Here is a 113,874-nt window from a genome sequence, read left to right as displayed (position 1 = left end):
AGCCTGCGGCGCCTAGGGGTGGACTCGGTCGATCTGTACTACCTGCACCGGCGCGATGTGCGGGTGCCGATCGAGGAGACCGTGGGGGCGATGGCGGAGCTGGTACAGGCGGGCAAGGTCCGGCAGTTGGGCCTGAGCGAGGTCACCGCGGAGGAGCTGCGGGCCGCGCACGCGGTGCATCCGATCGCCGCCGTCCAGTCCGAGTGGTCCCTCTTCAGCCGGGACATCGAGGCCTCGGTGGTGCCCGCCGCCGCCGGACTCGGGGCGGCCCTGGTGCCGTACGCGCCGCTCGGCCGGGGCTTCCTCACAGGTGCCCTCGCCGACCCGGACCGGACGCTGGACGCGAGCGACTACCGCCGTCACCAGCCCCGCTTCAGCGCCGCCAACGCCACCGCCAACGCGGCCCTGCTGGACACCGTGCGCACCGTGGCCGACGCACACGGCGCGAGCCTCGGGCAGATCGCGCTGGCCTGGGTGCAGCAGCGGTCCCGGGTGCACGGGCTGACCGTGGTGCCGATCCCGGGCACCCGCAAGCCCTCCCGCCTGGACGAGAACACCGCGGCCACCCGGATCGAGCTCACCGAGGACGAGCTGGCACTACTGGAACCCCTCGCGGCACAGGTCGCGGGCAACCGCTACGCCGATATGTCCTTCACCTCGGCGGGACGGGAGTAGGGCTCTGCGGGCGGCGGCCGGGCGGGAGTTCAGAGCTCGGCGAGCAGTTGCGCCTTCTTGGTGCTGAACTCCTCGTCGGTGACGAGTCCGGCCTGGTGCAGCTCGCCGAGGTGGCGGATGCGGTCCGCGATGTCCGCCGGATCCCGCCGGGCGGACACCGCGCCGACCGCCACCGGTACGGAGTCGGCGGCCGGCCCGGTCGAGGACCTGAGCGCGGACAGCACCGAGGCGGCGAACGGCAGCGACTCGTGCACCGGCCCGTAGCCGAGGCCGAAGACCACCGAGGCCGGGTCCTGGTCGACCTGGGCCTCCTCGGGCCCGGTCCGGCGCAGCAGCCGCAGATGCCCCTCGCTGAGCTCGGGGGAGCGCCACTCGACCCCGGCCAGGTCGGAGAGGAGGAAACTCTGGTCGCCCGCCTTCCACTTGGCGGAGGAGGCCCCGGTCCAGAACCAGCGGAACGACACCGTCTTGCCGTCGAAGGACGCCTTGGCGTCGTACGCCTTGAACTGCAGCGGCGCGTCCGGGGCCGGCACCAGATAGTGCTCGGCCGGCTCGTCCTTGCCGTGCACCCGGGTCCGCAACTCCCCGGCCCAGTACGCGGCCTGCTCCTCGCGCTCCCCGGGCAGCACCAGCCGGTACGGGTCGCCCGACGCCTTCAACTGGCCGGCGGCGGCGTCCATCAGCGGATCGGCGCCCGGTCTCGGGACCGCGCGCAGCACGACGGTGCCCCGCTTGCCCGGGGTGAGTGTCACCTCTGCCAGCGCCGCATGTGGAATGCGGCGTTCACCGAGTGCCTGGAAGAGCCGCGGTGTGCGGATGCCCCGTTCGAAGCGGATGAGCACGGAATCGGAGTCGAGCTCCCAGACGGCATTGAATCCGGCCAGTACGTCACCCATGCGGCTCATCGTATGCGGCACCCCTCCCCGCCGTCCCCTCCTGCGCGCGCCCGAACTTGCCGCGCTTTTCTCCACCCGCTACGCGCGTCAGGCCGGAACGCTTGCGGTCAGAGCGCGGTGGCAGCCGTCGATCCCGTCCGCGCAGCGCACCGACCCGAACGAGCCAACCCCGATGGCGGCGAAGTTGTCCAGGGACTCGGTGCCCGGCACGAAGTAGCCGGCGTGCCCCCGTGCTCCCCGAGCCGAGAGCAGCCGCGCACCGAACGCGGGCGACACCGGGTCCGCCCCGTGCCCGAGCACACCGACCTCAAGATTCGGTACGTCGCGGATCCAGTCGTCGGCGTCGCGCATCGCCCAGACCCGGGCGCCGGTGCCCAGCCGGGCCGCGGTGGAGGCGCGCATTCCGGGGCTTCCGGAGACCGCTATGTCGCTGACCCGCGCCGGCAGCCTCCGGGCCGCGACCCCGCACAGCACCGAGCCGTAGCTGTGGCAGTAGAGAGCGACGTCGGAGCGGCCGGGCAGCGCCCGCAGCAGCGAGTTGAGCCGGACCGCGCCGTCCTCGGCCCGGGTCGCCGTCGCCGCGTCCATCCCCAGCCCACTGGGCGCCGTGTAGTCGGCCCAGGCGATGACCGCGGTACGGGTCTTCGGCGAGGCCCGGCGCTCCGCCTGCAGCAGCGCCGCCGCCATACCGAGGGGCGCCGCGTATCTGCGCTGGGTGCGCTGGAAGGTCATCAGATCGGTGTCGACGCCGGGCACCACCACGGAGACCCGGCGCGCGGAGCCCAGGTCGCCGAGGACCTCGGCGACCCGCCCCGCGCCCATCGGGTCGAAGGCCAGCACCTGGCGGCCCGGCTCCATCAGCGAATCCAGGCGGTGCATCCGCTGCCCGGCGTCCCGGTGCCCGGCCGCGGAGAGCCGGTTGTCGTGCATTCGCCGCAGCTCTTCGGCGCGGGCGTCGGCCAGGGCGCGGTGGTTGGCGCGGTAACGCAGGCTCACCGGTGCGCCGTTCATATTGCCGACGGCGAGCGGATATCGGAGCGCGAGGACGGTGCGCTGCCGGGCGGTGAGTCCGGCGAAGAAGCGGGCCAGCCGGTCGGGGGAGGTGTCGGGGCTGGGCAGCAGGCGGCCGCCCAGGTGCCCGCGGCTCCACTCGGCGCGGGAGGCCTCGACGGGTGAGGCGGCTCTGCGGTGCTGGTGGACCGCGGTCCAGCCGGTGGTGGCGAGCATGACGAAAACGACGGCCAGCGCGAGCAGCGCGCGCCAGACGTTGAGTTGGGGGGAGGAGTCGAAGGAAGTCACTGCGGGACACCCTAGGAGACCTGGAGTGCCGCTCGTGCCAGGGGTGAGACGGATCACCTTTCCAGCAGCCTGATTGGGTCAAATCGCCGCCAAGCGCTCCCGGGGAATCACGGCGGGTGAGCATCACGGCGTGATGTTTGTCACGACGGCTGCTACGGCGTGCGCTGCACTCAAGTGCGCCCCGCGGTACGCCAGTCCGCCGTCAGCGCCGGCCCCACCTGATCCAGGTAGAGCGCGGTCATGTCCCGGATCGTCTCCACCGAGGTGTCCCCGCCGGCGCTCCACAGCCGCCCTGTCATCCGCATCACACCGCAGAACGCGGCCACCGCCACCCGCGGCCGGGGGTCCGTGTCCATGTCCAGCCCCGCCCGGTCCGCGATCACCCGCGCCACCTCTTCCTCCAACTCCGTTGAACGGCGCAGGTGTTCGGCCAGCAAAGCGGGCGTGGACTCGATCAACTGGTAGGTCTGCATGTGCAGTTCGACGGGCACGGTGGCGGCGATCGCCTCACCGATGGTGTCCCAGGAGTCCAGTACGGCCCGCCGCATGGCGTCCAGCGGGGCCTCGCCGGGCGGCCGCTCCCGCAGCGCGGAGACGAAGTGCGACTCCACCAGGTCCTGGACGGCGAAGGCGGCCTCCTCCTTGTTGGCGAAGTACCGGAAGAAGGTGCGCTGGGAGACGTCGGCCGCCGCCGCGATCTCGTCGACCGTGGTCTCCTCGTACCCCTGGGATATGAAGAGTTCCAGTGCTGACCGCAGCAGGGTCTCGCGGGTGCGCCGCTTCTTGCGTTCCCGAAGTCCTGGCCGCACTGACGTCACGCCGTGTTCCTCATTTCGACTCTTTCCGCAGCTCACCCTTGCTGTGAGCGATATGACAGTTGCCGTCTTGTGAATTGGTTTGTCAACTGTCAGCGTCTGACATTAGCCTCCAGCGTATGACTAGTCAGACGACCGTCGATACGACTGGACCGGCAGAGTCGGTCCCGGCCGCAGGGCCCCCGGCCGGCGGGCTGCGCGGCCACCCCTGGCTGACGCTCTTCTCGGTGGCGATCGGCGTGATGATGGTCGCCCTCGACGGCACCATCGTCGCCATCGCCAACCCCGCCATCCAGAAGGACCTCGGCGCCTCGCTCGCCCAGGTCCAGTGGATCACCAACGGCTATCTCCTCGCGCTGGCCGTCGCGCTCATCACCGCGGGCAAGCTGGGTGACCGCTTCGGCCACCGGCAGACCTTCCTCATCGGCGTGATCGGCTTCGCCGCCGCCTCCGGCGCCATCGGAATCTCCGGCAGCGTCGGCCTGGTGATCGCGTTCCGGGTGCTCCAGGGGCTGTTCGGCGCGCTGCTGATGCCCGCCGCGCTCGGCCTGCTGCGCGCCACCTTCCCCGCCGAGAAGCTCAACATGGCGATCGGTATCTGGGGCATGGTCATCGGCGCCTCCACCGCGGGCGGCCCGATCCTCGGCGGTGTGCTCGTGGAGCACGTGAGCTGGCAGTCGGTCTTCTTCATCAATGTGCCGGTCGGCGTCGTCGCGCTGCTGCTCGGCCTGGTGATCCTCAAGGACCACCGCGCGGCCAACGCCCCGCGCTCCTTCGACCTGCTGGGTATCGCGCTGCTCTCCGCCGCGATGTTCTCCCTGATCTGGGCGCTCATCAAGGCCGGTGACAGCTGGGGCTGGAGCAGCGGCAGGACCTGGGGCTTCCTGGTCGCCTCGCTGGTGCTCTTCGCGGTCTTCGCGCTCTGGGAGACCCGGGTCCGCGAGCCGCTGATCCCGCTCACCATGTTCCGCTCGGTGCCGCTCGCCGCGGGCACCGTCCTGATGGTGCTGATGGCCTTCGCCTTCATGGGCGGCCTGTTCTTCGTCACCTTCTACCTGCAGAACGTGCACGGCATGAGCCCCGTCGACAGCGGTCTCCACCTGCTGCCGCTCACCGCGATGATGATCGTCTCCTCGCCGCTGGCCGGCGCGCTGATCACCAAGTTCGGGCCGAGGGTGCCACTGGTCGGCGGCATGGTGCTCACCGCGGTCGCCATGTTCGGCATGACCACCATGTCGATCGGTACCGGCACCGGGACGATGTCCGTCTGGTTCGCGCTGCTCGGCCTCGGCCTCGCACCGGTCATGGTGGGCGCCACCGAGGTCATCGTGGGCAACGCCCCGCTGGAGCTGTCCGGTGTCGCGGGCGGCCTCCAGCAGGCCGCGATGCAGGTCGGCGGCAGCCTCGGCACCGCCGTACTGGGCGCCGTGATGTCCAGCAAGGTCAGCTCCGAGCTCGCGGCCAACTGGACGCAGGCCGGTCTGCCGCAGGCCCCGCCGCCCGGCCTGGACAAGGCCGCGGCCATCGGCGCCGTGCCCCCGCAGGTCGCCCAGGCGCCGGGGATGACCTCGCAGGTCCTCGCCAAGGTCACCTCGGTGGTGCACGACACCTTCATCTCCGGCATGGGCCTGGCCTTCACCGTCGCCGGAGTGGTCGCGGTGATCGCCGCCCTGGTCGCCACCCTCACCAAGCGCGGCGCGAACGCCGAGGCCGGAGCGGGTGCAGGGCACATCTGAGCAACCGGCCTCCGCCGCTCCGCGGAGCAGATCGTCAAGCCCCACCGTCATCACGCGGTGGGGCTTTTCGCCACTTCGGGTGATACGCAGCGTGACCTCTTCCCTAGAGATGCCACGCTGAGTAACAGTTCTGGTGTGCGCTCAACGCCCGGCGTGATCGACGTGACAACGACGACGCGACAACGACCGGTGCGATGAGCGCGACTCATCGACTCATCGACCCAGAACGAGCACGGGGAAGCACATGCACACCACCACCCGCCGCACCCTCACCGCCCTCCTGACGCCGGCCGTCGCCGCCCTGGTGCTCGGCGCCGCACCGGCACCCACCGCCGCCCACGCCACGGCGCCCGCAGCCGCCGAGGGGAAGTGCGCCGCCGGGCAGCTCTGCCTCTGGGAACGAGCCGAGTACCGCGGCGCCCACCGCACCTACGAGCTGACCGGCACCGACATCGAGAGCTGTGTACGGCTGCCCGCCGGCCACAGCGCCCAGGCTCTGGCCAACCGCACCGGCCGCCCCGTGACCACCTACCAGTCCGCGGAGTGCGCCGAGACCGCGGAGTTCAACACCTATCCGGGCGACGGTACTTGGCTGCCGCGGTCGGCCTACGCCATCCGCGCCGTCAAGATCTGGGAGCGGTGAACACCGCCCGGCGGAAGGCGGTCGGGGCGGCCGGACGCGGTGCGGGGCGGACAGGCCGTGCCCGTCCGCCCCGCACCGCGGGCCCTTCCGCGGATCCGTCAGGCGTCGCCGCCCGCCGGCCCCGGATCGGCGGCCGTCACATCCAGCAGCCGGTAGCGGTCCACCGCCTGCTTGAGCACCGACCGGTCCAGCGCACCCTCACGCGCCAGCTCCGTCAGCACCCCCACCACCACCGACTCCGCATCGATATGGAAGAAGCGCCGGGCGGCACCCCGGGTGTCCGCGAAACCGAATCCGTCCGCGCCCAGCGACTGCCAGGTCCCCGGCACCCAGCGGGCGATCTGGTCCGGCACCGAGCGCATCCAGTCCGAGACGGCCACCACCGGCCCCTGCGCATCCGCCAACTTCCGCGTCACGTACGGCACTTGCTGCTCCTCCTCGGGGTGCAGCAGATTGTGCCGCTCCGCCTCCACCGCCTCCCGGCGCAGCTCGTTCCAGGAGGTCGCGGACCAGACATCGGCGCGTACGTTCCAGTCCTCGGCGAGGATGCGCTGCGCTTCGAGTGCCCAGGGCACGGCTACACCCGAGGCGAGGATCTGGGCGGGCAGGGTGCCCTGCTGCCCCTCGCTGAGCCGGTGGAGACCCTTCACGATGCCCTCGGCGTCCACGTTCTCCGGCTCCGCGGGGTGCTGGATCGGCTCGTTGTAGACCGTGAGGTAGAAGAAGACGTCCTCCCCGTGCGGATGCTCCGGCGAGGAGCCGTACATCCGCTCAAGACCGCTCTGCACGATGTGCGCGATCTCATAGCCGTACGCCGGGTCGTAGGCGACGCAGGCCGGGTTGGTGGAGGCCAGCAGTTGGGAGTGCCCGTCGGCGTGCTGGAGGCCCTCACCGGTCAGGGTGGTGCGCCCGGCGGTCGCCCCCAGGACGAAGCCCCGCGCCAACTGGTCGGCCATCTGCCAGAACTGATCGCCGGTCCGCTGGAAACCGAACATCGAGTAGAAGACGTACACCGGGATCAGCGGCTCGCCGTGGGTGGCGTAGGCCGAGCCCGCCGCGACCAGCGAGGCGGTGCAGCCCGCCTCGGAGATCCCGTCGTGCAGCATCTGCCCCGTCGGGGACTCCTTGTACGCGAGCAGCAGATCCCGGTCGACCGACTCGTACTGCTGCCCCAGCGGGTTGTAGATCTTGGCGCTCGGAAAGAAGGAGTCCATACCGAAGGTGCGGTACTCGTCGGGCGCGATCAGCACGAAGCGGCGGCCCAGCTCCTTGTCCCGCATCAGGTCCTTCAGCAGCCGTACGAAGGCCATCGTGGTGGCGATGGACTGGTGCCCGGAGCCCTTCTTGACGCTGGCGTAGGTCTTGGGCCCCGGCAGCTCCAGCGGCCGCGAGCGCACCACCCGGGTCGGCACATAGCCGCCGCACTCCTTGCGGCGGTCGTGCATGTACTGGATCTCCTCGGAGTCCCGCCCCGGATGGAAGTACGGCGGCAGCCCGTCCTCCAACTGCCGGTCGCTGATGGGCAGATGGAGCCGGTCCCGGAAGCCCTTCAGATCGGACACGGTCAGCTTCTTCATCTGGTGCGTGGCGTTGCGGCCCTCGAAGTTCGGCCCGAGGGTCCAGCCCTTCACGGTCTGCGCCAGGATCACCGTCGGCTGCCCCTTGTGCTCCTTGGCGGCGGTGAACGCGGCGTAGATCTTCCGGTGGTCGTGGCCACCGCGCCCCAGGTGCAGGATCTGCTGGTCGGTCATGTTCTCGACCATGGCCCGCAGCCGCTGATCGTCCCCGAAGAAGTGCTCCCTGATGTACGCCCCGGTCTCCGTGGCGTACGTCTGGAACTGCCCGTCGGGCGTCGTGTTCAGCTTGTTGACCAGCACCCCGTCGCGGTCCTGGGCCAGCAGCGGGTCCCAGGAGCGGTCCCACACCAGCTTGATCACGTTCCAGCCGGCGCCGCGGAACTGCGACTCCAGCTCCTGGATGATCTTGCCGTTGCCACGGACCGGGCCGTCCAGCCGCTGGAGGTTGCAGTTGACCACGAAGGTCAGATTGTCCAGCCCCTCGCGGGCGGCGATGGAGAGCTGGCCGAGGGACTCCGGCTCGTCCATCTCGCCGTCACCGAGGAAGGCCCACACATGGGAGCCCGAGGTGTCCGCGATCTCCCGCGCCTGCATATAGCGGTTCATCCGGGCCTGGAAGATCGCGCCGAGCGGGCCCAGGCCCATCGACACCGTGGGGAACTCCCAGAAGTCCGGCATCGACCGCGGATGCGGATAGCTGGACAGGCCGTACGGGGCGCGCGACTTCTCCTGCCGGAAGCCGTCGAGCTGCTCCTCGCTGAGCCGGTCCAGCAGATAGGCGCGGGCGTAGATACCGGGGGAGGCGTGCCCCTGGAAGAAGACCTGGTCGCCGCCGCGGCCGTCGTCCTTGCCGCGGAAGAAGTGGTTGAAGCCCACGTCGTAGAGCGAGGCGGAGGAGGCGAAGGTGGCGATATGGCCGCCGACACCGATGCCGGGCCGCTGGGCGCGGGAGACCATCACCGCCGCGTTCCAGCGGGTGGCGTTCAGGATGCGGCGCTCGACGTCCTCGTTGCCGGGGAAGAAGGGCTCGTCCTTGGTGGCGATCGTGTTGACATAGTCCGAGCTGCGCATCTCGGGCACGGACACCCGCTTCTCACGGGCGCGCTCGATGAGGCGGAGCATCAGGTAGCGCGCCCGCTCACGGCCGCGCTCGTCGATGGCGGCGTCAAGGGAGTCGAGCCATTCCCGGGTCTCCTCGGGATCGAAGTCCGGGACCTGGCTGGGCAGGCCGCCAATGATGATCGGGGTGCGATCTGATCCGGAAGCCACGCTGTTCCTTCACTGTCCGGGGGCTTGCTTCGGCCACTGTCGGTCTTCGGAGCGTGCGGTGGCGCCCGCGGTGCCGGCGCCGGTGTTCCCCATGGTGTACCCCGGGCAAAGGGAACGTCATCTTCGCTGACGAGACGGCCTGCTGCTCCGGCCGTCACGGGCGAGCCCGGTCAAACCGCAACGATACGCCCGGGTCCGCGCCGGTCCCAGGGGTACCGCACACCCACCGCTTTCCGGCCCGTCCCGAGAAGCCTCACGAACCGGCGCATATCGAAGTGCCGTCCGTCAGCCGCTACCGTGGACGGTGGCTGGAGTTGCGGCGAGCCGCCCCGGAACGTCACCGTTTAGGCGGTCTCCGCCGCCGGGTACTTGCGCGATCGGTCCCGCCCGTGTGGACTACGGCCAACGCTTCGCGTACGCGCGTGGCTGAAGACGACAACCGAACTTGATCAGGAGGCAACCCGTGAGCGCGACCGCGGACCACGCGGAGACGAACCCTGCAGTGAAGCTGGGGTTCCAGCCCGAGCAGGTGGTCCAGGAGATCGGCTACGACGACGATGTCGACCAGGAGCTCCGCGAGGCCATCGAGAAGATCATCGGCAGCGAGCTCGTCGACGAGGACTACGACGACGTCGCCGATGCCGTGATGCTGTGGTTCCGGGAGGACGACGGCGACCTGACGGACGCGCTGGTCGACGCCATCACGCTGATCGACGAGGGCTCCCCGGTCTGGCTGCTGACGCCGAAGACCGGCCGTGACGGCTATGTCGAGCCGAGCGACATCAACGAGGCCGCGCAGACCGCGGGTCTGACCCAGACGAAGAGCATGAGCGCGGGCAAGGACTGGTCGGGCAGCCGCCTGGCCACCCCGAAGGCGGCGGCCAAGAAGCGCTGAGCCTCGTATCGCAGTACGACGTGAGACCCCCGCCCGACCCGATCGGGCGGGGGTCCCGCATGGGCGGCCGGGAGCGGGGGCGGCGCGGGGGTACCGGGCCGGTGGCGTGCGGCGGGTGGATCACTGCGTAGGCTGGACGTCACCTGAACGGTCCCGCAGGAAGGAAGACGTCACCATGGCGATCGAGGTCGGCACCAAGGCCCCGGACTTTGAACTCAAGAACCAGCACGGGGAGACCGTGCGGCTCTCGGACCTCCGTGGCGAGAAGCATGTGGTGCTGCTGTTCTACCCGTTCGCGTTCACCGGCGTGTGCACCGGCGAGCTGTGCGCGCTCCGCGACGAGCTGCCCAAGTTCGTCAACGACGACGTCCAGCTCCTCGCCGTCTCCAACGACTCCGCGTTCTCGCTGCGCGTCTTCGCCGAGCAGGAGGGCCTGGAGTACCCGCTGCTCTCCGACTTCTGGCCGCACGGCGAGACCTCCCGCGCCTATGGCGTCTTCGACGAGGAGAAGGGCTGCGCGGTCCGCGGCACCTTCGTCATCGACAAGGAGGGCGTGGTCCGCTGGACCGTCGTCAACGGCCTGCCGGACGCCCGCGACCTCAACGAGTACATCAAGGCGATCGACACTCTGTGACGCTTCTGCACCAAGCCCTGCGCACGCCGGGAACCCCTCACTAGGATCCAGTCGTTGATCCGATGCCAGTTGCACGACGGGGCTCCCCGCCCCCGAAACCAATGGAGGACTCGTGGGAGTCAGCCTCAGCAAGGGCGGCAATGTTTCGCTGACCAAGGAGGCGCCCGGCCTGGCCGCCATCATGGTCGGCCTCGGTTGGGATGCGCGTACCACCACCGGTACCGATTTCGACCTGGACGCCAGCGCGATCCTGACCAACACGGAGGGCAAGGTCGGCAACGACCAGAACTTCGTGTTCTTCAACAACCTCAAGAGCCCGGACGGCTCGGTCGAGCACACCGGTGACAACATCACCGGTGAGGGCGAGGGCGACGACGAGGTCATCAAGGTCAACCTCGCCGGTGTCCCCGCGGACGTGGACAAGATCGTCTTCCCGGTCTCCATCTACGACGCGGAGAACCGCCAGCAGTCCTTCGGCCAGGTCCGCAACGCCTACATCCGCGTGGTGAACCAGGCCAACGAGCAGGAGATCGCGCGGTACGACCTCTCCGAGGACGCCTCCACGGAGACCGCGATGGTCTTCGGCGAGCTGTACCGCAACGGCGCGGAGTGGAAGTTCCGCGCCATCGGGCAGGGTTACGCCTCCGGCCTGCGCGGCATCGCGCAGGACTTCGGCGTCAACGTCTGACCTGACGCCGCTCGACTTCCGGCGCCGCACTCCTGTGCGGCGCCGGTCGTGCTAGTCAACTCACGCTCCATATCTCGGGGAGGACCACGATCATGGGCGTCACGCTCGCCAAGGGAGGCAATGTCTCCCTCTCCAAGGCCGCACCGAACCTCACCCAGGTGATGATCGGGCTCGGCTGGGACGCGCGTTCCACCACCGGAGCCGACTTCGACCTGGACGCCAGCGCCCTGCTGTGCAACGCGGGCAGGGTCCTCGGCGACGAGTGGTTCGTCTTCTACAACAACCTCAAGAGCCCCGACGGCTCGGTCGAGCACACCGGTGACAACCTGACGGGCGAGGGCGAGGGTGACGACGAGACGATCCTGATCGACCTGGCCAAGGTGCCGGCCGGCTGCGACAAGATCGCGTTCCCCGTCTCCATCCACGATGCGGACAATCGGGGTCAGACCTTCGGCCAGGTCAGCAACGCCTATATCCGTGTGCTGAACCAGGCCGACGGCCAGGAGCTCGCCCGCTACGACCTCTCCGAGGACGCCTCCACCGAAACGGCGATGATCTTCGGCGAGGTGTACCGGTACGGCGGCGAGTGGAAGTTCCGTGCAGTCGGACAGGGGTACGCATCCGGACTGCGCGGCATCGCTCTAGACTTCGGGGTCAATGTTTCGTAGAGCCGGGAATGGCACGGGGGAGGACCTCCCTTCGGACTCGGTCCGGGGGGATCCGGCCCCGCTCACACGATTGGGTACCCAGTGCTTCTGAAAACCTTCGGCTGGTCGTTCGCCATCACGGCGCTCGGCCTGGTCGCAGCGGCGTTCTACGGGGGGTGGACGGCGTTCGGCCTCGTGGCGATCCTGGCCGTCCTTGAGATCTCGCTGTCCTTCGACAATGCGGTGGTCAACGCCGGAATCCTGAAGAAGATGAATGCCTTCTGGCAGAAGATCTTCCTCACGGTCGGCGTGCTGATCGCCGTGTTCGGTATGCGCCTGGTCTTCCCCGTCGTGATCGTCGCCATCACCGCCAAGCTCAACCCTGTCGACGCGGTCAATCTGGCCCTCACCGACAAGGACCGCTACCAGCAGTTGGTCACCGACGCGCATCCGGCGATCGCCGCGTTCGGTGGCATGTTCCTGCTGATGATCTTCCTCGACTTCATCTTCGAGGAGCGTGACATCCAGTGGCTGCGCTGGATCGAGCGCCCGCTGTCGAAGCTCGGCAAGATCGACATGCTCTCGGTCTGCATCGCGCTGGTGGTGCTGCTGATCTCCGCCATGACCTTCGCGGCCCACGCCCACCAGCACGGCGGCATCCACGTCGACAAGGCGCAGACGGTACTGATCTCCGGTATCGCCGGCCTCATCACCTATCTCGTGGTCGGCGGCCTCTCCGGGTTCTTCGAGGACCGGCTGGAGGAGGAAGAGGAACGCGAGCAGGAGGCGGAGGAAGAGGCCAGAAGCTCCGGCAAGCCCGTCTCGGCGGTGGCGCTGGCAGGCAAGGCCGCCTTCTTCATGTTCCTCTACCTGGAAGTGCTGGACGCCTCGTTCTCCTTCGACGGTGTCATCGGTGCCTTCGCCGTCACCAACGACATCGTGCTGATGGCCCTGGGCCTCGGCATCGGCGCCATGTACGTCCGTTCGCTCACCGTGTACCTGGTCCGCCAGGGCACCCTCGACGACTACGTCTACCTGGAGCACGGCGCGCACTACGCGATCGGCGCCCTCGCCGTGATCCTGCTCGTCACCATCCGCTACGAGATCAACGAGGTCATCACCGGTCTCGTCGGTGTGATCCTGATCGCCTGGTCGTTCTGGTCCTCGGTACGCCGCAACCGTGCCGAGGCCGAGGCGGAGGGCAACGGCGACCCGTCCGACGACAAGGCCGAAGTCCCGTCCGGCGTCTGACCGTTCGACCCGGGGACGGTGGGTGACAACGCCCGTCCCGGGGGAACGCTCCACAGGGGCGGCCAAGGGGTCTCAGGGCCTCGGGGCCGCCCCGATGCACGGAACGGGCGGGGCTTCGGGCCCCGTCCCCTCGGTCCGGGGCTTCGCGGCCCCGGACCGTCCAGGTGGCGATTTTCGAGAAGTGTGGGGGCGAGATGTCCTTCTGGGACGGTCTGTGGCGCGGGCGGTCGAACCAGTTCGACTCGGGCAGCGCGGCGACCAACTCCATCGAGCTGACCAAGCGGCACCAGGCGGTGTCCCTGACCAAGCAGGGCGCGGCCAACGGCAATCTGCGGATCAACCTCTCCTGGCGGATGCGCACCAGCGACATCGCGAGCCCCCAGCGCCGCAACTCGCTGCGCCACCCGCTCAGCATGTTCAAGCCCGAGGTCGTCCAGGCGCACACCCAGAGCATGGTCGACGTCGACCTGGACCTCGGCTGCCTCTACGAACTCACCGACGGCAGCAAGGGCGTGGTGCAGCCGCTGGGCGAGTTCCTCGGCGACTTCAACGGACCGCCGTACGTCAAGTCCACCGGCGACGACCGCTTCGGCTCCGGCTCCGGCGAGACGATGTACGTCAACCTCGACCACCGCGAGTCCATCAAGCGCCTGCTGGTCTTCGTCTACATCTACGACCAGACCCCGGCCTTCGACCGCACCCACGCCATCGTCACGCTCTACCCCAGCAGCGGTCCCCGGATCGAGATCGGTCTGGACGAGCGCGCCCCGCAGGCCCGCTCCTGTGCCGTGGTGCTGCTGGAGAACAACAAGGGCGATCTGGTGGTGCGCCGCGAGGTCAAGTTCGTCTACGGCTTCCAGGCCGAGCTGGACCGCCTCTACGGGTGGGGGTTGCAGTGGGGCCGCGGCTACAAGTCGAAGGCCGACCGCTGACCGACGGGATCGGACCCCCTACCGTCACTTCCGTGCGAACTGCGGTCCCTGCGGAGGCAGGTTGAACTCGGCCTCGCCCGTCGCCACCGACTGCGGATAGCCGTAGGCGGGACCCGGTCCGGGCGGCACCGCCTGGGTGGGGTCCAGCGGTGCCGGATACCCGTACCCGGCCTGGGCGACGGTCGCCTGGGCCGGGACCGGCGGGTAGCCGTAACCGGGGGGCGGCTGCTGCGGGGACGGTTGGACGGAGGGCTCGGGGAGTTGCGGGGGCGGGGCGGGCGTCGGGGCGGCGTTCACCGGCGGGTCGTCCGGCTCGGCGGACTCGTCGACGGAGATGCCGAAGTCGGTGGCGAGCCCCACCAGACCGTTGGAGTAGCCCTCGCCTAGGGCACGGAACTTCCAGCCCTCGCCGCGGCGGTACAACTCGCCGCAGATCAGCGCCGTCTCGCCACCGGTCTCCGGCCGCACATCGAAGGAGGCCACCGGCTCGGCCTCGGGGTGCGCCGCGTCGTACAGCAGGATGCGCAGGGCCGGTACCCGCTCGAAGGGGATCTCGTCGGCGGAGGCCACCAGGAGGACCTTGGTCACCTGCGGGTCGAGACCGGTGAGTTCGGTCTGCACGGTGTCGGTGAAGCCGTCCGCGCCCGGCTTCTTGCCCAGGCACCAGACCTTGCCCGAGGGGTGGCGCGGCTGGTTGTAGAAGACGAAGTCCTCATCGGACCTGACCCGGCCGTCCGGGCCCAGCAGCAGTGCGGAGGCGTCGACGTCGGGCACGCCCGGCCCCGGCGTCCACCGCAGTACGGTACGGACCACCGCGGCCTCGACCGGGATGTTCGACCCCTTCAGCATGGCGTGCGTCATGCGGCCATCCTGCCTGTTCGACTCGGGGCGGGACAATGCGGGACCCGGCCAGGCCCGGCGTCCGGTGCGGTCCGGACATACGGTGAACCGGCCTGCCATCCGAATGTCATCCGGTATGGGAACCAATGACATTCGTTTCTACGTACTATTACCAGCCACATTTCAGCGGACTGTGTCGGTCCGCTCAGGAACCACTCGACACCGAACCACTCCACACCAACCGGCACAGGGGGATTTATGCGGCATTTCGGGCACTTGGCCCCTGGGGTACGCGACCGCCTCTTCCACCGGGAGCCCGCGCCCTTCACCGCCGACGCCCCGTCCGCCACCCTCGCCGTCGCCCTCGGCGCCACCCTCTACAGCCCCGCCACCCGCCCCCGCCTCGCCGAGGACGTCCGCAAGCAGGCCGGCCGCGGAGTGGTCTCCATGGTGCTCTGCCTGGAGGACTCGATAGACGACGCGGAGGTCACCGCCGCCGAGGAGAACCTGGTCCGGCAGTTGACCGCCCTCACCACGGAGGCCGCTGAGCCCGCTGAGCCCGGCGCCGACTCCGGCCCGCCCGGGGCACCCCTCCTCTTCATCCGGGTACGCACCCCCGAGCAGATCCCCGACCTGGTGACCCGCCTCGGCCCCGCCGTCCGGACCCTGTCCGGATTCGTACTGCCCAAGTTCACCGAGGAGCGGGGGGTGCCCTTCCTGGAGGCGCTGGCCGAGGCCTCCGCGAGCTGCGGCCACCGTCTCTTCGCCATGCCTGTACTGGAGTCCCCGGAGCTGCTGCATCTGGAGAGCCGGGCCGCGACGCTGGCCGGAATCGCCCGTACCGTCGACAAGTTCCGCGACCGGGTGCTCGCCCTGCGCCTGGGCGTCACCGACTTCTGCTCCGTCTACGGGCTGCGCCGTTCGCCCGAGATGACCGCCTACGACGTGCAGATCGTCGCCTCCGCCATCGGCGATGTGGTCAATGTGCTGGGCCGGGCGGACGGCACCGGCTTCACCGTCACCGGCCCGGTGTGGGAGTACTTTCGCCAGCCGGAGCGCATGTTCAAGCCGCAGTTGCGCAGCAGCCCCTTCCTGGGCCGCGCCCAGAAGCTGCGTGACGCGCTGATCGAGCACGATCTGGACGGGATGCTCCGCGAGGTCGAACTCGACCGCGCCAACGGCCTGTTGGGCAAGACCTGCATCCACCCCTCGCATGTGCCGCCGGTGCACGCGCTCTCCGTCGTCAGCCACGAGGAGTTCAGCGACGCCGAGGACATCCTGCGGCCGGAGTGGGACGGCGGCGGAGTGCTGCGGTCCGCGTACACCAACAAGATGAACGAGGTGAAGCCGCACCGCGCCTGGGCGGAGCGCACTCTGCTGCGGGCGAAGGTCTTCGGGGTGGCCCGGGAGCACATCGGTTTCGTGGAACTGCTCACCGCATGTCTGGACGCCTGACGGGCGAGCCGTCCCGGAGGCACGGCACCGACGCATACGTACAGCGGAATCAGAGGACGAGGACAGTGGAGAAGGCAGTGTGGTCCGGGAGTTGGGTGGCCCGGCGGCTCGGTGTCGAACTGGCCGCCGCACCCGGCGCGGACGGGACCGGGCCGGCCGCGGATCCGGCAGCGGCGGCCGCCCGCACCGAGGAGCTGCGCGGACTGCTCGGCCTGGCGCTGCGGCGCAACCCCAAGCGGGCCCATCTGCTGGTCTCCCATGTCCTCGGCAAGCATGTGCCGCAGACCCCCTCGGTGGTCCGCGGCCACGGTCACCGGCTCGGCCTGCGCGTCCGCGAACTCCTCGGCGAGGACGACACCGCCCGCGCCGTCGTCCTCGGCTACGCGGAGACCGCCACCGGACTCGGCCACTGCGTCGCCGACGGTATGGGGCTCGCCCGCTACCTCCACTCGACCCGCCGCCCCGTACCGGAGGTGGCACGCGCGGGCGGATTCGAGGAGTCGCACTCGCACGCCACCTCCCATCTGCTGCTCCCCGAGGACCCCGAACTCCTCGCCGGGGACGGCCCGTTGGTCCTGGTCGACGACGAGTTCTCCACCGGCAACACCGTCCTCAACACCATCCGCGCCCTGCACCGCGCCTTCCCCCGCGAGCGGTACGTCATCGTGGCCCTGGTCGATATGCGCTCCGCCGGGGACCGCGGCCGGCTCACCGGCTTCGCACGGGAGATCGGCGCCCGCGTCGATCTGATCACCGGCGCCCGCGGCACCGTCACCCTCCCCGAGGACGTCCTCAGCCGCGGCCAGGCCCTGGTCGCCGAGTACGAGGCCGCCGGCCCGCAACCGCCCGAGCCCCGCACCGGTACCACCGCGCCGGCCGAGCGGGTCCGGCTGCCCTGGCCGCAGGGTCTGCCCGACGGCGGACGGCACGGCTTCGCCCCGCACCACCGGCACATCCTCGAAGCCGCCCTGCCCCGGATGGCAACCGCCCTCGCCACCGCCCTCCACACCCCCGACGGCACCCCCGCCGAAGCCCCCGCCCCCGCGCGCCCCCGCATCCTCGTTCTCGGCTTCGAAGAGCTGATGTACACGCCGCTGCGGCTCGCCGAGGCGCTGGAGCAACTCGGCGGCGCCGACGTGTACTTCTCCACCACCACCCGCTCACCCGTACTCGCCGTGGACGACCCCGGCTACGCCATCCGCAGCCGCCTCGTCTTCCCCGCCCACGACGACCCCGGCGACGGCCCCGGCGACCGCTACGCCTACAACGTGGCCGGCGCCGGCTTCGACACCGTCGTCGCCGTGGTCGACTCGGCCGCCGACACCCCCGCACTGCACGCCCACGACGGCCTCCTCGACCAGCTCGCCCGGCACACCCCGCGCGTACTGCTCGCCGTCATCCCCTCCTACGTGCCCGGCCCGCGGCCCGCGGCGCACCACCCGCACCAGAAAGCACGGCCCCCCATGCTGCCCGAGCCGCTGCGCGGCCCCGCCTTCTCCTCGTACCCGGCCGAGGACGTCGGCTGGCTGCTCCAGGACCTCTCCGACGCCCGCCTCGAAGCGCCCACCGAGGAACGCGAGGAGGCCATCCAGAGCGGCGGCGCCCACTACGCCGAGTCGCTGCCGGTGGAGTACCAGCCCAGCGAGGAGTACCAACAGCTCTTCCGCAGCGCGCTGGACGCCTCCGCCGCCCGGATCGCGCAGGCAGTCGGCACCGTCACCGACACCGTCCTCGCCGAACGCGGCCCCCGCCCCGTCCTGGTGTCCCTGGCCCGCGCCGGTACGCCCGTCGGCGTGCTGATGCGCCGCTGGGCCCGCCACCGGCACGGCCTCGACCTGGCGCACTACACCGTCTCCATCGTCCGCGGCCGCGGCATCGACACCAACGCACTGCGCTGGCTCGCCGCCCACCACGACCCGGCCGACGTGGTCTTCATCGACGGCTGGACCGGCAAGGGCGCCATCACCCGCGAACTCGCCGACGCCCTCGACGACTTCCGCCGCACCGAAGGTGCCGCCTTCGACCCGGAGATCGCCGTCCTCGCCGACCCGGGCTCCTGCGTCCGCACCTACGGCACCCGGGAGGACTTCCTCATCCCCTCGGCCTGCCTCAACTCCACCGTCTCCGGCCTCGTCTCCCGCACCGTGCTCCGCGCCGACCTGGTCGGACCGCGGGACTTCCACGGCGCGAAGTTCTACCGCGAACTCGCCGCGGCGGACGTCTCCGCGGACTTCCTGGACGCCGTCACCGCCCACTTCGACCAGGTCGCACCCGCCGTCGAACGCCACGTCAAGGAACTCCTCGCCCAGGACCGCGCCCCCACCTGGGAGGGCTGGGCCGCCGTGGAACGCATCAGCGAGAGCTACGGCATCCACGATGTGAACCTGGTCAAGCCCGGCGTCGGCGAGACCACCCGGGTCCTGCTGCGCCGCGTCCCCTGGAAGATCCTCGCCCGCACCGGCGCCGGGGAGGACCTCGCCCATGTACGGCTCCTCGCCCGGCAGCGCGGCGTCCCCGTGGAGGAGGTCGACGCCCTGCCGTACAGCAGCGTCGGGCTCATCCATCCCCGGTACACCCGCGGTGCCACCGGCGCCGACGGCAAGGCGGTGACCCGGTGACCGCCGCCCCCGCCACCCTGGTCGCCAGCGACCTCGACCGCACCCTGATCTACTCGGCCGCCGCCCTCGACCTGCGGATGCCCGACCACGAGGCACCCCGCCTGCTCTGTGTGGAGACCTACGGCGGCGCCCCCCTCTCCTACCTCACCGAGCACGCCGCCGCCCTCCTCGCCGGACTGCACCGCACCGCCCTCTTCGTCCCCGCCACCACCCGCACCCCCGAGCAGTACCGGCGCGTCCACCTGCCCGGGCCCGCACCCCGGTACGCGATCTGCGCCAACGGCGGGCACCTCCTCGTCGACGGCACCACCGACCCCGACTGGCAGCGCACCGTGCACCGGCGGATCGCGGAACGCTCCGCCCCGCTCGCCGAGATCCGCGCCCGGCTGACCGCCACCGCCGACCAGGAGTGGCTGCTCAAGGAACGGGTCGCCGAGGACCTCTTCGCCTACCTGGTGGTGGACCGGGCCCGACTGCCCGAGGGCTGGGTGCGCGACCTCACCGGCTGGGCCGCCGAACGCGGCTGGACCGTCTCCCTCCAGGGCCGCAAGATCTACGCCGTACCGCAACCGCTCACCAAGAGCGCCGCCCTGCGTGAAGTAGCCCAACGCGCCGGCGCGGTACGGACGTTGGCGGCCGGCGACTCACTGCTCGACGCGGACCTGCTCACCGCCGCCGACCGCGCCTGGCGCCCCGCCCACGGCGAACTCGCCGACGCCGGCTGGACCGCCCCCCACCTGACCGTCGTCCCCCGCACCGGCGTCGCGGCGGGCGAGTCCATCCTGCGCGCCTTCACCGCGGCCACGGAGGCCGCGGTTCCGGCGGAGGCGCCGTCCGTATAACGGCGTGGCGTGTGCCTCGGTACCGTGGACACCCCGGCGCCGTCCGCCGCGGACCGGGCCGCCGTACCGCTGTGAAGGGGAACCGATGGCCAGAGGCAATGGAACACCGCTCACCGAAGAGCTGTACCACTACATGCTCGGGCACAATCCGCCGCTCGACCCGGTGCAGCGGATGCTGGTCGAGACCACCCGCACCCGGCTGCCGCTCGTCGCGGGCAAGCAAGTCGCCGAGGAACAGGGCCCGTTGCTGGCCTTTCTGGTCCGGCTGACCGGCGCCCGCCACATCGTGGAGGTCGGCACCTTCACCGGCCTGTCCGCCCTCTCCATGGCCCAGGCGCTGCCGCCCGACGGCACCCTGCTCACCTGCGACATCTCCGAGGAGTGGACCGGGCACGCACGGGAGGCCTGGGCCGAGGCCGGTGTCGCCGACCGTATCGAGCTGAGACTCGCCCCCGCCCTGGACACCCTCCGCAGCCTGCCCGGCACCCCGACCGTCGACCTGGCCTTCGTGGACGCCGACAAGGAGAACTACCTCGCCTACTGGGAGGAGTTGGTGCCCCGGATGAGCCCCGGCGGCCTCCTCGTGGTCGACAACGTCTTCCTGCACGGCGGCGTCACCGACCCCGAAGCGGGCACCGCGGCCGCCGCCATCGACACCTTCAACGACCGCGTCCGCAACGACGACCGGGTCGAATCCGTGATGCTCCCCATCGCCGACGGCCTCACCCTCGCCCGCCGCATCTGACCCGACGGCCCCCGGAACTCAGGGCTCAGCCGCAGCAACCGCCCCCGCAGCAGCCACCACCGCCGCCGCCCGCCGGGGCGGCCTGCGAGGCGGCGGAGCCGCCCACCGCCACCGTGGACAGCAGCTTCACCGTGTCGTCATGCCCCGCAGGACAGTCGGCAGGCGCCGAGGACTCCGCCATCGGGCGGCTCAGTTCAAAAGTGTCACCGCAGGTGCGGCACCGGTACTCGTAACGAGGCATGGCCCCACCGTATCCGCCGCCACCGACACCGGGGAGCCCCGCGGCGGAGCCGGCGGCCGAGGCCAGGTCAGGCGCGGGCGCCGCGCTCCTCGCGTATCCGGGCCACCACATCCGCCACGGTCCGGCGCACCGCGTCGGTCTCCGTCAGAAAGTGCCAGTAGTCCGGATGCCGGCCCTCAAGACCGGCCACGGCACGGTCGAGACGGCCCACCGACTCGTCCAGCGGCCGCGCATGACGGGGATCCGGCGTCTGCCGCCCCGCCATCGCCAGCCGCTGCGCATCCCGGATGGCGAACCGTGTCCGCTCGATCTCCTGCTGCGGATCCTTCGACACCGCGTTCAACTGCCGCAGCCGGTCGCCCGCCGCGGACACCGCGTCGTCCGTGGTGTTCAGCAGGGCGCGGGTGGTGGACAGCAGCGAGGTCGCGTCCGGCCACCGCTGCTGCTCCCGTGCCGCCCGCGCCTCCTTCAGCTTCGCCTCCGCCTGCCGTACGTTCTCCGCGGCCAGCTCCGGCACCTGCTGGAGGTCCTGCCAGCAGGCCGCCGCGAACCTCCGCCGCAGCTCGCTCAGCACCGGCTCGACCTGCCCCGCCCGCGTCGTCAGCGCCTGCGCCCTGGTCCGCATCGACACCAGCCGGTGATCGATCTCCGCGGCCTGCGCGGGCAGCCGCTCCGCGTCCACCCGCACCGCCTCGGCCTCGCGGGAGACCCGCCCGGCACGGTCCAGGGTCTCCGTCACCCCGTGCTGCCCGGCGCCCTCGTTCAGCCGGGTCAGCTCCGGGCCGAGGGCCGCCAGCCGCGTGGCGAGATCATCCGCGCGCAGACCGGAGGCGCGCACTCCGTCCAGCGCGTTGCTCGCCGCGAGCAACGCCTGCCGGGCCCGCTCCACCGCCGGCGCGACCCGCGCCAACTGCGTCTCCGCCTTCCCCAGCAGCGGAGCCAGACTCTGCGCGAAACGGTCCAGATCCTGCTTGGTCCGGATCAGCTCGTCCTTGGCCTGCGTCAACTCGGTACGGGCCCGGGCCGCCGCGGACGCCTCCAGGTCGTCGCGGTCCAGATCATGGGCGTCGACCGCGGTGATGTACCGGTGGCTGACCTCGTCGATACGCCGCCCCAGCTCGGCGAAGTCCGCGCCGACCCGGCGGGCGGCCGGAGAGTCGTCCACCGCGGCGATCGTCTCTATCGAGATCCGCAGATCACGCTGCGCGGTGTCCAGGTCGTAGAAGGCGGCGGCGGCATCGTCCTTGGCCGACTGGGCTTCCGCCCGCTGGCTCTCCGCCCGGCCCCCGAACCACCGCCGGGTCCCCCCGGAGGCGAAGGCCGCCGGCACCACCGCCACCAGCAGCGGAAGCGGCAGCAGCGCCAGCGTCAGCACATCGCGGGCCGCGGCCCGCGCGGTACTGACCTGCCCATCGGCCGGACGGGGAAGATCACGACGACGGGTGCGCAGCCCGTTCGGCCCTCGCGGCGCGTGCGGCTGCGGAAATGTCGCCGTCACTTCCCTCTCCCGTGCTGTGGTCACTTGCCCGGGTGCCATTGTCCCACCCGTACAAGACGAACACACGGGTCGGTCAGTTCGCGTTCCGCACCGTGATCCTGCCGTCACCGGTCCTGACGTCCACCCGGTGCCTGCTGCGATCGTCCCGCCGCACCCCCACATCGACGGAACCGTCACCGGTGGACGTCCGCACCCGATACCCCACCTCGGCCCCCGCCCCGTCCGCCCGCGGCAGCGCCACCCGAGCCGAACCGTCCCCGGTACGGGCCTCCACCCGATCCGGTACGGACACCAGCGACAGCCGCACCGAACCGTCACCCGTGGACACCCGCACCGAGGCCGACCGGATCCCCGAGGCCCGCACCGAGCCGTCGGAGGTCCGCAGGGTCAGCGGCCCGCTGGAGTCCTCCACCTTGATCGCCCCATCCCCGGACTCAACGTCCAGAGCGGAACGGAAGCCGCGCGCGGAGACCGGACCGTCCCCGTCCCGCACCGTCACCGCCACACCGCTCGGCACCTCCACCCGGTGCCGCGTCGCGCAATCGGCCATAAAACCACGGCACTTCACCCGCAGCCGCAGCGTGTTCCCCCGCACCGACCAGCTCGCCTCCGGCGAACCACCCACCACCACACGCCCCTTGAACCATTGGGTCACCCGCACCCGGTCCGATGTCGACGGCACCAGCTCCAGCCGCGAGTCGTCCGAATCGACCGTGAGCGTCCGCCCGGACAACGCGAACGACCGCTGATCCGGATCCTTGTCCTCCGAAGCCTCCACCCCGCACCCGCAGACCAAGGCAGCCACCGCCACCAACCCGCACACCCGCACGCCGAGAGCAACAACTCGGACGGTCATCACACACTCCCCCTGCACCTGGACCACCGGACCTGCCCGAAGCTACGGCCCCACCCACCCCCGCACGACCCGGCTACCCACCATCTCCACCAGGGGGATAACCCCCCTACAACCGGTTTGCCGCACCCGCCCACCGTCAGGGTAGGCTGTCGCCCATCCCCCGGGCGCGTAGCTCAGCGGTAGAGCGCTGCCCTTACAAGGCAGATGTCGGCGGTTCGAACCCGTCCGCGCCCACCAGCCCCAAACCCCCAGCCGATGCCGACTGGGGGTTTTGGTTTGGGGTGGGTGGGGCTGCGGAGGGGGCGCTGTCGGTGGCCGGTCGTACCCTTCACGTCATGCAAAGAGGTGCGATCTCACGGCAGTCCGTGCTCAAGGCCCTGGCAGAACACGATGAGTTGGGCCGTGAAGCCTTCCTGGGGAAGTACGGATTCGGGGCCGCGCGGTCGTACCTGCTGGTGCACGAAGGCCGGGAGTACGACTCCAAGGCGGTCGCCGGAGTGGCACACAAATGGGGATACGGGCGAGCGCTGGAGTCGCAGGAGTTCAGTGGCGGCCGCGATCACGCCGTGGCCTGGCTCAAGCGGGCAGGATTCCAGGTCAGGGCGGTCAAGAATCCGGATTGGACCCGGGACGAGATCATCCTCGCTTGCGAGCTGGTGATGCGGAATGGCTGGAAGGGCCTGGACGCCAGGGATGCTCAGGTAGTGGAATTATCGGAGCTGCTTCAGTTGCTCCCTATTCATGCCGAGCTGGAGCGTAACGATAAGTTCCGTAATCCAAATGGTGTGGCCCGTAAGACGTTCGATATCGCCACTCGCCACCCGGAGTATCAGGGCAAGCAGACCAACGGCGGAGCCCTTGATGGCGCGGTGCTCCACGAATTCCTGGCCCGGCCAGGGCAGATGGCCGATGTTGCCCGGCTCATCCGGCAGGGGATTGCCGATGGCGACTTTCAGGCGCTGGTACCGACTGATGAAGAGTTCAGCGATGACTACAGCGCTCCAGAAGGCCGACTTCTGATGCGCCGCCACCAGGCGCGAGAGCGGAACCAGAGCTTGCGCAAAAAGAAGATCGCTTCGGTTCTTCGGCGTGGTGAGCGGCTCGCCTGCGAAGTGTGCACCTTTGACTTCGAAGGCGTTTACGGGGATCGAGGGGCCGGATATATCGAGTGCCACCACGTTCTTCCGCTCCATGTGGCGGGGGAGGGGCAGACCAAGCTCAGTGATCTCGCGCTCATTTGCGCAAACTGTCACCGGATGATCCACCGGCGGGCACCGTGGCCGACTCCTGCGGAACTGCGGGTCGATATAGAGCTGAAGCGTGCAGCGGACCTGCGTGCAGCGAAAGTTTTGGCGCGACCGCGCAGGGCCGTTGAGGAATAGACGCCGGACCTGTGATCCGACGTTCACCGACGCCCACGAACCGGGGGGTCGGCCTCGGGGAAGTGGTCATGGAGCTGAACTGGCCTCTCTAGCCTGGCAGTTCATGGAGTGGATGTCGCAGGTCAGTACATTGCTCGGAGTGGTGATCGGGGTCGGGTCGACGACGCTCACCGAGCGGATCAGATGGCGTCGAGAGCGCGACGCCCGAGCGGTCGAAGCCCGGCAGTAGCTGTATGCCGACTACCCGGCCGCCCTGTCCCGGATGCGGACCGCGCTGTCGGAGTACGCGCAGGACAGCACGCACCCCGACTCACGGGAGGAGAGCGCGCGCTGTTCCTGGCATCTGGGGGGTATGAGCTTCGCTATCGGCTGGCGATTCTCGCGCCCCGGCAGGTCGTCGAGGCGGCGCGGACGGCGTTTCTGGTGCTGCGCGGCACGAGGGACTGCCTGCTCGCGGGGAACCTCGCCGGGAGCCCTGAGTACCGGGACTTTGGCGACGCTTTCGACTCGACCGTGGCCGAACTCCGTCGCGTTATGCGCAGGGAGCTCGGTGTGGTGGACGCGGACGAGATCTGACCCAGGTGGTGGGGCCTGGCTGAGCAGCCCGTCGCCCGACGGAGTCAGGTGCCCGACGGTGGGTTCATGAGGTCTCCGGGGCGGTGGGTGGGGTGGGGGTGTGTTTCAGGGCCATGCGGGCGTCCACGGTGTCGGTGGCTTCGACCTTGGTCCAGTAGCGGTGGCAGGTCACGAAGACGGCGAGCTCGCGTTCGCGGGCGCGGAGCTTCTCGACCTCGGCCTGTTGGTCATCGGTCCAGCCGGGGGAGGCGGGGCGTTCCACGGGGCGCCAGCCGTGGGTGTCGCTGAAGCCGTCGAGGGGTTCCACCGACCAGGGGAGCCGCTTGAGCAGGGCCAGGATCTCGGCCCGTACCTGGTGCAGCTCCTCCTGGCCGGCGAGGAGATCGCTCGGGAAATCATGAGTCGCAGCCACCCGGCAATGATACGTCTGTTCGATTTTGAGATGCGAGCGCCTTCGGGGGCCCGGAGGTTTCGGAGGGGTGAAGTTCGCGGCGCTACGTTGACGGCAGGCGTCGGCGGCAGGCCGGGGAGGGGGCGGTTGTCAGTGGCGCGGTGGACACTTGGGGTATGTGCCGAAGTATCAAGACGCTCCGCCCACCCGCCCTCCCCGAGGAGGCGACCGAGGAAGAGATCCGGGCCGCCGCCCTCCAGTACGTACGCAAGGTGTCCGGTTTCCGGGCCCCGGCCGCGCACAACCGTGAGGTGTTCGACCGAGCCGTCGAAGAGGTGGCCCGTGCGACCGCCGAGCTGCTCGACAGCCTGGAGATACGGGGCGCCGCCCGCCGCCCGGCCGAGGAAGCGGGCGCGGAGGCTGCGGTGGCGAGCCGGTGAGGGCGCCCCGGCGTCAGGCCGTGGAAGCGGTGGCGCCGGGGCTGCGGCGGACCAGGTAGGCCGCGCCCGAGCCCGCCGCGAAGAGCGCGAGTACGGAGACTCCGGTGCCGAGCCAGGTCGCGCCGAGCCACCGGCCGCCGAAGTAGCCGAGGCCCACGCTGTATCCGGCCCAGGTCACCCCCGCGAGGGCGGACCAGGGCAGGAACTCGCGTACCCGGCGGCGGGCCACGCCTGCGCCGAGCGACACGATGGAACGGCCGGCGGGCGCGAAGCGGGCGATCACCACGAGGATGCCGCCGCCACGGGAGAGCGCGCCGCCGAGCCGTTCCTGGGCGGTGGTGAGACGGCGGGAGCGGGCGATGGTGCGGGCCAGCCGCTCGCCACCGCGCAGGCCGATCCGGTAGGCGACGAAGTCTCCGAGGACGGAGGCGGTGGCGGCGGAGAGGATCAGGGTCAGGATGTCGGGCACGTTGTGCGGCATCGCGCCGCTCGCCACCCCTGAACCGGCAGCCGCCGCTCCGGTTCCGGCGGCGGCTGCGGTGGCCGCGGTGATGACGAGTACACCGCTGGGCAGGACCGGCAGGAACACGTCGAAGAGCACCGAGGCGGCGATCACGGCGTAGACCCATGGGCTGCTCGTCAGCACGCCCAGACTCTCCAGCACCCGAACTCCCCGATCGGCTCGGCAGCCGCGATGTCGCCGGAGAGCGGCAGGGTGCGGCCTGATGACAGCCATACAGCGTACGCCGGGTGTGGCGCCCGGTGTTGACCGGGGCCTCCGGTGTCCGTCACATCCCGTTTCACCGCATCCGGTGCGGCCTGGAGACCGAGTCCGCGCGGCCGTGAGTGCAAGTGGCTGGAACGCGACGGCTGTTGGGGGCGGAGGCCCGTCCTAGAGTGTCCCGGGATGTGTGCTCGACGGCTGCTGTGCCCGGGCCGTGTTCGTTTCTCCAGCGTGCCTTGCGGGTCGGCCCGCCCTCCGTAGGCGTTACGGGGGGGCCGGTGAGGGTCAGGTCGCGGCCGGGGACGGTTCCTCGGCGACCGCCGCCTCGCTCCGGCCGCGCGCGGCGATGAAGCGGTCCAGGCCCAGCGCCCCGGAGCCCGTGAACACGAGCAGCAGCAGCATCCAGCAGTACATGGCGGCCGGCTCGCCCCCGTTCTCCATCGGCCACAGACCGCCCGACTGGTGGACGTTGAAGTACGCGTACGCCATGGAGCCGGAGGAGATGAAGGCGGCGCCGCGGGTGCCGAGACCGATGAACACCAGGCCGCCGCCCACTAGTTGGATCACCGCCGCATACCAGCCGGGCCAGGATCCGGTCGCGGCCTCCGGGCGGCCGAGTATCCCGAACAGCGAGGCCACGCCGTGGCAGGCGAAGAGCAGCCCGGTGACCATGCGGAACAGGCCGACTGCGTAGGGCTGGGCGCTGTTGAGGCGTCCGAACATGTGGGGGACTCCTTGAGTTAAAGGGACGGGTACCGAGTGAGGGGACAGATTAGGTTGACCTAACTGTGCTTGCAAGTTCAACATTCGCCAATTCGTGAGCACCTTCAACAGAGGCAAGGCGGACCCGGGGGAAGAGGGCGGAGGGCGCGCCGTGCTGAGCGGACGGGTCGTCATGTCCCTTGCGGGGCTTGGTAGTTACCGACCCGTGGTGAGGGTGGAGCGGAAGGCGGGCTTCAGTAGCCGCACCCGGCCGAAGTCCCGCCGGTAGCTCCAGCGGGCGGTGGCCGGATCGGCGTCCGCGGTCTCAACGAAGGCCCACAGCACGGCAGTTCCGTCCCCGTCCGTTCCGGTCTTCGTCAGTTCTGTCCCCGGCGGCCCGGATCCGGACGAGCAGCGGATCGTCGCGGAGGGCCTCGGCAGGAGCAGCACATCGGGCCGCTCGGTGGTGGGGCGCCGGCCAGATGCCCGGCCAGGGTGCCGAGCGCGTCCGGACTCACGGGGTCCTTCTCGCCCGCGGGCGGCGCCGCCCAGCGGCACGACCCGAACGCCACCCGTAACCCGCGCTCCCCGCCCCCGCCGTCATCGGCCGCCGGAGTGCGGATCACCGACGGCGGGAAGCGCCCATCGGCCGGCTGCCAGACCCGCTCCCCGTCGAGCAGCACCTCGTGCGCCGTCTCGGGGCCGGGCGCCAGGCCCTCGACGGTGACCAGGGCGTAGTGATGCCCCGCGACACGGAAGGTGTGCGACGTGCCACCGACTCCTGCCAGCTCGTCGGTTTCCTCCGAGCCCTGCTGGTCTGTGTCCGGTTGGTTCGCGGGGCGTACCTCGGCCTGGCAGGCGCGGATGGTCTCCCCCCACACGGTGGCCGCCCGCTCGTCGACATACCGCAGCAGGGGCCCGAGCCGCAGCTCCACCGGTCCGATGCCATCGCCGGTATCGGTACCGCTGTCAGCACCGGCCGCGTTGGCCCGCGGCCCGCTGCGCTGCCCGGTTCGCCGCTGCTCGGGGCCCTTCGACACCATCCACTCGTCCCGTCCGCCGGTCACCCGTACTCCCACCACCCCTACCCACCCTTGTGGGGAAGGGTGTTCACGCCGTGCGGGACGGAGTGCGGTGGGGGTGGCGGGAGTTGGGGCGGGCCCTGGGGGCGGTCGGGCTCGGGCGTCAGCCGGTCAGCAGCCCTGCAGGATCTCCTGCAGCGCGTTCTTCTCGTCGTCGTCCACCGACAGCTTGTAGTAGTGCTTGACCTGCACATACTCTCGCGCGTAGAGGCAGTGGTACTCGGTCCGCGGCGGCATCCACTTCGCCGGGTCCTTGTCGCCCTTGGCCTGGTTGACGTTGTCGGTGACGGCGATCAACTGCGGCCGGGTCAGATCGTTGGCCAGCTCCTGGCGCTGGTCGTCGGTCCAGCTGCTGGCGCCGGAACGCCAGGCCTCGGCAAGCGGAACGATGTGGTCGATGTCCACGTCCGAGGTGTCCGTCCAGGTCTCCCCGTCGTACTCGGAGTACCACTTGCCGGAGGTCGCGGCGCAGCTTGAGTCCTGCTCGACGTCGGTGCCGTCGCGTTCGAGGACGACCTCGCGGGTGTTGCAGTTGTCGTGCTGGGTGATCCAGTGCGGGAACCGGTCCCGGCTGTAACCGTCCATCGACCCTTCGGCCTCGACGGTGAGTTCGGAGAGGTAGGTGCGTGCGGTGGAGACGGCGATCGGGTCGGGGGGCGAGGCCTGGGCGGGCGGGCCGGTCAGCACGGAGACGGCGGCGACGGAAGCGGTCAGCGCGGCGAGTGCGGTGAGACGGCGGCGGGTGGACGGGGAGGGGTGACGCGCGTAGACGCCGGTCATGAGGACTCCCTTGTCGTGGGGGGATCGAGCCGTACGGCTCGGCCATGCTGGCGTCCGCCGGTTTCCGTAGGGTGGGCGCCAGGTAACAGGGTTGCGTCATGCGCACGTCACATCAAGGGTTCTGGGGGCCCGTCATGAGCCCTGTCACTCACGGGAGTTGAATAAATGGGGTGTATGGGGCAATTCTGCGGCTGTTCAGAGGAAGAAAGACCCTGGCGGGTGACGCTGCGGACTCGCGTACTATGGCGCGAGCAGAAGGGGAGTAGCTCTTCGCCGGACCGTCGACATACTGCTCAGCTCGTCTGAGCCGGCGCCCGGAGGCAGGACCGCATCGCGGTCAGGCCAGCGAGACCTTCGGCAAGCAGTGCCCTGCACGCAGCTCCTCCCGTGGACCTGTGTGGCGCGCCCACATCCGTGTGCGCGACCTGTGCGCTGCCGTGCCGAGGCGTCGCACAGCGTTCACTCTCGGCGGGGCAGCCCCGACCGATTGAGGAACCTTGATCAGCATCAGCGTGACGGCGCTCGTCTTCGGCGTCGTCTTTCTCGCCGAGCTGCCCGACAAGACCGCACTGGCCGGCCTCGTCCTCGGGACGCGGTACCGCGCCTCCTATGTCTTCGCGGGCGTCGCCGCCGCCTTCGCCGTGCATGTGGCACTCGCCGTCGCCGCCGGAAGCGTCCTCACCCTGCTCCCCGGGCGACTCGTCCATGCCATCACCGGGGTGCTCTTCCTCTGCGGCGCCGCCGTACTCGCCCTGCAGAAGGGCGGCGAGGAGGACGACGAGGAGATTCGCAAACCCCGCGACCAGAGCTTCTGGCGGGTCTCCGGTGCCGGCTTCATGCTCATCCTGGTCGCGGAGTTCGGCGATCTCACCCAGATCATGACGGCCAACCTCGCCGCCCGCTACAACGACCCGGTCTCCGTGGCCATCGGTGCCGTCCTCGCTCTGTGGGCGGTGGCCGGACTCGGCATCCTCGGCGGCCGTGCCCTGATGAAGCGGGTCCCACTGCGCCTGATCACCCGCGTCGCCGCGATTCTGATGCTGGCCCTCGGGGTGTGGAGCCTGTACGAGGCGATCGTCGGGTGAGCGGGGCGCCGGGGGCGGGGGTTGTGGGTGAGATGTCGGGTGGGCGGGGACCGGCCGTGGTGGCGGTGTCCGGGACTTGTTTTGTATCGTGTGGAAACAAAGTGGTTCCGCTCGTCAACCCTGACCGGCGAGCGGGACCGCTTGCCTCCTCGGGCCGACCGCCCGCCTCCCCGGAACGGGCCGGTCGTCCGGACCTCACTTCCGTGCTCTGGAGCCCGCCGATGACGGCCACCGAAACAGTCCTGACCGCTCGCGCCCTGCTGCTGGACATGGACGGCACCCTGGTCAACTCGGACGCCTTCGTCGAACGCTGCTGGCGCCGCTGGGCCCAGGACCACGGCCTCGACGGCGACGAGGTGATCAAGGTGGTGCACGGCCGCCAGGGCTACGCCACCATGGCGCTGCTCCTGCCCGACCGGCCCATGGAGCAGAACCACTCCGACAACGCACGACTGCTGGCCGAGGAGACCTCCGACATGGAGGGCGTGGTCCAGGTCGCCGGTGCGGACCGCTTCCTCGCCGCGCTGCGGGGGCTGCCGCACGCCCTGGTGACTTCCGCGGACGTGGCGCTGTCCACCGGCCGGATGTCCGCCGCCGGACTCGACCTGCCCGCGGTACGCATCACCGCGGAATCGGTGGGCGCCAGCAAGCCGGACCCCGAGGGCTTCCTGAAGGGCGCCGCCGAACTGGGCGTCGCCCCCGCCGACTGCGTCGCCTTCGAGGACTCCGAGGCGGGTATCGCCGCCGCCCGCGCCGCCGGAATGCGCGTCGTCGGCATCGGCCCGCGAGCGGGCGCCCACGCCCCGGACGCACTGTCCCAGGACCTCACCGAAGTCCATGTCGAGGCGACGGCCGACGGTGCGATCCGCCTCACCATCGGATAGGGGCCGGCCGCTGCGGCGTAGTTGTGCCTGGTGGGACCTGGGCGTCGGCGTGATGCCTGGCCGGTCGCTGGTCCTCGTGTGCCGGTTGCGGTCGGCGGTCTTGCGTGAGTACGGGCGGGAGTCGGCGCCCCATTCGCCGTGCAGGGTTCTGCCGCAGCGGTATCGGCAGCCGTGTCCCCGGTCGGAGGCTCGTCCGCCGGGGGTGTCTGCGGTGCCGGTAGGACTCAACGGGCCATAACGGGTTACCCCGTCCAGGATGGGTGAGGACGGGGCCGCCGGCGGACCTCCGTCCGCCAGGAGGTGCGCCATGACCCAGGACCCCCGGGACCCGGACGGCCCGCCCCGCCACCGGCAGGGCGCGGAGCCCCCGGACGCAACGCCGACCGCACCCGGCACGGCAGCCCGCGACGACACCAGCGCACCCGGTGGCGGAAGTGCCTTGGCGGACGACGGATCGGTGCGGGACAGGTCGGCGGGGGACGGATCGGTGGGCGATGGAACGCCTGGGGGCGGGGCACCGGGTGGAGGGGCCGGTGGGGAAGGGGTGTCGGATGCCGGGGCGGGGCCGTATCCGCGCACCGGCAGTGTCCTGGTCCCGATCGGAGCCCTGCTGCTGGGCATGTTGCTCGCCGCTCTCGACCAGACCATCGTCTCGACCGCCCTGCCCACCATCGTCAGCGACCTCGGTGGTCTGGAGCACCTCTCCTGGGTCGTCACCGCGTACCTCCTCGCCTCCACGGCGGCCACTCCTCTCTGGGGCAAACTCGGCGACCAGTACGGCCGCAAGAAGCTCTTCCAGGCCGCGATCGTCATCTTCCTCATCGGCTCCGCACTGTGCGGTCTCGCGCAGGACATGCCGCAGCTCATCGCGTACCGCGCGGTGCAGGGGCTGGGCGGCGGCGGGCTGATGGTGCTGTCCATGGCGATCGTGGGCGACCTGGTGTCACCGCGTGAACGCGGGCGCTACCAGGGGCTCTTCGGGGCGGTGTTCGGCGCGACCAGTGTGCTGGGGCCGCTGTTGGGCGGGGTCTTCACCCAACAGCTCAACTGGCGCTGGGTGTTCTACATCAATCTGCCCGTCGGAGTCGTCGCACTGGTCGCCATCGCCGCCGCCCTGCACATCCCGGCCCGCGGCCGCCGCCACACCATCGACTATCTCGGCACCTTCCTCATCGCCTCCGTCGCCACCTGTCTCGTCCTGCTGGCCTCGCTCGGCGGTACCACCTGGGCCTGGGGCTCGCCGCAGGTCATCGGTCTGGCCGTGCTCGGTGCGGTGCTTGCGGCTGCCTTCGTCGCCGTGGAGCGGCGGGCCAGGGAACCGGTGCTGCCGCTGAAGCTGTTCCGGGTGCGGACCTTCGCCCTCTCCGCGGTGATCAGCTTTGTGGTGGGCTTCGCCATGTTCGGTGCGATGACGTATCTGCCGACCTTTCTCCAGGTCGTCCACGGCATCACGCCGACCATGTCCGGGGTGCACATGCTGCCGATGGTGTTCGGGCTGCTGCTGTCGTCCACGGTGTCCGGGCAGATCGTCAGCCGCACCGGCCGGTGGAAGGTCTTCCCCGTCGCGGGTACCGGTGTCACCGCCATCGGCCTTCTCATGCTGCACCGACTCGACGAACACAGCTCCACCGTCGCCATCAGTCTCACCTTCCTCGTCTTCGGTCTCGGTCTCGGCCTGGTCATGCAGGTGCTGGTGCTGATCGTGCAGAACGCCGTGCCCTACGAGGACCTCGGCGTCGCCACCTCGGGCGCCACCTTCTTTCGCTCCATCGGTGCCTCCTTCGGAGTGGCGATCTTCGGCACCGTCTTCGCCAACCGGCTGGCCACCGCCCTCGCGTCGGCCCTCCACGGGAAGGCGCTGCCACCCGGGGTGAGCGTGCACTCCCTCCAGACCGACCCCCGCGGCATCGCCCATCTCCCGCCCACCCTCCGCCCCGGTGTACTGCACGCCTACGCCTCGGCCATCACCGATGTCTTCCTCTACGCGGCTCCGGTTGCCGTGGCCGCGTTCATCCTGGCCTGGTTCCTGCGCGAGGACCGGTTGCGCGGCTCCGTCACCGCCCCGGACACCACGGAGACCCTGGCCAGCAACCCCGTGGAGCGCACCTCCTACGAGGAGGCGGCGCGGGCGCTGTCCGTGCTCGGGACCCGTGAGGGCCGACGGCAGATCTATCTCCAGATCACCGAACGTGCGGGCTACGACCTTTATCCCGCGTCGAGTTGGCTGCTGCTCCGCATCTACCGGCACGGGCCGACCGACCCGGCGGAGATGGCCGAGCGTGTGGGGGTCTCGCTGCGGGCCGTCACGGCGGCGGTCCGTCAGATCGAGGAGCGGCGGCTCGCGGCCCGGTACGGCTTGCCGATGGAACTCACCGCAGGGGGCCGGGAGGTGGCCGAGCGGCTCTCCCGGGCCCGCGAGGAGTCCCTCGCCGAGCTGCTGGGGGACTGGTGGGATCCGGCGCATCCGACTGATCTGGGGCAGCTCATGGCGGAGTTGGGGGCAGAGCTGTGCGGTTCGGACGCGGAGCGGCCCCGCAACGGCGGCCCCGGGAACGGACATACACCGCCGCGCAACCCCGAACCGGTCTGAGCCCGCACTCTCGGCCAGCTCGTCCCGGAAGTCAGCCGGCCGTCCCAGGTATGAGGTCCTTCGCGTACCAGTGCTCCGCGTAGGGCTCGTCGTTGTGCGGGGGTGTCTCGCGGTATCCGTGGCGGGTGTACATGCGGCGGGCCTCCGTCAGATCGTGCCGGGTGTCCAGGATGAGCCGCCGGGCACCCAGAGCCAGGGCGGCGTCCTCGGCCGCCGCCAGCAGAACGGAACCGCCGCCGAGCCCGCGCAGCCGCTCCAGGACGTAGACCCGCTTCAGCTCACCGGTGGTGCCGTCCAGCATTCGCACCCCGGCGGTGCCCGCGGGCTCGCCGCCGTACCGGGCGACCAGCAACTGCCCGTGGGGCGGCAGCAGGGTGGCGCCGTCGTCCCCGGCTATGCCCTGCGCCAACTCCTGGGGTGGTGTGCTCCGTTGCTCGTGCAGTCGGAACCAGCGGTCGCTGACCTCGGTGTAGTACTCCCGCCACAGAGCCGTGGCCGCAGGGCTGTCGTAGCGCTCGGGCGCCACGCTCCAGGCGGCGGCCGCGGGCTTGGGGCGGGCGTCGCGTTCGTAGGTCCCGTCGTATCGGATGGCGTCGCTGTTCATGCACGCATTGTCACCAGAGCGTGAGGACCGGAAGCAAGAAGAGACACCCGAAAGGGGAACGCATGTACGAGTGTTGACGCCGGGGGGAGGGGAGCGCGGGGCGTCAGGCCGCCTCGTCCCGGAGCCGCACCGTCAGGTGGACGGTGCCGGAGTCGCCGCTCAGCAGGCTCGCGTCCCAGACGACGTACTCCTCGCCGAGCCGGGAGAAGAGGCGGGTGCCGGAGCCGAGCACTTCGGGGGCGATGTGCAACCGCAGTTCGTCCAACAGGTCGTCCAGGACGGCCTGTTGGACGGTGCCGGTGCCGGCGGCCAGCACCATGTCGCGGAATCCCGCCGCGCTGCGGGCCTGACGCACCGCCTCGACCAGCCCGTTCGGGACGAAATGAAAAATCGTGCCGGACGGCGTGACGAATGGGCGTCTGGGTGTGTCGAAGAGAACGAAGACAGGTTGGTGGAGAGCGTCGCCGGTCCCGGTGCCGCCGGAAGCAGCAGGAGGAGTGAGGGAGATGTCGATGAGCGGGGAGCTTTCCGCGGTCCAGGTCCGGAACACATCCTGGTCGACGATCACAGCGCCGGTCCTGGCGAAGGCCTCGTCGGTGGGGGAGGGATGGGCGCCGGTCACATACCCGTCGAGTGAGATCGTGACATCGGCGGTCAACTGTCCCATGGCGCCTGTCCCCTCGGGGCTGTCGGACGAGGTCGAAAGCGGAGATGGAGCACGCTGGTCCAGGTGCTGCCGAAGTGACTCTAAGGGCGGGCGGTCGGCACGGTCACGCCCGGCCTTGACATCACGCTCGCCCTGCACGGTGGGTGCACGCCCGTCAGGAGGGATGCCGGGCCCGCCACTCGCGGGCGACCTCCTCCACGTCATAAGGCTTCTTCCCGAGCGGAGGTCCGGGCGGCGGCTTCAACATGACCTCGGTGATACGGACGTTGATCTCGGTGGTGATCCTGCGGGCCGCCGTCTCGGAAGGCGCCGCATACGCGGCCTCCAAGGCGTCTTCGGCCTCCTTGCGGAGGGCGAGTGTGGGCGGCAGTACGGAAAGGCCCTCGCGCGCCATCTTCTGCTTCACCCACCACAGTTCGTCATAGGCCGTGTCGTGTCCGCCGGGCAGTGGCTTGCCCGCGCCCGGAAGGCGGGAGAAGTCCTCGCGTTCCTCGGCGTCCCGGATCTGCTGGTCGACCCAGGACTCAAAGCTGACCCCGGGTGGCTTGCGCTCCGTCATGCTCCCATTGTCACAGAGCCGCCCTGAGGGTGTGGTCTGCATCACGGGAATGATCTCGGGGGCGGATGTCGACCTATCATGCGGCGGCGTGTGAACCGGCCTAGGTGTATGGGCCCGGGGCCGGCGAATCTAAGGAGCACTCGTGCTGGAACTCACCATGGCCACTGTCTCGGCGGCCGATTCGGGGGCGACTGCGGGTATGCAGATGGCCGAGGCGCCCAGTGCGCCGGGGGCGCAGTTGTGTGTGGGGCGCGATCGCGCGGCTTGCCGGCTGGTCACCCCGGACGACTGGCTCTTCGTCTCCCGTACCCACCTGGACTTCCGCTGCGGGCAGGACGGGATGTGGACGGTGACCTGGCTGCGCGGGTCGCTGCCCGAGCCCTCCTCCGAAGTGCGGGTGGTCGCGGGCGGTACCGAGCAGGCCGTGCCGTACGGAGGTGCGTGGGCCATTCCGGTGGGCGGCTCGGGCGAGGTCGTCATCCATGATCTGTCGGCGCCCCGCAGCGTCAACGTCGGCTTCTACCACGAGGTTTGAGCCCTGGCCCGAGCCGCCCGCCCACTTGCCACCCGGCCGTCGGGGGAGACGTCTCCTAGCGGGTGGGCTCCACCGACGGCGCTGAGCCGGGGAGGGGGCGGCCGGCGGATTCCGTCATGAACCAGACGGCGATGCCGCCCACCACGGCCGCCGCCATCATGTAGTACGCGGGCATCATCATGTTGCCCGTGGCGCCGATCAGGGCGGTCACCACCAGCGGGGTGGTGCCGCCGAAGAGCGATACCGAGACGTTGAAGCCGATGGAGAGGGATCCGTAACGCACCCGGGTGGGGAAGAGCGCGGGCAGCGCGGACGGCATGGTGGAGGTGAAGCAGACCAGGAGCAGTCCGAGGCCGCCCAGTCCGAGGCCGATGGGGAGCAGGCCGCCCTGCCGGATCAGCAGCAGCGCCGGCACCGACAACGCGAGGAAGCCCAGACAGCCCGCGGCGATCAGGGGGCGGCGGCCCACCCGGTCGCTCAGTGCACCGGCGAACGGCTGCACCACCATCATCAGCGCCATCACCACGAGGATGACGAGCAGCCCATGCGTCTCGTCGTAGTGAAGTTCGCTGGTGAGATAGCTCGGCATATAGGAGAGCAGCATGTAGTCGGTGACGTTGAAGACCATGACCAGGCCCACGCAGAGCAGCAGCGCCCTCCACTGGCCGGTGATCATCTCGCGCAGCCGGACCTTGGGCCGGGACGTCTCTGCCTTCTCGGCTTTCTCGGCTTTCTTCGTCTCGGCGGTGAAGGCGGGGGTCTCCTCCAGGCGCATCCGCAGATAGAGGCCGACGATGCCCATGGGGCCGGCGACCAGGAAGGGGATGCGCCAGCCCCAGGACAGCAGGTCGTCCGTGGAAAGCAGGGCGGTCATCAGGGTGACCAGTCCGGCGCCGCTGATATAGCCGGCCAGGGTGCCGAACTCCAGCCAGCTACCGAGGAATCCGCGCCGCCGGTCCGGTGCGTACTCGGCGATGAAGGTGGCGGCTCCGGCGTACTCGCCGCCGGTGGAGAAGCCCTGCACCAGGCGGGCGCCCAGCAGCAGGGCCGGTGCGCCGATGCCGATCGTCGTATAGGAGGGGATGAGGCCGATGGCGAAGGTGCCCGCCGCCATCATGATCATGGTGATGGCGAGGATCTTCTGCCGGCCGACGCGGTCTCCGAGCGGGCCGAAGACGATGCCGCCCAGGGGCCGCACCAGGAAGGCGGCGGCGAAGGCGCCGAAGGTGGACAGCAATTGGACCGTGGCGCTGCCGGACGGGAAGAACACCTTGCCGAGGGTGACTGCGATGTAGCTGTAGACACCGAAGTCGAACCACTCCATCGCATTGCCGAGCGCTGCCGCCTTGACCGCGCGCCGTACCAGGGCGGGGTCGGTGGCGGTGGCTTTCGGCGCGGAGTTCCGTCCGGGGGTCGGTTCCGCAGGGGGCTGGTGTGCGATGGGCATGGCGCTCGCCAAGGTTCTGCTCGCCTGCTTTCGGTGGACGACAAGGATCAAGGCCGCCCAAAGCGGGCGGCCCTTTTTCGACAATACGGTCAGAGGGAGGCGTAGCGGACGGTGTCCGAGCGGCGGCGTAAGGTGTCCGAATGCCGTGTATGCAGGGCAAACGCTCGCGTCGGCACTGTCGATCGAGATGGTGTTTTGTGATCTAAGTCGCGTGCCGAGGCGGAACCGCGGACCCTGGCGAAAGTCATCTCAGCGAAAGGGATGCAGCCGTCAGGTGACGCCGGGGTGACCGCGTCTTTCTTCCGGGAGAGTGCGGCCCCATAGAGTCTGCACTGCATCGGCACGCGCCCGACCGGTACCAGCCGGGCGCGAGGGACGAATGGGGCGGGAGGGCCGACGGGGCGTGGCGAACGTGGATCACGGCAGACCTGGGCAAGTCCTGGGAGCAGGGGCGGCACAGGCACGGTTCGCGGCCGTCCGCGCCGGGCTGTGGGTGGTCGCGGCGGCCCTCGCGGTACGGCAGGTCGCGGTGGTGGTGCGGCAGCCCCCCGGTGAACGGCTGACCGACCTGGAGACCTGGATCGGGCCGCAGGGCGTTCTGCATGTACCGGGTTCGCTGTACGACGCCGACCAGTTCACCGGCACACCGTTCGCGGGGCTGGTGCTCCGGCCGTTGTCCCGGCCCGCCGAGAACGCCCTGGGCTACGGCTGGACGCTCGGCACGCTGCTGCTGGTCGTGGTGCTGGGGGTGGTCGTGGCGCGTGCGCTGCCCGGTCCGGTCTCACGGCGGACGGCGCTGCTCGCCCCGCCGGCCGCGGTGAGCCTGCTGATGCTGTCGCTGCCCGTGCGCAACACCCTGCATCTGGGGCAGATCAGCATCCTGCCCGTTCTGCTGGTGCTGCTCGGGGTGTTCGCGGTGCGGGGGGAGCGGGCCGCCGGGGTGCTGGTGGGGCTGGCCGCCGCGTTCCAGCCCGCGGTGCTGCTCTTCGCTCCGCTGCTGTGGCTCACCGACCGGCGGCGGGCCGCGGTCTCCACCGGTGCCACCTTCGCGGTGTGCACCGCGGCCGCCTGGGCCGCGATGCCGCACGACTCATGGACGTACTGGGCGCACCACATCGGGGGCGCCGGGCTGGGGCTGAATCCTTCGGGGCTGGCCAATCAGTCGTTGCATGGTGCGCTGCTGCGGTCCGGGCTGACCGGGGTGCCCGAGGTGGCGGTGTTCCTGGTGCTCGCCGCGGCCGTCGCGGTGCTGGGGCTGCGGCGAGCGGTGCGCTATGCGCACGATGGGCAGTTGCTGCTGGCGGTCGCCATCACCGGTTGTGTGGTGGTCGCCATCTCTCCGACGGCCTGGCAGCACCAGTTGCTGTGGGTGCTGCTCGCGGTGGTCGGCCGGGTCGGTAAGCGGGCCCGGGACCGCCTGGTGTGGCCGGTCGCCGTCGTCCTGGTGATGACGCTGCCCGCGAAGATGCTGCTGCCGAACATGCAGGTGCTGTTCCCCCTGCGGGACAACATCGTGCTGCTGGCGGCGCTCGCCGCGGCCTGCGCGGTGCCGTTCCTGCCGCGCAGTTCACCGCACTTCAGCACCCCGATCCCGACCGAGCACGCGGAGCCGGCGCCCGCGCGCTGGCGCCGGGTGCCGCTGCTGCCGGTGTGGCGGCGCGTCCTCAGCCGCCCCAATCTGCTGCTGGAGCTGCTGCTGATCCGGGTCTGCTACGCCGTGTACTCGCATGTACGGCTGGTGGCGGCGGGCAGTCGGTCGACGGCGGAGCATCACGGCGACCAGATCCTCGCGCTGGAGCGGGTGCTCTTCCTCGACATCGAGCACTGGGCCAACCACGCCGTGGTCAAGGTGAGTTGGCTCCAGGACTTCTTCGACTTCTACTACGAGTCGTTCCACTTCTTCGTCCCGCTCGGGGTCCTCGGGGTGCTGTATGTGCGGCGGCCCACGGACTTCCGCTGGGTGCGTTCGGCGCTGGGCTTCGCCACGGTGCTCGCCCTGGTCGGGTTCTGGCTCTATCCGCTGGCGCCGCCGCGGCTGATGCCGGGCCTCGGCATCATCGACACCGTCCACGGTGTGCAGGACTTCAGCAAGCCTGACTACGGCACGCTGACCTCGGTCACCAACCAGTACGCGGCGATGCCCTCGCTGCACTTCGGCTGGTCGCTGTGGTGCGGGGTGGTGATCGCCATGCTGGCGCCGCGCTGGTGGATGAAGGCGCTGGGGCTGCTGCATCCGCTGTTCACGGTCTCCGCGATCATCGCCACCGGCAATCACTGGGTGCTGGACGCGGTCGGCGGGGCCGCGGTGGTCTTCGCCGGTTTCGGGCTGACGTATCTGCTGGCCGGTCCGCGGGTCACGGCCGGAGCGGGGGTGATCCGCGCGGCGGGTGGTATCGAACCGGCTGCGGAACCACATACGGCGGCGCCGGAGTCACGGTCAACGGCTGGGGCCGGCCCCCCCAAGGTCAAGGCGAAGGTCAAGCCCGAGGTCTCGGCCAAGGCGACGGAGCCCGATGACGGGGGCGACGGGGATGCCGGGAGTGAAGGGGGCGAGGCGCGGGCCGGGGCTCAGCCGGTATAGCGGTCGCCCCTCAACTCCGGGGCGCCGCCGCCCCGTTGGCGTAACGGTGACCGGCCGCCGAGCCGGTCACCGGGTGCCGCCCTCCACCACGCTCCCGCCTTCCACCGGGTCGTCCGCCGCCTCCCCGAAGTTCACCGGGGCTTCGAAGGCGGCGTGGCGGGTGGCTCGGCGGAGGGCCTTCAGTACGGCGGGGCCGAGGAAGGTGGTCAGGGCGACGGTGACGGCGGCGCGGCCCAGGTCCCAGCCGAGGGAGGTGGCGAGGCAGTAGGCGAGGAAGCGGAGCAGGTTGCCGCTGAGGGGGGCGTCGGGGTCGTAGGCGATTCCGGAGGCGAGGGTGTTCATGAAGGGCCAGCCGGACAGGTTCATCACGGTGCCGTAGGCGAGGGCGGCCAGGCAGCCGTAGCCGGCGAGCAGTGCCACCTCGGCTCGGCCGCGCAGCCTTCGGGCGCCCGGCAGCAGGCCGGCGCCCATGGTGAACCAGCCCATGGCGAGCATCTGGAACGGTAGCCAGGGCCCCACCCCGCCGGTGAGGAGCGCCGAGGCGAACATCGTCACCGAGCCCAGTACGAAGCCGAAGCCGGGGCCCAGTACGCGGCCGCTGAGCACCATCAGGAAGAACATCGGTTCCAGGCCGGCGGTGCCCGCGCCGAGTGGGCGCAGGGCGGCGCCCGCCGCGGCCAGTACGCCCAGCATGGCGACCGCTTTCGCGCCGAGGCCCGACTCGGCGATGGTCGCCGCCACCACCGCGACCAGCAGGATCAGCAGGGCCGCGAAGAGCCAGGGCGCGTCCTGGGCGTGGGCGCTGATCCCGGCGCCCGGCCCGGCCAGCAGTGGCCAGCCGAAACCGGCCACACCCACCGCGCTGACCAGCAGCAGCGCCGCCACCGACCGTGGCCCCAACCGCACCGCACGCACCCGGCCGGATGCCGCGCCACCCTGCCCACCCGCCACCGCGGAGCCGGACGCGGAGTCCGACGCGGAGCCGGCACGACCACCCGCATCCGCCGACGGCCGCGTTCCCCGGCCCGTCATGAGAGCGCGTCCGCGACCTGGGTGACGGTCAGCCAGGGGGCCGGGGCGAGGATTTTCGCGACCTGGGGGGCGTAGGCGGGGGAGGCGGTGACGACCTCGGCGGTGGGGCCGTCCGCGACGATCTCGCCCTCGGCGAGGATCACCACCCGGTCCGCGGTCTCGGCGGCCAACTCCACGTCATGGGTGGCGAGTACGGTGGCCAGGCCCGCGGCGGCGCGGTCCCGGAGGACGGTGACCAGGCGGGCCTTGGCGGCGTAGTCCAGGCCGCGGGTGGGTTCGTCGAGCAGCAGCAGCGGGGGCTCCGCGGCCAGCACCACACAGAGGGCGAGGGCGAGCCGCTGCCCCTCGGAGAGGTCGCGGGGGTGGACGGAGTCGCCGATGCCGGGCAGGAGCCGGTCGAGGAGGGTGCGGCAGGTGCCGGCGGGTGCGTCCGCGTCCCGGTCGGCGGCGGCGCACTCGGCGGCGACGGTGTCGGCGTAGAGCAGGTCGCGTGGTTCCTGGGGGACGAGGCCGACGCGGCGGACCAGTTCGCGGGGGGTGGTGCGGTGCGGGGTGGCGCCGCCGACCGTGACGCTGCCGGTGGTGGGGGCCAGCAGGCCGACCAGGGTGGCGAGCAGGGTGGACTTGCCGGCGCCGTTGCGGCCCATCAGGGCGAGGGTCTCACCGGGGGAGACGGTCGACTCGACCTGGCGCAGCGCCTCCACCCGCCCGTGGCGCACGCCGAGTCCCGTGGTTCTGGCCACCGGTTCGGGTCCGGGAGCGGTGGTGCGGTGCAGCAGGGTGCGGCGGCGGGGAGCCGGGGCGGGCGGCGCGGCGGAGGCTGCCGGGGTGCGGTCGGCGAGGCGGTCCCGTAGCGGGCCGGCGCGGCGGCGGGCGTCGCGGACCGTCAGCGGCAGCGGTTCCCAGCCCGCGAGCCGGCCCAGGCCCACCACCGGCGGGTGGACGGGCGAGTGGGCCATGGCGGCGGCCGGGCTCTCCAGCCGGGCGGGCGCGCCGGGCGCGGGCATCAGCAGTACCTGGTCCGCGTAGTGCACCACGCGCTCCAGCCGGTGTTCGGCCATCAGCACGGTGGTGCCGAGGTCGTGGACGAGGCGTTGGAGGACGGCGAGTACCTCTTCGGCGGCGGCCGGGTCGAGGGCGGAGGTCGGCTCGTCCAGGACGAGGACCGAGGGGTGCGGGGTGAGGACGGAGCCGATGGCGACGCGCTGGCGCTGCCCGCCGGAGAGGGTGGCGATGGGGCGGTCCCGCAGGGTGGTGAGGCCGAGCAGGTCGAGGGTCTCCTCGACGCGGCGCCGCATCACATCCGGTGGCAGGCCCAACGACTCCATGCCGTAGGCGAGTTCGTCCTCGACGGTGTCGGTGACGAAGTGGGCGAGGGGGTCCTGGCCCACGGTGCCGACCACATCGGCGAGTTCGCGGGGCTTGTGGGTGCGGGTGTCGCGGCCGGCGACGGTGACCCGGCCGGTGAGGGTGCCGCCGGTGAAGTGCGGTACCAGGCCGCTGACGGTGCCCAGCAGGGTCGACTTGCCGACTCCGGACGGGCCGACCACCAGCACCAACTCGCCTTCGGGGACGGTCAGGTCGACGCCCGCGACGGTGGGGTGCGGCTCGTCCTGGTAGCGGACGGACACCTCCTCGAATCCGATCACGGGGCGTTCTCCTTCGAGCGGTTCGAGCGGTTCGAGCGGGACGGCGAGGGCGACGGGGAGCGCGGCGGGGCCGGGGCGGCGAGCGCCGGGAGCAGGCCGATCAGCAGGGCCGCCGCGGGCCACAGCGGCAGGCCGGGCGCGGTCAGCGGCACCACCCCGGGCCGCAGGGCCGCCGGATCCACCGCGGCCGCGGTGACGGTGAGCGCCGCGACGGCGGCCCCGGACCCGGCGACCAGCCAGGCCCGCACCCCCCAGGCGTCGGGCCGGTAGCGGGTGCGCACCGCGCGCCGCCCGCCGAGCCCGAGACCGGCCAGCGCGGCCGCGACCCCGGCGAGCAGCACCCACAGCCCGTATCCGGCGCCCTCCGCGGAGAGCAGGCCGTAGGTCCCGGCGCAGACCCCGAGCAGTCCGCCGAGGGTGAGGGCGGTGGTGGTGCGGCGTACCGCGGGGGAGACGGTGGCGGTGCGGCCGTAGCCGCGGGCGTCCATGGCGGCGGCCAGTGCCACCGACCGTTCCAGGGCGCCCTCCAGGACGGGCAGGCCCACCTGGAGCAGGCCGCGGAGCCCCCGGTCGGGCCGGCCGCGCAGTCGGCGCGCGGCCCGCAGCCGCTGCACATCGGCGATGAGGTGCGGGGCGAAGGTGAGGGCGACGACGACGGCGACGCCCGCCTCGTAGAGGGCGCCGGGCAGTGACTTCAGCAGCCGGGTCGGGCTGGCGAGTGCGTTGGCGGCGCCCACGCAGACCAGCAGGGTGGCCAGTTTCATCCCGTCGTAGAGGGCGAAGAGGAGGCCCTCGGCGGTGACGCGGCCGCCGAGGCGGATGCCCTGCGCCCAGTCGGGGAGCGGGAGTTCGGGCAGGGTGAGCAGGGTGTGGCTGCCGGGGATGGGGGAGCCGAGGACGACGGCGAAGACCAGCCGGATACCGAGGACGGCCAGCGCCAGCTTGAGGAACGCCCCGTAGGAGCGGGCCCAGGGGGCGTCGGTGCGGCGGGCGGCCACCACATATCCGGCCACCGCCACCAGCAGTGCCAGCAGTAGCGGGTTGGTGGTGCGGGAGGCGGCGGTGGCCAGGCCGAGTGCCCACACCCACCAGGCGCCGGGGTGCAGTGCGGTGCTCCGGCGGGCTTCCGGGGCGCTCAGGGCGGTGGTGCGGGGGCGGGTCGGCATGGTGGGCGGCCCGGTCAGCGGTGGCGCCGGCGGGCCTGCCAGATGGCGGCCCCGCCGAGTACGGCCACCGCGGCGATCCCGGCGATCAGCCCGGCGGACGGGATGTGGCCGTCCTGGGTGGCGGGTCGCGGGCCGGCGGTGGGCGCGGCGGTGTCGCCCTTGCCGCTGCCGGAGACCTGCTCGCCGCAACCGGTCTGCGGATAGCCGGAGATGGCGCAGAGCAGGGCGGTGCTGTTGTACCGCAGCGGTTTGGCGACGGCGGCGAGCGCTTCGGCGCTGCTGGCGTCGGGCGCGACCCGGGCGCAGGCGGTACGCCGGGCGGGCGGCCGCTCGTCGCCGGGGGCGTCCTGCCGGGTGCCGAAGTCCAGGACCAGCGCGACGCGTTTGCGTCCGGACTCGGCGGGGGTGCCGTGGCAGATCTCGGTGAAGTCGTGCCCACCGCGGGGGGTGACGGCGTGTGCGGAGTCCGCGCTGACGGCGAAGCGGAAGCCGCGTACCGCGCCGTCCTCGGGCCGCTCGACGGAGGGGCCCTGGGTGGCGTAGACCCAACTGCCGTGGTCCCACTGCCAGAAGGACCAGTAGCGGTAGCCGGTGGCGGCCCCGGCGGGCAGGGCCGCCGTGAGCGCCAGCAGCAGGCCGAGGAGCGCGGCGAGCGGTACGGCGGCGGGACGGGCCCGCGTCATGCGCCGGTCCGCCGCTTGCGGGCGGCCAGGAACCCGCCACCGGCGGCGGCGAGGACGACCACGGCGGCACCGGAGATCCACCAGACCGCGGAGTTGTTGCCGTCGTCCTTCTTGTCCGTGGTGCTGTCGGAGGAGGACGCCTTCGACTCGGGCGCGGGGCCGGTGGCGTTGAGGCCGGCGACCAGGTCGGTGGAGCCGAAGTGGCGGGGGTCGGTGCCGGTGGCGTGGGCGGCGAAGACGAGCTGCGCCCAGGCGGCCGGACCGGCCTGCGCGGCCCACTCCTTGCCGTGCCGCTTCAGGTACTTCAGGGGTGCGGCGGCGTCCTCGGTGCGGCCGGCGGCGGCGAGGGCGACGACGGCGTCCGCGGTGTTGCCGTAGTCCGGCTGGTCCTTGGCGCCGGGCATGGCGGAGATCAGATAGGGCTGCTCGGCGAACTGCCGGTGCAGATAGGCGGCGCCGTTGACGGCGGCCTGCCGTGCGTCCTTCGGCTTGCCGCACTCGGTGCTCCCGGAGGGCGGCTTGCCGGGTGCGGTGGCCTGGCCGCGTCCCAGGCTGCCGAGGACACCGGCGGCGGTGGCGTCCGCGTTGGCGGTGAGCTTGCCGGTCTTGGCGTCGGCGAGGCCGAAGGCGCCGTCCTTGGCGCAGGGCATCGCCAGCTTCACCAGTGCTTCGCCGGGGGTGCGGAAGACCTTGGGGTTCTTCCAGTCGGCCGCGTTGCCGCCGGTGGAGCCGGCCGCGGATATGGCGCCGACGACGATGCCGGTGGAGTTGGCGTCGCTGGGCAGGCCCGGGGTGAAGCCCCAGCCGCCGTCCTTGTTGGTGACGGCGGTGAGCCAGGACAGCGCCCGGTCGATCTGCTTCTTGTGGGTGTCCTTGCCGAGCGCGGCCAGGGCCTGTACGGCGGCTGCGGTGGAGTTGCTGTCGACCTGGGTCTTCTTGTCGCAGGGCTGCTCGGGGTGCGGCCGGTAGGGGGCGAACCCACCGTTCCCGCACTGCTGCCCCAGCAGCCAGTCCACCCCCGCCTTCGCGGGCGTCACCCCGGCGGTGCGCTGGGCGAGCAGCGCGTACGACTGGCGGAACACCCCGTCGTAGGTGGGGTCGCCGGTGCCGTAGAGGCCGGCGGGGAGTTCGGGCGCGGGGGACGGTGAGGACGCCGGGGCCGCGCCGGCGGCGACTGCGGCCGGTGCGGCGCCGGTGGCGAGTACGGCTGCGGCGGCGAGCACGGCGGCGCTGCGGCGGAGGTTGATGGTCGGCAAGGTGCCTCTCCCTGCTGGGGGCCGGGCGCACGGGCACACAGCGGGGCACCGGGCGGCTCCGGCTCCGTATGCCTCGACGGTGCCGGCCACCGGGGGTCCGGTGGCGCGAGCCGGTCACTTCCGACGGGGCATTCCGGCTCACCGGGCACCGGGTGGTGCGCGGATGACGGCTGCGGGTCAGCGCCGGATTCGCACCGGCTTCCCCCCGTCGGACGTGAGGACGACCCGGTCACTCTACCGGCCGGTCTCCGCCCGGCCCCGGGCCGCCCGGTTCCAGCAGCCGGCAGGCGGTCTCCAGGTCCGTTCTGACCTGCTCGATGGTGGCGCGGCCGGAGGCCCAGGCGATCAGCGTGGAGTACCAGGTGTGCTCGATGACGCGGACCGCGGAGCGCTGTGCGGGCGTCGGCCGGGTGATCCCGGCGGGTGCCAGCACGATGGCGGTGGTGAGCCGCAGCACCTGCTCGACCTCGGTGGAGACGGACCGGTCGGCGAAGTGCAGGGCGCGCAACATGGCGTCGGCGAGCCGCGGTTCGCGCCGCAGGGCGCGGAAGGTCCGCATCAGGGTCTCGGTGACGCGCTCACCGGCGGTCTCGCCGGCGGGCGGGCGGTGGCGGACCGTCTCCCGCAGCGTGTCCAGCCTCGCCACCATGATCGCCACCAGCAGATGCACCTTGGAGGGGAAGTAGCGGTAGAGGGTGCCGAGGGCGACGCCGGACCGTTCGGCGACCTCCCGCATCTGCACCGCCTCATAGCCGCCGTCGGCGGCGAGCGCGGTACCGGCGGCGAGGATCGCCTCGCGCCGCGCGGCCTGGCGCCGGGTCAGCGGCGCCGCGCCCTCCGTCCGCGCTCGGGCTGTCATGGATCCTCCGCTGTCGTCGGGTACCGGCCGGGGTGGCGCGAATCACCCCTGATGGCCGGATGTAACGGTGCTACCAGCCGGTAGATTCGGGGACCGGCGATCACGCCCTCGGGTCGGAACGGGAGCGGCGGACCGGGAAGATGGCCGACAAGTCTGAAACTTGTTCTAGATTATGGCCCACACGTAGGCTCGCGTGGAAGTGCGTCGCAGATCCGTACCGAGCAGGCAGGCCCGGTGGCCGCGAGACCCGTACCGATCCCAGATCCGTGAGACCGATCCAGATCCGTGAGAAAGGGCCCAGGAGTGACCGCTGAGGCCATGGAGGCAGGTCCTCGTGCGTCCGCAGGTCCGGGGCCCGAGCCCCGGCGCACCGCCGCCGACGGCGGCCCCGCCCTGCGCGTCGCCCTCCTCACCTACAAGGGCAATCCGTACTGCGGCGGGCAGGGCGTCTACGTCCGCCACCTCTCCCGCGAACTCGCCCGCCTCGGCCACCGGGTGGAGGTCATCGGCGCCCAGCCCTACCCCGTCCTCGACCGGCCGGACGGCGATGGAACGGGCACCGGCCCCGTCCTCACCGAGCTGCCCAGCCTCGACCTGTACCGCAGCCCCGACCCCTTCCGCACCCCCGCCCGCGAGGAGTTCCGCGACTGGGTGGACGCGCTGGAGGTGGCCACCATGTGGACCGGCGGCTTCCCCGAACCGCTCACCTTCTCGCTGCGCGCCCGCCGCCATCTCCGGTCCCGCCGGGGCGAGTTCGACGTGGTCCACGACAACCAGACCCTCGGCTACGGCCTCCTCGGCGACCTCGGCGCCCCCCTGGTCACCACCATCCACCACCCCATCACCGTCGACCGCCGCCTCGAACTCCACGCCGCCGAGAACGCCAAGCGCCGCCTCTCGGTGCGCCGTTGGTACGCCTTCACCCGGATGCAGAAGCGGGTCGCCCGCAGACTGCCGTCCGTGCTCACCGTCTCCGGCACCTCACGCGAGGAGATAGTGCGGGACCTCGGGGTGCCGCCCGGCCGGGTCAGCGTGGTCCACATCGGTGCCGACACCGGCCTCTTCTCCCCGGACCCGTCCGTCGCCGAGGTGCCCGGCCGGATCGTCACCACCTCCAGCGCCGACGTCCCGCTCAAGGGCCTGGTGCACCTCGTCGAAGCCCTCGCCAAGGTCCGCACCTCGCACCCCGGGGCGCACCTGGTGGTCGTCGGCAAGCGCGCCGAGGACGGCCCCGTCGCGCAGGCCATCGAACGCCACGGCCTCGGCGACGCCGTCCGCTTCGTCAAGGGCATCTCCGACGAGGAGCTGGTCGACCTCATCCGCAGCGCCCAAGTGGCCTGCGTCCCCTCCCTGTACGAGGGTTTCTCGCTGCCCGCCGCCGAGGCCATGGCGACCGGCACCCCGCTGCTCGCCACCACCGGCGGCGCCATCCCCGAGGTCGCCGGCCGCGACGGCGAGACCTGCCTCGCGGTGCCGCCCGGCGACTCCGACGCCCTCGCCGTCCGCCTCACCACCCTGCTGGCCGAGCCGGAGCTGCGGGCCCGCCTCGGCGACGCCGGACGCACCCGCGTCCTCACCCACTTCACCTGGGCACGCGCCGCCCAGGGCACCGCCGACCTGTACCGCGAGGCCATCGACCGCGCCGGTGGCAGAGGCGGCCGTTCCACCGCACACCCGAGTGGCCGCGGCGCGGCCACCGGACCGTCTCTGGGGGCCAACCACCCATGCTGACCGTCGACTTCACCCGCTTCCCGCTCGCCGCCGGCGACCGCGTACTCGACCTGGGCTGCGGGGCCGGCCGGCACGCCTTCGAGTGCTACCGGCGCGGCGCGCGGGTCGTCGCCCTGGACCGGAACGCGGCGGAGATCCGCGAGGTCGCCACCTGGTTCGCCGCGATGAAGGAGGCCGGTGAGGCCCCCGAGGGCGCCACCGCCACCGCCATGGAGGGCGACGCGCTCGCCCTGCCCTTCCCCGACGAGTCCTTCGACGTGGTCATCATCTCCGAGGTGATGGAGCACATCCCCGACGACAAGGGCGTACTCGCCGAGATGGTGCGGGTCCTGCGCCCCGGCGGCCGGATCGCCGTCACCGTGCCCCGCTACGGCCCGGAGAAGGTCTGCTGGGCACTGAGCGACGCCTACCACGAGGTGGAGGGCGGCCATATCCGCATCTACCGCGCCGACGAACTCCTCGGCCGGATGCGCGAAGCGGGTCTCAAGCCCTACGGCACCCACCACGCCCACGCCCTGCACGCCCCCTACTGGTGGCTCAAGTGCGCCTTCGGCGTGGACAACGACAAGGCGCTGCCGGTGCGCGCCTACCACCAACTGCTGGTGTGGGACATCATGAAGAAGCCCCTCGCCACCCGCCTCGCCGAGCGGCTCCTCAACCCGGTCGTCGGCAAGAGCTTCGTCGCCTACGCCACCAAACCGCGTCCGCCCGCCGGCGGCCCCGACCCGGTCGGCCGTGCCGGGGCCGAGGCGTGAGAGAGCCCGAACGCACCGAGCGCCTCGTCCTGCCCGGTGTACTCACCGCGGAGCAGGCCGCCGCCACCGTCCGCGGCATCCTCGCGGTGCAGCGCCCCGACGGCGCCATCCCCTGGTTCCGCGGCCACCACCTCGACCCCTGGGACCACACCGAGGCCGCCATGGCCCTGAACGCGGCCGGCGAGCACCAGGCCGCGGACCGCGCCTACACCTGGCTCGCCCGCCACCAGAACGAGGACGGCTCCTGGTACGCCGCCTACCAGGACGGCGACCCGCGGCAGGTCACCGACCGTGGCCGGGAGACCAACTTCTGCGCCTACCTCGCCGTCGGCGTCTGGCACCACTACCTCGCCACCGGCGACGAGCACTTCCTGGACCGGATGTGGCCCGCGGTACGCGCCGCCGTCGGCTTCGTCCTGGCGCTCCAGCAGCCCGGCGGCGAGATCGGCTGGCGGCGCGAGGACGACGGCACCCCCGCCACCGACGCGCTGCTCACCGGCTCCTCCTCGGTGCACCACTCGCTGCGCTGCGCCCTCGCCCTCGCCGAGCACCGCGAAGAGCCGCAGCCCGACTGGGAGTTGGCCCTCGGCGCACTGCGGCACGCGATCCGCCACCACCCCGAGCGGTTCCTGGACAAGAGCCGCTACTCGATGGACTGGTACTACCCGGTGCTCGGCGGCGCCCTCACCGGCGACGAGGCCCGGGACCGTATCGAGGCCGGCTGGGACCGCTTCGTGGTGCCGGGGCTCGGGGTGCGGTGCGTGGTGCCCAACCCGTGGGTCACCGGCGGCGAGTCCGCCGAACTCGCCCTGGCCCTCTGGTCGGTGGGCCAGTCCGACCGCGCCCTCGCCGTCCTCACCTCCATCGGCCATCTCCGCGACCCGGACTCCGGCCTCTACTGGACCGGATACGTCTACCAGGACCGGGCCGTCTGGCCGGAGGAGCTCACCACCTGGACCGCCGGCTCCGTGCTGCTGGCGGTGGCCGCACTCGGCGGCGACGAGGCGACCTGCGCGGTCTTCGACGGCGAGCGGCTGCCCCGCGGTGTGGACCCGGCCTGCTGCGCCGACCCGGCCCCCGGCCGCTGACCCGGCTCCCCCTACAGGCCGAGGCCCCCGCTCCCTGTCTGGGAACGGGGGCCTCGGGCGGGCCGGTTGAGGCTCAGCCGCGCTGGATGTTCGAGGTGTCCTGGAGCACGCCGCGCCGGCCGTCCTGCGTCTGCGCCACCAGGCCCGGACCCCGCTGCTCCACCGCCAGGTACCAGGTGCCCGGCGCCAGTTGGGCGATCTCGGTGGAGGAACCGTCCTCCGCGTACAGCGGCCGCTGCACCGGGACCGCGAACCAGAACGGGGAGAAGTCCCCCGCGGGGGCGCCCTGTTGGGCCTGCTGCGCCTGCGGCTGACCACCGAAGGACGGCTGGCCGGGCTGCGGCTGGCCGCCGAACGGGGGCTGCTGCCCGCCCGGGTAGCCGTAGCCGCCCTGCGGCGGCTGGCCACCGTACGGCTGGGGGCCGCCCTGCGGGCCGGGGGCCGCGGTCAGGGGGGCCTGGAGGGCCGGCACCAGCGGGGTGGCAACGGCGGCACCCGCGAGGGCGAGCGCGGCGATCAGGCCGAGGACGAGGCCGGCGCCCGCGTCGGTGGGGAAGTCGATGGTCCACCAGAGCAGGACCCAGGCCACGACGACCGTGGACGCCACACCGAGCGAGCCCAGGTCCTGGCCGAGCACCTTGCGCTGCGGCATCCCGCGGCTGATGACGACCAGTGCGCCGCCGACCACGCCGATCATGTAGGTACCGAGGCCGAGGCCCAGATCGTCCCAGGAGTTCTGGGAGTTGCAGTAGCTGCCACGGCAGCCGGCCGTGTCGAGGAACGAGGCGATGAACAGCAACACCGCTGCCACGATCACCACGCCGTCGCCTCGACTGAGGGAGCGGATATTCACTTCAGGTCCTTCGTCGGTCTTCTCGGGTCGGTCGCTGGTGGGCGTCGCTGTCGCTCATGGACCGCGGGCGTCCATGGTTCGCGGAGCACAGGGATCTTGGTGGGATCGTGGTGCCCGCGGACGCGAAGCGCGGGGGTGGCCCCCCATCGTAGGGGCGACACTATCGTCACCCGGCTGGGGGTGTCTGCCGGCCACCGGCACCCAATGCCCCCTATGGGGTCCTTCGCCGCATACGTGTACGGCCCGCCCCCGTACGCCCGCGGGGGCGGATACGCATCTGTTACTGGTTCGTGTCCCGGCGGTCGGAGCGCGGCCGCGGTGGAGCGGGGCGTGCTCACTTCGTCAGGAAGCCCTCGATGCCGGAGGCCAGACCGCGGGCCGCCTTCTGCCGCCAGTCGCCGCTGGTGAGCAGTGCCGCGTCCTTCGCGTCCCGCATGTTGCCGCACTCCACGAACACCTTCGGTACCCGCGAGAGGTTGAGCCCGCCGAGGTCGCGGCGGACGTCCAGACCGGTGCCGCCACCGATGTAGTTGGACGGCGCGCTGCCCGTGAACTGCACGAACTTCCCCACGATCCGCTCGCCCAACTCCTTGGAGGGGCCGGCGATGGCACGGGTGTCGGCCGCCCCCGCGTGCAGTGCGGCGGGGAGGATCACATGGAAGCCGCGGTTGCCGGTGCCGGAGCCGTCGGCGTGCACCGAGACCACGGCGTCGGCGTGCGCCTTGTTGCCGATCTCCGCGCGCTCGTCCACACACGGCCCCCAGGAGCGGTCGCCGTTCTGGGTGAACTTCACGGTGGCGCCTTCATGGTGGAGCAGCTTCTCCAGCCGCCGTGCCACATCCAGGGTGAACTTGGCTTCCGGGTAACCGGAGTTGGTGGAGGTGCCGGTGGTGTCGCACTCCTTGCGTTCGGTGCCGATGGACACCTGGCGGGCGATCTCCGCGGTGTGCCGGGAGTTGCCCAAGTTGTGGCCGGGATCGATCACCACGACCTTGCCCCGCAGCGGCCCATGCCCCGCGGGCGCCGGAACGGTCCCGCCCTTGCCCTTGTCCGTCTCTTTCGCTCCCCCCTTGTCCTTGCCCCCGTCATCTCCCTTGTCCCCCTTGTCCTTGCCCTTGTCCGCGCCGCTTTCGCCGGCGGACGGGGCGGGGGACTCGGGGGAGGGAGGGGAGGAGGCTGAGGGGGAGGCGGAGCCCGCGGCGGCGTCGGAGGCGTCCTCGCCGGGGCCGCCCATCACCAGCCAGACGATGCCCCCGGCCAGCGCTGCGGGCACCAGCGTGGCCGCGGCCACGGCCATCGGCCCATGGCGGCGGGAACGGCGCGGCGGACTCTCGGGCTCGAATTCCGGACCTGCGTACGACACGAGGGCGACTCTAACGGGTGGCCCGCACTCCCCGCCGCCGTACCACCACTCAGCCGGCGGGGGCGGTACGCCGCAGCACGCGCAGGGAGTCCGTCGCCGACTCCTCGGTGAACTCGCCCGATTCCAGCGCCCGTCGGAAGATCCGGTACGGCGCCTGTCCGCCGTCCGCCGGGTCCGGGAACACATCGTGGATCACCAGCAGCCCGCCGACCGTGAGATGCGGGGCCCAGCCCTGGTAGTCGCCGGTGGCGTGCTCCTCGGTGTGACCGCCGTCGATGAAGACCAGCCCGAGGGGGGTGCCCCAGATCCGGGCCACCTGCGGGGAGCGGCCCACCACGGCGATCACCCGGCCCTCCAGGCCCGCCCGGTGCAGGGTGCGGCGGAACGCGGGCAGGGTGTCCATCAGCCCGACCTCCGGATCCACCGTCTCCGGGTCGTGGTACTCCCAGCCGGGCTGCTGCTCCTCGCTGCCGCGGTGGTGGTCCACCGTCACCGCGCTCAGCCCGGCCGCCCGCGCCGCGTCCGCCAGCAGGATCGTGGACCGGCCGCAGTAGGTGCCGACCTCCAGCAGCGGCAGGCCGAGCGCGGTCGCGCGTACCGCCGCCGCGTGGAGCGCCAGGCCCTCCCGCAGCGGCATGAAGCCCTTGGCGGTCTCGAACGCCGCCAGCACCTCGGGCCCCGGCCCGGCCCCGGTCGCGGCTTCGGCCCGCGGGGTCCTCGCGTCAGCGGTCATCGGCTCCGTCTTCCTCCGGCTGGTCACTCCCGTACCGCCTGGTCGGACGGCACCCGCTTATGCTGCCGCATCCTGTGGGCGACCCGGCACCAGGGCGGGCGGCTCGTCCTCGCCGGTGGCGCGGAGCCGGTGGTCGGTGACCGGTTTGCGGGGTGGGAGGAAGAGGGCGAGCAGGAGGCCGCCGGCCACGGCCGCGGTGGCGATCAGGAAGGAGATCCGGAATCCGTGCATGGTCGGCACCGCGAGACCGCCGGAGACATGCGCGGTCTTGGCCAGCACCATGCCGATGACGGCACTGGAGACGGAGGTGCCGATGGACCGCATCAGGGTGTTGAGGCCGGTCGCCGCACCCGTCTCGGAGGCGTCCACGGCACCGATGATCAGCGCGGGCAGCGCGGAGTAGGCCAGTCCGATGCCCGCGCCGACGACCACCGAGATGACGACGGTGCCCGCCACCGAACCCATCAGCCCCAGGCCCGCCCCGTAGCCGACGGCGATCACCAGCAGGCCGATGATCAGCGAGACCTTGGGGCCGTGGCGGGCGGAGAGCCGGGCGTAGAGCGGGGCGGTGAGCATCATGGCCAGGCCGAGCGGAGCCACGCAGAGGCCCGCGACCACCATCGACCGGCCGAGGCCGTAGCCGGTGGCGGTGGGCAGTTGGAGGAGCTGCGGCAGCACCAGGGAGATGGCGTAGAAGGCGACGCCCAGCATGATCGAGGCGAGGTTGGTCAGCAGTACCACGCGGCGGGCGGTGGTGCGCAGGTCCACCAGCGGCGCCGGGCTCCGCAGTTCCATCACGCCCCACAGCACCAGCACCACCAGCGCCGCGCCGAACAGGCCGAGGACCGCGGGTGAACTCCAGCCCCAGTCGGCGCCCTTGGTGACGGGGAGCAGCAGCAGGATCAGCCCGGCGGACAGCCCGACCGCGCCCGGTAGATCGAAGCGCCCCCGGGCCCGCACCCGGGACTCCGGCACCGTCAGCAGCGTCAGCGCGATGGAGAGGGTGCCGAGGGCGGCGGAGGTGAAGAACAGGGCGTGCCAGTCGAGGTGTTGGGCGACCAGCGCGGCCGCGGGCAGCGCCAGCCCGCCGCCGACGCCGATCGAGGAACTCATCAGTGCCATCGCCGAACCGAGGCGCTCGCGGGGCAGCTCGTCCCGCATCAGGCCGATGCCGAGCGGGATGGCGCCCATGGCGAAGCCCTGGAGGGCCCGGCCCGCGATCATCACCACCAGATCGCCGGTGAAGCCGCAGATCAGCGAGCCGGCCACCATCACCGCGAGGCTCGTCAGCAGCATCCGGCGCTTGCCGTGGAGGTCGCCGAGGCGGCCCATGATCGGGGTGGAGACGGCACCGGCGAGCAGGGTCGAGGTCATCACCCAGGTCGCGTTGCCCGGGGAGGTGTGCAGCAGGACGGGCAGGTCCTTGATGACCGGGACGAGCAGGGTCTGCATCACCGCGACGACGATCCCGGCGAACGCGAGCACCGGTACCAGGGCGCCGGCGCCGTGTGCCTTCTCCGGGTCGTCGGGGAGGGCGGACACCGGGACGGCGGCCGGGGTGGCCGCCGTCCCGGTGTGCCGGTCGGTGGACTGCCTCATACGTACTGCCTCCGGGCAGGGTCTGCGGGGGAGCGCGCGGGTGCGCGGCTCGGTGGTGGGGCTCGGCCGGTGGGCTCGCGGGCGGGGCGGTCCGATGTGCGGAGGCCGGCCCGTGCTCCGGCGGCCGGGAGCGGCGGCGCTGCCGACCCGGTACGGACAGCACCAACTCCCCGGCCTGCCCCCGTATTCCGAAGCCCGTCGTACGAAACGGAACTTGACCTGATCGTTAACGTGCGTGCCGGCGGCTGAGGTAAAGCGGAACTTTCCGGACAAGTCCTACGACGGGGGATGTGGATGGGCCGGGACGAAAGCCGATGCAAGGGGCGCAGCCGGGTTGAGAGTCTTCATGACGCTCTACGCGCAGAACGTCCCCGGCTACACCCCGTTCGGCGGCGGACTCGCCCTGGTCCCCAGCTCGTTGAGCGTGGTCGCCGGATCGAAGCTGGCGCCGCGGCTGATGCGCCGGTTCGGTGCGCGGGCCGTCGCCACCGGCGGCACCGCGCTCGCCGCGGCCGGTTTCGCCTGGCAGCCCACCATGGACGCGCACGGCCACGTACTGACCTCGATCGTGCTGCCCGGTGTGCTGATGATGCTCGGCGCCGGACTGTCCGGCACCCCGCTCGCCTCCCTCGCCACCTCCGGCGCGGCCCCCGGCGACGCGGGCCTGGTCTCCGGCCTGATCAACACCTCCCCCACCCTCGGCGTCGCCCTCGGCCTCGCCGTACTGTCCACCGCGGCCGCCGCCCGTACCGGGGGCGGCACCGGCCCCGAGGCGCTGACCGCCGGATACGCCCTGGCGTTCCGGTGCGGCGCGGCGATACTCACCGGGGGTGTGCTGCTGATGGCGCTGTGAATGCCGCGCACCCCCGCCCCGCGGACCGGAAGGGTGCCGAACTGCCCTGAGACGTAAGGGAGTCGGGTCAGATCCAGCCCTGGCGGCGGGCCGCGCGCAGGGCCTCCAGCCGGTTGCGGGTGCGGGTCTTGCCGATGGCGGCGGACAGGTAGTTGCGCACCGTCGACTCCGAGAGGTGCAGCCCGGCCGCGATATCGGCGACGGTGGCCCCGTCCGCGGACGCCGACAGCACCTCGCCCTCACGCGGCGTCAGCGGACTCGGCCCCGCACTGAGCGCCGCCGCCGCCAGCGCCGGATCGATCACCGTCTCACCGGCCAGCACCCGCCGTACCGAGGCGGCCAGTTCCTCCACCGGCCGGTCCTTCACCAGGAAACCGGCCGCGCCCGCCTCCATGGCCCGCCGCAGATAGCCGGGCCTCCCGAAGGTGGTGAGGATCAGCACCCGGCATCCCGGGCACCGCTCACGCAGCCGGTCGGCCGCGTCCAGGCCGCTGATGCCCGGGAGTTCGATGTCGAGCAGCGCCACATCCGGACGGGACTCCAGCGCCGCCGGCACGATCGCGTCACCCGCGGATACCTGGGCGACGACCTCGATGTCGTCCTCCATACCGAGCAGCAGGGCCAGGGCGCTGCGCATCATGCCCTGGTCCTCGGCGAGCAGGACCCGGATGTTCGTCGCTGGCCGCTGCGAGCGGGGCTTCTCGTCCACCGCCCCAGGGTAAGCGGGCGGCCCGGCAAGGGAGTTCACGCCTCGGAGCGCAGGTCGGCCGCGGTGTCCGCGGTGGCCGCCGGGAGGTGTGCCGTCACCAGGAAGCCGCCGCGGGGCGCGGGCCCGGCGGCCAACTCCCCGCCGGCCGCGGCCACCCGCTCCGCCAGCCCCTTCAGCCCGGTACCGGTACGGCCGCCGGGACCGCCACGACCGACCGCGCCCAGCGTGCCCCGCCCGTTGTCCGCGACGCGCAGCCGGATACGTTCGCCGGACTCGTCGACGGTGATCTCGCAGCGCGTGGCGCCGCTGTACCGCACCGCGTTGGTCACCGCCTCCCGCACCACCCAGCCGAGCAGGGCCTCGGTGGCCGCGTCCAGCGGCGGGCCCGAGCGGCGCACCACCGGTTCCATCCCGGCCGCGGTCAACGCCGAGCGCGCACCGTCGAGTTCGGTGTCCAGGCTGCCCTCGCGGTAGCCGGTGACGGCCTCCCGGATCTCGGTCAGCGCCTGCCGGCCCACGGACTCGATATCGGTGATCTGCTCCAGCGCGGCCGGCATGTTCCGCGGCGCCAGCCGACGGGCCGCCTCCGACTTCACCACGACCACCGACAGGGTGTGCCCCAGCAGGTCGTGCAGGTCCCGGGAGAAGCGCAGCCGCTCCCGCTCCACCGCGGATCGGGCCAACTCCTCCCGGGTGGCCCGCAGTTCACGCACCGTCTCGGACAGCGCCAGGATCGCCGCGGTGACCATGGTGGAGAGGAAGGTGCCGTAGGAGATGCTGATCGCGCCCATGCCCTCGCGGAATCCGGCGATGGTCCCGGCGAGCGCGGTCAGGCCGATACCCGTCGGGGCGAGCGCCCGGCCCCGCGTCACCGCACCGGCGGCCAGCCCCAGCAGTGGGAAGAACAGCAGCCAGTCCCCGCCGTAGCCGATCGCCAGCGCGCAGGTCACCAGGGTCATCGCCACCAGGACCCAGCGGGTGGCCGGGGCCTCCCGCTTCTCCTTCACAAAGGCGCGGAACACCACTGAGACATAGAGGGAGTTGAAGGTGAGCAGGCCCAGCCCGGCGAGCCAGGGACTGCTCGTCCTGCCCTGGATGACGTTGGAGAAGGAGCCCATGCCCATCAGCAGCCAGGGCAGCAACGCGAAGCCGTTCGGCGGACCCGGATGCTGCCGGGCACGTGCCGCACGTCGGCACCGACGCACCCGCGACGCCTCCCGCCGCCGCCCCAACCACCCCCGCGCCGCGCCCACTTGGCCATCCGGCGAGCCCTCCGCCCCGCCGTCCCACCGCCCCTGCTCCATGCCGGGTACCCCGTCGCTCCGACCGGTCTCGCGCACCGTGCCGTCCACCGTCCTCATCTCACACCGTCCGCGCCGAGCGGCGGTAGGAGGCCGCGGCGTAGGAGCCGAACACCAGCAGCCAGGCGACCAGCACACCCACCGTCGCCAGGGACGGCAGGGCGCCCTCGGTGGCCGAACGGCCCAGTGCGGCAAAGCGGTTGCTCGGTGTGAAGCCGGACAGCGACCGCAGCCACCCCGGGAACGCCTCCACCGGGAACCACAGGCCGCCCACGATCGACAGCCCCAGATTGCACGCCACGTTCACCACACCCGTGGTCTGCGCGGTGAGCCGGTAGCCGTTGCCGATACCGAGCAGGGTGAACGGCAGCGCGCCCAGCCACAGCAGTACCAGCACCGCCACCCAGGCTCCGGCGCTCATCCGCACCCCGTTCACCAGGGCGCCCGCCAGCAGCACCGAGCAGATCGCCGGCAGCACGATCACCGAACCGGTCAGCGCCCGCCCCAGCACCACCTCGCGCGGCGTCATCGGGGTGACCCGCAGTTGCCGCAACCAGCCGATCGTCTTGTCCTCGGCGACCCCGGTACCGGTACCGAGCGCCGCCCCCAGCGCCCCGTACGCGGCCAGACCGACCATGGCGGCCGTCTTCCACTCGCGGTCCGAACCGTCGCCGAGATTGGTGAAGAGCAGATACATCAGTACCGGCATCCCGATACCGAAGATGACGAAGCCCACATCGCGCAGGGTGCGGCGGACCTCCAGACGCAGATAGTCCAGCATCAGTGCGACTCCTTGACGAGTGCCGCGGCCCCGGCCGGAGCCGGCCCGGCGGGGTTCTTGGCGGCGGGGTCCCTGGTGAGGGTGAGGAACGCCGAGTCCAGGGAGGCACCGGTGACCTCCAGGCCCCGGATCAGGCCGCGTTCGGCGAGTGCGATCACGGTGGCGTCCGAGTCGTCCGTCCACAGCTTCGCCCGGTCCCCGCGCACCTCCACCTCACGCACCCCCGGCAGCCGGGACAGGCCCTCGCTGCCGCGGCCCGCCAGATCGAACGAGACCTGGCTGCCGCCCGCCGACCGCTTCAACTCCTCGCTGGTGCCGTCCGCCACGATCCGGCCGTGATGGATGACCAGGATGCGGTCCGCGTTGTCGTCGGCCTCCTCCAGGTAGTGCGTGGAGAACAGCACCGTGTGCCCGCGGCGCGCATAGGCCCGCATCGAGTCCCAGAAGACCCGGCGGGCCTCCACGTCCAGTGCGGCCGTCGGCTCGTCCAGCACGATCAGCGCCGGATTCCCCGCCAGCGCCACCGCGAACCGGACCCGCTGCGTCTGCCCGCCCGACAGCCGGTCCACCCGCCGCCCCGCCAACTCCGGTATCCCCGCCAGCTCCAGGGCCTCCGCCACCGGCATCGGCGCGGGGTACCGGCGCGCCACGAAGGACACCAGTTCCCGCACCGTCACCCGGGGCACCGCCCGCCCCTCCTGGAGCATCGCGCCGACCCGTCCGGCGCGTACCGCCTCCTCCGGGGTGCCGCCGAAGAGGCGCACCGAACCGGCGTCCGGCTCGTTCAGGCCCAGCAGCAGGGAGAGGGTGCTGGACTTGCCCGCCCCGTTCCGCCCCAGCAGAGCCACGGTCTCCCCGGCCGAGATCCGCAGATCCACCCCGTCCACGGCGCGCACCGCACCGAAACTCTTGACGGCCCCCGCGAAGTCCACCGCCGGCACCCCCGTGCCCGGCGCTGCACCAGATGTCGTTGTCGTCATACCGCAGACTCTAGAAAGCCGCCGGTCACCCCGGTAGATGCCGGTTGTCCGCAGCCGACCGGTACAAATGTCCCGGTCCCGGAGCCCGACTGCCCGGCCGTCGCGGGCGGAGGGGCAGCCCCTACGGCAGGTTCGAACGGGCGCACCTCTCGGCGGCGGACAGCAACTCCCGTGCCCCACAAACCAGTTGAGCCCCGCCCCCCCGTCAGACGGAGAGGCAGGCGCGCCGGAGGCCCGGCACCAGTGTGGTGCCGGGCCTCCGGTCCGCCAGGCGAGGTGCCCTCTCAGGCCGTACCGGCCTCCTCGGAGGGTCTGCGGTGGCGGCCGCGGGGGGCCGCCGCCTCCTCGTGTGCGGACTTCGGGCCCCGGTGCTTGCCCAGGCTCTCGGACTCTGCGGACTCGCCTGCCTCAAGGGTCGTGTCCGTACTGGTTTCGGCCATCGGATAGGTCACCCCGTCTGAAGATCCTTACGTACAGCCGGGCGAGTCTAACCGTCGTCCTCCCGCCCGGTGAGGGGTGCCTGTTGCAGCGGTACGGGGCGGGCGCCGCCCACCTCGTCGCCGCCGTCCCCGGCACCGTCCTCCACCGGCTGCTGCCCCGATCGGCCCGGCTCATGCGTCATGGAATCGCCCGATTTTGACGGGGTGTCCAGGACTCCGGTGGCGGTACCGGGATGGGTGGCCTGACCTGCGGCGGACCCCTCCGCCCGGGTGCCGGAACGGCCCGGCAGCGGGACCCGGGCCAGACCGCACGGCACGGCCGCGGTGGAGTACGGCAGACGCAGCACGCCCGCCTCGTCCCACACCCCGGTACCGGTCAACCAGCCGTCGGGGGCGGGCAGTTGGTGCAGGGTGCGCTCCGCGGGCCGCCACAGCCCGAGCCAACCGCCCGAGCCGTCGCCTTCCCTGGGGCCGCCGGACGGGGTGATGCGCAGCGCCACCGCACAGCTCTCCGGCGTCAGGACCTGCCCCGGCTGGATGGCAAACGGTGTCACCGTGCAGCCGGCCGGCCGCAGGCAGTCCGGGAAGCGGACCGGCAGGGTGCTGCCGAGCACCCCCCAGCCCAGGCGCTCCCGGCCCGGCGAAGGCGCGTCGGAACGGATCAGCAGCAGTCCGCTGTCCGCGTCGGCGAGCAGCAGCCGGTCCGTGCTGTCCTCCGTGAGCTGGAGCAGCGGCGAGACGACGCCGCCCTGCCCGAGGTCCACCACGACCGTCTTGATCCGGCCCTCGGACTCCCGGTCCACGGCCAGCAGCCGACCGGCGCGATCCAGCCAGGCCCCGCCGCCGCAGCGGCCCGGCACCTCGGCCACCCGCTCCGGTCCGAACGGCCCGCCGGCCACCAGCCACACCGCGGTCGCCCCGCGCTCGTCCACCAGCGCATAGGCGCGGCAGCCACCGGGCGCGGGCGGCAGCAACCGCAGCGCACCACCCGGCACCACACCCAGCGGCACTTCGCCGGTGCGTGGGCCGGTCGGATACAGCAGCGCGAAGTGGTGCCGCCCGTCGGCGGGACGGTGCACCAGCACCCGCCCGTCGCTCATCGGCAGCACCCCGGCACCCGGCGCCTCCGGTTGCCGTCCGGGCAGCGGCACGGCGTACGGCTCGGGCCCGTCCAGCGTCCAGCGCTCCGGGTACCAGGCCGTGCCGTCCCGATCGGCCCGGGTCAGCCGCGCCGCGTACGAACCGTCCGCGGACACCGTGCAGTTCGGCGCCGGCGACCCGTCCACGCTCCGCCCCCGCCGCACCAGTACCGGCACACCGCCCCGGGCCCGCGGCACCAACTGCCCCTGGCCACCGCCGGATCGGGCCGAGCGGGTGAACGGGGGAGGCGGGGTGGCCGACTGGGTTTCTGGCACGGTGAGTTGAGGGGTGGGGGAGGGGTGGGCGGTCGCCGGTGCGGTGAACAGCGGCCGGGGCGCGGGGAGTTGCGCGGTGGGTGGGGCGAACTGCGGGGCCGCCACGGTGAGTTGATAGGTCACGGCGGCCGGTGGGGCGGCGGGGCCGGCCGCCAGCCAGTCGGTCGGCAGGGCCGCCGGACCACCCGGCTGCGGCGCCCCCTCCGGCCGGAGCGTCAGCGAGAACCTCGCCCCGGGCCGCGCACCCGGCGCATCACCGGGGTGCGGGTGGCCGTGCGGCGCGAGCGCCGCATCATGGCCCGGCTCCCCCACGGGGACGGGCGGTACGGGCGGTACGGATGGAACGGGCTGCACAGGTTGCACGGGCGGTACGGGCTCCGCGGTCGGTTCCGCCGCTTCCGATTCCGCTTCCGCTTCCGGGGGCTCGGGGGAGTGGGGGAAGGGGAATGGGGCGGCGGTGTCGGGGAGTTGGGGCGGGTTGGGGTCGGGGTGCCGTTCCGTCGGATGGTCCGTCAGATCGTCCGCCGGATCGTCCACTGGTCGATCCGTTGGCCGATCCGCTCGGTGATCCGTGGGAAGAAACGTATCGCCACGGTTCTCCGCTCTGGTTTCCGGGGCACAGGCCGTCATTGCTCGATCACCTCCGGTCACGAAAGCTAGTTGCGGCCCCGCGCCTCCCGGGCCCGGCCTCCGTCCCGTTCACCCGGAAGGATGGCTATGTCCGGAATCGACGGAACCGGCGCCGTCCCCTGTGCTGCACTCCCGCCCCCGCGCCCGAGTGCCCCTCCGCACGCACCCCCGGCCCCCGCTCCGGCCGGACGACGGCAGGGGCCGGGCGGCGTTCCGGTCCGGGTCCGGGCGGAGAAGTGGGCCAGGTAGCCTTTCTCCCGTGCCCCGTCTGTCTGAAGTCATCGCCGCCCTCGACGCCCTGTGGCCCGCCGAGCGGGCCGAGGCATGGGACGCGGTCGGCACCGTCTGCGGGGATCCGGAGGCCGAGGTCGGCCGGGTCCTGTTCGCCGTGGACCCGGTGCAGCGGATCGCGGACGAGGCGGTCGAGCTGGGCGCCGACCTGCTCGTCACCCACCATCCGCTCTATCTGCGCGGCACCACGACCGTCGCCGCCGGCACCTTCAAGGGCCGGGTGGTGCACACCCTGATCAAGAACGATGTGGCCCTGCACGTCGCCCACACCAACGCGGACCGCGCCGACCCCGGAGTCTCCGACGCCCTGGCCGGCGCGCTCGATCTGCGCGTCGTCGGCCCCCTCGTACCGGACGCCACCGACCCGGCGGGCCGCCGGGGCCTGGGCCGGGTGTGCGAGCTGGAGCAGCCGATGCCGCTGCGCGAGCTGGCCCGGCGGGCCGCCGAGCGGCTGCCGGCCACCGCGCAGGGCGTCCGCCTGGCCGGCGACCCGGACGCCGTGGTGCGGACGGTCGCCGTGAGCGGCGGCTCCGGCGACAGCCTCTTCGACGCGGTACGGGCCGCGGGCGCCGAGGCGTTCCTCACCGCCGACCTGCGCCACCACCCGGTGTCCGAGGCGACCGAGCACGGCCCCCTCGGCCTGCTGGACGCCGCGCACTGGGCCACCGAGTGGCCCTGGTGCGAACTGGCCGCCGCCCAGCTCGACCAGATCTCCGACCGTCACGGATGGGGCCTGCGCGTCCACGTCTCGCGTACGGTGACCGACCCCTGGACCGCCCACGCGGCGTCACAGGACCCAGCCGCCACGACCCACCCGGGAGCCCCCAACTGAACGCCGCGCCCGCCGACCAGATCCGCCTCCTCGACGTCCAGGCGCTGGACGTACGCCTCCAGCAGCTCGCGCACAAGCGGAAGTCGCTGCCCGAGCACGCCGAGATCGAGTCGCTGACCAAGGACCTCACGCAGCTCCGTGACCTCCTCGTCGCCGCGCAGACCGAGGAGGGCGACTGCGCGCGTGAGCAGACCAAGGCCGAGCAGGACGTCGACCAGGTGCGCCAGCGGGCCGGCCGGGACCAGCAGCGTCTCGACTCGGGTGCCGTCACCTCGCCCAAGGACCTGGAGAACCTCCAGCGGGAGATCGCCTCCCTCGCCAAGCGCCAGGGCGATCTGGAGGATGTGGTGCTGGAGGTCATGGAGCGCCGCGAGTCCGCGCAGGAGCGGGTGGACGAGCTGACCGAGCGGGTCTCCTCCGTGCAGTCCAAGATCGACGACGCCTCGGGCCGCCGCGACACCGCCGTGGAGGAGATCGACGGCGAGAGCGCCTCCGTGGTCAAGGAGCGCGAGGTCGTCTCCGGCGCCGTCCCCGCCGACCTGCTGAAGCTCTACGAGAAGCTGCGCGAGCAGCAGGGCGGCATCGGCGCGGCCCGCCTCTTCCAGCGCCGCTGCGAGGGCTGCCGGCTGGAGCTCAACATCACCGAGCTGAACGAGGTGCGCGCCGCCGCCCCCGACACGGTGGTCCGCTGCGAGAATTGCCGCCGCATCCTGGTCCGCACCGCCGAGTCCGGCCTGTAGAGCCCGCGATGCCCGGACTGGCGCCTCCCGCAAGGGAGTTGGTGGTGGAGGCCGACGGCGGCTCCCGCGGCAATCCGGGACCGGCCGGCTACGGCGCGGTGGTACGGGACGCGGCCACCGGCGAGACGCTGACCGAGGCCGCCGAGTACCTCGGGACCGCCACCAACAACGTGGCCGAGTACCGGGGCCTGATCGCCGGGCTCACCGCCGCCCGTGCGCTGGCCCCGGACGCGGTGGTGCGGGTGCGGATGGACTCCAAGCTGGTGGTGGAGCAGATGTCCGGGCGCTGGCAGGTGAAGCACCCCGCGCTGCGCCCACTGGCCTCCCGCGCCGCCGCGGTCTTCCCGCCGTCCCAGGTCACCTACGAGTGGATCCCCCGCGAGCGGAACACCCACGCCGACCGGCTCGCCAACGAGGCCATGGACGCGGGCGCCCGCGGCGAGCAGTGGTCCCCCGCCCACTCCACGGCCGACCTGGACCACGCCCCGTCCGCCGCCGACCTCCGCGCGGCCCGCAACCTGGCGGCGCCCACCGCAACCACCTCCGCCGCGCAGCTCTCCGTCGGCTGGGGCCCCGCCGATCTCGGTCCGCCGATGACCTTGCTGCTGCTGCGGCACGGGGAGACCGCGCTGACCCCCGAGAAGCGGTTCTCCGGCAGCGGCGGCGGCGACCCCTCGCTCTCCGCGGCGGGGCGTGCCCAGGCGGAGGGGGCCGCCGCGGCACTCGCCGCCCGCTCGACGGTGGACGTCGTGGTCAGCTCGCCGCTGGCCCGCTGCCGGCAGACCGCGGCCGCCGTCGCCGACCGCCTCGGACTGCCCGTGGAGATCGAAGAGGGCCTGCGCGAAACGGACTTCGGCGCCTGGGAGGGCCTGACCTTCGCCGAGGTACGGGACCGGTACCCGGCCGACCTGAACGCCTGGCTGACCTCACCCGAGGTGGCGCCGACCGGTGGCGGGGAGAGCTTTGTGACGGTGACCGAGCGGGTGTCCGCGGCCCGGGACCGCCTACTCGCCACCCACCCGCGCCGCACCGTCCTCGCCGTCACCCATGTCACCCCCATCAAGACCCTGGTACGGCTCGCGCTGGGCGCCCCACCGGAATCCGTCTTCCGGATGGAACTCTCCGCCGCCTCCCTCTCCACCGTCGCCTACTACACCGACGGCAACGCCAGCCTGCGCCTCCTCAACGACACCTCACACCTGGCCTGAACTCCCGCCCGGGGGAGGCGAGTTGAGGCGGACCCCGACCCGTCAGACCTCCCGCACCACCACGTCCAGCGCCCACGGACGCCCCGCACGCGCCGGCGGCTCCGCTTCCACGACATAGCCCAACTCCCGCAGTACGTCGACCAGTTGGCCCGGGTCACGCGGTGCGGCGCCCGACACCAGCAGGTCCCGTACCAGCCGGCCCTTCGTCGCCTTGTTGAAGTGGCTCACCACGGTCCGCCGCTCCACCCCGTCCACGAACTGCGTATGCAGCACCCGCACCGTCGCCGTCCGCCCCGCCGTACCGCCCTTCGGCTTCCACGCCGCCGCATACGCCGAGGACCGCAGATCCAGCACCAGCCCCTCCCCGGCCACCCCCGGCAGCACCTCCGCCATCACCGGCCGCCAGAACGCCCCGAGCGCCCCCAGCCCCGGCAGCCTCACCCCCATCGAGCAGCGGTACGACGGAATCCGGTCCCCGACCCGGACCGCGCCCCACAGCCCGGAGAACACCAGCAGCGACCTCGCCGCCCGCCGCTTCGCCGCCGGCTCCAGCGAGGCCAGGTCCAGCGCGTCGTACAGCACACCCGTATAGATCTCCCCGGCCGGCCGCGCCCCCGCCGTCCGCAACTCCGCGTTCTTCGCCACCTCGCCGCGCAGCCCCGCGCTCAACCCCAGGACCTCCCGCGCCTTCTCCTCGTCCCCGGCGCACAACTCCACCACCTCGTCCAGCACCGCCGCCCGCGCGTCCGCGAGCCCCGGCAGCGAAAGACCCTCCGGCTTCAGCGGCGCCCCCCGCCCCGACGGAGCCTTGCCTTCGGACGGCGGCAGCAGCACCAGCACGATCGCTTCTCCCAGGTCACAGCGGTGGCCGCGGCGGATCTCGCCGCAGACCGGGGGATGCGGCCCCCGCGTCAGCCTACGGGGTGCCGCACCCCGCCCCGAGCCCTACGCTCGTCCCATGCCACGCCGCCATCTCCAGGTGTCCGGAGCGGCCGAGGCCGCCCTGCGGACCGCGCTGCGCGAACTCCGCCACGACCTCGGCGTACCCGGCGGCTTCCCCGCCGCCGTCCTGGACGAAGCCCGGCGCGCCGCCCGCGACCCGCGGCTGCCCCCGCACGACGCCACCGGCATCCCCCTCTTCACCCTCGACCCACCCGGCTCCCGCGACCTCGGCCAGGCCCTGCACCTCACCCGCCGGCCCCACGGCTACCGCGTCCACCACGCCCTCGCCGACACCGCCGCCTTCATCGACCCCGGCTCACCCCTCGACACCGAAGCCCACCACCGCACCGCCACCCTCCACTTCCCCGACACCCGCGTCCCGCTCCACCCGCCGCTCATCGGCGAAGGCGCCGCCGCCCTGCTCCCCGGCGAGACCCGGCCCGCAGTCCTCTGGACCATCGACCTCGACGCCGAAGGCCGCACCACCGCCACCGACGTACGCCGCGCCCTGGTCCGCAGCCGCGCCCGCCTCGACCACCCGACCGTCCAGCACGACCTCGACACCGACACCGCGGAGGAACCCCTCGCCCTCCTCGCCGTCATCGGCCGCCTCCGGCAGCAGCAGGAGACCGGCCGCGGCGGCATCTCCCTGCCGGTACCCGAGCAGCACATCGACCACGACACCGGCGGCTTCCGCCTCACCTACCGCGCCCCCACCCCCGCCGAGACCCACCACGCGCAACTCTCCCTGCTCACCGGCATGGCCGCCGCCGACCTGATGCTCGACTACGGCACGGGCGTCCTGCGCACCCTGCCCGCCGCCCCCGACGGCGCCGTCGGCCGCCTCCGCCGCACCGCCGAAGCCCTCGGCATCGACTGGCCGCACCACCAGCCGTACGCGGAAGTCGTCCGCTCCCTCGACCCGCACCGCCCGCACGACGCGGCCTTCCTCCAGGAGTGCACCACCCTGCTGCGCGGCGCCGGCTACACCGTCTTCCACGGCGGCCACCGCCCCGACCCCGCGGTCCACTCCGCCGTCGCCGCGCCCTACGCCCACTGCACCGCACCCCTGCGCCGGCTCGCCGACCGCTACACCCTGGAACTCTGCCTCGCCGCCGCCGCGGGCCAGGGCACCCCGCAGTGGGTACTCGCCGCCCTCGACGCCCTCCCCGCCGAGATGTCCGACGGCGCCCACCGGGAGGCCCGCGCCGAACACGCCTGCCTCGACCTGGTCGAAGCCGCCCTGCTCCAAGGCCGCGTCGGCGACACCTTCGAGGGCACCGTCGTCGACGTCCACGAGGACGACCCGCACACCGGGACCGTGCAGCTCGCCCAGCCCGCCGTGGTCGCCCGCATCGACGGCGGCCCCGCGCCGCTCCCCCTCGGCGAACGACTCCGCGTCCGCCTCACCCACGCCGACCCCAGCCCCCCGCAGGTCCGCTTCACCCCCGCCTGACCACCCGCACCCGGCGGGTACCATGGTCGGCACGGCAGACGAGCCGGGCGGACGGCCGCGTGGAGCACCTGGTGCTTCCCGAGGAACGTCCGGGCTCCACAGGGCAGGGTGATGGCTAACGGCCACCCGGGGTGACCCGCGGGACAGTGCCACAGAGAACAGACCGCCGGAGGCTTCGGCCCCCGGTAAGGGTGAAACGGTGGTGTAAGAGACCACCAGCGCCCGGGGCGACCCGGGCGGCTAGGTAAACCCCACCCGGAGCAAGGTCAAAAGGAGACCTCTTCGAAAGAAGGGCGCCTCTGCGCGGACGTTCGAGGGCTGCCCGCCCGAGTCCGCGGGTAGACCGCACGAGGCCGGCGGCAACGCCGACCCTAGATGGATGGCCGTCACCCCGACCGCCGCGAGGCACAGGGGGACAGAACCCGGCGTACAGCCCGACTCGTCTGCCGCTCCTGCGGTTCGGGGGTTGCCCAGTAGGTCAGAAGGGCAGTCCCAGCAGGTCCACGCCGACGGTGGGGCGGGGAAGCTCGGCCAGGTCGTACGTCATGGTGGTCAGCGGTGAGAGCGGGCTGCCCGTGGGCCGGCGGAACGTGACCGGCGCTGCCAGCTCGCGCCACCCCAGCCGCGTGCAGAGCGGGACCCACTCCGGGCGGCACAACAGCATCGCCGTCCCCGCCCCCGCCTCCCGCCCGTGCTCGACCGCGACACCGAGCATGGTTCGGCCGATACCCCGGCCCCGGTGGGCGGGGTCGACCAGCACACCGCCCACCCCGACCACACGACGCGGCACCCCGTCGAACGACATGTCCCGCACCAACCACCCCAGGGAACCCACCGGCCGGCCACCCTCGACGGCCGTGAGCGTGTGCTCCAACTCCGCCCGGACCAGCCCGAGTTCGCCACCGCCCCAGCCCGGGCCATGGCGCAGGAGCAGGCCTTCCTCTTCATCCGGTGCCGTGGCCCCGTCGGCAGGAGGGTCGAACCGGTACCGCAGGCAGTCCAGGCCGCTGGACCGGACGGTCCCGGCTTCCCTTGCGCCCAAGCGGCGCAGTAACGCGATCGAGGCCGCGTTCCCGGGCAGGACGAACGCGAAGACGGCCGGGAGTGCCAGCCGGTGAAACGCCAGGTCAAGGCAGGCGCGGCCGGCTTCCCCCGCGATACCGCGGCCCTGCGCACGCGGATGCAGGGCGAAACCGAGGTCGGTCCCGTGGCAGGCCCGGTTGCGCAGCCCCACCCGCCCGAGGAAGGCCCGGCTCGTCGCTTCCCGGACCGCGAAGTCGCCGTATCCGTACCGCTCCCAGTGCGCTACATGGGCCTCACACATGGCCTCGGCCGCGGACCTGCTGTCCGCGTGACCGGTTGCCAGCCACCGCATGACACTGCCCTGACTGACCACGGCCGCGAAGAGCTCGCCGCTGTCCTCGCGACGCATCGGCTCCAACACCAGCCGCCCAGTACGCACCACAGGCTCATACGACCGCCCCACCGGTCAACTCCCCCCACCGACACGAGAGGAGACTACCCAGCGCCCCATCAAGCCGATGCGGTAGGGCCGTTGCCGCCCCCGTCTTCACCTGGCGTCACAACACCACCATTCCCAGCGTGGTCGCGGGGCCGGTGTCGACGGTGTGGGGGATGAGGGCGGTGCGTGCGCGGGTCTTGGTGTCGACGGCGGCGACACCTTCCGCGGTCGCCACCCAGGCGGTGCCGCCGTCGCCGAGCGCGATCCCGTACGGCGCGGTGCCTACCCGTACGGAGCCCAACTCGGCCTTCCCGCCGCCCTTTTCGCCGCTTCGGGAGGGGTCGGCAAAGGTGACGGTGTCGGCGCCGAAGTCGGTCACCAGCAGGGTGTCTTTCGCGGGCGCGGTGGCGGGGGAGGTGGTTCGGGCAGTGGTGTCCGCGGCGGCAGCCGGGTCGCCGTTGCCCGTGGCGCAACCGGCCAGCAGTGCGGCGGCGGCCAGGGCGGTGAGCAGTCGCGCGGCGCGGGTGGTCCGGTGTGCCGTCGCGGGTGCGGTCGGTGGCATGGGGGGCTCCTCCTGCTCCTGGTGCCGTCCGGCCGTTTTCGCGGTGTGCGGCGAAGGCTTCCGGCGTGGGATCGGGCCGCCCGGCGTGCGTACGGGGGGAGGGTGCGTCAGCCGTTGAGGGAGGCGACGCCGGCCTGGGCGAACTTCTCGTCCAGGTCGCCGGAGGGGGCGCCCGCGACACCGATGCCCGCGATGGGGGCGTTCTTGTAGTCGACGGGGGCGCCGCCGGCGAGGAACAGGGTGTCCGGGATGTCCTTCAGTGTCGGCGCCTGGTCGAGTCGCTTGACCAGGTCGGAGGTGGGCGCGTTCCAAGAGACCGCGGTGTAGGCCTTCTTGACCGCCGACTCGTAGGCCTGCGGGCCGGCGCCGTCGCCGCGGAGGGTGACGATGGTGTTGCCGTCGCGGTCCACCACCGCGACGCTCACCTTCTGGCCCTCCTTCTTCGCGGCGTTCATCGCGGCCCGCGCGGCGTCGGTGGCGGCGTCCACGGAGAGGTGGGTGCTGGTCGTGGTCAGCTTGCCCCGCACCGAGGCGGGGGCGTGGGCAGCGGCAGGCGCGGTGGCCGGGCTCTCGGCGGAGGCGGACATCGCGCCGACGGTGCCGGCACCGACCACGGCGAGCGCGGCGGCGGAGGTGATGACCCGGGCGCGGGTGGAGAACTTCTTGGCCTTGTGCTGCATGACGGGTGGCTCCCTGTGGTGTCGCGTTGTCGCGGTGTCGAGTGGCTCGGCGCTTTCTGCGTCGTGACTCCACTCTCAGGCCGGGGGAGACCTCTGCCCGTCGGTGTACCGGCTGGTCCCGGGCTGCGGGACGGTTGACCCGGATGTCATCCGATCGGTTGACCCACGGGGGCGCGATCGGTGCTCTCGGGGGTGAGCGGTGCTCTCAGCCGCTGCGAGTGAGCGGCGCTCTCGTTGGTGTGCGGTGCTCTCGGATTCGGCGTGAGCAGTGCTCTGGTTTATGAGCGGTGCTCTGTGTTGTGAGCGGTGCTCCGGGGTGTGCGTGAGAGGTGATCCGACCCCAGCGCCCGCCCTAGAAGCCGTCGGCCGGAGTGTCGTGTTCCACCGGAGTGTCCTGCTCCAGGCGGGCGGCCAGGGTGGCTGCGAAGTCCTCGGCGCGGGCCAACTGGACCCGTAGCTTGACCACTTGCTCGTCGGCGGCCTGCCGATAGGTGCGTACGCGCGCCAGCAGGGCCTGGCGCTCGTCGGGGGCGAGTGCCTCGTCGGCGTCCAAGCGGTCGGTGGCGTCGAGGAGTTCGCGCATCTGCTCCAGGGTGAAGCCCAGGGGTTTCATCCGGCGAATGACCATGAGCCGGGCGACGTCGGTCCCGGTGTAGAGGCGGAAGCCGCCCCGGGAGCGGGCGGAGGGGGTGACCAGGCCGGTTTCCTCGTAGTGCCGGATGGTGCGCAGGGACAGTTCGGTTCGTGCGGCGACCTCGCCGATCTGCATGTGCTTGTCGTCCACGCCCGTGCCTGGCCCTTCCAGTCGTGGCGGCCGGGGTGGTCCGCGCGACCCCACCGATTCGTACCCTAACGTTAGGGCAGAGTTGCTGATGGTGAGGGCGGTGCGGCTGCCCCGCCGCTGCCGTTCCGGGGCCGATGGCGCCCCCGGCGAAGACCCGATTCTTGCAGGGAGAGGGCGTGCGCGAGCCCAGGACGCCGATCTCCGCCGCCTGCCCGCCCTGACCCTTCGCCCCCGAATGTGAGCCGTCCGGCCCGCCCCGTGGACAGTCCGCAGGGTGTCGGCCCGGCCCCGCGCGTCCTTCCCGTACAGCACACCCCGGCCCTCCGGTGGGGTGTGCGCGAGCACGACAGGTACAGATCTCCTTGTCCTCCGCTGCTGTGACTCCCGCCGCGTGCCTGCGTGGCCTGCGCCCCGACTGGCTGAACGATCCGAAGGTCTGGCGTACCGAGGTGCCGGCCGCGCTGGTCACCGTCGTGGTCATGGTCGCCTTCGGCACCTTCGACTGGCACTCCGTCGCGCCCAGGACGCTGAAGCGGATGCCCGCCGGTGAGATCGCCGTGATGGCCATCACCGTGATCGTCGTCGTCGCCACCGGCAACCTGGCCATCGTCGTCGTCGTCGGCACCGTCACCGCCATGGTCGTCTTCGCCCGGTGCGTCGCCCACCTCGCCCAGGTCACCGCCGTCACCGACCCCGAGGGCGACACGGTCGTCTACTCCGTCACCGGGGAGCTGTTCTTCGCCTCCTCCAACGACCTCGTCGGGCAGTTCGACTACGTGGGCGGCCCGGAGCGGGTGGTCATCGACCTGTCCGCCGCGCACATCTGGGACGCCTCCTCGGTCGCCGCCCTGGACGCCATCGAGACCAAGTACGCGCAGCACGGCAAGACCGTCGAGATCACCGGCCTGAACGACCCCCAGCGCCGACCTCCACGGCAAGCTCACCGGCGAACTCGCGGGCAGCCACTGACCCCCAGCGCCGCACACTCGCGTCGCAGGACTCGGCCCAACCTGCGGTGAGGCAGCAGGCGACACGCGGGTCAAGTCCCCGCCGCGTCCCGCGAGTTGGCGGAGCCCAGGGAGCGGCGGGCGATGCGGGTCAGGTGGGTGGTGAGGACCTGTTCGGCGTCGGGGGTGAGGGTGTGGAGGGCGACGAGTGCGGTGATGACCACGTCGCAGAGTTCGGCTTGGACGTCGTCCCAGGTGTGGCTGGTGCCCTTGCGGGGGTTCTGGCCGGTGGCGCCGATGACGGCCTGGGCCACCTCGCCCACTTCCTCGGAGAGCTTCAGCATCCGCAACAGCAGTGCTTCCGCTGGCGGGTTGGGGCTTGCCTCGTCCAGCCAGGCGCGGAGTCGGGCGATGGTGGACCACAGTTCGGTGTCGTTCAAGGGTGCGGCAGTCACGGACCCGAGCCTGCCACCCACCGCGCCCGCCCGGTGAGCCCGGCCGGCAACTGGTAACCAGCAACTGGCAACCGGCGAGCCCCCGTTGACCGTCGTCACTCGTCGCCGGGGGCCTCGGTGGTGGGTTCCTGGTCGGCGGCGCCCTGGGTTTCGTGCAGGTTGCGTTGGCGGGCGCAGATGGCGGAGGCGGCGGCTGCTCCGGCGGCGGCGAGGGCGAGGGGGATCATCCAGGGCCGGTTGAGGCAGTTGCCGGTGGCCGCGTCGAGGGAGAGCCGGCCGGGGCCCGCGACGGCGAGGCTGGTGGCGATCAGGCCGAAGGCGGCGGGGAGTTCGTAGCCGCCCTCGCTGCCCCAGAAGCCGTGCGGGGCGTGGATGGCGGCGGCGCCCGCCATACCGGCGGCCGCGGCGGAGCCGGCCGCCGGGGTCGCCAGGCCGAGGGCGAGCAGAGTGCCGCCGCCCGCTTCGGCGAGTCCGGAGGCGAGGGCGCTCGGCTTGCCGGGGCGGTAGCCGAGGCTCTCCATGAACTGCGCGGTGCCCTCGACACCGTAGCCGCCGAACCAGCCGAACAGCTTCTGTGTGCCGTGGGCCGCGAGCGCCCCGCCCGTACCGAGGCGGAGCAGCAGCAGGCCCAGATCACGACGGTCGACACAAGTCACGGTGGGGTCCTCCTCGTACGCGCGGGGTGTCCCTCCACCGTGGCACGGCGGCCCCGGACGCGCGCCCCGCCTGCCGCGGAACGCCGCCGGACGAGTGGCCGCCCCCCCGCCACCGCACGCACGCCCGTCCGCGCCGTCAGCCCCGCCCCACGTACGGCATCGCCGTCGCCAGTACCGTCGCGAACTGCACATTGGCCTCCAGGGGCAGGTCCGCCATGTGCCGTACGGTGCGGGCGACGTCCGCCGCGTCCATGATCGGTTCCGCGGCCAGCCGCCCGTCGGCCTGGAGGATGCCGGTCTGCATCCGGGCCGTCATCTCGGTGGCCGCGTTGCCGATGTCGATCTGGCCGCAGGCGATCCGGTACGGGCGGCCGTCCAGGGAGAGGGACTTGGTGAGGCCGGTGAGGGCGTGTTTGGTGGCGGTGTAGGCCACCGAGTGGGGGCGGGGGGTGTGGGCGGAGATGGAGCCGTTGTTGATGATGCGGCCGCCCTGCGGGTCCTGGTCCTTCATCTGCCGGAACGCGGCCTGGGCGCACAGGAAGGCGCCGTTGAGGTTGGTGTCGACCACGTGCCGCCAGGCCTCGTAGGTCAGTTCCTCCACGGGGACGCCGCCGGGGCCGAAGGTGCCCGCGTTGTTGAAGAGGAGGTCGAGCCGGCCGAAGCCGTCGCGGACCGCGGCGAAGAGGGCGGCCACGTCCTCGGGCCGGGTCACATCGGTGCGCACGCACAGGGCGGGGGCGCCGGGGGTGCGGGCCGCGGTCTCCTCCAGGGGGCCGGTGCGGCGGCCCGCGAGGACCACCGACCAGCCCGCGCCCAGGAGTTCGGTGGCCACCGCCCGCCCGATGCCGGAGCCCGCACCGGTGACCAGCGCCACCCGCGGCGTCCCGGGAGAGCGGCCGGCGGAGCGACCGGAGGAGGGCTGCGCTGCCGCGTCGTCGGTCTGCACGTCGTCCATGGGGCCGCAGCGTACGGGAGGGTGGCCGGGGTGCCGCCGGGCCTTCCGCCATCCGGCTGTTGTGTACGTGACAGCAGTGCGTCGTCGCAGGTCGTCGCGGTGCCGCTCGCCACAATCGCCGCGGGAGGGCGCCCGCTGGGGGAGGGCCCGACGACATCCGAGGCAGGACACACCACGATGCAGCACGCCCGCGAACAGCGCGCCGCCGCCCGCCGGATGACCCGGGACCTGCCGGAGGCGCCGGGGCTGCCCGCGCTCGGCCGCCGCCGGTTCCTCGGCGCGACCGGTGCCGCCGCCGCGCTCGCCTTCGCCACCGGGCTGCCGGCCACCGGCACCGCGGCCGCCGCCGAACTCGACGCCCGCCGTATCGCCACGGACCCCTTCACCCTCGGTGTGGCCTCCGGCGACCCGCACCCCGGCTCGGTCCTGCTGTGGACGAGGCTGGCCCCAGAGCCGTACGAACCGGACAGCGGGCTGCCGGGGGAGCGGGTGGACGTGGAGTGGGAGCTGGCCGACGACGAGGCCTTCCGCCGGGTGGTGCGCCGCGGCACCGCCACCGCCCACCCCGAGTACCACCACTCCGTCCATGTCGAGGTGGACCGGCTGGACGCCGGGCGGGTCTACTACTACCGCTTCCGCACCGGGAGTTGGACCAGTCGCACCGGCCGAACCCGCACCGCGCCGGCCACCGGCGCCGGACCCGGCTCCCTCACCTTCGCCGCGGTCTCCTGCCAGGCCTACCACCAGGGCTACTTCACCGCCCACCGGCACCTCGCCGAGGAGGACGTGGACCTCGTCTTCCACCTCGGCGACTACCTCTACGAGTACGCGGTGGACGCCGAGGGTGGTGCCCGCCGGTACACCGACCGCCGGCTGCCCGCCGTCTTCGACCGGGAGGCCGTCTCGCTGACGGACTACCGGCTGCGCTACGCCCTGTACAAGACCGACCCGGACCTGCTCGCCGCGCACGCCGCGCACCCCTTCGCCGTCATCTGGGACGACCACGAGACGGAGAACAACTACGCCGGTGACACCGATGAACACGGCACGCCCGCCGAGGAGTTCCTGCTGCGCCGCGCCGCCGCCTACCGCGCCTACTGGGAGAACCAGCCACTGCGCACCGCCCAGCGCCCGGAGGGTCCCGACGCCCAGCTCTACCGGCGGCTGCACTGGGGCGACCTGGCGCAGTTCGACCTCCTCGACACCCGCCAGTACCGCTCCGACCAGGCCTACGGCGACCGGGCGCATGTGCCGGGGCCGGAGAGCGGGGCCGCGACGCGCACCATGACCGGGGCCGCGCAGGAGCGGTGGCTGCTCGACGGCTGGCGGGACTCGACGGCGCTGTGGAACGTGGTGCCGCAGCAAGTCTGCTTCTCCCAGCGGAAGTTCGACCCGGACGATCCCTCCCGGGTCAGCATGGACGCCTGGGACGGCTACCCCGCCTCCCGGGCCCGCATCCTGGCCGGCGCCGAGTCCGCCCACCTCGCCAACCTGATGGTGCTCAGCGGCGACGTCCATGTGCACTACGCCTTCGACATCAAGCAGGACTTCGACGACCCCGGCTCCCGCACCCTCGGTACGGAGATCGTCACCACCTCGATCAGCAGCGGCGGGAACGGCACCCGCAGACCGCCCACCTGGGACGCGTACACCAGGGCCAATCCGCATCTGAGGTTCTTCGACGGGCGGCGCGGCTATGTGCGGGTGGCGCTCGGCCGGGAGCTGGCGCGGGCCGACTTCCGCACCGTGGACGCGGTCACCACCCCCGGGGCGCCGATCGCCACCGCGGCCTCCTTCGTCACCCACGCGGGCACCCCCGGCCTCGAACCGGCCTGAGCCGCCCCCCGTCCGTCCCCGCCCTGACCGGCACCTCCGCCGAGCTGAGACCATGGGGTCCGGCCGACCGAGGGGAGGGACCATGTCCGAGTGTGACCGCACCACGCGGGCCGGCGGGCGAGCGGACGGTACGCGAGCGGACGGTACGCGGGCCGGGGACGCGCTTCACGACGGGGCATCGCACGACGGGGCGCCGTACGGTGGCGCGGGTCCGGAGGTGTCGCCCGGGGCCGCCCGGGCCCGGCGGACCGGTCTGCTCGTCACGCTCGTCCTCGGCGGGCTCACCGCCATGCCGCCGCTGTCCATGGACATGTATCTGCCGGCGCTGCCGCAGGTGACCGGCTCGCTGGGCGCGCCCGCCGCGACCGTGCAACTCACGCTCACCGCCTGCCTCGCGGGGATGGCGCTCGGGCAGCTCGCCGTCGGCCCGATGAGCGACCGATGGGGCCGCAGGCGCCCGCTGCTCATCGGGCTGCTGGTGTATGTCGTGGCCACCGCAGCCTGCGCCTTCGCCCCCGGCGTCGGACTGCTCGTCGCCTTCCGGCTGGCGCAGGGGCTGGCCGGTGCCGCCGGGATCGTCATCGCCCGTGCCGTCGTCCGCGACCTCTATGACGGGGTGCAGATGGCGCGGTTCTTCTCCACCCTGATGCTGATCTCCGGTGTCGCCCCGGTCGTCGCGCCGCTCATCGGCGGGCAGGTGCTGCGGGTCACCGACTGGCGGGGCGTCTTCTTCGTCCTCACCGGTGTCGGGGTCCTGCTCACGGCGGTCGTCTTCCTGCGGCTTCCGGAGACGCTCGGGCCGGAGCGGCGGCACGCGGGCGGGGTCGGTACGGCGCTGCGCACCATGCGGGGGCTGCTCGCCGACCGCGTCTTCACCGGCTACACCCTGGCCGGCGGCTGCGCCTTCGCCGCGCTGTTCGCGTACATCAGCGCGAGCCCCTTCGTCGTTCAGGACATTTACGGCGCATCGCCGCAAACCTTCTCGCTGCTCTTCGGGGCCAACTCGATCGGGATGGTCATCGTCGGGCAGATCAACGGCAAGCTGCTGGTCGGCCGGGTCAGCCTGGACAAGGCGCTCGGGGTCGGGCTCACGCTGATAGCGCTCGCCGCCGCCGCACTGCTGGTGATGACCAGCGGCGTCTTCGGCCGGGTCGGTCTGGCCCCCGTCGCGGTGGCGCTGTTCGTGCTGATGGCCGCGATGGGTCTGGCCATGCCCAACACCAATGCGCTCGCCCTGCTCCGCACCCCGCACGCCGCCGGGTCCGCCTCCGCCCTCATCGGCACCTTCTCCTTCCTCATCGGGGCGGTGGCCTCGCCGCTGGTCGGTATCGCCGGTGAGCACACCGCCGTACCGATGGCCGTGGTGCAACTGGCGGGCGCGCTGCTCGCGCTCGGCTGCTTCCTCGGTCTGTGCCGGCCCTGGCGCAACGGCCCCGGGCCCGGACTCGGCACCGAGGCGCCCGCCGCTGCGGTGCCCCGCCCCGCGAAGGGAGTGGACCGCTGAGCACTCCGCGCCTGCGCCGCGCCACCCCGGACCGCGCCGGACTCGACCCGGACGCTCTCGCCCAACTGGTGTGCGGCGTAAGGGCGTTGCACCGCGGGCCGCGGCCCTGGTGTGCGGGCAGTGTGGTCCTCGCGGGCCGCGGTCCCGTGATCGCCGTCGAGGAGGCCGCCGGGTGGGCGCTGCGCTACGCCGCCCACGACCCGGAGACCGGCAGCGGCGTCGAACTGCCCCGGGAGCAGTGGCAGCCCATGCGCCCCGGCACCCCCTTCGACCTGGCGTCCCTCACCAAGCTCTTCACCGCGATCACCGCCGTGCAGCAACTGGAGCGCGGCACCCTCGGCATCGACGCCCCCGTCGGCGCCTATCTGCCGGACTTCCACGCCGCCGACCGGCACCGCGTCACCGTCCGCCAGCTCCTCACCCACACCTCCGGCCTGCCGCCCGAGATCCCCCTGTACGAACTGCCCACCCCCGCCGACCGGTTGGCCGCCCTGCGAGCCCAGGAGCCCGTCGGCCCGCCCGGCGTCCACCTCTACTCGGATCTCAATCCGCTGCTCCTCCAGCACCTGCTGGAACGCCTCACCCGCCGCCCCCTCGACGTACTGGTGCGGGAGGGCATCACCCGGCCCCTGGGGATGACCGCCACCGGCTTCGGCCGCCGGCCCGGCGCCGCGGCCACCGAGGACCAGCGGCGCCCCTGGGCCAAGGTGGACCGCGGGCTGCTGCGCGGGGAGGTGCACGACGAGAACGCCTGGGCGCTGGGCGGGGTCGCCGGGCACGCCGGGCTGTTCTCCACCGCGGGCGACCTCGCGGTGCTCTGCCGCACCCTGCTCTCCGGCGGCGCCTACGGCACGGCCCGTATCCTCGGCACCGACTTCACCGAGCTGCTGCTGCGTCCGCCGGGGCTGGGCTTCCTCGTCGACCAGCCTTGGTTCATGGGGGAGTTGGCGGGGCGCGGGGCCGCCGGGCACACCGGGTTCACCGGCACCTCGCTGGTCCTGGACCGCGCCACCGACACCTTCCTGGTCCTGCTCGCCAACACCGTCCACCCGCGGCGCCCCGAGGGCGGAGCCAGCAGCGAGCCCCGCGCCCGCGCCGCCACCCACCTGGCCCGCGCGGTGCGCTGACCGGTACGGCAACCGGCCGCCGGTACGGGCGGGTCCGGCGCCGGCCCTACGATTGCCGGGTGAACGGGAGTGCTGCCGCCGGGTCGGCGTTGCGTGAGGTACTGGACGGGGCGCTGGACGGGGTGCCGCCGCGGCAGGCGGCCGCCGCCGTGGAGCGGCTGATCGCCAGCTACCGCGGCCGCACCCCCACCGCCGTCCCCGTCCTGCGGGACCGCGCCGATGTGGTGGCCTACGCCGCGTACCGGATGCCCGCCACCTTCGAGGCGGTACGCGCCGCGCTGGCCGCGCTCGCCGAGGCGGCGCCGCCCGGCTGGGCCCCGGCCGGGCAGGTGGACGTGGGCGGGGGGACCGGTGCGGCGATCTGGGCGGCGACCGCCGTCTGGGGCGGCGGCCGGCCGGTGACCGTACTGGACTGGGCCGAGCCCGCACTCGCGCTGGGGCGGGAACTGGCCGCGGAACACCCGCAGTTGAGGGACACCGAGTGGCGCCGCACCCGGATCGGAGCAGCGCTCTCCATCGAGAGCACCGCTCTCGTCACGGTGTCGTACGTCCTGGGGGAACTGACCGCGGAGGGGCGGCAGCAGGTCGTCGACGCGGCGGCGGACGCGGCGCCCGCGGTGGTGATCGTGGAACCGGGCACCCCCGAGGGCTACGCCCGGGTACGGGAAGCCCGCACCCGGCTGCTGGCGGCCGGGTTCCGGATCGCCGCGCCCTGCCCCCACGACGGGGCCTGCCCCATCGCGCCCGGCGCCGACTGGTGCCACTTCTCCGCCCGCGTCAGCCGCTCCTCCCTGCACCGCAGGGTCAAGGGCGGCTCCCTCGCGTACGAGGACGAGAAGTTCAGCTATGTGGCCGCGGTACGGCCGGAGTTGTTCACCCCGCGGCCCGCGGCCGCCCGGATCACCAGGCGGCCGCAGATCCGCAAGGGCCAGGTCCTGCTGGAGCTGTGCGCCGCGGACGGCACCCTGGGCGGCGCCACCGTCACCAAACGGCACGGCACCGCCTACCGCGCCGCCCGCGACACCGGGTGGGGCGACCCCTGGCCGCCCGCCCCACCCGCCGGAGACCCCGGCTAGGCAGGGTCTAGTCCGTCCGCAGCTCCAGGGTGCAGCACTTGACGCTGCCGCCGCCCTTGAGCAGTTCACCCAGGTCGACGCCGAGCGGTTCGAAGCCGCGTTCCCGCAGCGGTTCGAAGAGGCCCAGCGCGGCCTGCGGCAGCAGCACGTTCCGCCCGTCCGACACCGCGTTCAGGCCGAACGCCGCCGCGTCCGCCGCGTCGACCTCCAGCGCGTCGGGGAAGAGCTGCCGCAGTACCGCCCTGCTGCCCGGGGAGAAGGCCGCCGGGTGGTACATCACCTCGTCCCCCGCCTCGTCCAGGACGGCCAGCGCGGTGTCCAGGTGGTAGTAGCGCGGGTCGACCAGTTCGAGCCCGATCACCGGCCGGCCGAAGAACTCCTGAGCCTCCCCGTGCGAGAGGGGACTGGCCCGGAAGCCGCGGCCGGCCAGTACATAGGAGGCGGTGACGGCGAAGTCCCCCTCGCCCTCGTTGACCTCCAGCGGTTCACGGATCTCGCCGTAGCCGTGGGTCCGGAACCACTCAAGGTGGGCCGCGGCCTCCGCGGCCCGCTCAGGATGGGCGAAACGGGCGCCGAGGACCCGGCCGCCGATCACCGTCGCCCCGTTCGCCGCGAACACCATGTCGGGCAGTCCGGGCAGCGGGGTCAGCTCCTCGACGGTGTGGCCGAGGGAGCGGTAGCGGTCACGCAGTACTTCCCACTGGGCGAGTGCCAGCGGCACATCGACCGGTTTGCTGGGATCCATCCAGGGGTTGATGGAGTACGTGACCTTGAAGTGTGCCGGTGGGCACATCAGATAACGCCGGGGTGTGGCGTGACGGGACTCACGAAGCAACGAGGGCTCCTCACGTACCGCAGGGACAGGTGAGCCCATGGTGGGGCCCGGCGGCCCGCCGTGCCCACGGTTCCGCGAGAAGCGATCGGGGGGTTCTGGAATCGCCGGACGCCGCAGGTCACCGGAATCCCACCCTCCGCGCTACGGCGAGGAAAACGGGGGCCGGAACCGGGGTCGGAGCCGGGTCGGAGACGGGGCGTCTCGCCTGATGGGGTGCGCGGTAGATTCGCGGCATGTCCCAGAAGCAGGCCGAAGCCAAGGCACCCGACTCCACCCGGCGCAGCCAGCGCTCCCGCCGCGCCATCTACGCCGCCGCGCTGGCCCTCGTCGCCGAGAACGGCTACCAGCGCACCACCATCGAGGGCATCGCCGCCCGGGCCGGCGTGGGCAAGCAGACCATCTACCGCTGGTGGTCCTCCAAGGCCGACGTACTCCTGGAGGCCTTCCTCGATCTCGCGGAGCAGACCGCGCAGGCGGCCGGCGGGCAGTCCGACACCTTCCCCGACACCGGGGACCTCGCCGCCGACCTCAAGTTCGTCCTGCGGGCCACCGTCGACGAACTGCTCGACCCCGCCTTCGACGCACCCACCCGGGCCCTCGCCGCCGAGGGCGTGGTCGACGAGCGGCTCGGCCGCGAGTTCGTCGCCGCCCTCCTCGAACCGCAGCTCCAGCTCTATGTGGAACGGCTGCGCGGCGCCCAGCAGACCGGGCAGCTCCGCGGCGACGTCGACCCGAGGATCGCCCTGGAGCTGTTCGTCTCCCCGCTCGCCCAGCGCTGGCTCCAGCACACCGGCCCCCTCACCCACGCCTACGCCGAGACCCTGGTCGACTACGCCCTGTACGGCCTGGTCCCCCGCTGACCTGGTGCGGGCTGGCTCTGCGCCCCTCCTGAGCGCCCGCGCACACCGGCCGGGGACCCCGGATACGCGGGCCGCCCACGCCGGGAGCAGGATGGTGGGACCATGGAACCTCGCACGGGGCGACGGCCCGGCCGTCGGCCAAGGGCACGGCGATACGGTACGGCGACATCGGTGAAGGCGAAGGCGAGGGGTTAGATGGGCGCAGAGTTCGGTCACCGGTCCGGTGGTCGGGGCAGGTTCGCGCAGTGGATGCGCCGCCGCCCCCGGGACACCGCGGACGCACCGGACCGTGAGGCGCTGCTGCTCGCCGCGGCCGCCGCGGGGCTCCCGCTGTCGCCCGCCGCCCACCCCAGCGGCTACCGCTGCTCCTGCGACCGCGTCGGCTGCCCCACCCCGGCCCGGCATCCGGTCTCCTTCGCCTGGCAGACTCAGTCCACCACCGACCGCTCCCAGATCGAGCGCTGGGCCCGGCACCAGCCCGAGGCCAACTTCATCACCGCCACCGGCATGGTCCACGATGTGCTGGACGTACCCGTCGAGGCCGGGCGGGAGGCGCTGCGGCGGCTGCTGGAGGCGGGCGTGGAGGTCGGCCCGGTCGCCGAGTCGGGGGACGGGCGGTGGCTGTTCTTCACCCTGACCCGCGGTACGCCCGAGGACGAGGACGAGTGGTGGCCCTGCGAGCTGGACTGCCACCCCGAGACCATGGACGAGCACCCGGGCCTGCGCTGGCACTGCCGCGGCAGCTATGTGCTGGTCCCGCCGTCCCGACTCCCCGCGGAACTGGGCGAGTTGACCTGGGTGCGCGGCCCGGAGCAGCCGCTGCCCGATCCGCTGACGCTGCTCGCGGTGCTGACCGACGAGTGCGCCCGGGTCACCGGCGGCGAGCCGGTGCCGCTGGCCTGGCCGCTGCGCGGCTGACCGCCGCGGCGCCCTACTCGCCCTTCGCGGAGACGACTCCCTGGAGGCGGCTGAGCAGCCTCACCGCGGCCGGGTCGGCGCCCCGCCGTGGGGTGAGCGCCGCCTGTCCCGCGATCCGCTCCATGGTGAGGGACTGCTTGGGCTCGCCCTTCATCAGCGCCCGCACGTCCTTGTCCACGGTGAGGTCGAGTCCGCGGGCCGCGGTCTGCTTCTCGTAGTGGCGGCTGCTGAAGAAGACCAGGGCGCCGCCGTCCTCGGTGCGCAGCGCCAGCGGGGCGTAGCCGCCGTCGCCGAGCGGGGCGTCGAGGTACTGGGTGGCCTTCCCGGGCCGGGACGCGTTCTTCTCGCGCTGCTCGCGCCACTGCGAGGTGCCGGGTCCTGGCGCGAAACCGTCCCCGCCGTCCGCCAGATAACCGGTGTAGGCGCGGCTCAACTTGCCCGGGGCGACGGCCAGTTCACCGCTGTCCGCGGGGACCGCCTCGGCCAGCCCGTCCTTGCCGGTACGGAAGCGGGGCACCTTGGCCTTCGCCAGCACCGACAGATAGGTGGCGCGCCACTCGGCGTCCGGGCCGCTGCGGGTGAAGGCCAGCAGCCAGCTCACATCGCGCTGCGCGTCGCCGTCCCGGCCGGTGTCCGGATGGGCCTCCGCCACGAAGAACTTCGGCCAGCCCGCCGTCCTCGGGATGGTGTACCGGGCGCCGGTCAGCTTCAGGTCGACGTGGTCCGGGTTCCCGTCGGGGTGGTTGGTGTGCTTGGCGCGCAGCCCGGCCTGGTTGATCGCGCCCAGCGGCCCCGCCACCCGCCCCGCGTCCAGCTTCGGGTCGTACGCCTGGTCCGCCTTGTTGTAGGCGGTGGTGAACGCGGTGAGGGCGCGGGCCGCCTCGCCCTTCGTGGCGGACGGCACCCTCTCCCGCTCGCCGTGCACGGTGACGCAGCCGCTCGCGGCCAGCGCCAGTACGGTCACCGCCGCGGCGGCCGCCCCCGCCCGGCGCGGCCTGCGACCGCTCTCCGCCGGGTCAACGGGCCTGCGCCTGCGCGGAGTCGCTCGCTTGTGCATCGGTTCCCTTCACCTTCGGCTTCCCGGGGCCGAACCCTACCGGGGAGAGGAAGAGGGCGAGTGTCAGGACCAGGTACAGCGCCCACACCGCGACCTGGACGACGGTGGGATCGGGCTGGAAGTTGAAGACGCCCTTGAGGAGGGTGCCGTACCAACTGTCCGGTGGGATGGTGCCGCTGATGTCGAAGGCGAGGTTCCGCAGACCGGGCACCCAGCCGGCCTCCTGGAGGTCGTGGACGCCGTAGGCGAGGACACCGGCGGCGACGATGACGAGCATCCCGCCGGTCCAGGTGAAGAACTTCGCCAGGTTGATCCGCAGCGCGCCGCGGTAGAAGAGCCAGCCCAGCACCACCGCGGTGGCCAGGCCGAGCAGCACCCCGATCAGCGGGCCGTGGGTGCCGTCGTTGGAGGCGCGGACCGAGGCCCACACGAACAGCGCCGTCTCCAGGCCCTCCCGGCCCACCGCGAGGAAGGCGGTGGCGACCAGGGCCGCGGTGCCCATCTGGAGCGCCGCGTCCAGCCTGCCGGTCAGCTCCTGCTTCAGGTGCCGGGCGGTACGCCGCATCCAGAACACCATCCACGTGACCAGGCCGACCGCGACGATCGACAGGGAGCCGCCCAGGGCCTCCTGCGCCTCGAAGGTCAACTCCTGGGAGCCGAAGGTCAGCGCGCAGCCGAAGCCGAACGCCAGCAGCACCGCCACCGCGATACCCGCCCACACCGGCCGCAGCGCGTCCCGCCGCCCGGTCTTCACCAGGTACGCGATGAGGATGCACACCACCAGGCTCGCTTCGAGCCCCTCGCGCAGACCGATCAGGTAGTTGCCGAACATGCTGTGTGTCCGCCCTTCCTCAAGCCCGTTCCCGAGCTGTACTCAAGCCCGTTCTCAGCGCTGCTCGAACAGTGCGCGGCCCCACCAGTCGTCCTTGCCGCGGACGCCGGGCGGGACCGCGAAGACCGCGGAACCCACGTGCTGGATGTACTCGTTGAGCGCGTCGTGCCGCGCCAGCCTGCGCTGCACCGGAATGAACCCGGTCCGCGGATCGCGCTGGTACGCGAGGAAGAACAGGCCCGCGTCCAGCCGGCCGAGGCCGTCGGTGCCGTCGGTGAAGGAGTAGCCGCGGCGCAGGATGGTCGCCCCGTCGTTGGTGTCCGGGTGGGCGAGCCGCACATGCGCGTCCGGCTTCATCGCCTTCAGGAACGGCTCGTCGTGCTCCTTGGACCGGCCGACGGGCGCGCCCTCGCCCTTGTCCCGGCCGAAGACGTCCTCCTGCTCCTGGAGGGAGGCCCGGTCCCAGGTCTCGACGTTCATCCGGATCCGGCGGGCCACCAGATAGGAGCCGCCGGTCAGCCAGTCCTGGCCGTCCTTTGCGCCGACCCACACATGCTTGTCCAGCCGCGCGGTGTCGGTGCCGTCGATGTTGCGGGTGCCGTCCTTGAAGCCGAGGAGGTTACGGGGCGTCTGGGCGCCCGGGGTGGTGGACGACGTTTTGCCGAAGCCCAGTTGGGACCAGCGGACGGCGACCCGGCCGAAGCCGATCCGGGCCAGATTGCGGATGGCGTGCACCGCGACCTGCGGATCGTCGGCACAGGCCTGGACGCACAGGTCGCCGCCGCTGCGGGCCTTCTCCAGGTTGTCCCCGGGGAACTTGGGCAGCTCCGCCAGCGCCTCCGGCCGGCGCCCGGCGAGCCGCTCGCCGAACTTCTCGAAGAGGGAGGGGCCGAAGCCGATGGTGAGGGTCAGCCGGGACGGCTTCAGCCCGAGGGCCTCGCCGGTGTCGTCGGGCGGGGCCTCGGCGAGCCCGCCGAAGGCGCCGTCGCCCACCGCGTGACCGGCCGTCATCCGGGCGGCGGCCCGCGTCCACTCCTTCAGCAGGTCCGCGAAGGCGTCCGCGTCGTCCGTCTTCAGGTCGAACGCCGCGAAGTGCAGCCGGTCCTGGACGGCGGTGGCGATACCGGCCTGGTGCGGCCCGTGGAACGCCACCTCGCCACCGGCACCGGCATGGGCCTCGGACTCCCCGGACTGCGCGACGGCCACCGCGCCGCCGGCGGCCGCGGCGCCCACCGCGAGCCCCGCGCCGCCCCAGCCCAGCAGGGTGCGCCGGGACGGCTTGTGCCCCGCCGCAGCCGCCGGTTCCCCGGACTCGGGCTCGCCGGACTGCTGTTCAGCCATGGGTTCCTCTCCCACCGGTCCCTCCCCGCTCACTTCGCGACGGCCGCGGCCAGCTTGGACAGCGGCTCGGCCAGCGCGTTGACCGCGTCCGACAGTTCCTTGCGGTCCGCCTTGCCGACCTTGTCGTAGGAGGTGAACTCATAGGAGTCGGAGCCGCCGGTGCGGTAGCCGTCGAGGAGCTTCTGCAGGGCGGCGAACTGCTTGTCCAACTCCTTGGTGAGTGCCGGGTCGTGCTTCGCCGCCACCGGCTTCAGCAGCTCGTACGCCTTCTTCGCGCCCTCCACATTGCCCTGGAAGTCGACCAGGTCGGTGTGGGCGTAGCGGTCCTCCTCGCCGGTGACCTTGCCGGTGGCGACCTCGTCCAGCAGCTCCTTGGCGCCGTTGGCCATGGAGGTGGGGGTGATCTCGGCCTTGCCGACGCGCTTCTGCCAGTCCACCAGGTCGGTGTGGAGCCGCCCGGCGAGCTTCTTCTCGGTGGCGCCGATCCTCTGGTCGTGCCAGAGGGACTTCTCCAGGCGGTGCCAGCCGGTCCAGTCGGTCTTCGGGTCCTGGCCGTCCTCCAGACCGTCCTCGCGGACGTCCACCTTCGGGTCGATGTCACCGAAGGACTCGGCCACCGGCTCGGTCCGCTCCCAGCCGAGGCGGGACGGCGCGTACGCCTTCTTCGCCGCCGCCAGATCGCCCTTCTCCACGGCGTCGGTGAAGACCTTGACCTTGGGCAGCGTCTGGTCGGCCTGCTCCTGCACATAGGCGCGGTAGTCGGCCACGGCCTGGTCGAGCTTCGGGTCGCGCTCGGTGGTCTTGCCGTCGCCGGTCACGGTCAGCTTCTGCCGGACGCCGTGGCCCTTCATGCCGGGCCGGCAGGCGATCTCGTAGTCACCGGCCTTCACTTCGGCGGTCAGCGTGTAGGTGGTGCCGGGGCCGATGTTCTCCTTCTCGGAGACGATCCGGTCGTCCGGGAAGAGGATCTCGACCTCGGTGGCCTTGGCGCCCTTGTTCTCGATGTCCAGGCTGATCCGGCCGGCCGGGGCCTCCTTGGTGGAGGTCTCGCAGGTGGAGTCCGCGGCGGTCACCTTGATGGCGTCGCCGTTCTTCGCGTCGCTCTTCTGAGTGCAGCCCGTGACGGAGGCCAGAGCAGCCGCGGTGGCGGCGGCGGTGACGACGGTGAGTCTGACGGCTCGCATACGGGCTCTCCAGGACGGATTCGAGGGCGGGTTGGCGTTGCCGCCCGACCGGTACAGCGGAACTGAGGCTGACCTAACTTAACCTAGCCTTACCTGTCCTGCCGCACCCCTACCCGTGATTCCGCTCTCACTCGGCGCCGTACGCGCTCGCCCGCCGCCCGGACTCCGAAGTCCCCACGGCTCAGGGGAGGGTGAGGATCTCCGCGCCGGATTCGGTGACCAGCAGCGTGTGCTCGAACTGGGCGGTGCGCCTGCGGTCCTTGGTGACCACCGTCCAGCCGTCGTCCCACATGTCGTAGTCGTGGCTGCCCAGGGTCAGCATCGGCTCGATGGTGAAGGTCATGCCGGGGCGGATCACGGTGGTGGCGTGCGGGCTGTCGTAGTGCGGGATGATCAGGCCGGAGTGGAACGAGCTGTTGATGCCGTGCCCGGTGAAGTCCCGCACCACGCCGTAGCCGAAGCGCGCCGCGTAGGACTCGATGACCCGGCCGATCACATTGATCTGCCGGCCCGGCTTCACCGCCTTGATCGCGCGGCTCAGCGACTCCCGGGTGCGCTCCACCAGCAGCCGGGACTCCTCGTCGACGTCCCCGACGAGATAGGTGGCGTTGTTGTCGCCGTGCACCCCGCCGATGAACGCCGTCACGTCCAGGTTGACGATGTCGCCGTCGTTCAGCACCGTCGAGTCGGGGATGCCGTGGCAGATGACCTCGTTGACCGAGGTGCAGAGCGACTTGGGGAAACCGCGGTAGCCCAGCGTCGACGGGTAGGCGCCGTGGTCGCACATATAGGTGTGCGCGATCCGGTCCAGGGTGTCCGTGGTGACGCCCGGCGCGATCGCCTTCGCCGCCTCCTCCATCGCCCGCGCGGCGATACGGCCCGCGATCCGCATCCGCTCGACGGTCTCCGCGTCCTGCACCTCGGGCCCGGTGTACGGGGTGGGCGCGGGACGCCCGACGTACTCCGGGCGCGGAATGCTCTTGGGCACGGAACGGGTGGGGGACAGCTCCCCTGGTACGAGCAGCGACTGGCCAGACATACCGGTGAGTCTAACCAGCCGGGTTGGGGCACGATGGCGGCGTAGGCGGGTACCGCTGGGTACCCGGAACCGTGCGGTCTGGGAGCGAGGTGGCGGTCATGGCGCTGTTCAAGAGGCGGACGGTCGGGAAGCCGGGCGAGTGGTTCTACTGCCTGGAGCACAAAAAGGTCGAGGAGGGGCCGGAGTGCCCCAACAAGGACCGCTTCGGTCCCTACGGCTCCCGTGCGGAGGCCCAGCACGCCATGGACACGGCACGCGAACGCAACCTGGAGTGGGAGACCGACCCCCGCTGGCACGACACCCCGGCCGACGCGGACGAGCAGCCGGACGACGGGAGCCGGCCGGGGGCGTAGGCGATGCCGCGGCGGGCCGTCACCACTGGTCCGGGGGCGGGGCCGTCAGATGGTCGGCGAGGCGGGAGAGGCGGTCGCGGAAGGTGCGGCGGCCACGCGGCGTGGGGAGCACGTTCTCCCCGGCGGCGGCGCTGACCAGGTGCTGCACCGTGTCCAGGTCGAGTTGCGGGCCGTCCGGCAGGGCCAGCGCCTCGTGCGCCAGCGCCGCCAACTCCCGGCCGCCGGCCAGCGCCAGTACCGTCGCCCCGGCCCGCCGTGCGTCATGGATCCGCTCCAGCAGACCGGCCCGCGGCTCCTCCTCGGCCACGACCAGCAGCGTCTCCCCGCGGTGCGCCGCCTCGATCCGGCCGAGGCCCACCGTCAGATGCGCCGGGTCGCCGGGCCGCACCCGGTGCCGTACCAGGGTCGGCGCCAGCTCCGGTGTCCCCGACCAGGCGGCCTCCTCGACCAGGTGGGCCGCCAGGTGCCAGGGCTCGTACTCCTCGGTGCCGACCAGCAGCAGTCCGCCGCCGTGCGGTACCACCGAGGAGCGCAGGGCGCCCGCGAAGCAGCGGGTGGCGCCCAGCCACTCCGTCCCCGCCAGCACCTCGCGCAGCAGAGCCACCCGTACCGCGTCCATGGCGCCGCATCCTGCCCCAACCTCCGCACGGAGAAAGGGCTTTCGGTCGTATTACGCCCGTATGGGGCGGGCTGCGCCAGGGGCAGCGCATAGGGTCGGCCCATGACTACCCCGGAATCCTCCGCAGCGAAGACGTCCGACCGGCCCGCCCGCGACCCCTGGGAGCTGCCCGATGTGTCGGGGCTGGTGGTGGGCGTCCTCGGCGGCACCGGCGACCAGGGGCGGGGCCTCGCCTACCGGTTCGCCCGCGCCGGCCAGCAGGTGGTCATCGGCTCCCGGGTCGAGGAGCGTGCCCTCGCCGCGGCGGGGGAGCTGGGCCACGGTGTGCGGGGCGCGGAGAACGCCGAGTGCGCCCGGCTGAGCGATGTGGTGATCGTGGCCGTGCCGTGGGAGGGGCACGCCAGGACGCTGGAGGCGCTGGCCGGGGATCTGGCGGGGAAGCTGGTCGTGGACTGCGTCAATCCGCTGGGCTTCGACAAGAAGGGCGCCTACGCGCTGAAGCCGGAGGAGGGCAGCGCGGCCGAGCAGGCCGCCGTACTGCTGCCCGAGTCGCGGGTCACGGCCGCCTTCCACCACCTCTCCGCCGTACTGCTCCAGGACCCGGAGGTGGAGCGGATCGACACCGATGTGCTGGTGCTGGGCGAGTCCCGGGCCGACACCGATGTGGTGCAGGCGCTCGCCGCCCGTATCCCCGGGATGCGGGGCGTCTTCGCGGGCCGGCTGCGGGGCGCCCACCAGGTGGAGTCCCTGGTCGCCAACCTGATCTCGGTCAACCGCCGTTACAAGGCGCACGCCGGACTGCGCGTCACCGACGTCTGACGTCCGAGCGGCGCCCGCGGCGGGGCGGGCGCCCGCCATGGGGGACACTGGACGGCGGACCACGACCGACCTCCGCCGTCCGATCCGGCCGCGGCCGGACGGCGGCCCACCTCCGAGACCTCCCGGACAGGAGCCGACGCCCATGCCCCGCCTCGCCCGCTACGCCCTCGCCGTCTGCGTGCTCGCCGTCGCCGCCGCCGTGGTCTCCTTCGTCCAGGGCGTCTGGCTCGTCGGCGTCCTCTGGGTCCTGCTGGCCGGCCTCTCCTCCAACATGACCTGGTACTGCGTACGGCGGGCCCGCGCCGCCGGCAGCCCGGCCCCCACCGCCTGAGCCACCGCCCACCGCCGCCGCGCACCCGGGAGCACACCGCGATGACCACCGCCACCGCCCGCAGCGGCGACCGCAGGATCAGCCCCGTCTTCCTCGGGATCGCGGCCGTCACCGCCGTCGCCGGCTGGGCGGTCTGGACCGGCTTCGCGGACAACCCGGGCATCGCCGTCTTCCTCTTCGTCACCGGCGCCTGGATCGTCTCCCTCTGCCTCCACGAGTACGCCCACGCCCGCACCGCCCTGCACAGCGGGGACATCTCCGTCGGCGCCAAGGGCTATCTCACGCTCAACCCGCTGAAGTACACCCACGCCCTGCTGAGCATCGTGCTGCCGGTGCTGTTCGTGATCATGGGCGGGATCGGGCTGCCCGGCGGCGCCGTCTTCATCGAACGCGGCCGGATCCGGGGCCGCTGGCGGCACAGCCTGATCTCCGCGGCCGGGCCGCTGACCAACGTCCTCTTCGCCGTCGTCTGCACCGCGCCCTACTGGCTCGGCGCCCTCGACGGCGTCCCGGGCACCTTCCGCTTCGCCCTCGCCTTCCTCGCCCTGCTCCAGGTCACCGCCGCCCTCCTCAACCTGCTGCCGATCCCGGGCCTGGACGGCTACGGCATCATCGAGCCCTGGCTCTCCCACGGCATCCGCCGCCAGGTCGAGCCCTTCGCGCCGTTCGGCCTGCTCGCCGTCTTCGCGCTGCTGTGGATCCCCGAACTCAACGGCTGGTTCTTCGACTTGGCCGACACCGTCCTCCGCGGCCTCGGCATCGACGGCTACGAGACCTTCCTGGGCCGCCACCTGTACCGCTTCTGGGAGGGCAGCCCCGATCTGTCCCGACTCGGGCTGTGAACCGCCCGTCCCCACCCGGCGGGGGACCGGGGACAATGGGCGGGTGCGTTACCGGATTCTCGGCACCACCGAAGTGCACCGCCCGGACGGTACGGCCGTCCCGCTCGGCGGCCCGCGGCTGCGTGCCCTGCTGACGGTGCTGGTGCTGCGGGCCGGACGGACCGTGCCGATGCCGCTGCTGGTGGACGAGGTGTGGGGCGCCGGTCCGCCCGCCGACGCGGCCGGGGCGGTGCAGGCCCTGGTGGGGCGGCTGCGGCGGGCCGTCGGGGCGCAGGCGGTGCTCGCGGCGGACGGCGGCTACAAGCTGGCGGCGGACGCGGACGACGTGGACCTCTACCGCTTCGAGCGGCTGGCCGCCGACGGGGCCCGCGCCCTGGACGACGGCGACCCGGGCAAGGCCACCGCACTCCTGGACGACGCCCTCGCGCTGTGGCGGGGCCCGGTACTCGCCGATCTGCCGGACCGGGAGCCGGCGGCGGCCCGCTGGGAGGCCCGGCAACTCGACGCCCGGCGCACCCGGTTGGCCGCGGTACTCGCCCTGGGCCGGGCCGAGGAGGCGCTGCCGGAACTGGCGGCGCTCTCCGACGCCCACCCGCTGGACGAGGCCCTGCACGAGCTGCGGCTGCGCGCCCTGCGCGACGCGGGCCGCCCCGCCGAGGCCCTGGCCGCCTACGAGGAGGTGCGGCGCACCCTCGGTGAACTGCTCGGCACCGCCCCCGGCCCCCGGCTGCGCGCCCTGCACACCGCGCTCCTCGACTCGCCCGCCGCCCCCGAGCCCGTACCGCCGGTGCCGGAGGCGGTCGCCGTGTACGGGAACCTGCCGGCCCGGCTCACCTCGTTCGTGGGGCGGGAGGAGGATCTCCAGGCCGTCCGGGACCGGCTGCGGCGGGCGCGTCTGGTGACCCTGCTGGGGCCGGGCGGCGCGGGCAAGACCCGGCTGTCGCAGGAGGCCGCCGAAGGGCTCGGGGACATCGCCCCGGACGGGGTGTGGCTGGCCGAACTCGCCCCCGTGGACGACCCGGAGACGGTGCCGGAGGCGGTCGTGGAGGCGCTCGGCGCCCGCGAGACCGTGCTGCGCGGTACCGGGGCCGAGGAACTGCGGAGCGCCGCCGAGCACCATGACGACCCGCTGACCCGCCTCATCGAGCACTGCGCGCCCCGCAGGATGCTGCTGCTGCTCGACAACTGCGAGCATCTGGTGGGCGCCGCCGCCCACTTGGCGGCCCGGCTGCTGGAGCGGTGCCCCGAGCTCACCGTCCTCGCCACCAGCCGTGAGCCGCTGGGGGTGCCCGGCGAGGTGCTGCACCCGGTGGAGCCGCTGCCGCAGCCCGTGGCGGAGCGGCTGCTCGCCGAACGGGGCGCCGCGGCCAGGGCCGGGTTCCGCGCCGAGGACGATCCGGCGGCGGTGGCGGAGATCTGCCGGCGCCTGGACGGGCTGCCGCTCGCCATCGAACTGGCCGCGGCCCGGCTGCGGTTGCTCACCCCGCGGCAGATCGCCGACCGGCTGGACGACCGCTTCCGGCTGCTCACCGGCGGCGCCCGTACCGTGCTGCCGCGCCAGCAGACCCTGCGTGCCGTGGTCGACTGGTCCTGGGAGCTGCTGGACGAGGAGGAGCGGACCGTGTTGCGGCGGCTCTCCGTCTTCGCCGGGGGCTGCGAGCTGCCGGCCGCGGAGGCGGTGTGCGGCGCGGGGGCTCTGGACGCGCTGGGCTCTCTGGTCGACAAGTCCCTTGTGGTGGCGGCCCCTTCGGGGGAGGACGGCCGGTCCGGGATGCGGTACCGGATGCTGGAGACCGTCGCCGAGTACGCCGGGGAGCGGCTGGACGAGGCGGGGGACCGGGCCGCGGCGGAACGCGCCCATCTGGTGCACTACCGGGAGTTGGCCCGCACCACCGACCCCCTGCTGCGAGGCCCCGGCCAGCGCGCCGCGCTCGCCCTGCTCGGCACCGAGTACGAGAACCTGCGCACCGCGCTGCGCCGGGCGGTCGCCGCCCGGGACGAGCAGGAGGTGCTCTGCCTGGTGCTGTCGCTGTGCTGGTACTGGCAGATCAAGGACCAGCGGCACGAGACCCGGATCTGGGCCCTGGAGGCCATGGCGCTCGGCCCCGACCCCTTCGCCCCCGGCGAGCCGCCCGCGGAGCCGGTGTACGAGCGGCCGGTGGACGCGCCGCCGCCGATGCGCCCGGAGCTGCTGGCGGAGGCACGGCGCGGGGTGCACATGGTCCATCTGGCCTGTATGGACCTGGAGTTGGGGAACTGGCGGGAGGAGGAGGCGCAGGCCAGGCTGCGGGCCATCGCCGCCGTCTACCGGCCCGGACTGCCGCAGACCTGCCGTAGTCCGGGCAACCTCTGCTTCTTCGCGGTGCTGATGACCGGGGGCGTCGACCGGGTGCGGGAGCTCATCGACACCACCGTCGACACCTGCCGGAAGCTGGACTACCGCTGGGAGTTGGCCGCCGCCCTCCAGATGCGCGGCAACATGCTGGCCAGCCGCGGCGACTGGACCGGCGACGGGGCGCGGGACGCCCAGGAGTCGCTGGAGATCTTCACCGAGCTGGGCGACGCCTGGGGCATGGCGGAGGCGCTCGCCGCCCGCGGCGAGGGCCATGAGCGGCGCGGCGCCTACGCCGAGGCCGCGGCCGACTACCGGGCGGCCCGGGACCACACGGAGCGGCTCGGTGCCCGCTCGCAGGCCGCGGTGCTCACCGTGCGGCTGGGCAACGTCCTGGCGGAGGACGGTCAGGACGAGGCCGGTGAGGCGCTGATGCGGCAGGTCGTCGCCACCGGCCTGCAGACCGCGAACGGGGCGATGCCCTCCGGGCGCCTCTTCCTCAGCATGTTGCTGGGCCGCACCGGCCGCACCGCCGAGGCCCGGGACCAACTCCGGCTGCTGCGCGAGGGGTTCGGCGCCGCCGGCTTCTCCGTCTTCGCCGGCCTCATCGCCGGGGTGGACGCCTGGCTGGACATCCTGGACGGCGAGTACACCGCGGGCCTGGCCACCGTTCGGGAGGCGCTGGGTCACGCGCAGGCGCCGATGGCCCGGGTGGTCGCCCCGCAGATGGCGTGGGTGCATCTGGCGACCGCGGCCATCGCCCTCGCCGAGGACGGCCAGGGCGCCCGCGCCGCCGACGCGGTACGGCTGCTGGGCTGCGCCGACGCCCTGCTCTCCGCGGACTGCGTCCCCAACCGGGTGGAGCGCGGGATGCGGCAGCAGGCGGAGGGGGCGGCCCGCGCCCGGCTGGACGAGGCCGACTACCGCACCGCCTACGCCGAAGGCGGCGGCCTCACCCTGGCGGAGGCCGTCGCCCTGCTGTGACGCGGCACCCTGGGCGGTGCCGCGGGGGTGTCAGGTCCGCTTGGCGTACTTGTAGATCGCGATCGGCGCCATGATCAGGGTCATGCCGGCGCTCCAGCTCAGCGTCACCCACAGGCCGTGGGCGATCTCGCCGCCCAGCATCAGACCGCGGGCCGCGTCGGCGAGGCCCGACAGCGGGTTGTAGTCGGCGAAGTTCTTCAGCCAGGACGGCATGGAGTCGGTCGGCGCGAAGATCGACGAGGCGAACTGCAGCGGCATGATCACCAGGAAGCCCATGGCCTGTACGGCCTGCCCGTTCTTCAGGGTCACACCGAGGGTCAGGAAGATCCACATGACGGAGAAGCTGAACAGCACCGTCAGGCCGAGGGCGGCGAACGTCCCCGTCCATGTGGTGATCTCGAAGCCGATGAGGACCGCGACGATCATCAGCATCGTGAGGGAGATCAGCAGGCGGATCAACTCCACCATGACCTTCGCGATCAGCACCGAGCTGCGTCCGATGGGCAGGGACCGGAAGCGGTCCATGATGCCCTTCTGGAAGTCCTCGTTGAACCCGGTGCCCACACCCATGGCCATGCCCATGCTCAGCATCGAGAGCATTCCCGGGATGGCGTACTGCACATACGCGTCCTGGCCGCCGCCGAGAGCCTGGCCGATGGAGCCGCCGAAGACGTAGACGAAGAGCAGGGTGAAGATGATCGGCATCGCGACCGCGTCGAACAGCGACTGCGGGTCCCCCTTGATCCACAGCAGATTGCGGCGGAGGAGGGCACCGGTGTGGCGCAGATGGCTGCGCAGGCCGATCCGGGGGTCGGCCTCGACCCTCATGACGGAGGCGGCAGCGAGGGGGGCGGCGTGCGGCGCTTCGTCCAGGGTGGCGCCGGGCTGCAGGTGGGCGCTCATACGGCGATCTCTTCCGGTGCGGGCCCGGCGTCCTCGGAGGCGGACGCCTTCTGGCCGGTGATGGACAGGAACACCTCGTCCAGGCTGGGCAGGGCGGTGGTGATGGAGGCGATGCTGACGCCCTGCCCGGTGGCCGCGCTGATCACCGTGGTGAGCTGCTCGTCGCTGACGATGGGGACGAGGACGGTGTCCGTCTCCGCGTCGACCTGGATGGAGCCGGGGCGGGCGACGTTCAGATAGTCGAGGGTGGCGGCGAGCGGGCGGACCTGGAGCGGATTGGACGGGCGGATGCGCACGGTGCGGCCGCCGACCCTCGCCTTCAGGTCCTCGATGGCGCCGCCCGCGATGACCCGGCCGCGGTCCACCACGGTCAGCTCGGACGCCAACTGCTCGGCCTCCTCCATGTACTGGGTGGTGAGCAGCACGGTCACCCCGTCCCGGACCATGTTCCTGACCTCCTCCCACACCTCGTTGCGGGTGCGGGGGTCGAGGCCGGTGGTGGGCTCGTCCAGGTACAGGATGTGCGGGCGGCCGATCAGCGACGCGGCGAGGTCGAGCCGCCGCCGCATACCGCCGGAGTACGCCGAGGCCAGCTTGCCGGCCGCCTCGGTCAGGGAGAACCGCTCCAGCAGCGCGTCGGCGCGGGCGCGGGCCTCCTTGCGGGACAGATCGAGCAGCCGGCCGATCATGTACAGGTTCTCCCAGCCGGAGAGCTTCTCGTCGACCGAGGCGTACTGGCCGGTCAGGCCGATCACGCGGCGCAGTTGACGGGGCTGGCGCACCGCGTCGTAGCCGGCGACGACGGCGGTGCCGGCGTCCGGCACGATCAGGGTGGAGAGGCAGCGCACCAGGGTGGTCTTGCCGGCGCCGTTCGGCCCGAGGACACCCATCACGGTGCCCTCGCGCACGTCCAGGTCCACACCGTCCAGGGCTTTGGTCTCGCCGTAGTGCTTGACCAGGCCCCGTACTGACACCGCGACGGACCCGCCGCCTCCGGGGTAGTTGCCGATTCGCGTCATGGCGACATCCTGGCAGGCGCCACCGACAGCCCGCCGACAAGCCGCCGACAGCGGCTCGCGGCGGGCCCGAGCGGGGTCAACTCAGGTCAGTGCACGGAGTGTTCCTCGGCCGGGAAGGTGCCGCCGACGACGTCCTCGGCGAAGGCGCGGGCCGCGTTCTCCATCACCCCGCGCACATCGGCGTACTTCTTGACGAAGCGCGGCACCCGGCCGTCGGTCAGGCCGAGCATGTCGGGGGCGACGAGGACCTGCGCGTCGCAGTCGGGGCCGGCGCCGATACCGATGGTCGGCACCTGGAGAGCGCGGGTGACCTCGGCGGCCAGCTCGGCCGGCACCAGTTCCAGCACCACCGAGAAGGCGCCCGCGTCCTGAACCGCCTTGGCGTCGCGGAGGAGTTGCTGAGCTGCCTCCTCGCCGCGGCCCTGCACCCGGTACCCCATCGTGTTGACGGACTGCGGGGTGAGACCGATGTGCGCCATCACCGGGATGCCGGACTCCACCAGCAGCTCGATCTGGCGGTGCGAGCGCTCGCCGCCCTCCAGCTTGACGGCGCCCACCCCGGCCTCCTTCACCAGCCGCAGCGCACTGCGCAGCGCCTGGGTGGGGCCTTCCTGGAACGAGCCGAAGGGCAGGTCGGCGACGATCAGGGGGCGGCGGGTGCCGCGGACCACGGCGGAGGAGAGCACCACCATCTCGTCGAGGGTGACGGGCACGGTGGTCTCGTACCCGAGGGCGCAGTTGCCCGCCGAGTCCCCGACGAGCAGGACGGGGATGCCGGCCTGGTCGAAGACGGAGGCGGTCATCGCGTCGTAGGCGGTGAGCATGGGCCACTTCTCGCCGCGCTCCTTGGCGTCGGTGAGGTCGCGCACGGTGATACGGCGGGAGGACTTGCCGCCGTACAGCGTCCTGCCGGCGGGGGCGCCGCCGGGGCCTGGCTGGGCAGCCGGATTCTGCGTCATCGCAACGTGCTCCTTCGTGTCATCTCAAGGCGCCTCGGTCGGCGTCCCCGGACTCCCGTCCATGGTGGCACCCGCCGCCCGGCTCTGCCAGAGGCGCAGCGCCGCCGCTGCCCACCCGGCCCGCCGCGCCCGCGCACTCCGGCCGCCACCCGCCCCCGCGCACTCGACCCGCCCCACGCCCGCACCACTCCCCACGCGCCCACCGGAACCGGTCCCACCGCGCACGCTCCCGCCGACCCCGACACCGCGTCCCCGTAAGGCTTTTGGCCCGTTCCCCCGCAGGACACCGGGCCCGCGTGCGCGGGGTGCGCCCGGGGCGGAGGGGTGCATTGTGCGGGTTTCGTCACAGAGCGTCGGGTGGCCCCGGAGGCCGGAACTCCCGGCCCCCGCCCGTTCGTCCTGTGGCCGTACGGCCCGCCCGGGAGCGGGCGGTCTCAGACAGCACCTTTCATCCCCTAGGGTCGTCAGGGCCACGGAGGCGGGAACGGTGTGCACGGCAGGTAGCGAGGCGGCGGTATGGCGCAGGGATACGCGACGGAGACGGACCAGGAGGGCGGCCCCGTGAGCGGCGGTCCGGGCGGCCGGTTCCGATTGCGGTTGCCGCACTCGCTGCTGGGGAGCGGCATCTGGCGGCGGGGCCTGGTGCTGGCCGCGGTGGCCATCCTGCTGGCCCTGCTGATGCTGCTGCACTCCCACATCCCCAACACCGTGGGAAACCTGGGCAGTCTGATCGAGACCTTCCTGCCGTGGTGCGGGCTGCTGGTGCCGCTGCTGCTGATCGGCGCCGTGGTCCGCAGATCGGCGAGTGCGGTGGTGGCGCTGGTGCTGCCTACGGTGGTGTGGTTCAACCTCTTCGGCGGGCTGCTGCTGGACCGCACCGGCCCCGGCGGCGACCTCACCGTCGCCACCCACAACGTCAACGCGGAGAACCCGGACCCGACCGGCACCGCCCGCGATGTCGCCGCCTCCGGCGCGGACGTGGTCGCCCTCCAGGAACTCGCCCCGGCCGCCGTGCCGGTGTACAAGAAGGTGCTCGCCGCGACGTACCCGTACCACTCGGTGCAGGGCACCGTCGGGCTGTGGAGCAAGTACCCGATGCGCGGCACCAAGTCCGTTGACATCAAGCTGGGTTGGGTGCGCGCGCTGCGTACCGAGATCAGCACTCCGGCGGGTGTGGTCGCCGTCTACGAGGCGCATCTGCCGTCGGTGCGGGTCAAGTTGAACGCCGGTTTCACCGCGAGCGAGCGGGATCACAGTGCGGACGCGCTGGGGCAGGCGATCCGGCGCGAACCGCAGCGCCGGGTGGTGCTGCTGGGCGATCTCAACGGCACCATGAACGACCGCGCGCTCAAGGGGGTCACCGCCCAGATGCGGTCCACCCAGGGTGCGGCGGGCAGCGGTTTCGGCTTCAGTTGGCCGGCCGCGTTCCCGATGGCGCGGATCGACCAGATCATGGTCAGGGATGTGGAACCGGTCACGTCCTGGACCCTGCCGCGGACCGGGAGCGACCATCTGCCGGTCGCCGCGAAGATCCGTATCGGCCACTGACGGCGCAGGTCAGCGGCGTACGACGGGACGGCTGAGCCGGGGCGGGGGAGTGCCGCCAGGGGCGGGACGCCCGGCCGCCGACGCCCGTTGTTCATCCACGGGAAACACCCGGGAACACCGGGGCTGGGAGACTTTGTTTCCAGACGGAACATACAGCGTCCGTCACACCCCACCCCCCACCCCGGAAGGTTGCTCCCCCATGCCTCTGGCCCTGCTCGCCCTCGCCGTGGGCGCCTTCGGCATCGGCACCACCGAGTTCGTGATCATGGGCCTGCTGCCCGAGGTCGCGGACGACCTGTCCGTCTCCCTGCCCACCGCGGGCCACCTGGTCTCCGCCTACGCGCTGGGCGTCGTCATCGGCGCCCCGCTGCTCGCCGCCCTCACCGCCCGCCTGCCGCGCCGCCGCGTCCTCATCGGCCTGATGGTGCTCTTCACCGTCGGCAACGCGCTCTCCGCCGCCGCCCCCGGCTACCACTCGCTGCTCGCCGCCCGCTTCCTCACCGGCCTGCCGCACGGCGCCTTCTTCGGGGTCGGCGCCGTCGTCGCCACCGGGCTCGTCGCACCCGAACGCAAGGCCAGGTCCGTGTCGTTGATGTTCCTCGGCCTGACCACCGCCAATGTGCTGGGCGTGCCCGCGGCGACCCTCATGGGGCAGCACACGGGCTGGCGCGCCACCTTCCTCGCCGTCAGCGCCATCGGCCTGCTCGCGGTGGCCGCGCTCCGGGGGATGCTGCCCGCGGCGGCGCCCGGCGGCGGATCGGGCACCGGCGGGCTCCGCGGGGAGCTGGCCGCACTGCGCTCGCTGCCGGTGTGGCTGGCCCTGGGCACCACCGTCGCCGGGTTCGGCGCGCTCTTCGCCGCGTACAGCTACATCACCCCGATGCTGACCGGGGTCGCCGGTTACGCGCCGGGCACTGTGACGCTGCTGCTGGCGCTGTTCGGGGTCGGCGCCACCGCGGGCAACCTGCTCGGCGGCCGGCTCGCCGACCGCTCGCTGCGCGGCACCCTCTACGGCGGCCTCACCGCGCTGCTGGTGGTGCTGGCGCTGTTCCCGCTGCTGATGCGGACCGGGTGGAGCGCCGCGCTCGCGGTGGCGCTGCTCGGCACCGCCGCCTTCGTCACCGGCTCACCGCTCCAACTCATGGTGATGGAGAAGGCGTCCGCCGCACCCTCGCTGGCCTCCTCCGCCAACCAGGCCGCGTTCAACCTGGCCAACGCGGGCGGCGCCTGGATCGGCGGGCTCGCCCTCGCCGCCGGCTTCGGCCTGACCTCCCCGGCGGTGGCCGGCGCCGCCCTCGCCGTACTGGGCCTGGGCGTCGCCGCGGCGGCCGGTGCGGTGGACCGCGGGACCGCGGCCCCCGCCGGACGCCTGGTCGCCGGCCACCCCGCGGTGGCCCAAGGGGACGCCGTACGGCCCCGGTTCAGGTCGACTCGCGCCAGCGGGAAGTGATCGGCAGGCGGCGGTCCTTGCCGAAGCCCTTCGCGGAGATCTTGGTGCCCGGCGGGTACTGGCGCCGCTTGTACTCGGCGTTGTCCACCATCCGCAGCGTCCGCTCCACCAGCTCCGCGTCGAAACCGGCCGCCACGATCGCGTCCGCGCCCTGGTCGTGGTCCACATACCGGTCCAGGATCGCGTCCAGCACCGGGTAGTCCGGCAGCGAGTCGGTGTCCACCTGGTCGGGGCGCAGCTCGGCGCTGGGCGGCTTGGTGAGGGAGTTCTCCGGGATCGGCGGTGTCAGGCCGCGTTCCCGGGCCGCCCGGTTGCGCCACTCGGAGAGCTGGAAGACCGTCGTCTTGTAGACGTCCTTGATCGGCCCGTAGGCGCCCACCGAGTCCCCGTAGAGGGTCGAATAGCCCACCGCCAGCTCGGACTTGTTGCCCGGGGCGAGCACGATGTGGCCCTCCTGGTTGGAGATCGCCATCAGCAGGGTGCCCCGCAGCCGGGACTGGAGGTTCTCCTCGGCGAGCCCGGTCAGCCCCAGCGAGCCCATGTAGGCGTCGAACATCGGGGCGATGGGCACCGTGCGGAAGTGCAGCCCGGTGCGCCGCGCCAGCTCCGCCGCGTCCTCCCGGGAGTGCTCCGAGGAGTACTTCGACGGCATGGAGACGCCGTACACCTGCTCGGCGCCCAGCGCGTCGCAGGCCAGGGCCGCGGTGAGGGCCGAGTCGATGCCGCCGGACAGGCCGATCAGCACCGAGCGGAAACCGTTCTTCTCGACATAGGCGCGCAGCCCCACCACCAGCGCCGAGTAGATCTCCTCGGCGTCGTCCAGCCGCTCCGCGTACCCCCCGGACAGCTCCGCCGGGTACGCCGGGAGCGGGTCGGCGGAGAGGGTGAGATGGTCGACGCGCAGCCCGTCGTCCACGGTCCCGGACGGCGGCTCGGCGGCCGCGGCCGGCAGTTCCAGATCCAGCACCACACAGCCCTCGGAGAACTGCGGGGCGCGGGCGATGACCGAGCCGTCCCGGTCGACCACGATCGAGTCCCCGTCGAAGACCAGCTCGTCCTGGCCGCCGGTCATCGCCAGATAGGCCGTGGTGCAGCCGGCCTCCTGGGCGCGCTTGCGCACCAACTCCAGCCGGGCGTCGTCCTTCTGCACCTCGTACGGCGAGGCGTTGACCGAGAGCAGCAGCCCGGCCCCGGCGGTGCGGGCGGCGGGCACCCGGCCGCCCTCCTGCCAGAGGTCCTCGCAGATCGCCAGCGCCACGTCCACCCCGTGCACCCGCACCACCGGCAGGGTGTCGCCCGGCACGAAGTAGCGGAACTCGTCGAAGACGCCGTAGTTCGGCAGATGGTGCTTGGCGAAGGTGAGGGCGACCCGGCCGCCGTACAGCACGGCCGCCGCGTTCTGCGGGGCGCCGGCCGGCTGGCCGTACCGGGTCTCGGCGGACTCGCTGCGGTCCAAGTAGCCGACGAGGACGGGCAGTTGGCCGAGGCCCTGCTCGGCGAGCCCGGCCGCGAGGGTGCGCAGCGCCTGCCGGGAGGCCTCGACGAACGAGGAGCGCAGGGCGAGATCCTCCACCGGGTACCCGGTCAGCGCCATCTCGGGGAACGCCACGAGATGCGCCCCCTGGTCTGCCGAGTGCCGGGTCCAGCGGAGGATCGCCTCGGCGTTGCGGGCGAGATCGCCGACGGTCGAGTCGATCTGATTCAGGGCGAGGCGAAGTTGAGGCACGCGGCCAGTGTAATCGTCAGAGCGACGCGATGCCCTGGCCGGTCCCTCACCCCCGCCTGGCCCCTCTACGATGACCCGGTGATCCTCGACGGCTCCGCCCCGGCACCCGTGCGGTGCCGTGCGCTGCCGTCCCTGGTGCTGGCGCTGCTCGCCGGGCTGCTGGCGATGCACGCACTGGCCCCGGGCGCCGCACTGCCGCGGCCCGCGTCCGGGGCGGCGGCGGGTGGGCACGGTTCGTCGGTGGGCGGTCATGCTTCGGTGGCCGGGCACTATCGCGTCGCCGAGCACACCATGGTGGTCCACGGCCGTGGCGCCGTCGTGCACCGGATGGCCGCCGGGCAGCCCGACTGCCCCGCCGCCGGATCGGGCGGTCACGGCGGGCATGACCTGGGGCACGCCGACGGGCTCTGCGCCGCACCCGGCACCGCCGCCGGTTACGCCCCGCCCGTCCTCACCCCCTCCGCGGCCCCCGCCCCGCCCGCCGCCGCGCTCCCGCACCGGCTCGCCGCGGCCCGCGCCACCGACCCGGACCCACCGGATCCGGTCACTCTCCAGGTCCTGCGGACGTAGCCACCGCCGCCGACCAGGCCCGCCCGCACCCGCGGCGCGCCTGCGTCCGCCCGTGCCCGTACGACGTTCCGCACACCCCGCGCGCACCGCACACGCACACCGCACGCGCGCACCACACCAGGAGAGAGACCCATGTCCACACACACGTCCACACCCATGTCCACACTCATGCCCACACCCGTGAAGTCCGCCCGTGCCCGGATGCTCTGCGCCGCCTTCGGCGCGGTCGCCGTGCTGACCGTTGCGGGCTGCGGTGGTGGTGACGGGGAGCGGGCCGCCGGCTCGCCCTCGGCCGCCGCGTCCGGTGCCCACAACGGGCAGGACGTGTCCTTCGCGCAGGGCATGATCCCGCACCACCGGCAGGCCGTGGAGATGGCCGAGTTGGCGCCCGAGCGGGCCGGTTCCGCCGAGGTGCGCGGGCTGGCCGTGAAGATCCAGAAGGCCCAGGACCCGGAGATCCGCACCATGTCCGGCTGGCTGACCGCCTGGGGCGAGACCGTGCCCGCGGACGGCGCCGGCCACGGCGGACACGGCGGCCACACCGGTCACGGCGAGCACGGCGGAGGGCAGATGGCGGGGATGATGGACGAGGCCGCCATGGCCAAGCTGAAGAAGCTCCACGGCGCCGCCTTCGACACCGCCTTCCTCACCATGATGGTGGCCCACCACCAGGGCGCCGTGCGGATGGCCGAGACGGAGAAGTCGAAGGGCGCCTACGGACCGGCCAGGAAGATGGCCGCCTCCGTCATCGACAGCCAGTCCGCGGAGATCGAGCGGATGCGCAAGCTGGTCCGGAAGTGAGCTGCCCGGTACGGCAGTTGACCCGGGAGTAGCCGCACGCCAAGGCGCCCGCCCCGATGGTACGGGGCGGGCGCCGTGGTGCGTGCGGTCCGCGGTGGCGGCCGTCGGACGGCCGTCAGGGTGCGGACCTCAGTGCTTCTTGCGGTACGAGCTGATGTAGCCGCGGGCGGGGGTGCCCACGCCTGTCACCACGTCGTAGCCGCGGACCGCGTGCAGCGAGCTGTCCTTGCCGAGGCTGCGCAGCGAGGTCAGCACACCCTCCGAGTCGTCCACGCCGTTGGCGTAGTCGACGCGGACCACGGCCAGGTCGTGGCCGCGCGGGTGGTCCGTCACATCGTGGTATTGGCGGCTGCCCGAGCGGTCGTAGATCGCCGGGTTGGCGAAGCCGAGGGCCCGCCCGCCGTGCGCCTGCTGCGCCAGCGCCTGCACGCCCGCGATCACGGGCGCGGCCAGCGAGGTGCCGCCGATGCGGTACTCGCTGTACTTCAGCGAGCCGTCCGGGAAGGTCTGCGTCTGCCCCACCAGGAAACCGGTGTTGGGGTCGGCGACCGCCGCGATGTCCGGCACGGTGCGCATCGGCGCCCCACCGTTCGCGGTGGCCAGCGCCTTGGGCACGACACCCTTCTGGTAGTACGGCTGCGGCACGGTTTTGCTGGTGCCGCCGCCGGCTCCGGAGGTGTAGGCGCCGGGGAACTTCGCCCAGCTCCGGCCGTTCTTGGCGAGGTCCGCCTTGAGCGTGCCCCAGCCGGTCTCCCACTGGTACTTGTCGTTCTTGCCGACGGCGAGCGAGGTGCCGCCGACGGACGTCACCCACGCCGAGTTGGCCGGGACGTCGACCTGCTTGGTGCCGGTGCTGGCGACGTTGTCGCCGTCGTCACCGGAGGAGAAGTAGAAGCCGATGCCCTGGATGGCGCCCATCTTGAACACCTGGTCGTAGGCGGCGGCCAGGTCCGGGGTCTGGTTGGCCTCGATGTCGCCCCAGGAGTTGGACACGATGTCCGCGAGGTGCTTGTCGACGATCTTGCCGAGCGAGTCCAGCAGATCGTCGTCGTAGCAGGAGGCACCGCCGACGTAGGTGATGTCGGCGTCCGGGGCGACCGCGTGCACGGCCTCCACGTCCAGCGTCTCCTCGCCGTACCAGCCGGCCGCCCCGCACTCCTCGGTGTGCGTGTACTTGCCGGGCAGCACCTGGCTCAACTGGCCCTTGCGGTAAGGCGCGTCGCCGTTGCGCTTGGCGTACTCGGCGGCGTCCTTCGCGATCGTCGGGGAGGCGTAGGCGTCGGTGATGGCCACCCGCACGCCCTTGCCCGTCTTGCTGCCCGCCGCGTAGGCCGAACGTAGCTGCTTACCCGTGTAGCCCTTGATCGCGAAGGGCGCGGTGTGGCCGTAGGCCTTGGGCAGCGAGCGGTCGATGGTCGAGCCGTAGTAGCTGGAGAAGGGCCCGGAGTTCTTGAACACCTCGTCCGGCGGCGGCAGTTCGTCCCGGTGGGCGGCCTTGTGCGGCGCGTTGTCCAGGCCGGTGACGGTGAGCACCGCGCCGTTCAGCGAGGCCGGCGCGGACGCCGCCCGCTGCGGGGCGCGGTAAGTGTGGCCGCTCTTACGGTAGTTGTGCATCTGGGTGCCGAACGCCTTCTCGGCGGCGGCGACTTCACCGGAGACCGACACATAGCGCCGGCTGGTGCCGGTGACGGTCAGACCCGCCTTCCGCAGCCACGCCTTGACGGCCGCGACCTGCTGGGGCGAGGCCCCGAAGCGGGCCTGGGCCTGCTGGGCGCTGAGGTACTTCCCGTACGACGCGGACGACGGGTCGGACACGGCACGCGCATAGGCGTCCAGGCCCGCGGCGTCCCGGCCGGCCAGATAGACCCGGGCGGTGACCTTGCTGCTGTCCGCGGTGGCGCCCTGGTCGGAAGCGGTGGTGGCCCACTGCGGTTTGGTACCGGTGAGCGCCTCGCGGGCGCCCGGATTCGAGTCCGCCTGAGCGGTGGGTATGCCGAGCGCCAGCGCCCCGGCGAGCAGCGGCAGTGTCGCCGCCAAGCTCACACCGGCACGCACGGCGGCGCGGTTTGATCTCATGGAACCCCCTGTGTAGCGGTTCATCGCAAATGTGCGGATGGCGCGCGTAGATAAAGATGACGCGCACACGTAAGGGGCCACTCTTGCGGCGAACCGTTCATGTAAGGGGAACGTGAACCCCAAGAAGAAACCAAGGAACGGCATCAACCAGCCCTCGGCACACGGCATTTGAGGACTTGGCCGGATCTGTTCCCTCGCCCCGCCGAGCCACCGGCCGGCCGACTCCCGCCACCCGTAAGGCGATTCGTCCCGCTACCGCTCCAACACACCTGCCACCAGGCCGACTTCGCACCATCGCGCCGTCACTCGGTGACCACCGCACCCCCGCCCCGCCGCGCCCCGTCCGCCCCACCCCGGGCGGGCGTCCGCCGGACGGCCGCCGCCCGACTCGATCGGGACCGGTCCCGTGCCCCACAATGAGGACAGGCCGCGTCGTCCTGGCCCGGCCTGACCAGCAAGGATGGGTGGAAGTCGACAATGGACAAGCAGCAGGAGTTCGTGCTCCGCACCCTTGAGGAGCGGGACATCCGTTTCGTGCGTCTGTGGTTCACGGACGTCCTGGGCTTCCTGAAGTCCGTCGCGGTCGCCCCCGCCGAGCTGGAGCAGGCCTTCGACGAGGGCATCGGCTTCGACGGCTCCGCCATCGAGGGCTTCGCCCGCGTCTACGAGTCGGACATGATCGCCAAGCCGGATCCGGCCACCTTCCAGGTGCTGCCCTGGCGCGCCGAGGCCCCCGGCACCGCCCGGATGTTCTGCGACATCCTGATGCCGGACGGCTCCCCGTCCTTCGCCGACCCGCGCTACGTCCTCAAGCGCGCCCTGGCCAAGACCTCCGACCTCGGCTTCACCTTCTACACCCACCCCGAGATCGAGTTCTTCCTGCTCAAGGACAAGCCGGTGGACGGCGCCCGCCCCACCCCCGCCGACAGCTCCGGCTACTTCGACCACACCCCGCAGAACGTCGGCCAGGACTTCCGCCGGCAGGCCATCACCATGCTGGAGTCCATGGGCATCTCGGTGGAGTTCAGCCACCACGAGGGCGCCCCCGGCCAGCAGGAGATCGACCTGCGCTACGCCGACGCCCTGTCCACCGCCGACAACATCATGACCTTCCGGCTCATCATGAAGCAGGTGGCGCTGGAGCAGGGCGTCCAGGCCACCTTCATGCCGAAGCCGTTCTCGGAGTACCCGGGCTCCGGAATGCACACCCACCTGTCCCTCTTCGAGGGCGACCGCAACGCCTTCTACGAGTCCGGCGCCGAGTACCAGCTCTCCAAGGTCGGCCGCTCCTTCATCGCCGGCCTGCTGCGGCACGCCGCGGAGATCACCGCCGTCACCAACCAGTGGGTCAACTCCTACAAGCGCATCTGGGGCGGCGCCGAACGCACCGCGGGGGCCGGCGGCGAGGCCCCCTCCTACATCTGCTGGGGCCACAACAACCGCTCCGCCCTCATCCGCGTCCCCATGTACAAGCCGGGCAAGACCGGCTCCGCCCGCGTCGAGGTCCGCTCCCTGGACACCGGCTGCAACCCGTACCTGGTGTACGCGCTGCTGCTCGCCGCCGGGCTCAAGGGCATCGAGGAGCACTACGAGTTGGGCGCCGGAGCCGACGACGACGTGTGGGCCCTCACCGACGCCGAACGCCGCGCCATGGGCATCGAGCCGCTCCCGCAGAACCTGGGCGAGGCGATCTCCCTGATGGAGCGCAGCGAACTCGTCGCGGAGACCCTCGGCGAGCACGTCTTCGACTTCTTCCTCCGCAACAAGAAACAGGAATGGGAGTCCTACCGCTCCGAGGTCACCGCGTACGAGCTGAAGACGCTGCTGCCGGTGCTGTAGCCCCGGGCCGGACCGCTCGGGCGCGGGCGCCGCAGGTGGGGCAGAAGGCCGCGCCCGCAGGGGAGTTCCTGGGTGCGGGAGGCGCGGCGGGTGCTCTGGGCGAGGTGGTTGTCCGCAGGCCATGCGGAAGGTCCAGCCGCGGGTCTCGGCGCTGCACGGGGGGCAGACCAGTTGCCGGGGGACGGTGATGTCGTAGGCGCGCTGTCCGGTCATCCACGACATCCGAACCCGGCAGCGCCCCGCCGCCACCGACCACCTACACCCGCCCCGCGGCGCCGCCCGAGATGTCCTCCGCCGGCGACGGCGTACCGCCTCCGGTGCTCCGACCCGGCGCTTCACGGGACGCAGGCCATAAAATCGGCAGCGCACCACCGAGGCGGACGGGAGACCCGGGATGACGGTTCCGCAGGGACGGCGGAGCAGTACCTTCACACGGCTGCTGCGGCACGGGTTCACCGATCCGTCCACCGCCGAGCGGCTGCTGACGGCCGACGGCCTGGCCGAGGTCCGCAACGACCCGGTGCTGCTGGACGCGCTGGGCGCCACCGCCGATCCGGACCTGGCGCTGCTGGGCCTGGTGCGGCTGGTGGAGGCGCAGCCCGCCGCCGAGGACACCGAGGACGACGGCGGCACCGCGCGCCGTGCCCTGCTGGACACCCTGGTCGCCGCGAAGCCGCTGCGGGACCGGCTGCTGGGGGTGCTCGGCGCCTCCGAGGCGCTCGCCGACCATCTGGCCCGCCACCCGCACGACTGGCAGGCCCTGGTCACCTACGAGCAGGAGGACCTGCACCCGGGGGTGGCGGAGTTCGAGCGCGGCCTCGCGGACGCCGCGGACCCGGTGCAGCTGCGTATCGCCTACCGCCGCTGCCTGCTGTCGATCGCGGCCCGCGATGTGTGCGGCACCACCGATGTGGCCCAGGCGGCGGCCGAGCTGGCGGATCTGGCCACCGCCACCCTGCGCGCCGCCCTCGCCATGGCCTGCGCCGCCGCCCCCGAGGACGCCGCCGCCTGCCGGCTCGCCGTGATCGCCATGGGCAAGTGCGGCGGCCATGAGCTGAACTACGTCTCCGATGTGGACGTCATCTTCGTGGCCGAGCCCGCCACCGCGCACTCCGAACCGGCCGAGGAGGGCGCCGCCCTGCGGGCCGCGGGCCGGCTCGCCGCCCATCTGATGCGGATCTGCTCGGAGACCACCGTCGAGGGATCCATCTGGCCCGTGGACGCCAACCTGCGGCCCGAGGGCCGCAACGGCCCCCTGGTCCGCACCCTCGCCAGCCACCTGGCCTACTACGAACGCTGGGCCAAGACCTGGGAGTTCCAGGCCCTGTTGAAGGCCCGCCCGGTGGCCGGCGACGCCCAGCTCGGCGCGGACTACGTGGCGACCATCGCGCCCCTGGTGTGGCAGGCCGCGGAACGTGAGAACTTCGTCGCCGACGTACAGCGGATGCGGCGCCGGGTGGTGGCGAACATCCCGGCCCAGGAGGTCGACCGGGAGCTGAAGCTCGGCCCCGGCGGCCTCCGGGACGTCGAGTTCGCGGTGCAGATGCTGCAACTGGTGCACGGCCGCGCCGACACCTCGCTGCGCAGCGGCACCACCCTGCACGCCCTGGAGGCGCTGGCCGCGGGCGGCTATGTGGGCCGGGTCGACGCCATGCAGCTCGACGAGGCGTACCGCTTCCTGCGCTTGCTGGAGCACCGCATCCAGTTGTTCCGCCTGCGCCGCACCCATCTGGTGCCGGAGGACGAGGCCGACCTGCGGCGGATCGGGCGCTCCCTCGGGATGCGCACCGAGCCCATCTCCGAGCTGGGCAAGGAGTGGCGGCGGCACACCTCGGTGGTACGGCGGCTGCACGAGAAGCTGTTCTACCGGCCGCTGCTGGACGCGGTGGCACAGCTCGCCCCCGGCGAGACCCGGCTCAGCGCCGACGCGGCCCGGGAGCGCCTGGTCGCCCTGGGCTACGCCGACCCGGCCGCCGCCCTGCGCCATCTGGAGGCGCTGGCCTCCGGCGTCTCCCGCAAGGCCGCCATCCAGCGGACCCTGCTGCCGGTGCTGCTCGGCTGGTTCGCGGACTCCGCCGACCCGGACGCGGGCCTCCTCGGCTTCCGCAAGGTGTCCGACGCGCTCGGCAAGACCCCCTGGTATCTGCGGCTGCTGCGGGACGAGGGCGCCGCCGCGGAGAATCTGGCCCGGGTGCTGTCCGCCGGCCGCCTCGCCCCCGACCTGCTGATGCGCGCCCCGGAGGCGGTGGCCCTGCTGGGCGACGCCCAGGGGCTCACCCCGCGGCCGCGGGCCCAACTGGAGCAGGAGATCCTGGCCGCGGTGGGCCGCGCGGAGAACGGCGAGCAGGGGGTGCGCGCCGCCCGCGGAGTGCGCCGCCGGGAACTCTTCCGCACCACCGCCGCCGACATCGTCGGCTCCTACGGCACCGAGGAGTTCCCCGCCGAGGGCGACCCGGGCACCCTGGTCGACCTGGTGGGCGGGTCGGTGTCCGACCTCACCGCGGCCACGCTCGCCGGGACCCTGCGGGCCGTGGTGCGCGCCGGGTGGGGGGACACCCTGCCCACCCGTTTCGCGGTGATCGGCATGGGCCGCTTCGGCGGCCATGAGCTGGGCTACGGCTCCGACGCGGACGTCCTCTTCGTGCACGAGCCGCGGGACGGGGTGGACGAGCAGGAGGCGGCGAAGGCGGCGAACACGGTGGTGGCCGAGATGCGGCGGCTGCTCCAACGGCCCAGCGCCGACCCGCCGTTGCTGATCGACGCCGACCTCAGACCCGAGGGCAGGTCGGGCCCCCTGGTCCGCACCCTCAAGTCGTACCGGGCGTACTACGCACGCTGGTCGCTGGTGTGGGAGTCGCAGGCGCTGCTGCGGGCCGAGGCGGTGTGCGGCGACCCGGAGCTGGGGCGGCGCTTCATCGAGCTGGTGGACCCGCTGCGCTATCCCGAGGACGGCCTGGGCGAGGAGGCGGTGCGTGAGATCCGCCGGCTGAAGGCGCGGATGGAGTCGGAGCGGCTGCCCCGCGGCGCCGACCCCGCACTCCACACCAAGCTGGGCCGCGGCGGCCTCTCCGACGTCGAGTGGACGGTGCAGTTGATCCAGCTCCGGCACGCCGGGACCGAACCCGGCCTGCGTACCACCAGGACCCGTACCGCACTGGCCGCCGCCGAGGCCGCCGGCCTGCTCGCCGCCGAGGACGCCGCCGTACTGGACGAGGCCTGGGTCCTGGCCACCCGGGTCCGCAACGCGGTGATGCTGGTACGCGGCCGGGCCGGCGACACCTTCCCCACCGAGCCCCGCGAACTGGCCGCCGTCGCCCGCTACCTCGGCTACGGCCCCGGCCACGCCGGGGACATGCTGGAGGACTACCGCCGCGTCACCCGTCGTGCCCGCGCCGTGGTGGAAGCACTCTTCTACGGGGCGTGACCGGCGCGGGCACCTCGCGGGGCAGGCGGTAGGGGAGGGCGCCGTACCAGAGGCGGGCGACGGCGAAGCCGAAGGCGAGGCAGACCATGCCGCCCGCCGCGTCCAGCCAGAAGTGGTTGGCGGTGGCCACGATCACCACCAGGGTCAGCGCCGGATACACCAGGGCCAGCACCCGCACCCACGGCACCCGGGACAGCGCGAACAGCGTCAGCCCGCACCAGAGCGACCAGCCGATGTGCATTGAGGGCATCGCCGCGTACTGGTTGGACATGTTCTTCAGGTCGCCGGAGGCCATCGAGCCCCAGGTGCGGTGCACCAGCACGGTGTCGATGAAGTGGCCGCCGGTCATCAGCCGCGGCGGCGCCAGTGGTAGCAGGTAGTAGCCGGCCAGGGCCACACCGGTGGTGAGGAAGAGCACGGTGCGGCAGGCCGCGTACCGGCCCGGGTGGCGGCGGAACAGCCACACCAGGACGCCGAGCGTCATCACGAAGTGCAGTGTGGCGTAGTAGTAGTTCATGCCGACGATCAGCCATGTCACCGAATTCAGCGCGTGGTTGACGGACTGCTCGAAGGCGATTCCCAGATGCTGCTCCAGGTGCCACAGCACCTTCGCGTTGCTCAGCGCCTGCGCCCGCTGCTCCGGGACCGCGTTGCGGACCATGGAGTACGTCCAGTAGCTGAGCCCGATCAGCAGGATCTCGAACCAGAGTTGGGGCTTGCGCGGGGTGCGCAGTCCGCGCAGTACGCCCGGTTGCGGCGGCTTGGGGCGGAGTGAAGTGGTGGCCTCGTCCGGGCCGTCCAGCGTCGTCACGGTAGATCCACCCATAGGGACACAGTCTGCCAGAAACACCCTTCACGACCGATGATGCTCCGGCCGCGGACATGATGCATCTACTACTTCGTGCGAGGGGCCCTGTGCGTTACGTGACGGGTGTGCGTGGCGTGACGGGTGCGGGTTACGGGACGGGTGCGCGTCACGCGGCGAGGCGGGCCGAGGCCGTGGAGCCGCGGACGACGAGCTCCGGCATGAAGACGAACTCGCTGTGCGGGGCGGGGGTGCCGCCGATCTCCTCCAGCAGGGCCCGCACCGCGGCCTGCCCCATCGCGGGCACCGGCTTGCGGACGGTGGTCAGCGGCGGGTCGGTGAAGGCGATCAGCGGTGAGTCGTCGAAGCCGACCACGGACACATCCCGCGGGACCTCCAGGCCGCGCTGCCGGGCGGCGCGGATCGCGCCCAGCGCCATCATGTCGCTGGCGCAGACCACGGCGGTGCAGCCGCGGTCCATCAGCGCGGTGGCCGCGGCCTGCCCGCCCTCCAGGGTGAACAGCGAGTGCTGCACCAGCCGGCCGCGGATGTCCTCGGCGGTGAGCGAGAGCTGCTCCCGCATCGCGCGTTCGAAGCCCTCGATCTTCCGCTGCACCGGTACGAACCGCTCGGGCCCGAGGGCGAGTCCGATCGCGGTGTGCCCGAGGGAGACCAGGTGGGTCACGGCGAGCTGCATCGCGGCCCGGTCGTCGGGCGAGATGAACGGCGCCTGCACCTTCGGCGAGAAGCCGTCGACCAGGACGAACGGCACTCCCTGGGCGCGCAACTGCTCATAGCGCTGCGGGTCGGCGGTGGTGTCGGCGTGCAGCCCGGAGACGTAGATGATTCCGGCGACGCCGCGGTCCACCAGCATCTCGGTCAGCTCGTCCTCGGTGGAGCCGCCGGGCGTCTGGGTGGCCAGTACCGGGGTGTATCCCTGGCGGGTCAGGGCCTGCCCGATGACCTGGGCCAGCGCCGGGAAGATCGGGTTCTCCAGCTCGGGGGTGATCAGTCCGACGAGCCCCGCGCTGCGCTGCCGCAGCCGTACCGGGCGCTCGTAGCCGAGGACGTCGAGGGCGGCGAGTACGGACTGGCGGGTGGTGGCGGCGACGCCCGGTTTCCCGTTGAGGACCCGGCTGACGGTGGCCTCGCTGACGCCCGCCTGCGCTGCGATGTCGGAGAGCCGTGCGGTCACAGGGGTGGACTGTACCGGGCGCCCGCGGGCCTGCCCACCAACTGGGCGCCGGCTGCGGGGGGTTGGGCGCCCTGCGGCGGGCTGCTGGCTCATCGCGCTCCCTTGGTTCGATGCCCCGTACGGTCAGATGACGGCAAGACCTTGCAGAGTCTTGCACAAATCGGTCCGGGCGGGGTCTTGCCGGGTTACAGGCGGGAGTTGGGGGCCTACGCCGGGTACCGAAGAGGGTCTCCGTACTTTTTCGCTGCAAGGTCTTTCACAAAGCTTGCAGCGCTGTTACGTTCACCAGGCCCAGCGGCCCCCGGGGGACCGGACGGGACCGGCCCCTTCACGGGCACACACCCTCAAGGAGATCTCATGCGGCGTGGCATAGCGGCCACCGCTCTGGTCGCGTCCCTGGCGCTCGCGGCCACGGCCTGCGGCTCGGGTGACGACGGTGCATCGTCCGACGGCCCCCTCACCATCACCTGGTGGGACACCTCCAACGCCACCAACGAGGCGCCCACGTACAAGGCCCTGGTCAAGCAGTTCGAGAAGGCCAACCCGAAGATCAAGGTCAAGTACGTCAACGTGCCCTTCGACCAGGCGCAGAACAAGTTCGACACCGCGGCCGGCAGCAAGGGCGCGCCCGATGTGCTGCGCGCCGAGGTCGGCTGGACGCCCGCCTTCGCGAAGAAGAGCTACCTCGCCCCGCTGGACGGCACCCCCGCCCTCGCCGACCAGTCGAAGTTCCAGCCCAACCTGCTGAAGCAGGCCCGGTACGAGGGCAAGACGTACGGGGTGCCGCTGGTCACCGACACCCTGGCGCTGGTCTACAACAAGGCGCTGTTCAAGAAGGCCGGCATCGACCAGCCGCCCACCACCTGGCCCGACCTGAAGAAGGCCGCCGCCGCCGTCAAGAAGAAGACCGGCGCCGACGGCTACTGGGGCTCCACCCAGGGCTACTACTCCCAGCCCTTCCTCTACGGCGAGGGCGCCGACACCGTCGACGCCGCCGCGAAGAAGATCACTGTGCGCAGCCCCGCCGCGAAGAAGGCGTTCACCACCTGGCAGGGTCTCTTCGACGGGCCCGGCCTGCACAAGGCGGACTCCACCGCGGACGCCTACGCGCACATCCAGGACGCCTTCACCAGCGGCAAGACCGCCGCGATCATCCAGGGCCCGTGGGAGATCACGAACTTCTACCAGGGCGCCGCGTTCAAGGACAAGGCCAACCTAGGCATCGCCCCCGTGCCCGCCGGGTCCGCCGGCAAGCAGGGCGCACCCACCGGCGGCCACAACCTCTCCGTCTACGCCGGTTCCGACCAGGCCCACCAGGACGCCGCGGTCAAGTTCGTGCAGTTCATGACCTCGGCGAAGTCGCAGGAGCAGATCGCGCTGAAGAACGCGACGCTGCCCACCCGCCAGGACGCCTACACCGCCCGGGTGCAGGCCGACCCGGGCATCGCCGGCTACCAGAAGGTGCTGGGCGTGGCGCAGCCGCGGCCCGAACTGCCCGAGTACAGCTCGCTGTGGGGCCCGCTCGACTCCGAACTGCCCAAGATCGCCGGCGGTAAGGAATCCCTGGACGAGGGCCTCGGCAACGCGGAGTCGGCCATGGCCAAGCTGGTGCCGGACTTCAAGAAGTGACCGACCGGGCCGCCCCGCCCCCCCCCCCCGCGGCGGCCCCGGGGGCCCCCCCCCCCAGCCCCCCCGGGCGCCGCCCCGCACCCCGGACCACCCCCACCAACCAAAAAACCCCCC

Annotated in this window: 99 protein-coding genes, 1 tRNA gene, 1 other RNA gene, 3 pseudogenes and 1 riboswitch (1 of these 105 only partly in view); of the genes and pseudogenes, 49 read left to right on the top strand and 55 right to left on the bottom strand. The window is 72.4% G+C overall.

All coding sequences use genetic code 11. The features are described 5' to 3' along the window. A protein-coding gene (locus ACFVST_RS10100) for an aldo/keto reductase (RefSeq protein ID WP_390148738.1) crosses the window boundary here: on the top strand, window positions 1-675 show its 3' portion. 336 nt of this gene lie to the left of the window's left edge; the window shows 675 of its 1,011 coding nt (coding positions 337-1,011); its start codon lies beyond the left edge, outside the window; it ends in the stop codon at window positions 673-675. A gap of 29 nt (window positions 676-704) precedes the next feature. Here the strand turns inward: ACFVST_RS10100 and ACFVST_RS10095 are convergent, their stop codons facing one another. The 3 genes from ACFVST_RS10095 to ACFVST_RS10085 form a co-directional block, all read right to left on the bottom strand. Next, window positions 705-1,580 carry a DUF4429 domain-containing protein gene (locus tag ACFVST_RS10095; RefSeq protein ID WP_390148737.1) on the bottom strand — a complete coding sequence of 292 codons (876 nt, stop codon included), beginning with the start codon at window positions 1,578-1,580 and terminating at the stop codon, window positions 705-707. Window positions 1,581-1,658: 78 nt separating this feature from the next. Further along, window positions 1,659-2,870 carry an alpha/beta hydrolase gene (locus ACFVST_RS10090; RefSeq protein WP_390148735.1) on the bottom strand — a complete coding sequence of 404 codons (1,212 nt, stop codon included), beginning with the start codon at window positions 2,868-2,870 and terminating at the stop codon, window positions 1,659-1,661. A 170-nt stretch (window positions 2,871-3,040) separates the two neighbouring features. After that, window positions 3,041-3,688: a TetR family transcriptional regulator gene (locus ACFVST_RS10085; RefSeq protein ID WP_390148733.1), complete on the bottom strand. Its 648-nt coding sequence runs from the start codon at window positions 3,686-3,688 to the stop codon at window positions 3,041-3,043. Window positions 3,689-3,804: 116 nt separating this feature from the next. On the opposite strand from ACFVST_RS10085, the gene ACFVST_RS10080 reads away from it, so the two are divergent. Both ACFVST_RS10080 and ACFVST_RS10075 read left to right on the top strand, forming a co-directional pair. After that, window positions 3,805-5,421 (top strand): MFS transporter, encoded by a 1,617-nt coding sequence (locus ACFVST_RS10080; protein ID WP_390148731.1) that lies wholly within the window; start codon window positions 3,805-3,807, stop codon window positions 5,419-5,421. A gap of 244 nt (window positions 5,422-5,665) precedes the next feature. Next, window positions 5,666-6,064, top strand: a complete 399-nt coding sequence (locus tag ACFVST_RS10075) for a peptidase inhibitor family I36 protein (RefSeq protein WP_390148729.1) — start codon at window positions 5,666-5,668, stop codon at window positions 6,062-6,064. A gap of 98 nt (window positions 6,065-6,162) precedes the next feature. On the opposite strand, the gene aceE is transcribed toward ACFVST_RS10075, so the two are convergent. Continuing rightward, window positions 6,163-8,910, bottom strand: a complete 2,748-nt coding sequence (aceE, locus tag ACFVST_RS10070; RefSeq protein ID WP_390148727.1) for a pyruvate dehydrogenase (acetyl-transferring), homodimeric type — start codon at window positions 8,908-8,910, stop codon at window positions 6,163-6,165. Window positions 8,911-9,373: 463 nt separating this feature from the next. Here aceE and ACFVST_RS10065 point away from each other — a divergent pair, with 463 nt between their 5' ends. From ACFVST_RS10065 to ACFVST_RS10040, 6 genes are all read left to right on the top strand, one after another. After that, window positions 9,374-9,805: a DUF3052 domain-containing protein gene (locus ACFVST_RS10065; protein WP_390148725.1), complete on the top strand. Its 432-nt coding sequence runs from the start codon at window positions 9,374-9,376 to the stop codon at window positions 9,803-9,805. 175 nt (window positions 9,806-9,980) lie between these two features. Beyond that, on the top strand, window positions 9,981-10,439 hold the full coding sequence (locus ACFVST_RS10060; RefSeq protein ID WP_390148724.1) for a peroxiredoxin: 459 nt from the start codon (window positions 9,981-9,983) through the stop codon (window positions 10,437-10,439). A 112-nt stretch (window positions 10,440-10,551) separates the two neighbouring features. Beyond that, the gene (locus ACFVST_RS10055) at window positions 10,552-11,127 is read left to right on the top strand and encodes a TerD family protein (RefSeq protein WP_390148722.1); all 576 of its coding nucleotides are present in this window, start codon (window positions 10,552-10,554) and stop codon (window positions 11,125-11,127) included. Between the two features lie 92 nt (window positions 11,128-11,219). Further along, window positions 11,220-11,795: a TerD family protein gene (locus tag ACFVST_RS10050; RefSeq protein ID WP_390148720.1), complete on the top strand. Its 576-nt coding sequence runs from the start codon at window positions 11,220-11,222 to the stop codon at window positions 11,793-11,795. A gap of 81 nt (window positions 11,796-11,876) precedes the next feature. Continuing rightward, complete coding sequence (locus tag ACFVST_RS10045; protein ID WP_390148718.1) at window positions 11,877-13,025, top strand: DUF475 domain-containing protein; 1,149 nt, start codon at window positions 11,877-11,879, stop codon at window positions 13,023-13,025. Between the two features lie 194 nt (window positions 13,026-13,219). Further along, window positions 13,220-13,957, top strand: coding sequence for a Tellurium resistance (locus ACFVST_RS10040; RefSeq protein ID WP_390148716.1), 738 nt, complete (start codon window positions 13,220-13,222; stop codon window positions 13,955-13,957). A gap of 24 nt (window positions 13,958-13,981) precedes the next feature. Here ACFVST_RS10040 and ACFVST_RS10035 read toward each other — a convergent pair whose 3' ends face one another. Then, window positions 13,982-14,818: a TerD family protein gene (locus tag ACFVST_RS10035; RefSeq protein ID WP_390148714.1), complete on the bottom strand. Its 837-nt coding sequence runs from the start codon at window positions 14,816-14,818 to the stop codon at window positions 13,982-13,984. Between the two features lie 237 nt (window positions 14,819-15,055). On the opposite strand from ACFVST_RS10035, the gene ACFVST_RS10030 reads away from it, so the two are divergent. The 4 genes from ACFVST_RS10030 to ACFVST_RS10015 all read left to right on the top strand — a co-directional run bounded on the left by ACFVST_RS10030 (window position 15,056) and on the right by ACFVST_RS10015 (window position 20,457). Further along, the gene (locus ACFVST_RS10030; RefSeq protein WP_390148713.1) at window positions 15,056-16,252 is read left to right on the top strand and encodes an HpcH/HpaI aldolase/citrate lyase family protein; all 1,197 of its coding nucleotides are present in this window, start codon (window positions 15,056-15,058) and stop codon (window positions 16,250-16,252) included. Window positions 16,253-16,317: 65 nt separating this feature from the next. Beyond that, window positions 16,318-18,870: a phosphoribosyltransferase gene (locus ACFVST_RS10025; protein WP_390148711.1), complete on the top strand. Its 2,553-nt coding sequence runs from the start codon at window positions 16,318-16,320 to the stop codon at window positions 18,868-18,870. Continuing rightward, complete coding sequence (locus tag ACFVST_RS10020) at window positions 18,867-19,712, top strand: HAD family hydrolase (protein ID WP_390148709.1); 846 nt, start codon at window positions 18,867-18,869, stop codon at window positions 19,710-19,712. The genes ACFVST_RS10025 and ACFVST_RS10020 overlap by 4 nt, the downstream gene beginning before the upstream one ends. 85 nt (window positions 19,713-19,797) lie before the next feature. Beyond that, window positions 19,798-20,457: an O-methyltransferase gene (locus ACFVST_RS10015; RefSeq protein WP_390148707.1), complete on the top strand. Its 660-nt coding sequence runs from the start codon at window positions 19,798-19,800 to the stop codon at window positions 20,455-20,457. A 25-nt stretch (window positions 20,458-20,482) separates the two neighbouring features. Here the strand turns inward: ACFVST_RS10015 and ACFVST_RS10010 are convergent, their stop codons facing one another. The 3 genes from ACFVST_RS10010 to ACFVST_RS10000 all read right to left on the bottom strand — a co-directional run bounded on the left by ACFVST_RS10010 (window position 20,483) and on the right by ACFVST_RS10000 (window position 23,052). Then, complete coding sequence (locus tag ACFVST_RS10010; RefSeq protein WP_390148706.1) at window positions 20,483-20,698, bottom strand: zinc ribbon domain-containing protein; 216 nt, start codon at window positions 20,696-20,698, stop codon at window positions 20,483-20,485. A gap of 67 nt (window positions 20,699-20,765) precedes the next feature. Beyond that, the gene (locus tag ACFVST_RS10005) at window positions 20,766-22,196 is read right to left on the bottom strand and encodes a hypothetical protein (RefSeq protein ID WP_390148704.1); all 1,431 of its coding nucleotides are present in this window, start codon (window positions 22,194-22,196) and stop codon (window positions 20,766-20,768) included. Between the two features lie 73 nt (window positions 22,197-22,269). Beyond that, window positions 22,270-23,052, bottom strand: coding sequence for a DUF4097 family beta strand repeat-containing protein (locus ACFVST_RS10000; RefSeq protein WP_390148702.1), 783 nt, complete (start codon window positions 23,050-23,052; stop codon window positions 22,270-22,272). 162 nt (window positions 23,053-23,214) lie between these two features. Between ACFVST_RS10000 and ACFVST_RS09995 the strand changes: the two genes are divergently transcribed. After that, a tRNA-Val gene (locus ACFVST_RS09995) sits at window positions 23,215-23,289 on the top strand. A 98-nt stretch (window positions 23,290-23,387) separates the two neighbouring features. Further along, window positions 23,388-24,434, top strand: coding sequence for an HNH endonuclease (locus tag ACFVST_RS09990; protein ID WP_390148700.1), 1,047 nt, complete (start codon window positions 23,388-23,390; stop codon window positions 24,432-24,434). Window positions 24,435-25,074: 640 nt separating this feature from the next. On the opposite strand, the gene ACFVST_RS09985 is transcribed toward ACFVST_RS09990, so the two are convergent. Beyond that, on the bottom strand, window positions 25,075-25,422 hold the full coding sequence (locus ACFVST_RS09985) for a hypothetical protein (protein ID WP_390148698.1): 348 nt from the start codon (window positions 25,420-25,422) through the stop codon (window positions 25,075-25,077). Window positions 25,423-25,577: 155 nt separating this feature from the next. Between ACFVST_RS09985 and ACFVST_RS09980 the strand changes: the two genes are divergently transcribed. After that, window positions 25,578-25,841 (top strand): DUF2277 domain-containing protein, encoded by a 264-nt coding sequence (locus ACFVST_RS09980; protein WP_390148697.1) that lies wholly within the window; start codon window positions 25,578-25,580, stop codon window positions 25,839-25,841. A gap of 13 nt (window positions 25,842-25,854) precedes the next feature. Here the strand turns inward: ACFVST_RS09980 and ACFVST_RS09975 are convergent, their stop codons facing one another. The 4 genes and pseudogenes from ACFVST_RS09975 to ACFVST_RS09960 all read right to left on the bottom strand — a co-directional run bounded on the left by ACFVST_RS09975 (window position 25,855) and on the right by ACFVST_RS09960 (window position 29,129). Continuing rightward, entirely contained in the window at window positions 25,855-26,505 is a 651-nt protein-coding gene (locus ACFVST_RS09975) for a DedA family protein (protein WP_390148695.1), read from the bottom strand. Between the two features lie 345 nt (window positions 26,506-26,850). Continuing rightward, a complete protein-coding gene (locus tag ACFVST_RS09970; protein WP_390148693.1) occupies window positions 26,851-27,288 on the bottom strand; it encodes a DoxX family protein in 438 nt (145 codons plus the stop codon). A 234-nt stretch (window positions 27,289-27,522) separates the two neighbouring features. Next, window positions 27,523-28,211: pseudogene (locus ACFVST_RS09965) on the bottom strand (hypothetical protein); the annotation flags it as partial. Window positions 28,212-28,460: 249 nt separating this feature from the next. Further along, window positions 28,461-29,129, bottom strand: a complete 669-nt coding sequence (locus tag ACFVST_RS09960) for an HNH endonuclease family protein (RefSeq protein ID WP_390148691.1) — start codon at window positions 29,127-29,129, stop codon at window positions 28,461-28,463. Window positions 29,130-29,626: 497 nt separating this feature from the next. Here ACFVST_RS09960 and ACFVST_RS09955 point away from each other — a divergent pair, with 497 nt between their 5' ends. The 3 genes from ACFVST_RS09955 (at window position 29,627) to ACFVST_RS09945 (ending at window position 33,688) form a co-directional block, all read left to right on the top strand. Continuing rightward, the gene (locus ACFVST_RS09955; protein WP_390148689.1) at window positions 29,627-30,214 is read left to right on the top strand and encodes a TMEM165/GDT1 family protein; all 588 of its coding nucleotides are present in this window, start codon (window positions 29,627-29,629) and stop codon (window positions 30,212-30,214) included. Window positions 30,215-30,435: 221 nt separating this feature from the next. Continuing rightward, on the top strand, window positions 30,436-31,098 hold the full coding sequence (locus ACFVST_RS09950; protein ID WP_390148687.1) for an HAD-IA family hydrolase: 663 nt from the start codon (window positions 30,436-30,438) through the stop codon (window positions 31,096-31,098). A gap of 544 nt (window positions 31,099-31,642) precedes the next feature. Further along, window positions 31,643-33,688: a DHA2 family efflux MFS transporter permease subunit gene (locus tag ACFVST_RS09945; protein WP_390148685.1), complete on the top strand. Its 2,046-nt coding sequence runs from the start codon at window positions 31,643-31,645 to the stop codon at window positions 33,686-33,688. A 31-nt stretch (window positions 33,689-33,719) separates the two neighbouring features. Here the strand turns inward: ACFVST_RS09945 and ACFVST_RS09940 are convergent, their stop codons facing one another. From ACFVST_RS09940 to ACFVST_RS09930, 3 genes are all read right to left on the bottom strand, one after another. Then, a complete protein-coding gene (locus ACFVST_RS09940) occupies window positions 33,720-34,292 on the bottom strand; it encodes a GNAT family N-acetyltransferase (RefSeq protein ID WP_390148683.1) in 573 nt (190 codons plus the stop codon). 103 nt (window positions 34,293-34,395) lie between these two features. Next, window positions 34,396-34,959 carry a dihydrofolate reductase family protein gene (locus ACFVST_RS09935; protein ID WP_390148681.1) on the bottom strand — a complete coding sequence of 188 codons (564 nt, stop codon included), beginning with the start codon at window positions 34,957-34,959 and terminating at the stop codon, window positions 34,396-34,398. A 154-nt stretch (window positions 34,960-35,113) separates the two neighbouring features. Continuing rightward, window positions 35,114-35,518, bottom strand: a complete 405-nt coding sequence (locus ACFVST_RS09930) for a DUF1992 domain-containing protein (protein ID WP_390148679.1) — start codon at window positions 35,516-35,518, stop codon at window positions 35,114-35,116. A 142-nt stretch (window positions 35,519-35,660) separates the two neighbouring features. Here ACFVST_RS09930 and ACFVST_RS09925 point away from each other — a divergent pair, with 142 nt between their 5' ends. Next, the gene (locus ACFVST_RS09925; RefSeq protein WP_390148677.1) at window positions 35,661-36,053 is read left to right on the top strand and encodes a hypothetical protein; all 393 of its coding nucleotides are present in this window, start codon (window positions 35,661-35,663) and stop codon (window positions 36,051-36,053) included. A gap of 55 nt (window positions 36,054-36,108) precedes the next feature. Here ACFVST_RS09925 and proP read toward each other — a convergent pair whose 3' ends face one another. Next, window positions 36,109-37,500: a glycine betaine/L-proline transporter ProP gene (gene proP, locus ACFVST_RS09920; RefSeq protein ID WP_390148675.1), complete on the bottom strand. Its 1,392-nt coding sequence runs from the start codon at window positions 37,498-37,500 to the stop codon at window positions 36,109-36,111. A gap of 403 nt (window positions 37,501-37,903) precedes the next feature. Here proP and ACFVST_RS09915 point away from each other — a divergent pair, with 403 nt between their 5' ends. Next, entirely contained in the window at window positions 37,904-40,081 is a 2,178-nt protein-coding gene (locus ACFVST_RS09915) for a bifunctional glycosyltransferase 87/phosphatase PAP2 family protein (protein WP_390148673.1), read from the top strand. Window positions 40,082-40,147: 66 nt separating this feature from the next. Here the strand turns inward: ACFVST_RS09915 and ACFVST_RS09910 are convergent, their stop codons facing one another. The 6 genes from ACFVST_RS09910 to ACFVST_RS09885 form a co-directional block, all read right to left on the bottom strand. Then, a complete protein-coding gene (locus tag ACFVST_RS09910; protein WP_390148671.1) occupies window positions 40,148-41,113 on the bottom strand; it encodes an ECF transporter S component in 966 nt (321 codons plus the stop codon). Next, the gene (locus ACFVST_RS09905) at window positions 41,110-42,762 is read right to left on the bottom strand and encodes an ABC transporter ATP-binding protein (protein WP_390148669.1); all 1,653 of its coding nucleotides are present in this window, start codon (window positions 42,760-42,762) and stop codon (window positions 41,110-41,112) included. The genes ACFVST_RS09910 and ACFVST_RS09905 overlap by 4 nt, the downstream gene beginning before the upstream one ends. Further along, window positions 42,759-43,928 carry a CbiQ family ECF transporter T component gene (locus tag ACFVST_RS09900; RefSeq protein WP_390148667.1) on the bottom strand — a complete coding sequence of 390 codons (1,170 nt, stop codon included), beginning with the start codon at window positions 43,926-43,928 and terminating at the stop codon, window positions 42,759-42,761. Before ACFVST_RS09900 ends, ACFVST_RS09905 begins: the two co-directional genes overlap by 4 nt. Window positions 43,929-43,942: 14 nt before the next feature. Next, window positions 43,943-44,611 (bottom strand): SCO2322 family protein, encoded by a 669-nt coding sequence (locus ACFVST_RS09895; RefSeq protein WP_390148665.1) that lies wholly within the window; start codon window positions 44,609-44,611, stop codon window positions 43,943-43,945. After that, on the bottom strand, window positions 44,608-45,858 hold the full coding sequence (locus ACFVST_RS09890) for a hypothetical protein (protein ID WP_390148771.1): 1,251 nt from the start codon (window positions 45,856-45,858) through the stop codon (window positions 44,608-44,610). Before ACFVST_RS09890 ends, ACFVST_RS09895 begins: the two co-directional genes overlap by 4 nt. 135 nt (window positions 45,859-45,993) lie before the next feature. Further along, window positions 45,994-46,072: riboswitch (cobalamin riboswitch) on the bottom strand. 24 nt (window positions 46,073-46,096) lie between these two features. Next, entirely contained in the window at window positions 46,097-46,726 is a 630-nt protein-coding gene (locus ACFVST_RS09885; protein ID WP_390148664.1) for a TetR family transcriptional regulator, read from the bottom strand. A gap of 303 nt (window positions 46,727-47,029) precedes the next feature. Between ACFVST_RS09885 and ACFVST_RS09880 the strand changes: the two genes are divergently transcribed. From ACFVST_RS09880 to ACFVST_RS09870, 3 genes are read left to right on the top strand one after another with little or no spacing between them, the layout of a single operon-like run. Then, entirely contained in the window at window positions 47,030-48,457 is a 1,428-nt protein-coding gene (locus tag ACFVST_RS09880) for a glycosyltransferase family 4 protein (protein ID WP_390148662.1), read from the top strand. After that, a complete protein-coding gene (locus ACFVST_RS09875) occupies window positions 48,451-49,212 on the top strand; it encodes a methyltransferase domain-containing protein (RefSeq protein WP_390148661.1) in 762 nt (253 codons plus the stop codon). Before ACFVST_RS09880 ends, ACFVST_RS09875 begins: the two co-directional genes overlap by 7 nt. After that, complete coding sequence (locus ACFVST_RS09870; protein WP_390148659.1) at window positions 49,209-50,300, top strand: prenyltransferase/squalene oxidase repeat-containing protein; 1,092 nt, start codon at window positions 49,209-49,211, stop codon at window positions 50,298-50,300. Before ACFVST_RS09875 ends, ACFVST_RS09870 begins: the two co-directional genes overlap by 4 nt. Before the next feature lie 73 nt (window positions 50,301-50,373). Here ACFVST_RS09870 and ACFVST_RS09865 read toward each other — a convergent pair whose 3' ends face one another. The 4 genes from ACFVST_RS09865 to ACFVST_RS09850 all read right to left on the bottom strand — a co-directional run bounded on the left by ACFVST_RS09865 (window position 50,374) and on the right by ACFVST_RS09850 (window position 54,848). Beyond that, window positions 50,374-51,153, bottom strand: a complete 780-nt coding sequence (locus tag ACFVST_RS09865) for a hypothetical protein (RefSeq protein WP_390148657.1) — start codon at window positions 51,151-51,153, stop codon at window positions 50,374-50,376. A gap of 334 nt (window positions 51,154-51,487) precedes the next feature. Continuing rightward, entirely contained in the window at window positions 51,488-52,516 is a 1,029-nt protein-coding gene (locus ACFVST_RS09860) for an N-acetylmuramoyl-L-alanine amidase (RefSeq protein ID WP_390148656.1), read from the bottom strand. A 49-nt stretch (window positions 52,517-52,565) separates the two neighbouring features. After that, on the bottom strand, window positions 52,566-53,249 hold the full coding sequence (locus tag ACFVST_RS09855) for a class I SAM-dependent methyltransferase (RefSeq protein WP_390148654.1): 684 nt from the start codon (window positions 53,247-53,249) through the stop codon (window positions 52,566-52,568). A gap of 57 nt (window positions 53,250-53,306) precedes the next feature. Next, a complete protein-coding gene (locus tag ACFVST_RS09850) occupies window positions 53,307-54,848 on the bottom strand; it encodes an MFS transporter (RefSeq protein ID WP_390148652.1) in 1,542 nt (513 codons plus the stop codon). 343 nt (window positions 54,849-55,191) lie between these two features. Here ACFVST_RS09850 and ACFVST_RS09845 point away from each other — a divergent pair. Further along, window positions 55,192-55,701, top strand: a pseudogene (locus tag ACFVST_RS09845) (MFS transporter); the annotation flags it as partial. Between the two features lie 67 nt (window positions 55,702-55,768). Here ACFVST_RS09845 and ACFVST_RS09840 read toward each other — a convergent pair. The 6 genes from ACFVST_RS09840 to ACFVST_RS09815 all read right to left on the bottom strand — a co-directional run bounded on the left by ACFVST_RS09840 (window position 55,769) and on the right by ACFVST_RS09815 (window position 61,228). Beyond that, window positions 55,769-56,410 (bottom strand): response regulator, encoded by a 642-nt coding sequence (locus ACFVST_RS09840; RefSeq protein ID WP_390148650.1) that lies wholly within the window; start codon window positions 56,408-56,410, stop codon window positions 55,769-55,771. Window positions 56,411-56,445: 35 nt separating this feature from the next. After that, window positions 56,446-57,771, bottom strand: a complete 1,326-nt coding sequence (locus ACFVST_RS09835; RefSeq protein WP_390148648.1) for a sensor histidine kinase — start codon at window positions 57,769-57,771, stop codon at window positions 56,446-56,448. A gap of 1 nt (window position 57,772) precedes the next feature. Further along, complete coding sequence (locus ACFVST_RS09830) at window positions 57,773-58,492, bottom strand: ABC transporter permease (RefSeq protein ID WP_390148646.1); 720 nt, start codon at window positions 58,490-58,492, stop codon at window positions 57,773-57,775. Then, entirely contained in the window at window positions 58,492-59,472 is a 981-nt protein-coding gene (locus tag ACFVST_RS09825) for an ATP-binding cassette domain-containing protein (RefSeq protein ID WP_390148644.1), read from the bottom strand. The genes ACFVST_RS09830 and ACFVST_RS09825 overlap by 1 nt, the downstream gene beginning before the upstream one ends. Window positions 59,473-59,756: 284 nt before the next feature. Continuing rightward, complete coding sequence (locus ACFVST_RS09820; RefSeq protein ID WP_390148642.1) at window positions 59,757-59,924, bottom strand: hypothetical protein; 168 nt, start codon at window positions 59,922-59,924, stop codon at window positions 59,757-59,759. A 35-nt stretch (window positions 59,925-59,959) separates the two neighbouring features. Further along, window positions 59,960-61,228: a hypothetical protein gene (locus tag ACFVST_RS09815; protein ID WP_390148769.1), complete on the bottom strand. Its 1,269-nt coding sequence runs from the start codon at window positions 61,226-61,228 to the stop codon at window positions 59,960-59,962. 988 nt (window positions 61,229-62,216) lie between these two features. On the opposite strand from ACFVST_RS09815, the gene ACFVST_RS09810 reads away from it, so the two are divergent. The 3 genes from ACFVST_RS09810 to ACFVST_RS09800 are packed head-to-tail and all read left to right on the top strand — an operon-like array spanning window position 62,217 to window position 65,028. Then, window positions 62,217-63,080, top strand: a complete 864-nt coding sequence (locus ACFVST_RS09810; RefSeq protein ID WP_390148640.1) for a Nif3-like dinuclear metal center hexameric protein — start codon at window positions 62,217-62,219, stop codon at window positions 63,078-63,080. Continuing rightward, window positions 63,077-63,820: a zinc ribbon domain-containing protein gene (locus ACFVST_RS09805; protein WP_390148767.1), complete on the top strand. Its 744-nt coding sequence runs from the start codon at window positions 63,077-63,079 to the stop codon at window positions 63,818-63,820. The genes ACFVST_RS09810 and ACFVST_RS09805 overlap by 4 nt, the downstream gene beginning before the upstream one ends. An 8-nt stretch (window positions 63,821-63,828) precedes the next feature. After that, on the top strand, window positions 63,829-65,028 hold the full coding sequence (locus tag ACFVST_RS09800) for a bifunctional RNase H/acid phosphatase (protein WP_390148638.1): 1,200 nt from the start codon (window positions 63,829-63,831) through the stop codon (window positions 65,026-65,028). A 42-nt stretch (window positions 65,029-65,070) separates the two neighbouring features. Here the strand turns inward: ACFVST_RS09800 and yaaA are convergent, their stop codons facing one another. Then, window positions 65,071-65,868: a peroxide stress protein YaaA gene (yaaA, locus tag ACFVST_RS09795; RefSeq protein WP_390148636.1), complete on the bottom strand. Its 798-nt coding sequence runs from the start codon at window positions 65,866-65,868 to the stop codon at window positions 65,071-65,073. 118 nt (window positions 65,869-65,986) lie between these two features. Here yaaA and ACFVST_RS09790 point away from each other — a divergent pair, with 118 nt between their 5' ends. Both ACFVST_RS09790 and rnpB read left to right on the top strand, forming a co-directional pair. Further along, on the top strand, window positions 65,987-67,426 hold the full coding sequence (locus ACFVST_RS09790; RefSeq protein ID WP_390148634.1) for an RNB domain-containing ribonuclease: 1,440 nt from the start codon (window positions 65,987-65,989) through the stop codon (window positions 67,424-67,426). A 39-nt stretch (window positions 67,427-67,465) separates the two neighbouring features. Further along, window positions 67,466-67,872, top strand: an RNA gene (gene rnpB / locus ACFVST_RS09785) — RNase P RNA component class A. Between the two features lie 32 nt (window positions 67,873-67,904). Here rnpB and ACFVST_RS09780 read toward each other — a convergent pair. The 4 genes from ACFVST_RS09780 to ACFVST_RS09765 all read right to left on the bottom strand — a co-directional run bounded on the left by ACFVST_RS09780 (window position 67,905) and on the right by ACFVST_RS09765 (window position 70,914). Then, a complete protein-coding gene (locus tag ACFVST_RS09780) occupies window positions 67,905-68,888 on the bottom strand; it encodes a GNAT family N-acetyltransferase (RefSeq protein ID WP_390148633.1) in 984 nt (327 codons plus the stop codon). A gap of 118 nt (window positions 68,889-69,006) precedes the next feature. Beyond that, complete coding sequence (locus ACFVST_RS09775; protein WP_390148631.1) at window positions 69,007-69,450, bottom strand: hypothetical protein; 444 nt, start codon at window positions 69,448-69,450, stop codon at window positions 69,007-69,009. A 107-nt stretch (window positions 69,451-69,557) separates the two neighbouring features. After that, window positions 69,558-70,130: a heme-binding protein gene (locus ACFVST_RS09770; RefSeq protein WP_390148629.1), complete on the bottom strand. Its 573-nt coding sequence runs from the start codon at window positions 70,128-70,130 to the stop codon at window positions 69,558-69,560. A 352-nt stretch (window positions 70,131-70,482) separates the two neighbouring features. Next, the gene (locus tag ACFVST_RS09765; RefSeq protein ID WP_390148627.1) at window positions 70,483-70,914 is read right to left on the bottom strand and encodes a MerR family transcriptional regulator; all 432 of its coding nucleotides are present in this window, start codon (window positions 70,912-70,914) and stop codon (window positions 70,483-70,485) included. A gap of 443 nt (window positions 70,915-71,357) precedes the next feature. Here ACFVST_RS09765 and ACFVST_RS09760 point away from each other — a divergent pair. Next, window positions 71,358-71,883, top strand: a pseudogene (locus ACFVST_RS09760) (STAS domain-containing protein); the annotation flags it as partial. A 70-nt stretch (window positions 71,884-71,953) separates the two neighbouring features. On the opposite strand, the gene ACFVST_RS09755 reads toward ACFVST_RS09760, so the two are convergent. The 3 genes from ACFVST_RS09755 to ACFVST_RS09745 all read right to left on the bottom strand — a co-directional run bounded on the left by ACFVST_RS09755 (window position 71,954) and on the right by ACFVST_RS09745 (window position 73,927). Then, complete coding sequence (locus ACFVST_RS09755; protein ID WP_390148625.1) at window positions 71,954-72,316, bottom strand: MazG-like family protein; 363 nt, start codon at window positions 72,314-72,316, stop codon at window positions 71,954-71,956. Window positions 72,317-72,411: 95 nt separating this feature from the next. After that, window positions 72,412-72,972 carry a DoxX family protein gene (locus tag ACFVST_RS09750; RefSeq protein ID WP_390148624.1) on the bottom strand — a complete coding sequence of 187 codons (561 nt, stop codon included), beginning with the start codon at window positions 72,970-72,972 and terminating at the stop codon, window positions 72,412-72,414. Window positions 72,973-73,108: 136 nt separating this feature from the next. Further along, window positions 73,109-73,927 (bottom strand): SDR family oxidoreductase, encoded by an 819-nt coding sequence (locus ACFVST_RS09745; RefSeq protein WP_390148622.1) that lies wholly within the window; start codon window positions 73,925-73,927, stop codon window positions 73,109-73,111. Window positions 73,928-74,104: 177 nt separating this feature from the next. Between ACFVST_RS09745 and ACFVST_RS09740 the strand changes: the two genes are divergently transcribed. The 4 genes from ACFVST_RS09740 to ACFVST_RS09725 all read left to right on the top strand — a co-directional run bounded on the left by ACFVST_RS09740 (window position 74,105) and on the right by ACFVST_RS09725 (window position 79,470). After that, window positions 74,105-75,763 carry an alkaline phosphatase D family protein gene (locus ACFVST_RS09740; RefSeq protein ID WP_390148620.1) on the top strand — a complete coding sequence of 553 codons (1,659 nt, stop codon included), beginning with the start codon at window positions 74,105-74,107 and terminating at the stop codon, window positions 75,761-75,763. Between the two features lie 289 nt (window positions 75,764-76,052). After that, window positions 76,053-77,267, top strand: a complete 1,215-nt coding sequence (locus ACFVST_RS09735) for a multidrug effflux MFS transporter (protein ID WP_390148766.1) — start codon at window positions 76,053-76,055, stop codon at window positions 77,265-77,267. Continuing rightward, a complete protein-coding gene (locus tag ACFVST_RS09730) occupies window positions 77,264-78,394 on the top strand; it encodes a serine hydrolase domain-containing protein (RefSeq protein WP_390148764.1) in 1,131 nt (376 codons plus the stop codon). Before ACFVST_RS09735 ends, ACFVST_RS09730 begins: the two co-directional genes overlap by 4 nt. A 59-nt stretch (window positions 78,395-78,453) precedes the next feature. After that, window positions 78,454-79,470 carry a small ribosomal subunit Rsm22 family protein gene (locus tag ACFVST_RS09725; RefSeq protein WP_390148618.1) on the top strand — a complete coding sequence of 339 codons (1,017 nt, stop codon included), beginning with the start codon at window positions 78,454-78,456 and terminating at the stop codon, window positions 79,468-79,470. Window positions 79,471-79,477: 7 nt separating this feature from the next. On the opposite strand, the gene ddaH is transcribed toward ACFVST_RS09725, so the two are convergent. Continuing rightward, window positions 79,478-80,344: a dimethylargininase gene (ddaH, locus tag ACFVST_RS09720; RefSeq protein WP_390148616.1), complete on the bottom strand. Its 867-nt coding sequence runs from the start codon at window positions 80,342-80,344 to the stop codon at window positions 79,478-79,480. Between the two features lie 194 nt (window positions 80,345-80,538). Here ddaH and ACFVST_RS09715 point away from each other — a divergent pair, with 194 nt between their 5' ends. Both ACFVST_RS09715 and ACFVST_RS09710 read left to right on the top strand, forming a co-directional pair. Continuing rightward, entirely contained in the window at window positions 80,539-81,165 is a 627-nt protein-coding gene (locus ACFVST_RS09715) for a TetR/AcrR family transcriptional regulator (RefSeq protein ID WP_390148614.1), read from the top strand. Between the two features lie 195 nt (window positions 81,166-81,360). Beyond that, window positions 81,361-82,083, top strand: coding sequence for a bifunctional DNA primase/polymerase (locus tag ACFVST_RS09710; RefSeq protein WP_390148612.1), 723 nt, complete (start codon window positions 81,361-81,363; stop codon window positions 82,081-82,083). 13 nt (window positions 82,084-82,096) lie between these two features. Here the strand turns inward: ACFVST_RS09710 and ACFVST_RS09705 are convergent, their stop codons facing one another. From ACFVST_RS09705 to map, 5 genes are all read right to left on the bottom strand, one after another. Beyond that, window positions 82,097-83,140: a hypothetical protein gene (locus ACFVST_RS09705; RefSeq protein WP_390148611.1), complete on the bottom strand. Its 1,044-nt coding sequence runs from the start codon at window positions 83,138-83,140 to the stop codon at window positions 82,097-82,099. Further along, a complete protein-coding gene (gene efeU / locus ACFVST_RS09700) occupies window positions 83,100-83,972 on the bottom strand; it encodes an iron uptake transporter permease EfeU (protein ID WP_390148609.1) in 873 nt (290 codons plus the stop codon). Before efeU ends, ACFVST_RS09705 begins: the two co-directional genes overlap by 41 nt. Before the next feature lie 54 nt (window positions 83,973-84,026). Next, complete coding sequence (gene efeB / locus ACFVST_RS09695) at window positions 84,027-85,313, bottom strand: iron uptake transporter deferrochelatase/peroxidase subunit (protein WP_390148607.1); 1,287 nt, start codon at window positions 85,311-85,313, stop codon at window positions 84,027-84,029. A 29-nt stretch (window positions 85,314-85,342) separates the two neighbouring features. Beyond that, complete coding sequence (efeO, locus tag ACFVST_RS09690) at window positions 85,343-86,497, bottom strand: iron uptake system protein EfeO (RefSeq protein ID WP_390148605.1); 1,155 nt, start codon at window positions 86,495-86,497, stop codon at window positions 85,343-85,345. A 181-nt stretch (window positions 86,498-86,678) separates the two neighbouring features. Beyond that, window positions 86,679-87,536, bottom strand: a complete 858-nt coding sequence (map, locus tag ACFVST_RS09685) for a type I methionyl aminopeptidase (RefSeq protein WP_390148603.1) — start codon at window positions 87,534-87,536, stop codon at window positions 86,679-86,681. Between the two features lie 98 nt (window positions 87,537-87,634). On the opposite strand from map, the gene ACFVST_RS09680 reads away from it, so the two are divergent. Next, complete coding sequence (locus tag ACFVST_RS09680) at window positions 87,635-87,889, top strand: hypothetical protein (protein ID WP_390148602.1); 255 nt, start codon at window positions 87,635-87,637, stop codon at window positions 87,887-87,889. Window positions 87,890-87,908: 19 nt separating this feature from the next. Here the strand turns inward: ACFVST_RS09680 and ACFVST_RS09675 are convergent, their stop codons facing one another. Then, window positions 87,909-88,508, bottom strand: a complete 600-nt coding sequence (locus ACFVST_RS09675; protein WP_390148600.1) for a hypothetical protein — start codon at window positions 88,506-88,508, stop codon at window positions 87,909-87,911. Window positions 88,509-88,610: 102 nt separating this feature from the next. Between ACFVST_RS09675 and npdG the strand changes: the two genes are divergently transcribed. From npdG to ACFVST_RS09655, 4 genes are read left to right on the top strand one after another with little or no spacing between them, the layout of a single operon-like run. Next, window positions 88,611-89,327 (top strand): NADPH-dependent F420 reductase, encoded by a 717-nt coding sequence (gene npdG / locus ACFVST_RS09670; protein ID WP_390148598.1) that lies wholly within the window; start codon window positions 88,611-88,613, stop codon window positions 89,325-89,327. Between the two features lie 37 nt (window positions 89,328-89,364). Then, on the top strand, window positions 89,365-89,658 hold the full coding sequence (locus ACFVST_RS09665; protein ID WP_390148596.1) for a hypothetical protein: 294 nt from the start codon (window positions 89,365-89,367) through the stop codon (window positions 89,656-89,658). Window positions 89,659-89,699: 41 nt separating this feature from the next. Next, on the top strand, window positions 89,700-90,500 hold the full coding sequence (locus ACFVST_RS09660; RefSeq protein ID WP_390148595.1) for a site-2 protease family protein: 801 nt from the start codon (window positions 89,700-89,702) through the stop codon (window positions 90,498-90,500). A gap of 43 nt (window positions 90,501-90,543) precedes the next feature. After that, window positions 90,544-93,816 (top strand): BTAD domain-containing putative transcriptional regulator, encoded by a 3,273-nt coding sequence (locus ACFVST_RS09655; RefSeq protein WP_390148593.1) that lies wholly within the window; start codon window positions 90,544-90,546, stop codon window positions 93,814-93,816. A gap of 30 nt (window positions 93,817-93,846) precedes the next feature. Here the strand turns inward: ACFVST_RS09655 and ACFVST_RS09650 are convergent, their stop codons facing one another. From ACFVST_RS09650 to panB, 3 genes are all read right to left on the bottom strand, one after another. Further along, window positions 93,847-94,644, bottom strand: coding sequence for an ABC transporter permease (locus tag ACFVST_RS09650; protein WP_390148762.1), 798 nt, complete (start codon window positions 94,642-94,644; stop codon window positions 93,847-93,849). 71 nt (window positions 94,645-94,715) lie between these two features. Next, window positions 94,716-95,738 carry an ATP-binding cassette domain-containing protein gene (locus tag ACFVST_RS09645; protein WP_390148591.1) on the bottom strand — a complete coding sequence of 341 codons (1,023 nt, stop codon included), beginning with the start codon at window positions 95,736-95,738 and terminating at the stop codon, window positions 94,716-94,718. Between the two features lie 86 nt (window positions 95,739-95,824). Then, window positions 95,825-96,697, bottom strand: coding sequence for a 3-methyl-2-oxobutanoate hydroxymethyltransferase (gene panB / locus ACFVST_RS09640; RefSeq protein ID WP_390148589.1), 873 nt, complete (start codon window positions 96,695-96,697; stop codon window positions 95,825-95,827). 516 nt (window positions 96,698-97,213) lie between these two features. Here panB and ACFVST_RS09635 point away from each other — a divergent pair. Together ACFVST_RS09635 and ACFVST_RS09630 are read left to right on the top strand one after the other, a co-directional pair. Continuing rightward, complete coding sequence (locus tag ACFVST_RS09635; protein ID WP_390148587.1) at window positions 97,214-98,245, top strand: endonuclease/exonuclease/phosphatase family protein; 1,032 nt, start codon at window positions 97,214-97,216, stop codon at window positions 98,243-98,245. A gap of 199 nt (window positions 98,246-98,444) precedes the next feature. Then, entirely contained in the window at window positions 98,445-99,695 is a 1,251-nt protein-coding gene (locus ACFVST_RS09630) for an MFS transporter (RefSeq protein WP_390148585.1), read from the top strand. On the opposite strand, the gene ACFVST_RS09625 is transcribed toward ACFVST_RS09630, so the two are convergent. Further along, window positions 99,667-101,421, bottom strand: a complete 1,755-nt coding sequence (locus tag ACFVST_RS09625; protein WP_390148583.1) for an NAD+ synthase — start codon at window positions 101,419-101,421, stop codon at window positions 99,667-99,669. The genes ACFVST_RS09630 and ACFVST_RS09625 overlap by 29 nt on opposite strands. Before the next feature lie 78 nt (window positions 101,422-101,499). On the opposite strand from ACFVST_RS09625, the gene ACFVST_RS09620 reads away from it, so the two are divergent. Next, complete coding sequence (locus ACFVST_RS09620) at window positions 101,500-101,991, top strand: DUF6153 family protein (protein ID WP_390148582.1); 492 nt, start codon at window positions 101,500-101,502, stop codon at window positions 101,989-101,991. A 168-nt stretch (window positions 101,992-102,159) separates the two neighbouring features. Further along, window positions 102,160-102,792: a DUF305 domain-containing protein gene (locus ACFVST_RS09615; RefSeq protein ID WP_390148580.1), complete on the top strand. Its 633-nt coding sequence runs from the start codon at window positions 102,160-102,162 to the stop codon at window positions 102,790-102,792. Window positions 102,793-102,921: 129 nt separating this feature from the next. Here the strand turns inward: ACFVST_RS09615 and ACFVST_RS09610 are convergent, their stop codons facing one another. After that, entirely contained in the window at window positions 102,922-104,868 is a 1,947-nt protein-coding gene (locus ACFVST_RS09610; RefSeq protein ID WP_390148578.1) for a protease pro-enzyme activation domain-containing protein, read from the bottom strand. 477 nt (window positions 104,869-105,345) lie between these two features. Between ACFVST_RS09610 and glnA the strand changes: the two genes are divergently transcribed. Continuing rightward, complete coding sequence (gene glnA, locus ACFVST_RS09605) at window positions 105,346-106,707, top strand: type I glutamate--ammonia ligase (protein WP_390148576.1); 1,362 nt, start codon at window positions 105,346-105,348, stop codon at window positions 106,705-106,707. Window positions 106,708-107,101: 394 nt separating this feature from the next. Then, the gene (locus ACFVST_RS09600) at window positions 107,102-110,131 is read left to right on the top strand and encodes a bifunctional [glutamine synthetase] adenylyltransferase/[glutamine synthetase]-adenylyl-L-tyrosine phosphorylase (protein WP_390148574.1); all 3,030 of its coding nucleotides are present in this window, start codon (window positions 107,102-107,104) and stop codon (window positions 110,129-110,131) included. Here ACFVST_RS09600 and ACFVST_RS09595 read toward each other — a convergent pair. After that, the gene (locus ACFVST_RS09595) at window positions 110,082-110,957 is read right to left on the bottom strand and encodes a phosphatase PAP2 family protein (RefSeq protein ID WP_390148572.1); all 876 of its coding nucleotides are present in this window, start codon (window positions 110,955-110,957) and stop codon (window positions 110,082-110,084) included. The two genes, ACFVST_RS09600 and ACFVST_RS09595, sit on opposite strands and share 50 nt — an antisense overlap. Window positions 110,958-111,105: 148 nt before the next feature. Continuing rightward, window positions 111,106-112,131: a LacI family DNA-binding transcriptional regulator gene (locus ACFVST_RS09590; protein WP_390148570.1), complete on the bottom strand. Its 1,026-nt coding sequence runs from the start codon at window positions 112,129-112,131 to the stop codon at window positions 111,106-111,108. A gap of 357 nt (window positions 112,132-112,488) precedes the next feature. Between ACFVST_RS09590 and ACFVST_RS09585 the strand changes: the two genes are divergently transcribed. Further along, window positions 112,489-113,760 (top strand): extracellular solute-binding protein, encoded by a 1,272-nt coding sequence (locus ACFVST_RS09585; protein ID WP_390148568.1) that lies wholly within the window; start codon window positions 112,489-112,491, stop codon window positions 113,758-113,760. Window positions 113,761-113,874 lie beyond the last annotated feature (114 nt).

The organism is Streptomyces sp. NPDC058045 (assembly GCF_042885635.1).
GTDB lineage: Bacteria > Actinomycetota > Actinomycetes > Streptomycetales > Streptomycetaceae > Streptomyces.
This window is presented reverse-complemented; position numbering and strand designations above follow the sequence as displayed.

Coding starts and splice junctions, on each gene's coding strand:
- ACFVST_RS09960 (WP_390148691.1), bottom strand. CDS start 29,129: ATGACCGGCGTCTACGCGCGTCACCCCTCCCCGTCCACCCGCCGCCGT.
- ACFVST_RS09705 (WP_390148611.1), bottom strand. CDS start 83,140: ATGCACAAGCGAGCGACTCCGCGCAGGCGCAGGCCCGTTGACCCGGCG.
- ACFVST_RS09600 (WP_390148574.1), top strand. CDS start 107,102: ATGACGGTTCCGCAGGGACGGCGGAGCAGTACCTTCACACGGCTGCTG.
- ACFVST_RS10000 (WP_390148702.1), bottom strand. CDS start 23,052: ATGACCGTCCGAGTTGTTGCTCTCGGCGTGCGGGTGTGCGGGTTGGTG.
- glnA (WP_390148576.1), top strand. CDS start 105,346: ATGGACAAGCAGCAGGAGTTCGTGCTCCGCACCCTTGAGGAGCGGGAC.
- ACFVST_RS09660 (WP_390148595.1), top strand. CDS start 89,700: ATGACCACCGCCACCGCCCGCAGCGGCGACCGCAGGATCAGCCCCGTC.
- ACFVST_RS09740 (WP_390148620.1), top strand. CDS start 74,105: ATGCAGCACGCCCGCGAACAGCGCGCCGCCGCCCGCCGGATGACCCGG.
- ACFVST_RS09900 (WP_390148667.1), bottom strand. CDS start 43,928: ATGCCGACCCGCCCCCGCACCACCGCCCTGAGCGCCCCGGAAGCCCGC.
- ACFVST_RS09635 (WP_390148587.1), top strand. CDS start 97,214: ATGGCGCAGGGATACGCGACGGAGACGGACCAGGAGGGCGGCCCCGTG.
- ACFVST_RS10075 (WP_390148729.1), top strand. CDS start 5,666: ATGCACACCACCACCCGCCGCACCCTCACCGCCCTCCTGACGCCGGCC.
- map (WP_390148603.1), bottom strand. CDS start 87,536: ATGTCTGGCCAGTCGCTGCTCGTACCAGGGGAGCTGTCCCCCACCCGT.
- ACFVST_RS09950 (WP_390148687.1), top strand. CDS start 30,436: ATGACGGCCACCGAAACAGTCCTGACCGCTCGCGCCCTGCTGCTGGAC.
- proP (WP_390148675.1), bottom strand. CDS start 37,500: ATGCCCATCGCACACCAGCCCCCTGCGGAACCGACCCCCGGACGGAAC.
- ACFVST_RS09745 (WP_390148622.1), bottom strand. CDS start 73,927: ATGGACGACGTGCAGACCGACGACGCGGCAGCGCAGCCCTCCTCCGGT.
- ACFVST_RS09835 (WP_390148648.1), bottom strand. CDS start 57,771: ATGAGGACGGTGGACGGCACGGTGCGCGAGACCGGTCGGAGCGACGGG.
- ACFVST_RS09595 (WP_390148572.1), bottom strand. CDS start 110,957: ATGGGTGGATCTACCGTGACGACGCTGGACGGCCCGGACGAGGCCACC.
- ACFVST_RS09680 (WP_390148602.1), top strand. CDS start 87,635: ATGGCGCTGTTCAAGAGGCGGACGGTCGGGAAGCCGGGCGAGTGGTTC.
- ACFVST_RS09885 (WP_390148664.1), bottom strand. CDS start 46,726: ATGACAGCCCGAGCGCGGACGGAGGGCGCGGCGCCGCTGACCCGGCGC.
- ACFVST_RS09990 (WP_390148700.1), top strand. CDS start 23,388: ATGCAAAGAGGTGCGATCTCACGGCAGTCCGTGCTCAAGGCCCTGGCA.
- ACFVST_RS09615 (WP_390148580.1), top strand. CDS start 102,160: ATGCCCACACCCGTGAAGTCCGCCCGTGCCCGGATGCTCTGCGCCGCC.
- ACFVST_RS09735 (WP_390148766.1), top strand. CDS start 76,053: ATGCCGCCGCTGTCCATGGACATGTATCTGCCGGCGCTGCCGCAGGTG.
- ACFVST_RS09895 (WP_390148665.1), bottom strand. CDS start 44,611: ATGACGCGGGCCCGTCCCGCCGCCGTACCGCTCGCCGCGCTCCTCGGC.
- ACFVST_RS09910 (WP_390148671.1), bottom strand. CDS start 41,113: ATGACGGGCCGGGGAACGCGGCCGTCGGCGGATGCGGGTGGTCGTGCC.
- ACFVST_RS09940 (WP_390148683.1), bottom strand. CDS start 34,292: ATGAACAGCGACGCCATCCGATACGACGGGACCTACGAACGCGACGCC.
- ACFVST_RS09665 (WP_390148596.1), top strand. CDS start 89,365: ATGGGGGACACTGGACGGCGGACCACGACCGACCTCCGCCGTCCGATC.
- npdG (WP_390148598.1), top strand. CDS start 88,611: ATGACTACCCCGGAATCCTCCGCAGCGAAGACGTCCGACCGGCCCGCC.
- efeU (WP_390148609.1), bottom strand. CDS start 83,972: ATGTTCGGCAACTACCTGATCGGTCTGCGCGAGGGGCTCGAAGCGAGC.
- panB (WP_390148589.1), bottom strand. CDS start 96,697: ATGACGCAGAATCCGGCTGCCCAGCCAGGCCCCGGCGGCGCCCCCGCC.
- ACFVST_RS10015 (WP_390148707.1), top strand. CDS start 19,798: ATGGCCAGAGGCAATGGAACACCGCTCACCGAAGAGCTGTACCACTAC.
- ACFVST_RS09650 (WP_390148762.1), bottom strand. CDS start 94,644: ATGAGGGTCGAGGCCGACCCCCGGATCGGCCTGCGCAGCCATCTGCGC.
- ACFVST_RS09875 (WP_390148661.1), top strand. CDS start 48,451: ATGCTGACCGTCGACTTCACCCGCTTCCCGCTCGCCGCCGGCGACCGC.
- ACFVST_RS09790 (WP_390148634.1), top strand. CDS start 65,987: ATGCCACGCCGCCATCTCCAGGTGTCCGGAGCGGCCGAGGCCGCCCTG.
- ACFVST_RS10035 (WP_390148714.1), bottom strand. CDS start 14,818: ATGACGCACGCCATGCTGAAGGGGTCGAACATCCCGGTCGAGGCCGCG.
- ACFVST_RS10050 (WP_390148720.1), top strand. CDS start 11,220: ATGGGCGTCACGCTCGCCAAGGGAGGCAATGTCTCCCTCTCCAAGGCC.
- ACFVST_RS10080 (WP_390148731.1), top strand. CDS start 3,805: ATGACTAGTCAGACGACCGTCGATACGACTGGACCGGCAGAGTCGGTC.
- ACFVST_RS09825 (WP_390148644.1), bottom strand. CDS start 59,472: ATGACGACAACGACATCTGGTGCAGCGCCGGGCACGGGGGTGCCGGCG.
- ACFVST_RS10010 (WP_390148706.1), bottom strand. CDS start 20,698: ATGCCTCGTTACGAGTACCGGTGCCGCACCTGCGGTGACACTTTTGAA.
- ACFVST_RS10095 (WP_390148737.1), bottom strand. CDS start 1,580: ATGAGCCGCATGGGTGACGTACTGGCCGGATTCAATGCCGTCTGGGAG.
- ACFVST_RS09715 (WP_390148614.1), top strand. CDS start 80,539: ATGTCCCAGAAGCAGGCCGAAGCCAAGGCACCCGACTCCACCCGGCGC.
- ACFVST_RS10040 (WP_390148716.1), top strand. CDS start 13,220: ATGTCCTTCTGGGACGGTCTGTGGCGCGGGCGGTCGAACCAGTTCGAC.
- ACFVST_RS09710 (WP_390148612.1), top strand. CDS start 81,361: ATGGGCGCAGAGTTCGGTCACCGGTCCGGTGGTCGGGGCAGGTTCGCG.
- ACFVST_RS09850 (WP_390148652.1), bottom strand. CDS start 54,848: ATGAGGCAGTCCACCGACCGGCACACCGGGACGGCGGCCACCCCGGCC.
- efeO (WP_390148605.1), bottom strand. CDS start 86,497: ATGCGAGCCGTCAGACTCACCGTCGTCACCGCCGCCGCCACCGCGGCT.
- ACFVST_RS09930 (WP_390148679.1), bottom strand. CDS start 35,518: ATGACGGAGCGCAAGCCACCCGGGGTCAGCTTTGAGTCCTGGGTCGAC.
- ACFVST_RS09980 (WP_390148697.1), top strand. CDS start 25,578: ATGTGCCGAAGTATCAAGACGCTCCGCCCACCCGCCCTCCCCGAGGAG.
- ACFVST_RS10060 (WP_390148724.1), top strand. CDS start 9,981: ATGGCGATCGAGGTCGGCACCAAGGCCCCGGACTTTGAACTCAAGAAC.
- ACFVST_RS09630 (WP_390148585.1), top strand. CDS start 98,445: ATGCCTCTGGCCCTGCTCGCCCTCGCCGTGGGCGCCTTCGGCATCGGC.
- ACFVST_RS09800 (WP_390148638.1), top strand. CDS start 63,829: ATGCCCGGACTGGCGCCTCCCGCAAGGGAGTTGGTGGTGGAGGCCGAC.
- ddaH (WP_390148616.1), bottom strand. CDS start 80,344: ATGGGCTCACCTGTCCCTGCGGTACGTGAGGAGCCCTCGTTGCTTCGT.
- ACFVST_RS09830 (WP_390148646.1), bottom strand. CDS start 58,492: ATGCTGGACTATCTGCGTCTGGAGGTCCGCCGCACCCTGCGCGATGTG.
- ACFVST_RS09970 (WP_390148693.1), bottom strand. CDS start 27,288: ATGTTCGGACGCCTCAACAGCGCCCAGCCCTACGCAGTCGGCCTGTTC.
- ACFVST_RS09775 (WP_390148631.1), bottom strand. CDS start 69,450: ATGCCACCGACCGCACCCGCGACGGCACACCGGACCACCCGCGCCGCG.
- efeB (WP_390148607.1), bottom strand. CDS start 85,313: ATGGCTGAACAGCAGTCCGGCGAGCCCGAGTCCGGGGAACCGGCGGCT.
- ACFVST_RS09770 (WP_390148629.1), bottom strand. CDS start 70,130: ATGCAGCACAAGGCCAAGAAGTTCTCCACCCGCGCCCGGGTCATCACC.
- ACFVST_RS09610 (WP_390148578.1), bottom strand. CDS start 104,868: ATGAGATCAAACCGCGCCGCCGTGCGTGCCGGTGTGAGCTTGGCGGCG.
- ACFVST_RS10030 (WP_390148713.1), top strand. CDS start 15,056: ATGCGGCATTTCGGGCACTTGGCCCCTGGGGTACGCGACCGCCTCTTC.
- ACFVST_RS09675 (WP_390148600.1), bottom strand. CDS start 88,508: ATGGACGCGGTACGGGTGGCTCTGCTGCGCGAGGTGCTGGCGGGGACG.
- ACFVST_RS09645 (WP_390148591.1), bottom strand. CDS start 95,738: ATGACGCGAATCGGCAACTACCCCGGAGGCGGCGGGTCCGTCGCGGTG.
- ACFVST_RS09935 (WP_390148681.1), bottom strand. CDS start 34,959: ATGGGACAGTTGACCGCCGATGTCACGATCTCACTCGACGGGTATGTG.
- ACFVST_RS09855 (WP_390148654.1), bottom strand. CDS start 53,249: ATGACCGCTGACGCGAGGACCCCGCGGGCCGAAGCCGCGACCGGGGCC.
- ACFVST_RS09585 (WP_390148568.1), top strand. CDS start 112,489: ATGCGGCGTGGCATAGCGGCCACCGCTCTGGTCGCGTCCCTGGCGCTC.